The sequence below is a fragment of the Ralstonia pickettii genome, from assembly GCF_016466415.2.
Classification (GTDB): Bacteria; Pseudomonadota; Gammaproteobacteria; order Burkholderiales; family Burkholderiaceae; genus Ralstonia; species Ralstonia pickettii.
The window spans coordinates 227373-339252 of the sequence record NZ_CP066772.2 but is presented as its reverse complement, the minus strand read 5'-3'; the positions used below and the strand labels follow the sequence as shown (position 1 = coordinate 339252).

General features: G+C 64.4%; 112 protein-coding genes and 1 pseudogene (2 of these 113 only partly in view). 56 read left to right on the top strand and 57 right to left on the bottom strand.

Annotation, left to right across the window (positions count from 1 at the left end; genetic code table 11):
- The 4 genes from pgaB to RP6297_RS17765 form a co-directional block, all read left to right on the top strand.
- Positions 1-982, top strand: partial view of a poly-beta-1,6-N-acetyl-D-glucosamine N-deacetylase PgaB gene (gene pgaB, locus RP6297_RS17785; protein ID WP_370452721.1) — the 3' end only. It extends 1226 nt beyond the left edge of the window; only the last 982 of its 2208 coding nucleotides appear in the window; the start codon falls outside the window, past its left edge; the stop codon is at positions 980-982.
- A 1-nt stretch (position 983) separates the two neighbouring features.
- Positions 984-2267: a poly-beta-1,6-N-acetyl-D-glucosamine synthase gene (gene pgaC / locus RP6297_RS17780; protein ID WP_009240071.1), complete on the top strand. Its 1284-nt coding sequence runs from the start codon at positions 984-986 to the stop codon at positions 2265-2267.
- The gene (locus RP6297_RS17775) at positions 2264-3274 is read left to right on the top strand and encodes a PgaD family protein (protein ID WP_037028633.1); all 1011 of its coding nucleotides are present in this window, start codon (positions 2264-2266) and stop codon (positions 3272-3274) included. Before pgaC ends, RP6297_RS17775 begins: the two co-directional genes overlap by 4 nt.
- A 766-nt stretch (positions 3275-4040) precedes the next feature.
- Complete coding sequence (locus RP6297_RS17765; protein ID WP_009240069.1) at positions 4041-4226, top strand: hypothetical protein; 186 nt, start codon at positions 4041-4043, stop codon at positions 4224-4226.
- 7 nt (positions 4227-4233) lie between these two features.
- Here the strand turns inward: RP6297_RS17765 and RP6297_RS17760 are convergent, their stop codons facing one another.
- Positions 4234-5157, bottom strand: a complete 924-nt coding sequence (locus RP6297_RS17760) for a LysR family transcriptional regulator (protein WP_009240068.1) — start codon at positions 5155-5157, stop codon at positions 4234-4236.
- A 126-nt stretch (positions 5158-5283) separates the two neighbouring features.
- On the opposite strand from RP6297_RS17760, the gene RP6297_RS17755 reads away from it, so the two are divergent.
- The 4 genes from RP6297_RS17755 to RP6297_RS17740 all read left to right on the top strand — a co-directional run bounded on the left by RP6297_RS17755 (position 5284) and on the right by RP6297_RS17740 (position 10723).
- A complete protein-coding gene (locus tag RP6297_RS17755) occupies positions 5284-6372 on the top strand; it encodes a tartrate dehydrogenase (protein WP_004631332.1) in 1089 nt (362 codons plus the stop codon).
- Between the two features lie 246 nt (positions 6373-6618).
- Positions 6619-7905, top strand: coding sequence for a glycerate kinase type-2 family protein (locus RP6297_RS17750; RefSeq protein ID WP_009240067.1), 1287 nt, complete (start codon positions 6619-6621; stop codon positions 7903-7905).
- Positions 7902-9320: a pyruvate kinase gene (gene pyk / locus RP6297_RS17745; protein WP_009240066.1), complete on the top strand. Its 1419-nt coding sequence runs from the start codon at positions 7902-7904 to the stop codon at positions 9318-9320. Before RP6297_RS17750 ends, pyk begins: the two co-directional genes overlap by 4 nt.
- A gap of 101 nt (positions 9321-9421) precedes the next feature.
- Positions 9422-10723 carry an MFS transporter gene (locus RP6297_RS17740; protein ID WP_009240065.1) on the top strand — a complete coding sequence of 434 codons (1302 nt, stop codon included), beginning with the start codon at positions 9422-9424 and terminating at the stop codon, positions 10721-10723.
- A gap of 8 nt (positions 10724-10731) precedes the next feature.
- Here the strand turns inward: RP6297_RS17740 and RP6297_RS17735 are convergent, their stop codons facing one another.
- A complete protein-coding gene (locus RP6297_RS17735; protein WP_125472811.1) occupies positions 10732-10923 on the bottom strand; it encodes a hypothetical protein in 192 nt (63 codons plus the stop codon).
- A gap of 70 nt (positions 10924-10993) precedes the next feature.
- Here RP6297_RS17735 and RP6297_RS17730 point away from each other — a divergent pair.
- Positions 10994-11307 (top strand): annotated as a pseudogene (locus tag RP6297_RS17730) (phosphatidylserine decarboxylase); the annotation flags it as partial.
- Positions 11308-11316: 9 nt separating this feature from the next.
- On the opposite strand, the gene RP6297_RS17725 reads toward RP6297_RS17730, so the two are convergent.
- The 3 genes from RP6297_RS17725 to RP6297_RS17715 form a co-directional block, all read right to left on the bottom strand.
- Entirely contained in the window at positions 11317-16251 is a 4935-nt protein-coding gene (locus tag RP6297_RS17725) for an NAD-glutamate dehydrogenase (protein ID WP_009240062.1), read from the bottom strand.
- 159 nt (positions 16252-16410) lie between these two features.
- Positions 16411-16740, bottom strand: coding sequence for a DUF2322 family protein (locus tag RP6297_RS17720; RefSeq protein ID WP_009240061.1), 330 nt, complete (start codon positions 16738-16740; stop codon positions 16411-16413).
- 77 nt (positions 16741-16817) lie between these two features.
- A complete protein-coding gene (locus RP6297_RS17715) occupies positions 16818-17213 on the bottom strand; it encodes a DUF1801 domain-containing protein (RefSeq protein ID WP_009240060.1) in 396 nt (131 codons plus the stop codon).
- Between the two features lie 464 nt (positions 17214-17677).
- Here RP6297_RS17715 and RP6297_RS17710 point away from each other — a divergent pair, with 464 nt between their 5' ends.
- From RP6297_RS17710 to RP6297_RS17690, 5 genes are all read left to right on the top strand, one after another.
- Positions 17678-20062 (top strand): ATP-binding protein, encoded by a 2385-nt coding sequence (locus RP6297_RS17710; protein ID WP_009277068.1) that lies wholly within the window; start codon positions 17678-17680, stop codon positions 20060-20062.
- The gene (locus RP6297_RS17705; protein WP_009240058.1) at positions 20062-20778 is read left to right on the top strand and encodes a methyl-accepting chemotaxis protein; all 717 of its coding nucleotides are present in this window, start codon (positions 20062-20064) and stop codon (positions 20776-20778) included. Before RP6297_RS17710 ends, RP6297_RS17705 begins: the two co-directional genes overlap by 1 nt.
- Positions 20779-20789: 11 nt before the next feature.
- Entirely contained in the window at positions 20790-21323 is a 534-nt protein-coding gene (locus tag RP6297_RS17700) for a hypothetical protein (RefSeq protein ID WP_009240057.1), read from the top strand.
- 29 nt (positions 21324-21352) lie between these two features.
- The gene (locus RP6297_RS17695) at positions 21353-21718 is read left to right on the top strand and encodes a response regulator (protein ID WP_004631346.1); all 366 of its coding nucleotides are present in this window, start codon (positions 21353-21355) and stop codon (positions 21716-21718) included.
- Between the two features lie 118 nt (positions 21719-21836).
- Positions 21837-22169 (top strand): hypothetical protein, encoded by a 333-nt coding sequence (locus tag RP6297_RS17690; protein ID WP_004631347.1) that lies wholly within the window; start codon positions 21837-21839, stop codon positions 22167-22169.
- A gap of 12 nt (positions 22170-22181) precedes the next feature.
- Here the strand turns inward: RP6297_RS17690 and RP6297_RS17685 are convergent, their stop codons facing one another.
- From RP6297_RS17685 to RP6297_RS17675, 3 genes are all read right to left on the bottom strand, one after another.
- Positions 22182-23045, bottom strand: coding sequence for a class I SAM-dependent methyltransferase (locus tag RP6297_RS17685; RefSeq protein WP_009240056.1), 864 nt, complete (start codon positions 23043-23045; stop codon positions 22182-22184).
- Between the two features lie 24 nt (positions 23046-23069).
- The gene (locus RP6297_RS17680; RefSeq protein WP_009240055.1) at positions 23070-23759 is read right to left on the bottom strand and encodes a glutathione S-transferase; all 690 of its coding nucleotides are present in this window, start codon (positions 23757-23759) and stop codon (positions 23070-23072) included.
- 64 nt (positions 23760-23823) lie between these two features.
- Complete coding sequence (locus RP6297_RS17675; protein ID WP_009240054.1) at positions 23824-24786, bottom strand: GlxA family transcriptional regulator; 963 nt, start codon at positions 24784-24786, stop codon at positions 23824-23826.
- Positions 24787-24875: 89 nt separating this feature from the next.
- Between RP6297_RS17675 and RP6297_RS17670 the strand changes: the two genes are divergently transcribed.
- Entirely contained in the window at positions 24876-26135 is a 1260-nt protein-coding gene (locus RP6297_RS17670) for an MFS transporter (protein WP_009240053.1), read from the top strand.
- Between the two features lie 75 nt (positions 26136-26210).
- Entirely contained in the window at positions 26211-27617 is a 1407-nt protein-coding gene (locus tag RP6297_RS17665) for an alkaline phosphatase family protein (protein ID WP_009240052.1), read from the top strand.
- Here RP6297_RS17665 and RP6297_RS17660 read toward each other — a convergent pair whose 3' ends face one another.
- The gene (locus tag RP6297_RS17660) at positions 27618-27992 is read right to left on the bottom strand and encodes a hypothetical protein (protein ID WP_223293311.1); all 375 of its coding nucleotides are present in this window, start codon (positions 27990-27992) and stop codon (positions 27618-27620) included. It lies immediately after the preceding gene.
- Between RP6297_RS17660 and RP6297_RS17655 the strand changes: the two genes are divergently transcribed.
- The 3 genes from RP6297_RS17655 to RP6297_RS17645 all read left to right on the top strand — a co-directional run bounded on the left by RP6297_RS17655 (position 27936) and on the right by RP6297_RS17645 (position 31426).
- A complete protein-coding gene (locus RP6297_RS17655; protein WP_009240050.1) occupies positions 27936-28091 on the top strand; it encodes a hypothetical protein in 156 nt (51 codons plus the stop codon). The genes RP6297_RS17660 and RP6297_RS17655 overlap by 57 nt on opposite strands.
- 159 nt (positions 28092-28250) lie before the next feature.
- Positions 28251-29798, top strand: coding sequence for a methyl-accepting chemotaxis protein (locus RP6297_RS17650; RefSeq protein ID WP_009240049.1), 1548 nt, complete (start codon positions 28251-28253; stop codon positions 29796-29798).
- A gap of 191 nt (positions 29799-29989) precedes the next feature.
- Entirely contained in the window at positions 29990-31426 is a 1437-nt protein-coding gene (locus RP6297_RS17645) for a M20/M25/M40 family metallo-hydrolase (protein WP_009240048.1), read from the top strand.
- A 324-nt stretch (positions 31427-31750) separates the two neighbouring features.
- Here the strand turns inward: RP6297_RS17645 and RP6297_RS17640 are convergent, their stop codons facing one another.
- Both RP6297_RS17640 and RP6297_RS17635 read right to left on the bottom strand, forming a co-directional pair.
- Positions 31751-32521, bottom strand: a complete 771-nt coding sequence (locus RP6297_RS17640; protein WP_009240047.1) for an SDR family NAD(P)-dependent oxidoreductase — start codon at positions 32519-32521, stop codon at positions 31751-31753.
- Positions 32522-32638: 117 nt separating this feature from the next.
- Positions 32639-33223 carry a CGNR zinc finger domain-containing protein gene (locus RP6297_RS17635; protein WP_009240046.1) on the bottom strand — a complete coding sequence of 195 codons (585 nt, stop codon included), beginning with the start codon at positions 33221-33223 and terminating at the stop codon, positions 32639-32641.
- A gap of 149 nt (positions 33224-33372) precedes the next feature.
- Between RP6297_RS17635 and RP6297_RS17630 the strand changes: the two genes are divergently transcribed.
- Positions 33373-34443, top strand: a complete 1071-nt coding sequence (locus tag RP6297_RS17630; protein ID WP_009240045.1) for an NAD(P)H-dependent flavin oxidoreductase — start codon at positions 33373-33375, stop codon at positions 34441-34443.
- A 173-nt stretch (positions 34444-34616) separates the two neighbouring features.
- Positions 34617-35525 carry an alpha/beta fold hydrolase gene (locus RP6297_RS17625; RefSeq protein ID WP_009240044.1) on the top strand — a complete coding sequence of 303 codons (909 nt, stop codon included), beginning with the start codon at positions 34617-34619 and terminating at the stop codon, positions 35523-35525.
- 9 nt (positions 35526-35534) lie between these two features.
- Here RP6297_RS17625 and RP6297_RS17620 read toward each other — a convergent pair whose 3' ends face one another.
- On the bottom strand, positions 35535-36452 hold the full coding sequence (locus tag RP6297_RS17620) for a LysR substrate-binding domain-containing protein (protein ID WP_009240043.1): 918 nt from the start codon (positions 36450-36452) through the stop codon (positions 35535-35537).
- A gap of 182 nt (positions 36453-36634) precedes the next feature.
- Between RP6297_RS17620 and RP6297_RS17615 the strand changes: the two genes are divergently transcribed.
- Positions 36635-37900, top strand: a complete 1266-nt coding sequence (locus RP6297_RS17615; RefSeq protein ID WP_009240042.1) for a serine hydrolase domain-containing protein — start codon at positions 36635-36637, stop codon at positions 37898-37900.
- Positions 37901-37960: 60 nt separating this feature from the next.
- Here RP6297_RS17615 and amaB read toward each other — a convergent pair whose 3' ends face one another.
- The 3 genes from amaB to RP6297_RS17600 form a co-directional block, all read right to left on the bottom strand.
- Entirely contained in the window at positions 37961-39493 is a 1533-nt protein-coding gene (gene amaB / locus RP6297_RS17610; protein WP_009240041.1) for an L-piperidine-6-carboxylate dehydrogenase, read from the bottom strand.
- Positions 39494-39560: 67 nt separating this feature from the next.
- Complete coding sequence (locus RP6297_RS17605) at positions 39561-39737, bottom strand: hypothetical protein (RefSeq protein WP_009240040.1); 177 nt, start codon at positions 39735-39737, stop codon at positions 39561-39563.
- A 158-nt stretch (positions 39738-39895) separates the two neighbouring features.
- Positions 39896-40459 (bottom strand): AAA family ATPase, encoded by a 564-nt coding sequence (locus RP6297_RS17600; protein ID WP_009240039.1) that lies wholly within the window; start codon positions 40457-40459, stop codon positions 39896-39898.
- Between the two features lie 220 nt (positions 40460-40679).
- Between RP6297_RS17600 and RP6297_RS17595 the strand changes: the two genes are divergently transcribed.
- Complete coding sequence (locus tag RP6297_RS17595; RefSeq protein WP_009277076.1) at positions 40680-41216, top strand: PadR family transcriptional regulator; 537 nt, start codon at positions 40680-40682, stop codon at positions 41214-41216.
- Between the two features lie 3 nt (positions 41217-41219).
- Here the strand turns inward: RP6297_RS17595 and RP6297_RS17590 are convergent, their stop codons facing one another.
- The 7 genes from RP6297_RS17590 to RP6297_RS17560 all read right to left on the bottom strand — a co-directional run bounded on the left by RP6297_RS17590 (position 41220) and on the right by RP6297_RS17560 (position 47294).
- The gene (locus RP6297_RS17590; RefSeq protein ID WP_009240037.1) at positions 41220-42224 is read right to left on the bottom strand and encodes an NAD(P)H-dependent flavin oxidoreductase; all 1005 of its coding nucleotides are present in this window, start codon (positions 42222-42224) and stop codon (positions 41220-41222) included.
- A 56-nt stretch (positions 42225-42280) separates the two neighbouring features.
- Entirely contained in the window at positions 42281-42724 is a 444-nt protein-coding gene (locus RP6297_RS17585; protein WP_009240036.1) for a nuclear transport factor 2 family protein, read from the bottom strand.
- 105 nt (positions 42725-42829) lie between these two features.
- Positions 42830-43297: a universal stress protein gene (locus RP6297_RS17580; protein ID WP_009240035.1), complete on the bottom strand. Its 468-nt coding sequence runs from the start codon at positions 43295-43297 to the stop codon at positions 42830-42832.
- Between the two features lie 91 nt (positions 43298-43388).
- A complete protein-coding gene (locus RP6297_RS17575) occupies positions 43389-44288 on the bottom strand; it encodes a LysR family transcriptional regulator (protein ID WP_009240034.1) in 900 nt (299 codons plus the stop codon).
- 25 nt (positions 44289-44313) lie between these two features.
- The gene (locus tag RP6297_RS17570; protein WP_009240033.1) at positions 44314-44634 is read right to left on the bottom strand and encodes an AtuA-related protein; all 321 of its coding nucleotides are present in this window, start codon (positions 44632-44634) and stop codon (positions 44314-44316) included.
- Position 44635: 1 nt separating this feature from the next.
- Positions 44636-45991, bottom strand: coding sequence for an acyclic terpene utilization AtuA family protein (locus RP6297_RS17565; protein ID WP_009240032.1), 1356 nt, complete (start codon positions 45989-45991; stop codon positions 44636-44638).
- A 4-nt stretch (positions 45992-45995) separates the two neighbouring features.
- Complete coding sequence (locus tag RP6297_RS17560; protein ID WP_009240031.1) at positions 45996-47294, bottom strand: CitMHS family transporter; 1299 nt, start codon at positions 47292-47294, stop codon at positions 45996-45998.
- A 194-nt stretch (positions 47295-47488) separates the two neighbouring features.
- On the opposite strand from RP6297_RS17560, the gene RP6297_RS17555 reads away from it, so the two are divergent.
- Positions 47489-48037, top strand: a complete 549-nt coding sequence (locus RP6297_RS17555; RefSeq protein WP_009240030.1) for an RBBP9/YdeN family alpha/beta hydrolase — start codon at positions 47489-47491, stop codon at positions 48035-48037.
- On the opposite strand, the gene RP6297_RS17550 is transcribed toward RP6297_RS17555, so the two are convergent.
- Positions 48030-48440, bottom strand: a complete 411-nt coding sequence (locus RP6297_RS17550) for a hypothetical protein (protein ID WP_223293310.1) — start codon at positions 48438-48440, stop codon at positions 48030-48032. The two genes, RP6297_RS17555 and RP6297_RS17550, sit on opposite strands and share 8 nt — an antisense overlap.
- Here RP6297_RS17550 and RP6297_RS17545 point away from each other — a divergent pair.
- A complete protein-coding gene (locus RP6297_RS17545) occupies positions 48372-50474 on the top strand; it encodes a heavy metal translocating P-type ATPase (protein WP_223293309.1) in 2103 nt (700 codons plus the stop codon). The genes RP6297_RS17550 and RP6297_RS17545 overlap by 69 nt on opposite strands.
- A gap of 216 nt (positions 50475-50690) precedes the next feature.
- On the opposite strand, the gene cadR is transcribed toward RP6297_RS17545, so the two are convergent.
- From cadR to leuA, 3 genes are all read right to left on the bottom strand, one after another.
- On the bottom strand, positions 50691-51167 hold the full coding sequence (cadR, locus tag RP6297_RS17540; RefSeq protein WP_004631385.1) for a Cd(II)/Pb(II)-responsive transcriptional regulator: 477 nt from the start codon (positions 51165-51167) through the stop codon (positions 50691-50693).
- 19 nt (positions 51168-51186) lie between these two features.
- The gene (locus RP6297_RS17535; RefSeq protein WP_009240028.1) at positions 51187-51573 is read right to left on the bottom strand and encodes a four-helix bundle copper-binding protein; all 387 of its coding nucleotides are present in this window, start codon (positions 51571-51573) and stop codon (positions 51187-51189) included.
- 127 nt (positions 51574-51700) lie between these two features.
- A complete protein-coding gene (gene leuA, locus RP6297_RS17530) occupies positions 51701-53413 on the bottom strand; it encodes a 2-isopropylmalate synthase (RefSeq protein ID WP_009240027.1) in 1713 nt (570 codons plus the stop codon).
- Positions 53414-54039: 626 nt separating this feature from the next.
- On the opposite strand from leuA, the gene RP6297_RS17525 reads away from it, so the two are divergent.
- From RP6297_RS17525 to RP6297_RS17505, 5 genes are all read left to right on the top strand, one after another.
- A complete protein-coding gene (locus RP6297_RS17525; protein WP_004631388.1) occupies positions 54040-54498 on the top strand; it encodes a (2Fe-2S)-binding protein in 459 nt (152 codons plus the stop codon).
- Positions 54499-54518: 20 nt separating this feature from the next.
- Positions 54519-56762, top strand: coding sequence for a xanthine dehydrogenase family protein molybdopterin-binding subunit (locus RP6297_RS17520; RefSeq protein ID WP_009240026.1), 2244 nt, complete (start codon positions 54519-54521; stop codon positions 56760-56762).
- Positions 56763-56912: 150 nt separating this feature from the next.
- Complete coding sequence (locus RP6297_RS17515) at positions 56913-57347, top strand: organic hydroperoxide resistance protein (RefSeq protein WP_009240025.1); 435 nt, start codon at positions 56913-56915, stop codon at positions 57345-57347.
- Positions 57347-57943 carry a nucleotidyltransferase family protein gene (locus RP6297_RS17510; protein WP_009240024.1) on the top strand — a complete coding sequence of 199 codons (597 nt, stop codon included), beginning with the start codon at positions 57347-57349 and terminating at the stop codon, positions 57941-57943. Before RP6297_RS17515 ends, RP6297_RS17510 begins: the two co-directional genes overlap by 1 nt.
- Before the next feature lie 511 nt (positions 57944-58454).
- Complete coding sequence (locus RP6297_RS17505) at positions 58455-58658, top strand: hypothetical protein (protein WP_009277078.1); 204 nt, start codon at positions 58455-58457, stop codon at positions 58656-58658.
- A 68-nt stretch (positions 58659-58726) separates the two neighbouring features.
- On the opposite strand, the gene RP6297_RS17500 is transcribed toward RP6297_RS17505, so the two are convergent.
- Together RP6297_RS17500 and RP6297_RS17495 are read right to left on the bottom strand one after the other, a co-directional pair.
- A complete protein-coding gene (locus RP6297_RS17500; RefSeq protein WP_037028644.1) occupies positions 58727-61396 on the bottom strand; it encodes a putative bifunctional diguanylate cyclase/phosphodiesterase in 2670 nt (889 codons plus the stop codon).
- A gap of 137 nt (positions 61397-61533) precedes the next feature.
- Complete coding sequence (locus RP6297_RS17495) at positions 61534-61893, bottom strand: hypothetical protein (RefSeq protein ID WP_037028647.1); 360 nt, start codon at positions 61891-61893, stop codon at positions 61534-61536.
- A 455-nt stretch (positions 61894-62348) separates the two neighbouring features.
- On the opposite strand from RP6297_RS17495, the gene RP6297_RS17490 reads away from it, so the two are divergent.
- From RP6297_RS17490 to RP6297_RS17480, 3 genes are all read left to right on the top strand, one after another.
- Entirely contained in the window at positions 62349-62639 is a 291-nt protein-coding gene (locus RP6297_RS17490) for an H-NS histone family protein (RefSeq protein WP_009240021.1), read from the top strand.
- A 108-nt stretch (positions 62640-62747) separates the two neighbouring features.
- Positions 62748-63476 carry a GntR family transcriptional regulator gene (locus tag RP6297_RS17485; protein WP_037028890.1) on the top strand — a complete coding sequence of 243 codons (729 nt, stop codon included), beginning with the start codon at positions 62748-62750 and terminating at the stop codon, positions 63474-63476.
- Positions 63477-63736: 260 nt separating this feature from the next.
- Positions 63737-64798, top strand: a complete 1062-nt coding sequence (locus RP6297_RS17480; protein ID WP_009240019.1) for a porin — start codon at positions 63737-63739, stop codon at positions 64796-64798.
- Between the two features lie 122 nt (positions 64799-64920).
- Here the strand turns inward: RP6297_RS17480 and RP6297_RS17475 are convergent, their stop codons facing one another.
- The 4 genes from RP6297_RS17475 to flgA form a co-directional block, all read right to left on the bottom strand.
- Entirely contained in the window at positions 64921-65643 is a 723-nt protein-coding gene (locus RP6297_RS17475; protein WP_080725241.1) for a LuxR C-terminal-related transcriptional regulator, read from the bottom strand.
- A 459-nt stretch (positions 65644-66102) separates the two neighbouring features.
- On the bottom strand, positions 66103-66564 hold the full coding sequence (locus tag RP6297_RS17470) for a flagella synthesis protein FlgN (RefSeq protein ID WP_009240017.1): 462 nt from the start codon (positions 66562-66564) through the stop codon (positions 66103-66105).
- Between the two features lie 121 nt (positions 66565-66685).
- The gene (gene flgM / locus RP6297_RS17465) at positions 66686-67006 is read right to left on the bottom strand and encodes a flagellar biosynthesis anti-sigma factor FlgM (RefSeq protein ID WP_009240016.1); all 321 of its coding nucleotides are present in this window, start codon (positions 67004-67006) and stop codon (positions 66686-66688) included.
- 122 nt (positions 67007-67128) lie between these two features.
- On the bottom strand, positions 67129-67992 hold the full coding sequence (flgA, locus tag RP6297_RS17460; RefSeq protein ID WP_037028891.1) for a flagellar basal body P-ring formation chaperone FlgA: 864 nt from the start codon (positions 67990-67992) through the stop codon (positions 67129-67131).
- Between the two features lie 422 nt (positions 67993-68414).
- Between flgA and flgB the strand changes: the two genes are divergently transcribed.
- The 12 genes from flgB (at position 68415) to RP6297_RS17400 (ending at position 79925) form a co-directional block, all read left to right on the top strand.
- On the top strand, positions 68415-68870 hold the full coding sequence (gene flgB, locus RP6297_RS17455; protein WP_009240014.1) for a flagellar basal body rod protein FlgB: 456 nt from the start codon (positions 68415-68417) through the stop codon (positions 68868-68870).
- Between the two features lie 215 nt (positions 68871-69085).
- A complete protein-coding gene (flgC, locus tag RP6297_RS17450) occupies positions 69086-69493 on the top strand; it encodes a flagellar basal body rod protein FlgC (protein WP_004631403.1) in 408 nt (135 codons plus the stop codon).
- A 27-nt stretch (positions 69494-69520) separates the two neighbouring features.
- Entirely contained in the window at positions 69521-70177 is a 657-nt protein-coding gene (locus tag RP6297_RS17445) for a flagellar hook assembly protein FlgD (RefSeq protein ID WP_009240013.1), read from the top strand.
- A gap of 54 nt (positions 70178-70231) precedes the next feature.
- Entirely contained in the window at positions 70232-71446 is a 1215-nt protein-coding gene (flgE, locus tag RP6297_RS17440) for a flagellar hook protein FlgE (protein ID WP_009240012.1), read from the top strand.
- Positions 71447-71458: 12 nt separating this feature from the next.
- Positions 71459-72196, top strand: a complete 738-nt coding sequence (flgF, locus tag RP6297_RS17435) for a flagellar basal-body rod protein FlgF (protein WP_009240011.1) — start codon at positions 71459-71461, stop codon at positions 72194-72196.
- A gap of 40 nt (positions 72197-72236) precedes the next feature.
- Positions 72237-73019, top strand: coding sequence for a flagellar basal-body rod protein FlgG (flgG, locus tag RP6297_RS17430; protein ID WP_009240010.1), 783 nt, complete (start codon positions 72237-72239; stop codon positions 73017-73019).
- Positions 73020-73052: 33 nt separating this feature from the next.
- Positions 73053-73805, top strand: coding sequence for a flagellar basal body L-ring protein FlgH (locus tag RP6297_RS17425; protein ID WP_009240009.1), 753 nt, complete (start codon positions 73053-73055; stop codon positions 73803-73805).
- A 10-nt stretch (positions 73806-73815) separates the two neighbouring features.
- Positions 73816-74934, top strand: coding sequence for a flagellar basal body P-ring protein FlgI (locus RP6297_RS17420; protein WP_009240008.1), 1119 nt, complete (start codon positions 73816-73818; stop codon positions 74932-74934).
- 16 nt (positions 74935-74950) lie between these two features.
- Positions 74951-76036, top strand: a complete 1086-nt coding sequence (gene flgJ / locus RP6297_RS17415; protein WP_009240007.1) for a flagellar assembly peptidoglycan hydrolase FlgJ — start codon at positions 74951-74953, stop codon at positions 76034-76036.
- Between the two features lie 114 nt (positions 76037-76150).
- Entirely contained in the window at positions 76151-78088 is a 1938-nt protein-coding gene (gene flgK, locus RP6297_RS17410) for a flagellar hook-associated protein FlgK (RefSeq protein ID WP_009240006.1), read from the top strand.
- Positions 78089-78154: 66 nt separating this feature from the next.
- Entirely contained in the window at positions 78155-79114 is a 960-nt protein-coding gene (gene flgL, locus RP6297_RS17405) for a flagellar hook-associated protein FlgL (RefSeq protein ID WP_009240005.1), read from the top strand.
- Between the two features lie 67 nt (positions 79115-79181).
- Entirely contained in the window at positions 79182-79925 is a 744-nt protein-coding gene (locus RP6297_RS17400) for a YoaK family protein (protein WP_009240004.1), read from the top strand.
- Positions 79926-80085: 160 nt separating this feature from the next.
- Here RP6297_RS17400 and RP6297_RS17395 read toward each other — a convergent pair whose 3' ends face one another.
- From RP6297_RS17395 to fliL, 8 genes are all read right to left on the bottom strand, one after another.
- On the bottom strand, positions 80086-80814 hold the full coding sequence (locus RP6297_RS17395) for a 3-ketoacyl-ACP reductase FabG2 (protein WP_009240003.1): 729 nt from the start codon (positions 80812-80814) through the stop codon (positions 80086-80088).
- A gap of 85 nt (positions 80815-80899) precedes the next feature.
- Positions 80900-81694: a flagellar biosynthetic protein FliR gene (gene fliR / locus RP6297_RS17390; RefSeq protein WP_009240002.1), complete on the bottom strand. Its 795-nt coding sequence runs from the start codon at positions 81692-81694 to the stop codon at positions 80900-80902.
- A gap of 33 nt (positions 81695-81727) precedes the next feature.
- Positions 81728-81997 carry a flagellar biosynthesis protein FliQ gene (fliQ, locus tag RP6297_RS17385; RefSeq protein ID WP_004631435.1) on the bottom strand — a complete coding sequence of 90 codons (270 nt, stop codon included), beginning with the start codon at positions 81995-81997 and terminating at the stop codon, positions 81728-81730.
- Positions 81998-82016: 19 nt separating this feature from the next.
- Positions 82017-82766, bottom strand: coding sequence for a flagellar type III secretion system pore protein FliP (fliP, locus tag RP6297_RS17380; RefSeq protein ID WP_009240001.1), 750 nt, complete (start codon positions 82764-82766; stop codon positions 82017-82019).
- Entirely contained in the window at positions 82763-83164 is a 402-nt protein-coding gene (gene fliO / locus RP6297_RS17375; RefSeq protein WP_004631437.1) for a flagellar biosynthetic protein FliO, read from the bottom strand. The genes fliP and fliO overlap by 4 nt, the downstream gene beginning before the upstream one ends.
- 72 nt (positions 83165-83236) lie before the next feature.
- A complete protein-coding gene (fliN, locus tag RP6297_RS17370; protein WP_004631438.1) occupies positions 83237-83692 on the bottom strand; it encodes a flagellar motor switch protein FliN in 456 nt (151 codons plus the stop codon).
- Positions 83682-84692 carry a flagellar motor switch protein FliM gene (gene fliM / locus RP6297_RS17365; RefSeq protein ID WP_009240000.1) on the bottom strand — a complete coding sequence of 337 codons (1011 nt, stop codon included), beginning with the start codon at positions 84690-84692 and terminating at the stop codon, positions 83682-83684. Before fliM ends, fliN begins: the two co-directional genes overlap by 11 nt.
- Position 84693: 1 nt before the next feature.
- On the bottom strand, positions 84694-85191 hold the full coding sequence (fliL, locus tag RP6297_RS17360) for a flagellar basal body-associated protein FliL (RefSeq protein WP_009239999.1): 498 nt from the start codon (positions 85189-85191) through the stop codon (positions 84694-84696).
- Positions 85192-85702: 511 nt separating this feature from the next.
- Between fliL and RP6297_RS17355 the strand changes: the two genes are divergently transcribed.
- Entirely contained in the window at positions 85703-87439 is a 1737-nt protein-coding gene (locus tag RP6297_RS17355) for a sensor domain-containing protein (RefSeq protein ID WP_037028892.1), read from the top strand.
- A 5-nt stretch (positions 87440-87444) separates the two neighbouring features.
- Here RP6297_RS17355 and RP6297_RS17350 read toward each other — a convergent pair whose 3' ends face one another.
- Positions 87445-88080, bottom strand: coding sequence for a LuxR C-terminal-related transcriptional regulator (locus RP6297_RS17350; protein WP_009239997.1), 636 nt, complete (start codon positions 88078-88080; stop codon positions 87445-87447).
- Between the two features lie 406 nt (positions 88081-88486).
- Between RP6297_RS17350 and RP6297_RS17345 the strand changes: the two genes are divergently transcribed.
- The 4 genes from RP6297_RS17345 to RP6297_RS17330 all read left to right on the top strand — a co-directional run bounded on the left by RP6297_RS17345 (position 88487) and on the right by RP6297_RS17330 (position 92467).
- Positions 88487-89308, top strand: coding sequence for a flagellin N-terminal helical domain-containing protein (locus RP6297_RS17345; RefSeq protein ID WP_009239996.1), 822 nt, complete (start codon positions 88487-88489; stop codon positions 89306-89308).
- A 198-nt stretch (positions 89309-89506) separates the two neighbouring features.
- A complete protein-coding gene (gene fliD, locus RP6297_RS17340) occupies positions 89507-91555 on the top strand; it encodes a flagellar filament capping protein FliD (protein WP_009239995.1) in 2049 nt (682 codons plus the stop codon).
- 59 nt (positions 91556-91614) lie between these two features.
- On the top strand, positions 91615-92052 hold the full coding sequence (gene fliS / locus RP6297_RS17335) for a flagellar export chaperone FliS (RefSeq protein WP_009239994.1): 438 nt from the start codon (positions 91615-91617) through the stop codon (positions 92050-92052).
- Positions 92053-92110: 58 nt separating this feature from the next.
- Entirely contained in the window at positions 92111-92467 is a 357-nt protein-coding gene (locus tag RP6297_RS17330) for a flagellar protein FliT (protein WP_009239993.1), read from the top strand.
- On the opposite strand, the gene RP6297_RS17325 is transcribed toward RP6297_RS17330, so the two are convergent.
- From RP6297_RS17325 to fliE (RP6297_RS17250), 16 genes are all read right to left on the bottom strand, one after another.
- Positions 92461-93543: a glycosyltransferase family 2 protein gene (locus tag RP6297_RS17325; protein ID WP_009239992.1), complete on the bottom strand. Its 1083-nt coding sequence runs from the start codon at positions 93541-93543 to the stop codon at positions 92461-92463. The two genes, RP6297_RS17330 and RP6297_RS17325, sit on opposite strands and share 7 nt — an antisense overlap.
- Positions 93540-93983 (bottom strand): MarR family winged helix-turn-helix transcriptional regulator, encoded by a 444-nt coding sequence (locus RP6297_RS17320; RefSeq protein ID WP_009239991.1) that lies wholly within the window; start codon positions 93981-93983, stop codon positions 93540-93542. Before RP6297_RS17320 ends, RP6297_RS17325 begins: the two co-directional genes overlap by 4 nt.
- A gap of 76 nt (positions 93984-94059) precedes the next feature.
- On the bottom strand, positions 94060-94482 hold the full coding sequence (locus RP6297_RS17315; protein WP_009239990.1) for an organic hydroperoxide resistance protein: 423 nt from the start codon (positions 94480-94482) through the stop codon (positions 94060-94062).
- Positions 94483-94635: 153 nt separating this feature from the next.
- Complete coding sequence (gene fliE, locus RP6297_RS17310) at positions 94636-94965, bottom strand: flagellar hook-basal body complex protein FliE (RefSeq protein ID WP_009239989.1); 330 nt, start codon at positions 94963-94965, stop codon at positions 94636-94638.
- A gap of 18 nt (positions 94966-94983) precedes the next feature.
- On the bottom strand, positions 94984-96216 hold the full coding sequence (locus tag RP6297_RS17305) for a glycosyltransferase family 2 protein (RefSeq protein ID WP_009239988.1): 1233 nt from the start codon (positions 96214-96216) through the stop codon (positions 94984-94986).
- 43 nt (positions 96217-96259) lie between these two features.
- A complete protein-coding gene (locus RP6297_RS17300; protein WP_009239987.1) occupies positions 96260-97006 on the bottom strand; it encodes a cephalosporin hydroxylase family protein in 747 nt (248 codons plus the stop codon).
- Positions 96999-97715, bottom strand: a complete 717-nt coding sequence (locus RP6297_RS17295; protein ID WP_009239986.1) for a WbqC family protein — start codon at positions 97713-97715, stop codon at positions 96999-97001. The genes RP6297_RS17300 and RP6297_RS17295 overlap by 8 nt, the downstream gene beginning before the upstream one ends.
- Positions 97712-98227, bottom strand: a complete 516-nt coding sequence (locus tag RP6297_RS17290; RefSeq protein WP_009239985.1) for a GNAT family N-acetyltransferase — start codon at positions 98225-98227, stop codon at positions 97712-97714. Before RP6297_RS17290 ends, RP6297_RS17295 begins: the two co-directional genes overlap by 4 nt.
- Positions 98224-99405, bottom strand: a complete 1182-nt coding sequence (locus RP6297_RS17285; protein ID WP_009239984.1) for a class I SAM-dependent methyltransferase — start codon at positions 99403-99405, stop codon at positions 98224-98226. The genes RP6297_RS17290 and RP6297_RS17285 overlap by 4 nt, the downstream gene beginning before the upstream one ends.
- A 2-nt stretch (positions 99406-99407) precedes the next feature.
- A complete protein-coding gene (locus RP6297_RS17280) occupies positions 99408-100250 on the bottom strand; it encodes a phytanoyl-CoA dioxygenase family protein (RefSeq protein ID WP_009239983.1) in 843 nt (280 codons plus the stop codon).
- On the bottom strand, positions 100235-101374 hold the full coding sequence (locus tag RP6297_RS17275; RefSeq protein ID WP_009239982.1) for a DegT/DnrJ/EryC1/StrS family aminotransferase: 1140 nt from the start codon (positions 101372-101374) through the stop codon (positions 100235-100237). The genes RP6297_RS17280 and RP6297_RS17275 overlap by 16 nt, the downstream gene beginning before the upstream one ends.
- On the bottom strand, positions 101371-101964 hold the full coding sequence (gene rfbC / locus RP6297_RS17270; RefSeq protein WP_009239981.1) for a dTDP-4-dehydrorhamnose 3,5-epimerase: 594 nt from the start codon (positions 101962-101964) through the stop codon (positions 101371-101373). Before rfbC ends, RP6297_RS17275 begins: the two co-directional genes overlap by 4 nt.
- Positions 101961-103067: a CDP-glucose 4,6-dehydratase gene (rfbG, locus tag RP6297_RS17265; protein ID WP_009239980.1), complete on the bottom strand. Its 1107-nt coding sequence runs from the start codon at positions 103065-103067 to the stop codon at positions 101961-101963. The genes rfbC and rfbG overlap by 4 nt, the downstream gene beginning before the upstream one ends.
- Positions 103052-103825, bottom strand: a complete 774-nt coding sequence (gene rfbF, locus RP6297_RS17260; RefSeq protein WP_009239979.1) for a glucose-1-phosphate cytidylyltransferase — start codon at positions 103823-103825, stop codon at positions 103052-103054. The genes rfbG and rfbF overlap by 16 nt, the downstream gene beginning before the upstream one ends.
- Positions 103826-103835: 10 nt before the next feature.
- Positions 103836-104954 (bottom strand): glycosyltransferase family 2 protein, encoded by a 1119-nt coding sequence (locus RP6297_RS17255; RefSeq protein WP_009239978.1) that lies wholly within the window; start codon positions 104952-104954, stop codon positions 103836-103838.
- A 37-nt stretch (positions 104955-104991) separates the two neighbouring features.
- Positions 104992-105333, bottom strand: a complete 342-nt coding sequence (gene fliE / locus RP6297_RS17250; protein ID WP_004631462.1) for a flagellar hook-basal body complex protein FliE — start codon at positions 105331-105333, stop codon at positions 104992-104994.
- A gap of 283 nt (positions 105334-105616) precedes the next feature.
- Between fliE (RP6297_RS17250) and fliF the strand changes: the two genes are divergently transcribed.
- The 6 genes from fliF to RP6297_RS17220 all read left to right on the top strand — a co-directional run.
- Positions 105617-107449: a flagellar basal-body MS-ring/collar protein FliF gene (fliF, locus tag RP6297_RS17245; protein ID WP_009239977.1), complete on the top strand. Its 1833-nt coding sequence runs from the start codon at positions 105617-105619 to the stop codon at positions 107447-107449.
- Positions 107446-108438, top strand: a complete 993-nt coding sequence (fliG, locus tag RP6297_RS17240; RefSeq protein WP_004631464.1) for a flagellar motor switch protein FliG — start codon at positions 107446-107448, stop codon at positions 108436-108438. The genes fliF and fliG overlap by 4 nt, the downstream gene beginning before the upstream one ends.
- Before the next feature lie 35 nt (positions 108439-108473).
- A complete protein-coding gene (fliH, locus tag RP6297_RS17235; protein ID WP_009239976.1) occupies positions 108474-109211 on the top strand; it encodes a flagellar assembly protein FliH in 738 nt (245 codons plus the stop codon).
- Complete coding sequence (fliI, locus tag RP6297_RS17230; protein ID WP_009239975.1) at positions 109201-110661, top strand: flagellar protein export ATPase FliI; 1461 nt, start codon at positions 109201-109203, stop codon at positions 110659-110661. Before fliH ends, fliI begins: the two co-directional genes overlap by 11 nt.
- A 108-nt stretch (positions 110662-110769) precedes the next feature.
- Complete coding sequence (gene fliJ / locus RP6297_RS17225) at positions 110770-111234, top strand: flagellar export protein FliJ (protein WP_004631467.1); 465 nt, start codon at positions 110770-110772, stop codon at positions 111232-111234.
- 38 nt (positions 111235-111272) lie between these two features.
- Positions 111273-111880 carry the beginning of a flagellar hook-length control protein FliK gene (locus tag RP6297_RS17220; RefSeq protein ID WP_009239974.1) on the top strand. 967 nt of this gene lie beyond the right edge of the window, so 608 of the gene's 1575 nt are visible here — the first part of the coding sequence; its start codon is at positions 111273-111275; its stop codon lies beyond the right edge, outside the window.

Below are 111880 nucleotides of genomic sequence, written 5' to 3'. Positions count from 1 at the left end.
GGTGTACGCCTGGCTGCCGATGCTGTCGTACAAGCTTCCGGCCAACAATCCGGCGGCCACGCACCTGGTGCAGTCGGTGGCCGGTGCGCCGCAGAAGCCGGGCACGGTCAAGCCGCCACGGCTGTCACCGTTCGATCCGCAGGCGCGCCAGATGATCCGCGACATCTATGAAGACCTGGCCAAGAACGCGATCATCGACGGCATCCTGTTCCACGACGACGGCGTGCTCGACGACTACGAAGATGCCAGCCCCGCTGCGCTCAAGGCCTACGAGGCCATGGGCCTGCCCGGTGACATCAACAAGATCCGCCAGTCGCCCGAGCTGATGCAGAAGTGGTCGCGGGCCAAGACCGCTGCGCTGATCTCGTTCTCGAAAGAGTTGATCGCGGTGGCGCAGGGCTATCAGAACGGCCGCGACATGCTGACCGCACGCAACATCTTTGCGGGCCCGGTGCTCGATCCGAAGGCCGAGACGTGGACGGCGCAGAACTATGACGACTTCCTGGAGGCGTACGACTACGTGGCGCTCGAAGCCATGCCGTACATGGAAGAAGCCAAGGATCCGAAGGACTGGATGAAGAAGCTGACGGCCGCCGTGGCCAAGCACAAGGACGGCCTGAAGAAGACGATCTTCGAGCTGCAGGCGGTGGACTGGCGCAACCAGGACAAGCCGATCCCGTCGACCGAACTGCGTGACCAGATGCGCGCGCTGCGTGCGGCCGGCGCGCTCAACTACGGCTACTACCCGGATGACTTCATTGCCGGTCGGCCCGATACCGAGGTGCTGCGCGATGTGATGTCGCTCAAGACGTATATCGAGACACGCAAGCCGCCAGGCGGCAATGCGGCAAGCGTCGAGAAGCTCAACAGCGGCGCTGCGCCGCAGAGCCAGCCGCCAAAGGCCGGCGAGGCACCTGCAGACAAGAAGCCCGCGACAACGGAAGCGGCAGCGCCGGCCCACACCAACAAGGCGGGAGGCTGAGATGGTGGACGCACTCATTGCCAAGCGCTGGATCTCCGGCTTTGTCTTCTACTACCCGTTCTTCATGTCGTATTTCTGGATGATCGGGGGGCTGCTGCATTACTTCCTGCTTGAGCGCGGCACACACAAGGTGAAGCATCCGCTGGCGCTGCTGGGGGTCAAGAGCTACCCCAAGGTCTCGATCATCGTGCCTTGCTACAACGAAGAGGCGAATGTGCGCGAGGTGATCAGCCACCTCGTGCGCATGCGATATCCGAACTACGACATCATCGCCGTGAACGACGGCAGCTCCGACCGCACCGGAGAACGCCTCAACGAACTGGCTGCGGAATACCCGCAGCTGGTGGTGATCCACCAGTCGTCGAACCAGGGCAAGGCCATCGGCCTCACCACCGCCGCAAAGGTGACCGATGCCGAGTATCTGATGTGCATCGATGGCGATTCGATCCTGGATGTGGACGCGATTGCCTGGATGATCCGCCACCTGATGGAAAACCCGACCATCGGTGCCGTGACCGGCAACCCGCGCATCCGCACGCGTTCGACCTTGCTCGGTCGCATGCAGGTGGGCGAGTTCTCGTCGATCGTGGGGCTGATCAAGCGGACGCAGCAGATCTATGGGCGACTGCTGACGGTGTCGGGCGTGGTCGTGATGTTCCGCAAACACGCTATCGAGGATGTCGGCTACTGGAGCAACGACATGCTCACCGAAGACATCGACATCAGCTGGAAGCTGCAGGTGGGTGGCTGGATGATCCGTTACGAGCCGCGCGCGCTGTCGTGGATTTTGATGCCCGAGACCTTCCGCGGCCTGTACAAGCAGCGCCTGCGCTGGGCAAAGGGCGGCATCCAGGCGCTGATCAAGTACGCACCGGCGATGGCGAGCCTGCGTCAGTCGATGATGTGGCCGATCTTCTTCGAGTACGCACTGTCGGTGGTGTGGGCGTACAACATGCTGATCGTCATCGCGTGGTCGGTGGTCGGCTTCTTCATCACGCTGCCGCCTGAATGGCGCATGGAAGCGCTCCCGCGCTGGCACGGCACGTTGCTCTTCATCACGTGCGTGCTCCAGTTGCTGGTTGGATGCTTTATCGACCGCCGCTACGACGACAACATCCTGCGCTATTTCATCGACACCGTCTGGTATCCGGTGGCGTTCTGGATCCTGAATCTTGTCACCACGGTGATCGGCTTTCCAGCCGTCGCCTTCCAGCGTACGCGTGCCCGTGCCCGCTGGACCAGCCCTGACCGGGGCATCCAACAACAACAGGGGAATTCGCCATGACCATGCTTGTCATTGATGTTTCGCGAAACTCGATCCGACAGTCGTTCTCGGATAAGGGTGTCGTCGGTACCTTGCACCACGTGCTGTGGTTCCGCATTTTCCGGCCGGTACTCGTGATCTCGATCTGGGGACTGCTGGGGCTGTACGTGGGCTACTCCATCAGCAGCGTCGGCCCCAGCGGTCTGCCATTCGAGCAACTTCGCATGTACGGCAACATCATCGCCGGCATGGGTGGCGTGCTGGTGGTGTGGATGATCCTGTCTCGGCTGGACCGCGCCGTTCGACGCAAGATCGCCCGTACGCCGGCTGTGCCGACGGCATCGGCGGGCGCCACCGTCCGTGCGTCGCGCGGGGCGCTGCACGGACAGCAGCAACCCGCCTGGCAGCGCCCACGCAACACGCGTCTGCTGGTGGTCGACCACGACGACGACGGCGATATCACCCACGTGCGTTCGTGGCAGGAATGGGCAGGCCGCCCGGCACCTGCTGGCACCGCGACGCCGCCCACGCCGTTCACCCGCAGCCCGGAATACGACCCCGACGAGCCGGTGCTCGGCTCCCGCCCTGTCGGCGAGGCGATCGTGCTGGAGACACTCGACCGCGCAGAGCCTTCGCTGGCAGGTTCGGATGCGCCTGCCCAGCCGCCGCGTGACGTCGCGAAGGCCGTGGATGCGATCACGGCGGACGCCGCAGGCTTCCATCGCTTCGGCTATCGCGGCCGTCTGGGCCGTAGCGATTGGGTTGAGCCGACCTCGCACGAATCGGCCGCGCAGACGTACGCAATGCGCCCCGGCATGGCCCGCTATTACGGCAGCGTGACAGCCGTGGTGCATGGCCGTGCTGCAGTGCAGGCGGCCGACCGCGCGACGGAACACCACCGTACGTGGCATGCATTTGGTGCGCATGCACAAGTGGAGGATCCGTATGCACGGCTCCAACGTGCCGAGCACATCGACCCGCTGCACGGCTTCGGCCGTCGCGGCAACATCGTGGCCAACGACGCGTAAAGACCAGTCCGAGCGCAACGCTCAGCGCCCCGGTGACGCGAGCCACCGGGGCGCTTTCTTTTGCGCAATTGACTTAGCGCAAACGGACGAGGGACGTTTTTTCTGCAATGCGCAATCGTTGCCGCCCGTGCGCTGCACCGCACGGCAAACGGTTGGCCCAGAGCCATCGGCGACGCGGCCGGTAACACTGGTGGGAGAAACGTCCCATTGCCCTCTTGAATGCCGCTGCGCGGATGCCTATGCTGGCTTCTCCTGCAAGCTCAGTTGCTCTCTCCCGATTTCTCGGCGGCTCTTGCAGTGCTCATGGTGTCAGTGAAAACCAAGCCCGCCCACCCGCACGGATTGCGTGCGACGGCCAACAGACAAGCTGGAGCCGACTGTGCTGAGTCCCCATGAATTTGCTGTCTTGCTTCTCGTCAACGACGGTGCAGAATCCGATGACCTCGACCGCGCCGACGTCGAAGCGCTCATCGAACGTCAGCTCGTGACACTGGAGCGCCGAGGCCCGGATCATTGCTATGCCCGGGTGACCCTTCAGGGCTACGCGCTACTCAAGGCATCCGGACACGTTCGCACCAGCGGCCGCCGAACGGTCGCCGTGTCTCACTAGGCCATCCTCCTCATGGCAGTGCAGCCAGGCGCTGCCTGGGCGCAAAGTCCAGGCGTCAAGTGACGTGCCTGCGGCCGATACAAACAGAAACACACCGTCTGTCGCCCGGGCGCTGCTTATGCGCGAGCCTGCACGCCATGGGGCCGACTGCAGCCCATGCCGCCAGCACATCCGGAAGACCACGGTCATGAACGTGCCGAACGCGTGGAGCGCCGCGAGGCGCACCGTGAACTGCGTGCCGAGCATCGCGACATCCGGCGCGACCGCGAAGTCCTGAAGCTCCGTGACCCCGAGGCACGCGAACGTGCGCACGACATCCACGAAGACATGGAACATCGGTGATCGAGCGTCATCCGATACGGGTCTTTTCGAACCTGCCCATCAGAAAATCCACGAACAGCCGGATGCGAGATGAAAGCTGATGGCGTTGGTGGTACACCGCATAGACGTCCGCCTCGGGCGTTGCGTATTGCGGCAACACCTGCACGAGCCGGCCGCTCTTGAGATAGCGCTCGATATCCCATTGGGCGCGCATGACAATGCCGTGCCCCTCCAGCGCCCAGTTCACCGCGATCTCGCCGTCGTTGGTGGTGAGATTGCCGCGCACGTGCACGGTTTCGGTCCGGCGCTTGGCACCTTTGCCGGATGCCAGCCTCCACACACCATAGGCATCGCTGCCCTGGCGGATACCGATGCAGTTATGGCGTGCCAGCTCGGCCGGCGTCGCGGGCGTTCCGCGCTCGCGCAGGTAGGCGGGCGACGCGCAGAGCAGGCGCCGGTTGGATGCCACCTTGCGCGCGACGATGCGTGCATCGGGTGGCTCGCCAAAGCGCACACACACATCAAACAGGTCCTCATTCAGTGGCGGCGGGTCGGCAGAGAGTTGCAGTTGCACGTCCACGTCTGGATACGCCTTTACATACTCCGAGATGGCCGGCGCGATGTGCATGCGCCCGAAGCCGAGCGTGGCGTTGACGCGGAGCAGGCCGCTTGGGCGGCCCTTGGCCTGTGTGAGCAGTTGGTCCAGGTCGTCGATCTCGCCCAGGATGCGACGCGCACGTTCCAGGAAGACCTCGCCTTCGGGGGTGAGGCTCATGCGCCGGGTCGTGCGCGTCACGAGGGGCATGCCGATGCGCGCTTCCATCTGTGCCAGGCGCTTGCTGACTGCGGGCGTGGTGATGCCCAGATTACGCGCCGCCGCGCTCAGGCTGCCGGCGGTCGCCAGCGCTACGAAAAAGCCGAGTTCTGCAGGTTGGACGCCAGGAGCCGACACCGTTTTACCTTTAACTCATAGTTAAGAATGGATTAACTTTAGAGCCGATCAGCAACCGTGTCCACGCCTGAGAATCGCTGCACACCCCACGGCGACGCACCGCCGGTTCCATTCAGGAGACACCCCATGAAGACATACCGTATTGCAACCATCCCTGGCGACGGCATTGGGAAGGAGGTCGTGCCGGCCGGTCGGGAAGTCATGGAAGCGCTGGCTGCCGCGGGCGCCGGCTTCGGCTTCGAGTTCGAGAACTTCGAGTGGGGCGGTGACTATTACCGCCAGCATGGCGCGATGATGCCGGAGGACGGCCTGGACGCCCTGCGCGACAAGGACGCCATCCTGTTCGGCTCGGCCGGTGACGCGCAGATTCCCGATCACATCACGCTGTGGGGGCTGCGCCTGAAGATCTGCCAGGGTTTCGATCAGTACGCCAACGTGCGCCCGACACGAATCCTGCCCGGCATCGACGCGCCGCTAAAGCGCTGCGGCCCGAAGGACCTCGACTGGGTGATCGTTCGTGAAAACTCCGAAGGCGAATACGCCGGCGTGGGCGGTCGTGTGCACCAGGGCCACCCGATCGAGGCTGCCACCGACGTGTCGATGATGACCCGAGCCGGTGTCGAACGGATCATGCGCTTCGCCTTCAAGCTGGCGCAGTCGCGTCCGCGCAAGCTCCTGACTGTCATCACCAAGTCCAACGCCCAGCGCCATGCCATGGTGATGTGGGACGAGATCGCCGTGCAGATTGCCAAGGAATTCCCAGACGTGAAGTGGGACAAGGAACTCGTGGACGCCGCCACCGCGCGCATGGTCAACCGCCCGGCTACGCTCGACACCATCGTTGCAACCAACCTGCACGCCGACATACTGAGTGATCTGGCCGCCGCGCTGGCCGGCAGCCTGGGTATCGCGCCCACCGGAAACATCGATCCGGAGCGCCGGTACCCGTCCATGTTCGAGCCGATCCACGGTTCGGCCTTCGACATCATGGGCAAGGGGCTGGCCAATCCAGTCGGCACCTTCTGGTCGGTCGTGATGCTGCTTGAACACCTCGGCGAGACCGAGGCCGCGCGTCAGGTCATGGCTGCCATTGAAGCGGTGACCGGCAACCCGGCACTGCACACCGGCGATTTGGGGGGCAAGGCGACCACTGCGCAGGTGACCCAGGCCGTCTGCCAATACCTCGCTACGAACCGAACAGCCAAAGCCGCATGACAGCGGGGCGGGCCAGGAGGCTTGCCCGTGAGACCGTCCCCGCACGAAAAGCACGTAATCACTGAAGCAGACGAAAAAGAGCTGCAGGCGTGCGTCAACTACAAGGCAGATAGGAGACAGCAATGACCCGACGCGTGTTCGGCGAGCCTTGTGCCTGCTCGGTGGTAAAGCGCACCCGGCAAGCTCGGCATCCCGCAGTGCCATCTCTGCGCCAGCGCGCTGCCGGCTAACCCGATGAGACATGACATGCGCGACGACACCGCCCGCAAGCTGCTGCGCGATATGTTTGACGCTGCTATCGCCGCCGCGCAGCCGGCACTGACGTTGCCCAGGTATCTGCCAGAACGCCCGAAAGGCCGCACGATCGTGATCGGAGCGGGGAAGGCGTCGGCCGCGATGGCGCACGTTTTCGAACAGGCGTGGGGCACATCGGTGAACGGGCTTGTCGTGACGCGTTACGGATACGCCGTCCCGTGCAAGCAGATTCGCATTGTCGAAGCGGCGCATCCCGTGCCGGACGCCGCCGGCCTTCTGGCCGCCCGCGAGATGCTCGACCTGGTGTCGGGGCTCACGGAGGATGACCTGGTGGTCTGCCTGATCTCGGGCGGGGGCTCATCACTCCTGCCGCTACCCCTGCCGGGTATCTCGCTTGCCGACAAGCAGGCCGTGAACCGTGCGCTGCTGGCCTCCGGCGCGACCATCACGGAGATGAACTGCGTGCGGCGCCATCTTTCAGCCATCAAGGGCGGACGCCTGGCCGCGGCCTGTTATCCGGCGCGCGTCTGCAATCTGCTGCTTTCCGACGTGCCAGGCGATGATCCGGTCGATATCGCGTCCGGGCCTACCGTTCCCGATACGACCACGCTGACCGATGCGCTCGACATCATCCGCCGTTACGACATTGCGATCCCTCCACCGGTGCGCAATGTCCTCACCTCTAAAGACTCGGAGACCATCAAGCCGGGCGATACACGCCTGCCGCGCATCGAAACCCGGTTGATCGCGACACCACGCATGGCATTACAGGCTGCCGCGCGTGTGGCTCGCGAAGCCGGATTCGCCGCATACGTTCTGGGTGACGCCATCGAAGGTGAAGCGCGCGACGTCGGCAAGGTGTTAGGCGGCATGGCACTGGAGGTGGCGCGCCACGCTGAACCGTTCCCGGTCCCGTGCGTGTTGCTCTCGGGCGGCGAGACAACGGTCACCGTTCGCGGCAAGGGCAGGGGCGGGCGCAATGTTGAATTCCTCTTGTCACTCGCGCTCGCATTGCGCGGGCAGCCCGGGGTTCACGCGATTGCGGGCGATACCGATGGCGTCGATGGGTTGGAGGAGATCGCCGGCGCCATCGTCACACCGGACACATTGCAGCGCGCCTGGCAGCTCGGCCTCCGCGCGCAGGACGCGCTGGCTTGCAACGATGGACACGGCTTCTTCGAGGCGCTGGGCGACGCGGTTGTGACCGGCCCCACGATGACCAACGTGAACGACTTCCGCGCGATCCTGATCGCGCCTGATCTGGAGCAACTCCCATGAGACGCCTGCGCAACGCGAAGATCGTCGCCACCCTGGGCCCGGCGAGTACCACCCCGGAGGTTATTGACGCCCTGTTCGAGGCGGGGGCCGATGTCTTCCGGCTGAACTTCAGCCATGGCACGCACGACGACCACCGGCAGCGCCTGGATACGATCCGCGTGATCGAGCGCGAGCGCGGCCGGCCCATCGGTGTCCTGCTGGACCTGCAGGGTCCGAAGCTGCGCATCGGTACCTTCGAGAATGGTCCCGTCCAACTGGCTTCCGGCGATGCATTCCGACTCGATCTCGACCGCGATGCACCCGGCTCGCGCCAGCGTGTCGGCATGCCGCATCCGGAGATCTTCGCCGCTCTGCACAAGGGCACGGAGCTGCTACTCGACGACGGCAAGATCCGGTTGCGCGTAGACACCTGCGGCGCTGATTTTGCAGACACTACGGTTGTCAACGGCGGCACGTTGTCGGATCGCAAAGGTGTGAACGTGCCGGGCGTCGTGCTGCCTCTGTCGGCGTTGACTGAGAAGGACCGCCGCGACCTCGATTTCGGTCTGACACTCGGCATCGACTGGATTGCGCTGTCGTTCGTGCAGCGGCCCGAAGACATCCGGGAGCTCAAGGCGATCGTCCAGGGGCGCGCCAGCATCGTCGCCAAGCTCGAGAAGCCTGCCGCCATTCAAAGCCTGGAAGCGATCATTGACGAAGCGGATGCCGTCATGGTGGCCCGCGGTGACCTTGGCGTGGAGATGCCTGCCGAGCAGGTGCCTTCCATCCAGAAGCAGATCGTGCGTGTTTGCCGCAAGGCGGGCAAACCGGTGATCGTTGCCACGCAGATGCTCGAGTCGATGATCACGGCGCCGGTGCCCACGCGCGCCGAGGCATCCGACGTTGCGACCGCTGTCTACGATGGCGCCGATGCGGTCATGTTGTCGGCGGAATCGGCATCCGGCCGCTATCCGATTGAAGCCGTGACGATGATGGACAGCATCATCCGACGGACCGAATCCGATCCGCTCTATCACGACGCCATCCAGGCCTCCCATACGCCTCCGCGCGCAGATGCCGCTGATGCAATCGGCTATGCGGTGCGCCATGTGGCGGGGCTGCTCAAGGTGCCCGCCACCGTCGCCTACACCAGCTCCGGATACTCCGCGCTGCGCATGGCGCGAGAGCGCCCCGAAGTGCCGATCCTCGGCATGACGCCACGCATGGCCACCGCGCGCCGACTGGCGCTTGCCTGGGGCGTGCATGCGGTGTTGTGCCACGAAGTGGTCGACGTGCTTGAGATGACAGAGCTGGCCAGCCGGACCGTCCTCGACGAGCACTTCGGCGAGCGTGGCCAGTCCATCGTGATCTCTGCGGGGCTGCCCTTCACGGTCGCCGGCACGACCAACCTACTGCGCATCGCGCAGGTTCAGTGATGGAGCACGCAGGAACGTGACCAGCGAAGTGCGATGAGAACTCGATAAAGAACGAGCCCGCACCGAGCTTGGGATTGTATGGAGCACCAAGGAGACAAAAAATGGAACTCGATATCGAAAAGCGTACGCTGCACAAGATCAGTTGGCGCATCGTGCCGTTCATCATGCTGCTGTACTTCATCGCCTACATCGACCGGGTGAACATCGGCTTTGCCGCCCTGACGATGAAGGCGGACCTCGGCTATACGGCATCGATTCTTGGCTTTGGAGCGGGCATTTTCTTCTGGGGCTATTTCCTGTTTGAAGTGCCCTCCAACATCGTGCTGCACAAGATCGGGGCGCGCATTTGGATTGCCCGCGTCATGGTCACGTGGGGGATCATCTCGGCAGCGATGGCCTTCGTCCAGGGGGCAACCAGCTTCTACATCATCCGGTTCCTGCTTGGCGCCGCAGAGGCTGGATTCTTCCCCGGCATCATCCTGTATCTCAGCTATTGGTTTCCGGCGCGTCACCGGGCAGGGGTCACCGCATTCTTCATGGCTGCCGCGCCACTGTCCACCGCACTGGGCTCGCCGATATCTGCCGCATTGCTGGAAATGCAAGGTGTGATGGGACTGGCCGGCTGGCAGTGGATGTTCATTCTCGAGGCCATTCCGGCATTCATTCTCGGCGTGGTGGTGTTCTTCTACATGACGGATCGCCCGGAACAGGCGTCCTGGCTGAAAGAAGACGAACGCGCGTGGCTGGTCAAAGTCATGCACGAGGAATCCAGCAGCAACACAGCGAGCGCTAATCACAGCATTCTGCGTGGCCTGGCTGATCTGCGGGTGATCGCGTTGGCGCTGATCTATTTCGGCACCTCCGCCGGCCTCTACACGCTCGGCATCTGGGCGCCCCAGATCATCAAGCAGCTGGGCATGTCATCCATGAGGGTTGGTCTGCTGAACGCCATTCCGCCAATCGTCTCGGTGGTCGCGATGGTCTTCTGGTCTCGCCATTCCGATCGGAGTGGGGAACGTACGTGGCACGTCGTGATTGCGTGCGTGGCTGCCGCCGTGGGTCTGGTGGTGGCCGGCAGTGCCAGCGGTGTGATTGGCCTCATTGCGGCACTCACGCTCGTGAACGTCGGGATCAGCTGCGCCAAGCCGCCGCTCTGGAGCATGCCTACGATGTTCCTGTCCGGGGCGGCCGCCGCCACTGGCATCGCCACCATCAACTCAATCGGCAACCTTGGCGGTTTCTTTGGCCCCGCGATGATCGGCTGGATCAAAGACCGAACCGGTAGCTTCGCAGGCGGACTCTATTTCGTCGCCGGCCTGCTCATGCTCTCGGCTGTACTCACGCTGGTGCTGTCAAGCACGCAGAAGTCGAAGGCGGCTGCAGCGCAGGCTGTGGCTCACTGAAACGGCTTTCACGTTGGGCCGTCGATACGGCTTGTGGTGCCGGTGGCGGTGGAGCTGTTCGCATTGGTGGCGGGCGCGTTGTCGCTGGTGCCGGATGGTGCGCCCGTTACCTGTGCGAACACAGCGCTGCTGCCCAGAGCAACGAACATTGCCGCCGCCACGCAGAACGCACGTGCGGAGGATGGGGTGCGATGCATCATGTTCCTCTCGTGAAGTGGCAGTGTCGTTGCCACGGACGCAACTCGCGGGCCCGTGCGCTTACCTGCCGGCGGCCAGAACGATTCGCAAGGCTACGGCGCGGCCATGGCCGCCCGCGCCATCATCACCATCGCCTGCGACGACCCGGACCTGGCACCGTGGGTTGCGTGTTCATCGGCATGGCCGAGGTGTCGTCGTGCATGGTCGACGTGACGCCGGGCCAGCATGTACGCAAGGGCGAGGAGCTTGGCTTCTTCCAGTGCGGCGGCTCGACGTACTGCCTGTTCTTCGAGCCCGGCGTGGTGGATGCCTTCGTTGTGCGGCCGCCGTTTTCGCACGACACGCCGCCGGTGCGCGTCAATGGGGCACTGGCGCGTGCCCGATAGCGGACTGCATCAGGCATCGACCTCGGCCAGTGCCCGGAGCCCCACCGACAGCATCGCCAGGTCAGGCGAGCCGGTAGCCACCTGGTCGGCGATGACGCGGTTGTAGCGCGCCAGCGCTTCCTGCCGTGTTGCCCGCCAGGTCTCGATGAGGGCGTCGGCGCTTGCGCCGGGCGCCGCATCTTGCAACACCGACTGCGTAAGCCGCCGTCGCAGTTGCCCCAGTTCTTCGAGCAGCGTTGCACGCGCCAGCATCTGCCAATGCGTTTGCGTCGGCAGGCCGAGGATGCCGCCTTGCAGCCATCCGTAACCCAGCGGCTGGTCGAGGGCAAAGTACACGCGGGCGGCGAGCCGTGCATCGCAGCCGCGGGTGGTTGCAACTTCGGCAATGTCGAGCAACGACACGCGCGCCGGCACACCGGTCGCCACACGCGCCAGCGTTTCCGGCACACCGGCTTCGCTGAACACCTGCTGCTGTTGCGCGGCGGCCTGCGCGGATTCCTCCGTTTGCAGCGCGCTGATTTCGGGAGCGAGCGCATCCACCGCAGCCCGGAACCGTTCCACCGCAGTAGGTACGTCCGACACGCGCCGCCGCAGGAACCACAGGGTGGCGCGCTCGTGCAGTTGCGCGAGTGAGGTGAACAGGGCGGTTTGCGTCTCGTGCGGCACCTGCGCATCGAGGGCATCGACTTCTTCCCAGAGCGCATCGAGCCGGTAGACTGCGCGCGCAACAAGGCTTGCCCACACCACTGCAAGCGGTTCCGCGCCGGTTTCTTCGGCCATCCGGTGCACGAACGTCACGCCGGCTCGGTTGACGAGCGCGTTCGCATGCATCGTCGCCAGGATCTCGCGCCGCAGCGTGTGCCGAGGGATCGACGTGGCGCAGCGCGTGTGCAGCGGCTTCGGAAAGTACGCCGGCAGGCAATCGGCCACGAAAGGCTGGTCGGGCAGGTCGCTGCCCAGCAGCACGTCGTACAACCACATCTTGCTGTAGGCCATCAGCACGGCGCGTTCGGGCGTGGTCAGGCCACCGCCGCTTGCACGGCGAGCGTCGATCTCTTCATCGGCGGGCAGGAATTCGATCGCACGGTTCAGGCGACCGCTGCGCTCCAGATGCCGCATCAGCCGTGCTTCCGGGTCGAGCCACAGCGCCGTGCGCGTACGCGCCAGTGACAGCGCTTGCGTCTGGAAGTAGTTGTCGCGCAGCACCAGTTCGCCCACCTCGTCGGTCATCTCGGCCAGCAGCGTGTTGCGTTGCTTGAGCGTCATCTCGCCGTCGGCCACGACCAGGCCCAGCAGGATCTTGATGTTGACTTCGTGATCGGAGCAGTCCACCCCGGCGGAGTTGTCGATGGCATCGGTGTTGATGCGCCCGCCATGCTGCGCGTACTCGATGCGGCCGAGTTGCGTGCAGCCCAGGTTGCCGCCCTCGGCCACGACCTTGCAGCGCAGCTCGGCGCCGTTCACACGCAGGCCATCGTTGGCGCGGTCGCCCACCTGGGCATGCGTTTCGGTGCTGGCCTTGATGTACGTGCCGATGCCGCCGTTGTAAAGCAAATCGGCGGGCGCCTTGAGGATGGCGTGCAGCAGGTCGTTCGGCGCCATCTCGGTCGCCGTCACGTCCAGCATGGCGCGCACTTCTGGTGTAAGCGCAATCGACTTGACCGTGCGCGGGAAGATGCCGCCGCCGGGGCTGATCAGGGCCCGGTCGTAATCGGCCCAGCTTGAACGCGGCAAGTTGAACAGGCGCTCGCGCTCTGCAAAGCTCGTGGCGGCATCGGGCGACGGGTCGAGAAAGATGTGGCGATGGTCGAACGCCGCGAGCAAGCGGATATGGCGCGAGAGCAGCATGCCGTTGCCGAACACATCGCCCGACATGTCGCCCACGCCCACGACGGTGAAATCTTGCGTCTGCGTATCGACGCCCATCTCGCTGAAGTGGCGCTTGACCGATTCCCATGCGCCGCGGGCGGTGATGGCCATCTTCTTGTGGTCGTAGCCTACCGAGCCGCCGGAGGCGAACGCATCGCCCAGCCAGAAGCCGTATTCGGCCGAGATGGCGTTGGCGTAGTCGGAGAACGTGGCCGTGCCCTTGTCGGCGGCAACGACCAGGTACGGGTCGTCTTCGTCATAGCGCACGACATCGCGCGGCGGCACGACGCGGCCGTCGACGTAGTTGTCGGTCAGGTCGAGCAGCCCGCGCAAGAAGGTCTGGTAGCACGCCACGCCCTCGGCCAGATACGCATCGCGGTCGGTGGCCGGAGGCGGTTGTTTGACGACAAAGCCCCCCTTGGAACCCACCGGCACAATCACCGTGTTCTTGACCATCTGCGCCTTGACCAGGCCCAGCACCTCGGTGCGGAAATCCTCGCGCCGGTCAGACCAGCGCAAGCCGCCGCGCGCGACTTTGCCGCCGCGCAGGTGCACGCCTTCCACGCGCGGTGAATACACCCAGATTTCGAACATCGGCTTTGGCTCGGGCAGGCCGGGCACGCGCGCCGGGTCGAATTTGAACGAGAGATACGGCTTGGGCTGCCCCTTTCCGTGGCCGTGTGCCGTGTCCGGCGGGCTCTGGAAGTAGTTCGTGCGCAGCGTGGCTTCCAGCACGCCCAGGAACTGCCGCAGGATGCGGTCTTCATCGAGGTTGGGCACGTCTTCGAGCGCCTCGTCGATCTGCTTGCGCAGCGTTTCGCTCGCACGCGAGCGCTCGGCCTCGGCAAGCGTGGGGTCGAAGCGCACCAGGAACAGCCGCACCAGCGCCCGCGCAATCGAAGGATTGCCGTTCAGCGCGCTTTCCATATACGCGTTGCTGAAGGTCGAACCGATCTGGCGGATGTAGCGCGCATACGCGCGCAGGATGCGCACCTCGCGCCAGGTCAGGCCGGCCTGCAGCACAAGGCGGTTGAGATCGTCGTTCTCCAGCTCGCCGCTCCAGATGCGCGCGAACGCGTCTTCAAAGCGTGCACGGGCTTCGTCCAGATCGACTTCGCTGCCGTCGATGGTCTCCATGCCGAAGTCGTGCATCCAGATGGGGGCGGCGTCGGCGGGTTCGATGCAGTAGGGCCGCTCTTCGTTGACGCGCACGCCCAGGTGTTCAAGCATCGGCAGGCTGTGCGACAGCGAAGTCGGCTGGCCAGCGCGGTAGATCTTGAAACGCAGCGCGCCGGGCGGCGCTTCGAGCGGCCGATAGAGCTGCATGGTCAGCAGGTTGTCCGCCGCATTGGCGGCGAGCAGCGGCTCCATCAGTTCGATGTCGCGCACGGCCAGGCGTGCGGCGTAGTCCTCGCGGAAACCCGCCGGAAACGCGCTGGCATAGCGGCGCAGCAGGCGGTTGCCGCGCTCTTCGCCGCCGCGTTCGAGTAGCGCGTCGGCCAGGTCGTCCTGCCAGCGCCGGGCGGCCTGCACGATGCGGTCTTCCAACTCGGCCACGTCCACCTCGGGCACATTGCCCGGCTGGGTGCGCACGGTGATATGGATGCGCGCCAGCATCGACTCCGACAGTTGCGGCGTGAACTCCACGGCGGTGCCGCGATACGCCGCCTGCAGCAGGCCCTGGATGCGCACGCGCAAGTCGGTGTTGAACTTCTCGCGCGGCACGAACACGAGGCACGACACGAAGCGGTCAAAAGGATCGCGCCGCACGAACAGGCGCGTGCGCTGGCGCTCCTGCAACCGCAGGATGCCCAGTGCGATGTCGTGCAGCGCTTCGGCGTCTATCTGAAACAGTTCGTCGCGGGGGTATTGCTCCAGGATCGTGACCAGTGTCTTGGCAAGATGCCCGTCGGGAAGGAAGCCCGTGCGTCGGATGACGTCGGCCACCTTGCGGCGCACCAGCGGAATATCTTCGGCGGGCACCATGTAGACGTTCGACGTGTACATTCCCAGGAAGCGCCGTTGCCCGCAGACTCGGCCTTCGGCGTCGAACAGCTTGATGCCGATGTAGTCGAGATACCCGGGCCGGTGCACGGTGGCGCGCGAATTGGCCTTGGTGAGGAAGATGGGCTCGGGCGCGTCGATAAATTTTGCGGCCCCCGGTGCCAGGCGCGTCGTGTCCGGCGTGGAAGTGTCGCGCAGCGCTTCACGCAGCACGCCCAGGCCTGTGCCGGGTATGCCGCGCAGGTAATGGCCATCGTCTTGCGTAATCAGTTCGTAGTCACGATAGCCAAGGAAGGTGAAGTGCCGCTCGAGCATCCAACTGAGGAAGGCCTGCGTTTCGGCAATCTCGGCGCGTTCCACGTCGCCAGTCGAGGGCTGTGCGGCGCGTGCGGCCAGCGCGTCGATGGCGGCCTGGGCGGCGGCCTGCATGGGATTCCAGTCTTCCACCGCAGCGCGCACGTCGCCCAGCACACGCATCAGGCCGTCGTGCAAAGCCTGCAGGCGGTCCGCCTCGGAGAACCGGTCGACCTCGATGTGGATAGTCGACTCGAAGCGGGCAACGCCGTGAGCTTCTCTGTCCGCAACGGCGGGCGTGTCGGGCATGTCGCCCGCGAGTGCCGCCGGGCGCTGTACGCCGCCGCCGGCCTCGACCGCCACGCGCATGCCTGCGCCATCGCGCTGTACGCGGTAGACCGGGTGGAAGGCGGAATGCAGCGCCAGCCCCTGCCGGTTGATTTCCATGGTCACGGAGTCGAACAGGAACGGCATGTCGTCGTTGACGATTTCAACGACCGTGTGGCTGCAGTACCAGCCGTGCTGTTCGAGGCTCGGGTTGTAGACGCGTACGCGCGGTTGCCCCGACACGAATTTCTGACCCAGCTGCCAGTGCGCCATCGCTGCGCCGTAGAGGTCGGCCACGCTGCGCGAGATCACGTCTTGGGGGTCTGCCAGACCGTAGTAATGCCGCAGGAACGGCTCGAACAGGTCGGCAATATCGGGCGCACGTTCGCGCGCCAGGGCCACGGCGTCCGCCATGTGCTGACGGACCTTGTCTTCGTGCTGGGCAGACATGAGGCGGCTCCCGAAGAAGGGCTGCTTCATGCTACGCCGCGTGCCCATGGCTGGCAATCAGCGTGCGCGGTGGCCGGCTTTCTGGATGCTGCTGTGTGCGGTGCAGCGAGAAAACGGGTGGTTCACTCGCTACTAGCAGCGGACTTCAGCGATATGTCATCAGGCCTTCACGACGTTGATGCGCAGTGCCGGCTCACCGGCCGCGATGGCCAGCAGGCGGTCCACATTCGGGTGGGCGCCGGGGCGGTTGCGTGCGTCGATGGTGTGCTCGGCAAACACGGCCAGGCCGTGTTCCGCGGCCGTGGCATCGAGCTGGTCGAACGTCTGCTGCAGGTAGTGGTACACCGCCACCGAACCTTGCTTGCCCGGCTTGTTTTCGATATCGGCGACCACGGCACCCTGGCCGTCGACCAGATCGATACGTTCGATGCCGTCAATGGCGGGCAGTTGGGCGAGGTTGTCCTTGAATACGCTGGTCGGTTGAATCACTGCGGTTGCTCCGTTGGTTGATCAGGCGGGCCGTATGTTAACGGCTCCGGCCCGACCCGCGCGAGCTTGCCTGTGCTTCAACGCTTGGCGCAGGCCTCGTTCACGGCGATGGCCGCCTGGATGAGCGCCTTCAGCGCTTTCTCGTTCACCTTGTCGCCCTCGCGGAAGTCGATGGCGCGGCGCGTGTTGCCGTCCAGGCTGGAATTGAAGAGGCCAGACGGGTCAGGCACGGAGGCGCCCTTGGCGAACGTCATCTTGACCGTCTGCTTATAGGCCTCGCCGGTGCAGATCAGGCCATGGTGCGACCACACGGGCACGTTCCATTTCCATTCTTCCGCCACGTCGGGGTCGGCTGCGCGGATGACGGCGCGCAGGCGGGCGAGCATCTCGCCGCGCCAGTCGTTCAGCTCTGCAATGCGTGCGTCGATCAGCTCGGACGCGGATGCGGCGGTGTCCTGCGTGCTTTTCTTCATGTGTCTGCCTCGGTTGGGGGGCCAAGCAGAACATTCTGGCAGGAACATGGGCCGGTAGCCAATTCGCAACAGTGGGTGAGACGCCCCATCAGGCTGCATGCCGGGAAACTGAGAAATACCCTTTTTCTATTTTTGGAATCAAAGCGAAAGAATCATTCGCGAAATAAAAGAAAAATAAAAAGGCAATTAATTAACGGCGACTGGGAAAATAACTTTAGCGCTTTCGCACAATTCCCCACTTGAGTAGGGGTGCCAAACGATTTCGCCTGTAACCAAGTGACGAGCGCGTACGCGCCGCAATGCCATCGCCACCGGAGATGCAATGCCGAAATGCCCGGAAGGTTGATGTGGCAGTCATCGATTGGTCATCTTCTGACTCCAATAATTGCGCCTTCGATGTTTAGGAAAGCATATTGGACTACCCCCTTCTTTCGGGGGGGGTGGTTGAATCGAGAGAATTTCAAATGACCATTCGTCATCGCATTACATTGCTGGTGGTGTTGATGTTTGTCGCGCTGGCGGCCATCGGCGGATACGCGGTCTACCAGACCCGCAGCAGCGCTGCAGAGGTCCGCCAGGTGACCGAGGGTGTGGTGCCGAGCGCGCTGGCGTCGGCCGACCTGGTATCGCTCGTCAAGGACGTGCAGTTGGCGACGATGGTGTTGGTGTATGCACCGGACGCCAACATCGTCGCGCAGGCCAAGGACGACCTGAAGGCGAAAGAAGCCGCCCTGCGCGCGGCATTGGATGTACAGGCCAAGCGCGCCAACAGCCACGCGCAGGAAGGTCTGGTTGCCCAGGCCAAGGAGGCCGTCGACAGCTACGTCGACGCTATCCAGCAGACCACCGACATGAAGCTCGCGGGCAAGGACGAGTTGGCACAGGCCTTCCTGTTTGCCAACGTGGCCAGCTACCGCGACGTGCTGGAAAAGATTGTCGAGACGCTGCGCATCGAGAAGAACCGCGAAAAGGATGAAGCCATTGCCGGCCTGAACGGCAAGCTCGCCAGCACGGCCACCACCATCGGCGTGGTGAGCGGCGTGGCGGTCGTCCTGCTCACCGCCATCGGCATGCTGCTGTATCGCCAGATCACCCGGCCGCTCACGCGCATGCAGGCCGAGATGAGCGAGATCGCCACCAGCCAGGATTTCACGCGCCGCGTGCCGGTGGGCCGCATGGACGAGATCGGCCATTCCGTCGTTGCGTTCAACCAGATGATCGAGAAGATCCAGGAGAACGCCGCGCTGCTCAAGCAGAAGACCGCCGACATCCAGGCCATGCTTCAGAACATGCAGCAGGGCATCCTGACCGTGGTCGAGGGCGGCGTGGTGCACGAGGAATATTCGGTCTACCTCGAATCGATCTTCGAGACGCAGGAGATCGCCGGCCGCAGGCTAATGGAGCTGATCTTTGCCGATACCAGCCTTGGCGCCGATACGCTGTCGCAGGTGGAAGCAGCCGTCGATGCATGCCTCGGGCAGGACATCATCAACTTCGCGTTCAATCAGCACCTGCTGGCGAGCGAGGTGGAAAAGCGCATGCCGGACGGGCGCACGAAGACGCTGGACCTGTCCTGGTCGGCCATCACCGATGAAAGCGACACAATCCTGCGCCTGATGCTGTGCGTGCGCGATGTGACCGAGCTGCGCAAGTTGGCGGCCGAAGCCAGCGAGCAGCGCCGCAACCTGGAGATGATTGGCGAGATCCTGGCGGTGAGCCAGGAGAAGTTCCAGCACTTCATCGACAGCTCCACGACCTTCGTGCACGAGAACGAACGGATCATCCGTCAGTACTCGCAGGCCGACAGCCAGGCCATTGCGGCGCTGTTCCGCAACATGCACACCATCAAGGGCAACGCGCGCACGTACAACCTGCAGCACCTGACCAACGTGGTGCACGAGACCGAGCAGACCTACCATGCGCTGCGCGAAGCCGACAGCGAACACACCTGGGACCAGGACTGGCTGATGCAAGAACTGGCGCGCGTGCGCGAGGCCATCGAGAACTACGCCCGCATCAACGAGGTGAAGCTGGGCCGCAAGGGCGACGCGGCGCCGGGCAATGCCTCGCAGGCAGCGCCGGACGTGATGGCGCGCATTCAGGAAAGCCTGCGTCTGCTGGAGTCAGCCAACCCGGGCAGTCTGTATGAACTCGTGGTGATGCGCGATTCGGTCTATCAACTGCTGCGCCTGCTCGGCAGCGAGACGGTGGACGCGCTGTTGTCGGGCACGCTGCAATCGCTGCCGTCGCTGGCGCAGGAGCTGGGCAAGGAGCCCGTGGCCGTGCGCATCGACGATAACGGCTACCGCGTGCGCACCGAGGCCCGCGGCATCCTGCAGAACGTGTTCATGCACCTGCTGCGCAACTCTATCGACCATGGCATTGAACCCGCCGAAGAGCGTATCGCTCAGGGCAAGCCAGCTTCCGGCACGATCGACATCGAATTGGGCGTTGACCAGGGCATGCTGCAGATCACCCTGTGCGATGACGGCCGCGGCCTGGCGCTCGAGCGCATCCGCAGCATCGCCGTGGAGCGCGGCTGGCTCGGCGCAGACCAGCACGCCACCGACGAAGACATCGCGCAGTGCATCTTCCGCCCGGGTTTCTCGACTGCCGACAAGGTGACGGAAGTGTCCGGGCGCGGCGTCGGCATGGATGCCGTGCAGGAATTTCTCAAGCGCGAGCAGGGCCGCATCGAACTGCGCTTCACCGACGACCACAAGGGCGCAGCGTTCCGCCAGTTCCAGACGGTGGTGTGCCTGCCCGAACGCTTTGCCGTTGACAGCGTGAACGCGACGCTCGGCGCGGCGCCGGCAGTACGCGTGGATCTTGATAAGGAAGCATCGTGATGGGGACGATTGTTATGGCCGTCATCGCTGGCGGCTTGGTTGCCGGTGTGCTGATGTGGGTGATCCGGCAGCGGAAGGTGAATGCGCTCGTGCGCACCTTGGGCGATGCCGATCGCCGCATTGCTGATCTGTCAGCGGATCTTACGAAGCACGCCGCGCAGGTCGAAACGGGCATGCGGGAAGTTGCTGCACTGGAAACCACGGTCGGCCAGATGCGCGATGCCGCTGCCGATCAGCTGGAGGTCATCGAGCAACTGCGTACCGAACTGCAGTCGGCCACGGCTGCCAAGGAGCACTGGGCGAGCCGCGCGGGGCAGATTGCCGAAGAAGCGGTGCGCCTGCGTGGCCTGGCGCTGACGTTCGAGCGCTGGCATGAGCAGATGATCTCGCTCATGGAGCAGAACCACGACATGCACGCGAAGAACGAGGAACTGCAGTCCATCGTCCGGCATGTGGTGATCGTCTCGCTCAACGCGTCCATCGAGGCGGCGCGTGCGGGGACGGCGGGCCGCGGTTTTGCCGTGGTGGCCAGTGAGGTGCGTGCGCTGGCGGCGCGTTCGGAAGAATTGTCAAAGAGCTATCGCAACAGCCTGCACTTGAACGATCTGACCACCACCGCCACGTTCCAGGACATCCAGGCGGGCGGCAAGATGATCACTGCATCGCTGTCGAGCGTCGAGGCGCTGGCTAGCCAGTTTCAACACCAGCTTCACTAGGCAGGTCTGACGTGATCCGCAGCAACGCACAAGAGAGTTTCGATCGCATCTTCCGCAAGGCCGCGCGTACGCGGCTCGTGCGGCAGGCCGAAGACATGTGCCAGATCGGCACCGCAGCCGAAGGCGACTCCGTCAACGGCGAAGAGGCACTGATCCTCACCATCTCGTCCATCGCCTTTCGTCTTCTGTTGGTGCTGCGATTTGATGAATCCGACGCCACGCGCACGTACTTCACGGGCGAAGGCGCCGGGCGTTCTTTTGAAGAAGCGCGTCTGGAAATCGGCAACCTGTGCTGCGGCGCGCTGAACCAGGAACTGCTGCAGGTGTTTCCAGACCTTGGCATGTCCACGCCCTATGTGGTGAGCGCGCGCTGCCTGCCGTATCTGGATGTGCTCAAGCCCGGCTACGTGGCCACCTACGCGGTCACCATCAACGACATGGTGCGCGTGGATGCCACCGTGTGCGTGTGTGCCCATGCTCCCCTGGATTTCGTGGCCGATGTGAGCGACGAAGTGGAATCCGGTGGCGAGCTGGAATTGTTTTGATTTGGAAGTTTGAGAACGAGGAAAGCGTCATGAGCAAGATTCTGGTTGTCGACGATTCGAGCACCGTCCGCGATGAGGTGGCCGGCTTTCTGAAGAAGCACGGCCTGGCGGTTGATACTGCCGTTGACGGCAAGGACGGCCTGGCCAAGATCAAGGCCAACCCCGGCGTCAAGCTCGTCATCAGTGACGTGAACATGCCCAACATGGACGGTTTGACCATGGTTGAGAAGGTGCGCGGCGAGCTGGGCAACAAGACGGTCAACGTCATCATGCTCACCACCGAAAGCAGCCCTGCCATGAAAGACCGTGGCAAGGCCGCTGGCGTGAAGGGCTGGATCGTCAAGCCGTTCAAGGGCGACGCGGTGCTTGAGACGTTCAAGAAGCTGGCAAGCTGAGAGGCGAGGCGGTGCAGCCGGGTGCGCCATGCTCAACCCGGCGCTGCAGGGCATGGCGCCCGCGCGATTTTGGAGCCAAACTTGCTTGCGTGAAGCTGGTTTGGCCGAGGGAGCCATCATGCAAGAGCTCGCCTTTCGCACGCTGCTGTACCGCTACTTCTTCTTCGGCTGGCTGTTCAAGGACGCCAGCCGCGGCAACCTGTTCGAACGGTCGGCCGCCTGGCGTTTCAACCAGGCGCACGCCCACTGGCTGCTGGCCTATATGCGACGCTGGCTGTGGTGCGGATTGCTCTGCTACACGCTGGGCGGCGTACTGGAACTGGGGCTCAACACGCCGGGGCTGTCGGTGCTGTTCTATGTGCCCAGCGCGTTGAGCGTGCCAGTCAACGTGGTCATCGGGGTGCTTTGGATCGGCCTGAAAGCGCTGCCAGGGCCGCTGCGCGAGCGGTAGGCACTTGCGAGCCTAGACCGTCGCCAGCAGCAGTTCTTCTGCGTTGCGCGGCGGGCGCAGGCCATCGGTCCGGCCGGAGAAATAGCGTTCCGTCAATGTGTCAGCCGAAATATGCTGGGCATCGCGAAAGCCGTTTTCGCGGGCCAGCGCGAGCATCTCTGGCGGCGTGAAGAAGCTGATGAATGGTGTGCCGCTCGCACGTGCGCCTTTCTCCGCCATCTCAAGGCCGGGCCGGACGTCCGGGTCCGCCATCTCCAGCGGCAGCAGGAATGTCATCGCCAGCATCGACCCCGGCGCCAGCGACGCCACCTGCCGCAGCGTCGCCGCATTGGCTTCCTTCGACAGATACATGCTCACACCCGTGGAGACCACGATGGCCGGCCTGCGCGTATCAAACCCGGCCGCGACCAGCGCATCCTGCCAGGATTCGCGCGCCTCGAAATCCACCGGCACGAAGCGCAGCCAACGCGGAATGCCGAAGCCCAGCGCTTGCAGACGCTGGCGCTTCCAGGCCTGCGGGCCGGGCTGATCGACTTCAAACACCGTCATGCGCGATGCCACATCGGGCCGGCGTTGCGCAAAGCTGTCCAGCCCCGCCCCCAGAATCACGTACTGGCTCAACAAGCCACGGCCCGCTTGTTCGATGACGAGGTCTTCGATAAAGCGCGCACGCGCCACAATGGACGCGCGAAACGGACGCGTGAACTGCGGGTCCATGTCGCCCCGTTGTTGCCAGCCGGGCTCCGGGGCGAGCAGCTTCAAGCCTACTGCGTCTTCCAGCACGTGCGGCGGTGCATCGCTGTGCATGTGCAAGGCGCGCCACAACGCGACGCGTGCTGCGGTGCTGTCGGGGGATGCTGTCTGTGGTTCGTCCATTGCTTACACGCCTCCATCGGTGGATCAGTCGGTCAGTCGGTCAGTGGATCCATCCAGATGCTGATACTCGGGAAACACGGCAACGGCCTGCACGGGTTGCTTCGTCATGCAGACCTCGAACAGGCGGCTGGTGAGCCACCCGGCCAGCCAGGCCTGTATTGCGGGCAGCGGCTGGCGGGCAAACCAGTCCGGCTCCACCGCCGCAAACTGCCGCACGAACGGAAAGATCGCCAGATCCGTCGCGCACGGCGTTGGGCCGCCAAGATAGCGTTGGTCTAGCAAGCGCGATTCCAGCGGCATCAGCAGCGTTTCTGTTGCCCGGGCACGCGCCGTCTCGCGCGGCGTTGCCTCTTGCGGATAGCGATCGGGGTATTTGTAGCGATCGAGCTGGCGCTTGAACTCGCCGTCGTTGGTGCGCAGCAGGGCGAGGTTGTCGTCGGATTGTGCGCGGCTCCACCAGCCTTCCGGGTCGCGTGCGTCGAAGGCCCACTGCATGATGTCCAGGCTCTCTTCCAGCACGCCGCCGTCGGTCAGATGCAAGACGGGAACAGTCCCTTTCGGGGACAGCGCCAGCAGTTCGGCGGGCTTGTCGCGCATGACGATCTCGAAGGTCTGGAAGCGTCGATTGGCTTGCAGCATTGCCAGCCGCGCACGCATGGCGTATGGGCAGCGGCGATAGCTGTAGAGCAAGGGCAGGGCTGAATTGTCGGCCATCGGTACGAATGCGGGATTACGGATTTCAGGGGCGTCAGGGTAACGGATTCATGGGTGCGGCGTGCTAGGCCGCCAGACGTGTATGTCCGGACCGCCCCGAGCGCCGCACCGATTGCGGCGGCTGGCCGAACACGCGGATGAACGCCCGCCGCATGCGTTCCGGATCGGCAAAGCCGACGGCGCGCGCAATGTGTTCCAGCGATTCGTCACCCGCTTCCACGCGGGGCCGGGCGATTTCGGCACGGAGCTTTTCGATGGCCTTGGCGGGCGTCTGGCCGGTCTCCGCCACAAAGGCGCGGTCGAACTGGCGGCGGCTCAGGTGAGCAACTTCGGCCAGGCGGTCGACGTCCAGCGCCTCGTGCAGGTGCTCGCGCGCATAGCCCAGCGCCCGCGCAATGCGGCTCGATGCCGGGTCCAGCTCCAGCAAGGTCGAGAACTGCGATTGCCCGCCGGGCCGCCGGTGATAGACCACCAGCTCGCGGGCCACGGCGCGCGACACGTCGACACCCAGGTCTTCCTCGATGAGCGCGAGCGCCAGGTCGATGCCGGACGAGATGCCGGCCGACGTCCACACAGGGCCGTCGTGGATGAAGATGTGATCGCTCTGCACCTGCACGCGCGGATAGCGCCGCTGCAGCAGCGCCGCCATGCGCCAGTGCGTGGTGGCGCGGCGGCCATCGAGCAGGCCCGCCGCCGCCAGCGCAAAGGCGCCGGAGCACACGCTCGTCATGCGCCGTGAATGCGCTGCCGCTTCCCGCACGAAGGCGATCAGCCGCGGCGAGAACGCGTCTTCGCGCGGGCCGTTGCCGCCCGAGATGACCAACGTATCGAAGGCCGGATCGTCCAGGCCCTGCGTCTGCATGACGAGGCCGGGCGCGCTCTGCACCTGCGCGCCGCCTTCGGACAGCACGTCGATCCGATACGCCGGCTGGGCCGCGAGCCGGTTTGCCACGTCAAAGGCTGTCAGCGGGCCGGTGAAATCGAGCAGGCTGCAGCCCGGAAACACCAAAAAGCCGATTCTGCGCATGATGTCTTGAAATGAGGGATTAACGTCATTTAGGCCTGATGTTGCTCCGCCAGACTGCTGCTGTCAAACGCATTTCTGGAGAGACGATCATGACAACCGCGATGGGCTTGCCGGCCACGTCGACGCCCCTGCCGCGCCATCACCGCTGGAAGGTGCTGGGCGTGGGCGTGGCGGCCAATGCGAGCTTTTCGGCAGCGTTTTCGGGCATCCCGACGACTGCCGTGTTCATCCGCTCGGCGTATCACCTGGGCAATGCGGAGCTGGGCGTGGCGCTGGGCGCGCTGGGGCTTGGCATTGCCATCAGCGAGCTGCCGTGGGGCTTGCTGACCGACCGCTGGGGCGATCGCACGGTGCTGCTGGCGGGGCTGGGGCTGACCGCGCTGGCGCTGTTCGTGATGGCATGTTGCGTGGTGCCGCTGCATGGCAACGTGCCGCCGCTCGCGTGGCTGGTGGGCGGCATGCTCAGCGTCGGCCTGCTGGGCGGCAGCGTGAACGGATCGAGCGGCCGCGCCGTCATGGGCTGGTTTCGCGAAGGCGAGCGGGGGCTCGCCATGAGCATCCGCCAGACCGCCGTACCGCTGGGCGGCGGCATTGGCGCGCTCGTGCTGCCGACTATCGCCGCGCACGCGGGGTTTGCCGCCGTCTATGGCGTGCTGGCGGCGGCATGTGCGTTGACTGCGGTACTGACGTGGCTGTGGGTGCATGACGCGCCGGACACGGTGAATGCGGTTGCGCAAGCAGCCCCGCCCGGGGGCACTGGCCCGCTGCGCGATCCAACGCTGTTGCGCATGGCCCTGGCCATTGGGCTGCTGTGCGTGCCGCAAGGCGCGGTGGTCGCTTTTGCCACGGTGTTCCTGCGCGACTTCGCACACGCCAATGTGCTCACACTCAGCCTCACCATGGCAGCGGTGCAGGGCGGGGCGGCCGTCATGCGCGTATGGAGCGGGCGTTGGACCGACCGCCACGGCAATCGCCGCGCCTATCTGCTCGCGTGTGCGCGGTTGAGCGTTGCGCTGTTCGTTGGGCTGGCCGGCGTGGCGTGGATGACGTCGGCGCTGTCGATCGATCTGTCGGTCATGCGCGTTGCGCTGGTGGCGGCCGTGGTGGCGGGCGGCATTTGCGTATCAGCGTGGCATGGCGTGGGCTATACCGAGCTGGCGACGCTGGCCGGTGCGCAGCGCGCCGGCACGGCGCTGGGGCTCGGCAACACGGGCGCGTTTGCGGCACTCGGGCTGACGTCGCTGTGCCTGCCGCAGGTGTTGGCGTGGTCGTCGTGGCCGGTGGTGTGGCTGGTGGCGGCCGCCAGCGCGCTGATTGCATGGCGTGTGCTGCCGGCGGTACGTCAGTAGACGCGCGCAACGCCAATCCCCTCGTTTCTTCCTATAGTGGCCCGCAGAACAACGCAACGAAACGAGGGGGCCACCATGGCAGGCTTGAATGCAATCGAGCACGTGGTCGTGCTGATGTTGGAGAACCGGTCGTTCGACAACCTGTTCGGCACGCTCTATTCAAAGAGCGCAGAGTTCGACGGCCTGTCTGGCGAAGAGACCAACCCCGACGGCGGCGGCCAGCCCATCCGGGTGTGGACAACCCCCGCGCCGCCCAACGTGATGACGCTGCCCAACCCCGACCCGGGCGAGCTGTTCACCGACATCAACCAGCAGCTCTTCGGCCAGCAGATGCCGCTGGGTCAGACGCCCACCATGCAGGGCTTCACCACCAACTACGCCAAGAACGGTGGCGACCCGCGCGACATCATGCATTTCTTCACGGCGGACCAAGTGCCAGCACTGAGCACGCTGGCGCGCAACTACGCCGTATGCGATGCGTGGTTTGCCTCCGCGCCGTGCCAGACGTGGCCGAACCGGTTCTTTGTGCACACCGGTACCGCGCACGGTTATCCGAACAACTCGCCGGTGCACTTTCCGTACTTGATGCCGACGCTGTTCAATGCGCTTGACGGCGTGGTGCCCGACGATTGGGCTGTCTATTACCACGACTTCGCGCAGTCGCTCACGCTGACGCGGCTGTGGCTGCACCTGGATCACTTTCACCTGTTCGACGATTTTCTCGACGATGCGTCCAGCGGAAAGCTGCCCTCGTACAGCTTTATCGAGCCACGTTACTTTGCCGATCTCGACTGGCCCAACGACATGCATCCGCCGCACGACATCGGCTACGGCGATGCTTTGGTCGCGCAGGTGTACAACGCGCTGCGCAATTCGCCGCAGTGGCATCAGACCCTGCTCGTGATCACCTTCGATGAGCACGGTGGCTGTTTCGACCACGTGCCGCCGCCCGCCGTGGTGCCGCCAAGCCCGCCGCAGCCGGGGCAGCTCTTCGCGTTCGACCGGCTGGGCGTGCGCGTGCCGGCGGTGGTGGTGTCGCCGTGGATTCCCAAGGGCACGATCTTCCGCTCGACCGCGGCGCAGCCGTACGACCACACCGCCATCATCAAGACGCTGCGCGTGCGGTACAACATCCGGACGCCGCTGACCGCCCGGGATGCCAGTGCGCCCGACCTCGGTCAGGTGCTGGAACTGAGCGCGCCCGACGACAACCGTGATCCCGTTGTCGCCCGTGCCATGGCAGCGAACCCGGCCGGCTTGCAGGCCGCCCGCAACGCGCCGCTCAACGACTTCCAATGGGCCATGCACGAATCGGCGGCGATGCTCGCGCCGCTGGGCACCGGCATCAGCATTGACGACCACGTGCGCAATCTGTCGACTGATCAGCAGGCGCCCGTGCCCGCCGTACAGAATGCCCAGCAGGCGGCGCAGCACATCAAGGATGTGCTGGCATCGATGGACTTGCCGCATGCGGGGCAATGATCATGAACGCACCGCTTCAACACCCGCCCCGTCGTCATACGCGCTTTCAGAATTGGGGACGAGCCGTTCCTGCACGCTGTCTTTCGTTCTGCCGTGCACGGCATCGCCGCCCGCCGATACACGCCCGAACAATGCGAAGCCTGGGCCCCGACCGACTACGACGTCGCCCAGTGGCATGAGCGCATCCGCCGCATCCAGCCGTTCGTGGCGGAACCCGACGCGCAGCCCGTCGCTTATGCCGAGTTGCAGGCGAATGGATAGATCGATCACTTCTTCGTATCCGGCAACCATGCGCGACAAGGCATCGGGCAACAACTCATGAGCCACATCCTCGGGTTGGCAGCGCAGCGCGACATGCCGCGTGTGCAAGCGCACGCGCGCTTGAACGCCGAGCCCTTCATTGCCCGCAACGGGTTTGACGTGGTCGCACGCCAGGCGGTGACGGTGCGCGGGTCTTGCTCGATAACGCGGTGATGGCGCGCATGCAGGCGTGAGCCAAGAGCGGCACGAGGCTTTGTTCTTCGGGGAAACCCTAGGAATGGAGTTAAAGTCTTTTGAAGATCTGTCGTTAGTTTTGTTGAATTCGGATCCCTGAGAGGAACCACTTCACGCTCCCCCAACTTCGCGACAGATATGAAGACGCTCTCCATCAAGGCACGGCTGGCGCTGGTGCTGTTTGTTCTGGCTGCATTCCTGACGGGTGTCGGCGCGCTGGGACTGGTCGGCAACCTGCGCTCCAACGCAGCGCTCAAGGAAACCTTCTCCAATAACCTTCCTTCCACGCGCGCGCTGGGGCTGGCCGAATCCAAGCTTGCGCAAGCACGCACCGCGTTGGATCGCGCCATCTTCGAGCCCGATCCGTCCAAGAGCGCGGACGCGCTGGGCCGCATCGCAACGCAGATTGAGAGCAGCGAGAAAGCGTGGAAGGACTATCTGGCCCTACCGTTTTCGACGCCCGAAGAGGAGCGCATTGCGGGCGAAGCCGGCAAGCAGCGCAGCCTCATCATCAAGGATGGGATCGGTGGAGCGATCGATGCGCTCCGCCGTGGCGACAAGGATGCGGCGCGCGTGCTGGCACTGGAAAAAATCCCGACGCAGTTCCGTGTCTACGCAGAGCAGTCCGATCGCCTGAATGCGATTCAGGAGGAAGTGTCCTCGGCTGCCTACGCTGCATCGCAGTCGTTCTTCAACGGGCTGCTGTGGACCTTCGGCCTCGTGATCGCCATCGGGCTGGCGCTGGCCGTCGGTTGCTATGTCGTGCTCTCGCGTGCCATCTCGCGCCCGCTCGCAGAGATGCTCGTGCACTTCCACGAAATTTCGGGCGGTAACCTGACCACCGACGTGCGCATCCACTCGCGTGACGAGATGGGCCTGCTGATGGAAGGCCTGCAGCAGATGCAAGCCAAGCTGAAGGAAACCGTGGTGACGGTGCGTCGCGGCAGCGAGTCGATTGCCTCTGCCACGCAGCAGATCGCCGCGGGCAACACCAATCTGTCGCAGCGCACGGAAGAGCAGGCCAGCTCGCTGGAAGAAACCGCGTCGAGCATGGAAGAGCTGACGAGCATCGTGAAGCAGAACGCCGACAACGCGCGTCAGGCGAGCACGCTGGCCGTCAACGCCTCCGAGATCGCCGTGCAGGGCGGTGCCGTGGTGCAGGACGTGGTGACCACCATGGGCGAGATCAGCGAATCGTCGCGCAAGATCACCGACATCATCGCCGTGATCGAAGGCATTGCGTTCCAGACCAATATCCTGGCGCTCAACGCTGCGGTGGAAGCCGCGCGTGCCGGTGAACAGGGCCGCGGCTTTGCCGTGGTGGCCGGTGAAGTGCGCACGCTGGCTCAGCGCAGTGCAGGCGCTGCCAAGGAAATCAAATCGTTGATCGAAGATTCCGCTACGCGTGTGGAATCGGGCTCGACGCTGGTGGCGCGCGCGGGCAAGACGATGGAAGAGATCGTCGTGGCCGTGAAGCGCGTGACCGACATCATGGGCGAGATCAGCGCGGGCTCGGCCGAGCAAAGCACCGGTATCGAGCAGATCAACGAAGCCGTCACGCAGATGGACGACGTGACGCAGCAAAACGCCGCGCTTGTGGAAGAAGCCGCTGCTGCTGCACAGGCCTTGGAAGAGCAAGCGGACGAGCTGCGCCGCGCTGTGGCGGTGTTCCGCGTGGCGATGTAAAGCACCATTCCTGATGGGTTGCCGCGGCAGCGAAACGGCTGCCGTGGCGCTACACTGCGGGGTCGGCCTTCGGGTCGGCCCCGCTTTGTTTTATGCGGTGCACTCAGAAGCCGCTCATGGCCTTGTTACGCCCCTCGAGCCACTCGCTACGTGCCATGAGCCGGTTCACATAACGATTATCCGGAGGTGTCATGCGTTTCCAGTGTCGTCGTGTTCCCGTTCGCGTCTTGGTGTCTGCAGCCGTGTTGGCATGCAGCGCCGGCGCGTTCGCTCAGAGCATTCCCGCCAGCAAGCCCGCGCCCACCACGCTCACGCCCGAGCAGCAGCGCTACCACGACATCTACAAAGAGCTGGTCGAGATCAACACGACGCATTCGGCAGGTGACACCACCAAGGCCGCTCGCGCGATGGAAAAACGCCTGCGCGATGCCGGCTTTGCCGCCGCCGACATGCAGGTGCTTGAGCCTTTCCCGAAGAAGGGCAACCTGGTGCTGCGTTTCAAGGGCAGCGGTGCCAAGCGGCCCATGCTGCTGCTGGCCCACATTGACGTGGTGGAAGCCAAGCGCGAAGACTGGAAGACCGACCCCTTCACGCTGCAAGAGACCGACGGCTATTTCACCGCACGTGGCGCGATCGACGATAAGGCGATGGCCTCGGCTTTTGTGTCAGTGCTCGGGCAGCTCAAGCAGGAAGGCTTCAAGCCCTCGCGCGACATCATCCTGGCGCTGACCACCGACGAGGAACGCGGCGATGTGCCGACCAACGGCGCGTACCGGATCGTCAACAACAAGCCGGAACTGGTGAAGGCCGAGTTCGGCATCAATGAAGGCGGCGGTGGCGAACTGCGCAACGGTAAGCCGGTGCTGCACCGCATTCAAGTGGCCGAGAAGATGTACACGACGTACGAGCTGGAAGTGCGTGACGTGGGCGGCCACAGCTCGGTGCCGACAAAGACGAACCCGATCTATGCACTGTCGGCCGCGCTGGATCGGCTAGGGGCGTATCAGTTTCCGGTCAAGCTGGCCGACGTGACGCAGACCTACTTCTCGCGCAGCGCGCCGCTGGCGACGGGGCAACTGGCGGAGGACATGCGTTCGGTCGGCACCGGCAAGCCGGACCAGGCTGCGATCGATCGGCTCTCGGCCGTGCCGTTCTACAACGCGCAGTTGCGCACGACCTGCGTGGCCACGATGGTCAACGCCGGCCATGCCGAGAACGCGCTGCCGCAATCGGCCAAGGCCACCGTCAATTGCCGCATCCTGCCGCACGATGATCCGGCGGATATCGATCGTCAGCTGAAGCAGGTGATCGGCAACGAGAAGATCAGCGTGCGCTACGTCAACAAGCCGCTGGCGAGCCCCGCGTCGCCGCTCAATGGCGACTTGGTAAAGACCGTGGAAGCGCTGACGCAGCAGATGTGGAATGTGCCGGTGATTCCTGCCATGAGCACGGGGGCAACCGACAGCCGGTTCATGCGCAATGCCGGCATTCCGATGTATGGCGTGTCGGGGTTGTTTACCGAGCCGGCTGACTTGCGCACGCATGGCCTGGATGAGCGCATCGAGATTGCGCGGTTGTATGACGGGCGGGAGTTTCTTTATCGGCTTGTGAAGCGGTTGGCTGAGTAAATTGTTGGGCGCTGCGCTCGTGTTTGTCTTCGGACGCGGCTTGTTAGTGCTGGCTTGTGTTGGGTTTCGTCCCCTGCCGGGGCCGACCTACTTTCTTTGTCTTGCCAAAGAAAGGTAGGCAAAGAAAGGCGCGCCCGAGATGGCGACTTCCCCTTGGATTTGTGTCACGGGGAGGGAGGGGAGGCAAACTCGCTGCGCTCAGACAGCCTCCCCTCTTTTTCCTCCCCGCGACAAAACTCCAAGGCGCCATCTAGGGCAGGGTACGGCCACACCGTCTGTGTATCTGTGTTGGCGTCTTGGCCAGCGTCCGTAGAGGGGCGGGTGTTAGATGAAGCCGCCGTCGGTCATCAAGGTGCGGCCGGTGATCCAGCGGGCGTCGTCCGAGGCCAGGAAGGCGATGGCGTCGGCAATATCGTCCGGTTCGGCCAGACGGCCCATCGGTGTCGATTCGCGCATGTGTGCTTTCACTTCATCGGGAATCGGGGCGGTCATGTCGGTGCGCGTGAGGGCGGGGGCCACGGCGTTGACGGTGATGTTTCGCGGGCCCAGTTCTACGGCAAACGCGTGGGTGAGGGCGCCGACGGCGGCCTTGCTTGCCGCATACACCGCCAGCCCTGCGCGGGGCCGGTATACCAGGCTCGACGACACGTTCACGATATGCCCGCCGCGCGCCGGCACATGCGGCAGCACGGCTTGCGTGACGAGAATCGTCGAGAACGCATTGGTGCGGAACTGCGCGTCGAACGATGCGAGGTCGATGCTGCCGACCGGCTGGTTTTCCAGAATGCCGGCATTGTTGACGAGGATGTCGATGGCGCCGAAGGCTTCGCGCACGGTGCTCACCATTGCGTCAACAGACACTGCGTCGCCCACGTCGGCCTGTACGGCAATGGCCTGCGCGCCGGTGCTGCGGATGCGGTTGACCACGGCATCGGCTTCTGCGGCGTTGCTGCGATAGACCACGGCCACCCGCGCGCCGTCGGTGGCCAGTCGATGCGCTACGGCGGCGCCGATGCCGCGCGAGCCACCGGTGACGATGGCGGTGCGGCCTGCCAGGCGTTGGGGTGTGGACGGGGTGGTTTGAGTTGCGGACATGCTGTTCTCCTGAATGGGTGCGACGTTTCGGGAGAACAGGTTACGAACGAGCGGGCTTGTGCGCAGCCCGTTCGGCCGCGACGCGGCGTTCCAGCATTGGAACGACCGAGGCCGCGATCAGCCCTGCTGGCGTTTGCGGTATTCGGCCACCTTATGCCGGTTGCCGCAGACGGCCATGCTGCACCAGCGGCGCTTGTGCGACTTGGTGCGGTCGTAAAACCACAGCGTGCATTCGGGGTGTTCGCACACGCGCACGAGCTGGAAATCGCCTTCGGCGAGCAGATGCGCAGCGGCCTCGGCCAGCGGCGCCAGACATTGCTCGACTGAATCGGTGGGGCGCAGGCGTTTGACATGCGGCGTGCCGTTTTCCCACACCAGCACGGGATGGCTTGGCGCCTGCCGCAGGAACACATTCAGCGCATCGGCGCTGGCTGCACGGCTTGCCTTGCGGGCCTCCACCAAGGCGCGAATCACCTCGCGCAGGTGCCGCGCCACGGCCAGCAGCACGCCAGGCGGGTAGCGGCCTGCCACAGGCTCCGCGAGCCAGCCGGCGCGCACCAGCCAATCGGAGACATCGACGTCGTTCTGCCAGAAATCGTGCGGCTGGCCGTTGACGTTGGCCACGGTGTTGAGCATGTCCAGTACCGGATCGTCGGCAATCAACAGGGGCGCATCGGCGGTGGCGGAAGCGGTGGAGGACATGGTGATCTGCAAGAAAAATCGATAGTGGAATTGTAACCAATTTAACGCGCTATTCCAGTTACTTGTTGCATGCGCGTTCTAACGGATCAATCCGATGAAAAGCTCGCCGCATTACCATGTGTCATCCAAGAAACTCGCCGGAGACGATCATGAGCGCATGGCCCGATGCACGCGTGCTGGAGTTGTTCAACATCGAAGTGCCCATCGTGTTGGGACCGATGGCGGGCGTGGCCGGCGTGGAGCTGGCGATTGCCGTGGCACGGGGCGGGGGCCTCGGTTCGCTGCCGTGCGCGATGCTCAACGTCGAACAGATCCGGCAGCAGGTCGAGCAGTTCCGGGCGGCCGTGCACGGCCCCATCAACCTGAACTTCTTCTGCCATACGCCGCCGCAGCCGGACCCGGAGCGCGATGCCAAATGGCGTGCCCATCTGGCGCCGTACTACGCCGAGTTCGGTATCGATTTGAATGCGCAAGCGCCGGCCGTGAACCGCGCGCCGTTCGACGAAGCGACCTGCGCGCTGGTGGAGGAATTGAAGCCGGAAGTGGTGAGCTTCCACTTCGGCCTGCCTTCGCCGGAATTGCAGGCCCGCGTGAAGGCCACAGGGGCGAAGATCATCTCCGCCGCCACCACGGTGGAAGAGGCGCGCTGGCTGGAAGCGCGCGGCGTAGACGCCATCATCGCCATGGGCAACGAGGCAGGCGGCCATCGCGGCATGTTCCTCGCCAAGACGATCGAATCGCAGGTCGGCACGTTCGCGCTGGTGCCCCAGGTGGCCGATGCGGTGAAGGTGCCGGTCATTGCGGCCGGCGGTATCGGCGATGCGCGCGGTGTGGTGGCGGCGTTGGCGCTGGGGGCATCGGCGGTGCAGATCGGCACGGCCTACATGCTGTCGCCGGAGGCCAAGACATCGGCCATTCATCGCGCGGCGCTCAAGCAGGCTACAGACGCCGACACCGCGCTCACCAACCTGTTTACCGGCCGGCCGGCGCGCGGCATCGTCAACCGGCTGATGCGTGAGATTGGCCCGATGAGCACGTTTGCGCCGGCCTTTCCGACAGCCGGCGGCGCGTTGGCGCCGCTGCGCGCCAAGACGGAGCCGACCGGCTCAGGCGATTTCATCAACCTGTGGTCCGGCCAAGCGGGCCGGCTGGCCACGGAAGACTCGGCCGAAGCCATCACGCGGCGCATTGCCGCCCAGGCGCTCGAGCGGCTCACCTGAGTTTTCCTGCTGCATTGTTTCCCGCGCGGGCACGCCAGACGGCGTGCCCGTTTTGTTTCGCATCTCAAATCGGCATGCGAGCGATGGGAAAATTTCATGTAACTTTAAAAACTGTATTTATGCGGTTACGATGGTTTCGTTGCTCTTTCTCGAAACCCATCCGGAGCCTTGCCATGAACGCCCCTGTCCGAACCGCTGATCTGGCTGTCGATGCGTATGCCCCCACTGCTGTGCGTCATCGCACGGTGGATGTCGAAGGTGTGCGCGTGTTCTACCGAGAGGCGGGCCCAGCCGATGCGCCGACCGTGCTGTTGTTGCACGGCTTTCCGAGCGCATCGCATATGTTCCGCAACCTGATTCCCCAGTTGGCCGGGCGCTATCACGTGGTGGCGCCGGACTTTCCCGGCTTTGGCCTGACGCAGGCGCCGAACGGTTTCCGCTACACGTTCGACAACCTCGCGCATGTGGTGGACGGCTTTACGCAGGCGATGGGCCTGTCGCGGTACGCCATCTATGTGTTCGACTACGGCGCGCCGGTCGGCTGGCGTCTGGCGATGGCGCATCCGGAGCGCATCAGCGCCATCGTTACGCAGAACGGCAACGGCTATGAAGAAGGGTTGGGCGAGGGGCCATGGGCGCCGATCAGGGCGTATTGGAACCACCCGGACGAAGCGCATCGCCGCGCGCTGCATGCGCTCGTGTCAGATGAGATGACGCAGTGGCAATACCTGGATGGCGTGCCGGACCCGACGCGCGTGGCGCCGGATGGCTATCTGCTCGATCAATATTTCCTGATCCGTCCAGGCCAGCTCGATATCCAGATGGATCTGTTCCTGGATTACGCGAGCAACGTGGCGCTGTATCCGGCGCTGCACGCATACTTCCGCGCGCATCGGCCGCCGCTGCTCGCGGTATGGGGGCGCAATGACACCATCTTCATTCCGGCCGGCGCGGAAGCCTTCAAGCGCGACCTGCCGGATGCGGAGATCCACTTTGTCGACAGCGGCCACTTTGCGCTGGAGACGCACCATGCCGAAATTGGTGCACGCATGCTCGATTTTCTTGGCCGTGTGGTGAAGTAACTTACAGCTTCACTTCAACGGTTGCATGGTGGCTTCCGCCGCAAAGCGCTCACGCAGGAACGCCACCAGCGCCTTCACCGAAGGCGGCACGCCTGCACGCGATGGATAGAGTGCGTGCAGGTCGGCCGGCTCGGGTGTCCAGCCGGACAGCACCGTGCGCAGTTGGCCACGGCCAAGCGCCGCATGGCAGCAATGCTGCGGCAGGATGGTGAGGCCCAGGCCAGCGATGGCGGCTTCGCGCAGGGCGATGATGTTGTCGCTGGCAAATCGGGGCCGAATCGGCAGCGACAGCCGATGGCCGCGCGCATCGTGCAGCACCCAATCGCGGCTGCGGGTGAGCGAGCCTTGCCCCAGGCAGGGGAAATCTTCCAGCGCGGCGGGCGTGTCGGGCTCCCCCACACGCGCAATCAACGCGGGGCTGGCCACCAGCACGCGCGGCGAGACCACCAGATGCCGCGCCACCACATCGCGCGAGGGCAGCGGCCCCGTGGCCGCGCGGATCGCCACGTCAATGCGTTGCTCGATCAGGTCGACATAGGTGTTGGACAAGTCCAGCTCAATGCGCAGCTTCGGATGCGCATGGGCAAACTCGGCCAGCCAGCCTGCCACCAGCGTTTCTGCCAGCAACGGCGACGTGCCGACGCGCAGCACACCGGCCGGTTCGCTGCGCGCGGCCCCGGCCAGCGCTTCAATGGCTGCCGACGCATCGGCCATATCGCGCGCATGCCGATACACCGCTTCGCCCACCGGCGTGACGGCTACGCGATGGCTTGAGCGCTGCAGCAGCCGCGTGCCGAGCTGTACCTCCAATTCCGCAATGCGACGGCTCAGGCGTGACTTGGGGATGCCCGTGGCGCGTTCCGCTGCGGAAAAGCCGCCGGCTTCCACCACGCGCGTGAAGAGGTACAGGTCGTCGAAGCGCTTCATATCGGGACGGGGTTGCGGTCGAACTGCATTGAAGCACAGGCGCCGGCAGGGCACGCTCGCGGGCAACAGATCAGCGCTGTACAGTGTCGCTGGGTGGGTCTGCGCGCGTCGGAATGCCGCGCAGGCCGGATCGGGGTCTGGCACGCCTGCGCCTCGCGCGGGCATCAATGCAAGGAGAAAGCATGGACAGGCAAGGCATGCAAACGCAGGGGATGTCCCACGAGCGGCTCGAACGGGTCGAGCGCTTTATCGATGACGCCTACATTGCCACCGGCAAGCTGCCCGGCGCGCTGGTCCAGGTGTGGCGGCGGGGCGAGCTGGCCTTGAACTCCGTGCTGGGCCTGGCCGACCGAGAACGTCAGGTGCCGCTGGCCGAAGATTCGATCTTCCGCATCTACTCCATGACGAAGCCGATCACGTCGGTGGCGTTCATGATGCTGGTAGAGGAATGCAAGGTCGCGCTGGACGATCCGGTCAGCAAATTCATCCCCGCGTGGGCAAACCTGGGCGTGCACGCTGGCGGTTTCATGGAGGGCTTCCAGTCCCATCCGGTCAAGCGCCCCATGCGCATGGTCGACCTGCTGCGCCACACCTCCGGCCTGACCTACGGTTTTCACCAGAACACGAATGTCGACGCCGCGTACCGCCGGCTGAAGCTGGGCGACATCGCGACCGATGGCACGCTCGACGAGATGATCGAAAAGCTGGCCGGCGTGCCGCTGGAGTTCTCGCCCGGTGAGGCTTGGAACTACTCCGTTTCCACCGACGTGCTCGGCTACCTCGTCGGCAAGATCAGCGGCATGCCGTTCGAGACCTTCCTGAAGGAACGGATTTTCGATCCGCTGGGCATGGTCGATACCGCCTTCCATGTGCCGGAGGAGAAAGCATCGCGCTTCTGCGCGTGCTATGCCGTGGGCGCGCTGGGCTCGAAGGCGGTGTCTGAACGTGGACCGGTCTTGCAGGACGATCCGCGCACCAGCCCCTACCTGAAGCCGCCCAGCTTCATCTCAGGCGGCGGCGGTCTGGTTTCCACGGCGGCGGACTACCTGCGTTTTTCGCGCATGCTGCTGCAGGGCGGCGAGCTGGATGGCGCGCGCCTGCTGGCGCCGAAAACGCTGGCGCTGATGACCGCCAACCACCTGCCGGGCGGGCGCGACATGTCCAGCCTGTCGTCACCTTCGATGTTTAGCGAGGCCGCGTATGACGGCGTCGGATTCGGACTGGGGTTCGCGACCACGATCTCGCAAGCCGCCACGTTGATTCCCGGCAGCACGGGCGACTTCTTCTGGGGCGGCGCGGCCGGCACCTTCTTCTGGGTGGATCCGCAGGAGGATCTGATCGGCCTGTTCCTGACACAGGTGCTGCCTTCGTCCGCCTACCCCGTGCGCCGGCAATTGCGCACGCTGGTCTACAGCGCGATCACGGATGTGGGCGGCGTGGCGCGTTGAGCATCAGGGCGGCGGAGCATCTGGCGCCGCCGCCCGAACATCACGTCGATCGGGCGCTGATCAAACGTCGAACCGGACGCCCTGCGCCAGCGGCAGCGCGCCGCTGTAGTTGACCGTGTTCGTGGCGCGGCGCATGTAGCCCTTCCACGCGTCCGAGCCGGATTCCCGGCCGCCGCCTGTTTCCTTCTCGCCGCCGAATGCGCCGCCGATTTCGGCGCCCGACGTGCCGATGTTGACGTTGGCGATGCCGCAGTCGCTGCCCGCCGACGACATAAAGCGCTCGGCATCGCTCAGGTTTGCCGTGAAGATCGCCGAGGACAGGCCCTGCGGTACGCCGTTCTGGATGGCGATCGCCTGCTCGGTGTCGCCGTCGTACGTCACGACATAGAGGATCGGCGCGAAGGTCTCGGTTTCCATCACCTTCGTCGGCTTCGGCATCTTGACCAGCGCAGGACGGACATACCAGGCGTCGGCGCCGAGGTCTTCTCGCACGCGCTCGCCGCCCAGCACTTCGCCACCTTCGGCGCGGGCCTGCGCGAGTGCCTGCTGCATGCCGTCGAAGGCGGCCTGGTCGATCAGCGGGCCGACCAGCGTGCCGTCAGCCAGCGGGTCGCCAATGGCGATGCTCTGGTAGATCTTTTCCAGGCGAGCCAGCAGCGTATCGGCCACCGAGCGGTGCACGATCAAACGCCGCAGCGAGGTGCAGCGTTGGCCTGCAGTGCCGACGGCGGCAAACGTGATGGCGCGCGCGGCCAGTTCCAGATCCGCCGACGGCGTGACGATCATCGCGTTGTTGCCGCCCAGCTCCAGGATCGAGCGGCCGAAGCGCTCTGCCACCTTCACGCCCACTTGGCGGCCCATGCGCGTCGAGCCCGTGGCGCTGACCACCGGCACCAGGTGGCTGGCCACCAGCGCTTCGCCCACGTCGCGCCCGCCAATCAGCAGTTGGCTCAGTCCGGCAGGAATGGCGCCCGGCTTCTCTGCATTGAACGCGTCGACTACCTGCTGCATCAGGTGCTGACAAGCGATGGCGGTGAGCGGCGTTTTCTCCGACGGCTTCCACACGATGGCGTTGCCGCACACCAGGGCGAGCGCGGCGTTCCACGACCACACCGCCACCGGGAAGTTGAACGCCGAAATGATGCCCACCACGCCCATCGGATGCCACGTCTCCATCATCCGGTGCCCGGGGCGCTCGCTGGCGATGGTCAGGCCATGCAGTTGCCGCGACAGGCCGACGGCAAAGTCGCAGATGTCGATCATCTCCTGCACTTCGCCCAGGCCTTCGGAGGTGATCTTGCCGGCTTCCAGCGAGACCAGTTCGCCCAGCGCCGCCTTGTGCGTGCGCAGGACTTCGCCCAAGCGGCGCACGAGTTCGCCGCGCACGGGTGCCGGCACGATGCGCCATGCCAGATACGCCAGATGCGCGCTCTGGATGGCCGCCTCGGCCTCGGTGGCGGTGTGTGATTTCACGGTTGCCAATACCGTGCCATCGCGCGGGGCGCGGCTCGTCCAGTCCGTGCCTTCATAGGCCTTCAGGTCCAGGCCGAGGGACTTCAGTACGGTCTGCAATCGTGTTCGGGAATCTGACATGGCGTGAATCCTTGCTCTTCTCTCGTGTTCAATCGAAAAACTGTTGCGATGCGGTGGTGCGTAAGGCTCAACGCTCGACGATGCGGTTCCAGCGCTTGCTCCACTCGGGGCGCTCGGCGTTGATCACGTCCCAGTCCAGCGCAACGGCCGTCTTCAGGATGGAGTTCATCTTGTTCTGCTCTTCTGCCGCCTTGCCCTTGAGCGGGGCCTTGGGGTTGACTGGATTGTAGGAGCCGTTTTCCATGGCGAGCGCCTGATCGCGATCTTCCCGGACCGCCCGAATACGACAGAAACGGTGTGCGGCTGTGTGAGCCGCGAAAATATTCCGGTGTCAGGGGCCGCTCTACCGTTCCGTCGTCGCTGGAGGGTCGAGCTTTTTGTACGGACATTCGACACGCGTTTTCATGCAGCCTCGCCCGCTCTGAGCCGGCGCACGTGAGCAAGAATGAATGCAACGCGCCGTTCTACCGATACCTTGGGAAGTACGCATGTTGTGTAGCCCTCGTCCACGTAGGCCAGCACGGTCGGCTCGAACGAGCGAGCAGCGCGCGCAAATGGCGCACGTCGCCATTGATCGCAAACGTAAATCTCTGGCCAAGGCTCCGCCACGAACACGGTGTTTGCATAGCGTCGCGCTTGCGATGCCTCAACGTATGCGGGATTTCTGTCGAGGCTTAGTCGCTTCATGTGCGCTATGCGTTCCGGCATGCCGCGATCAAAGAACACCGGTGGTGGCAGGGACTTCGCCGCCTCACACGCCCTGATGTTTCGCTCCATCACTGCGTTCATGAACGCCTGCAGGTCGGTGCCCGGAAGGCGCGTTCCATCGGAGCTTTCCTGTTCCTGAACGATTGAGAGCGCGGCCTCGGGCATGACTGAAATGCCCCGTTCGCCCAGCGCGTTCAAAAGAGTCGACTTGCCAGCACCAGAAGCGCCGGTGATGACATAGAACTTCTCGCAACTCATCAAAGGCTCATGCTCCGGGTTTCGCTAATCGGCATTAGCTCGGCAACTCGCATAGCTCAATCTTCGTTGCGGGAGCCCTGAACGAGCCCGATGCCGTTGAACAAGTTCGTGGCAATCATCGATGGTATTGCCAAGAAACACCTTGATTCCGTGGGAAAAAATCTTCCACGCAGCGGGTATTCTGCATTTAGAATCAACGGCTTATATAAAAAATCCCATCATGTCCATCCAACACGCGCTGCTGACATCCCTGCTGGAAAAGCCCTCGTCGGGCTACGAGCTTGCCCGACGCTTTGACAAGTCGATGGGTTATTTCTGGAGCGCCACGCATCAGCAGATCTACCGCGAACTCGGGCGCATGGCCGAAGCCGGCTGGGTGAGCGTGGAGGAAGAGGAAGACAGCCGCAAGAAGACCTACACCGTGCTGCCGCCGGGCCGCGACGAACTCGCGCGCTGGGTGCTGGAGCCGACCGTGTCGTCGGACAACCGCGAAGAAGTGCTGGTGAAGCTGCGCGCCGACGCAGTGATCGGCCCGCTCGGTTTTGCGGAAGAGATGCAGCGCCTGATCGAGCAGCACCGCACGCGGCTGAATACGTTCCGCGAGATCGAACAGCGCGATTTTGCCCGGGCTGATCTCACGCGTGCGCAGCAGCTGCAGCACGCGGTGCTTCAGCGCGGCATCGTTTACGAAGAAGGCTGGCTCGCGTGGGCAGACGATGTGCTGCCGTTGCTGGAGCCAGCCTCAGTGACCGCTTAAGCCTTAAGCCGTCGCCCTACTATCGGCCGCGGTGCGCAGCGCTTCGATGTTGTTCAGGCGCCGGCGTGCCACCTCGAACTCCTCGGCAAAGCGCTTGACGAGTTCCGCCGCCGGCACCACGCGCTTGACCGCGCCAACGCCCTGGCCGGCGCCCCAGATGTCTTTCCACGCCTTGGCCTTTGCGCCGCCGCCCGAGCCGAAGTTCATCTTGCTCGGGTCCGATTCCGGCAGCGCGTCCGGGTCCAGGCCGGCGCCTTCGATGCTCTTGCGCAGGTAGTTGCCGTGCACGCCGGTGAACAGGTTCGTGTAGACGATATCGCTGGCGGTGCTTTCCACGATCGCTTGCTTGTAGCCCTCGATCGCATTCGCTTCTTCGGTGGCGATGAACGCGGAGCCGACATAGGCCAGATCAGCGCCGGCTGCCAGCGCCGCCAGGATGGCGTTGCCGTTGGCGATGGCGCCCGACAGCAGCAACGGGCCATCGAACCATTCGCGAATTTCGTGGATCAGCGCAAACGGCGACGTTGTGCCCGCATGACCGCCTGCGCCCGCCGCCACGGCGATCAGGCCATCCGCGCCTTTCTCGATCGCCTTCTTGGCGAACTTATTGTTGATGACGTCGTGCAGCACGATGCCGCCATAGCTGTGCACCGCTTGGTTCACGTCTTCACGCGCGCCCAGCGACGTGATGACGATGGGCACCTTGTACTTCACGCACAGCTCCAGGTCGTGCTCCAGGCGGTCGTTCGACTTGTGCACGATCTGGTTGACGGCAAATGGCGCCGACGGCTTGTCGGGGTGCTGGGCGTCGTATTCGGCCAGCTCCGTGGTGATGCGCTGCAGCCAGGTCTCCAGCAGCTCGGCCGGCCGCGCATTGAGCGCCGGGAACGAGCCGACCACGCCCGCCTTGCACTGCGCGATCACGAGGTCGGGGTTGGAAATGATGAACAGTGGCGAGCCCACCACGGGCACGGACAGGCGGTTTTGCAGGATCGGGGGCAGCGACATGGCAGTCTCCGTTGGAATCGTTATGGAATAAGGGAACGTAGGGAGGGGGGAGCGGGTCAGGCTTCGGCCTTGAGCAGCGCGATCTTGTCGCCCAATTTGGCACCCATGGCCGCGCCGAGTGCCTGCAGGCCGGTGGCCGGGCGCACCATGACTTCAAACTCGACGATCTTGCCTTCAGCGTTAAAGCGCACCATGTCGATGCCCTTGAGGGCCTTGCCGCTCACGTTGGCACTGAATTCGAGCACCACGCTGGCGCCGTCGCCGGTGACGAAGCTGCGGTGGTATTTGAAGTCTTCAAAGACGGTGTTGACGGTGCGAAGCACCAGCGTGGTCGCCGTGCGGCCCGGGTAAGGCGTGTGCGCCACGGGTGAGCGGAAGACCACTTCATCGGCGAACAGCCGGTCGAGATCGTCCATGTTGCCGCTCTCGAGCATGGCATGCCAGGCCTCGAGCGTGGCCTGCGCGGGCGCGTTCAGTGTCTGGGGAATCGGCTGCGGCATGCGGGCTCCTGAGCAGAAAGTGCAACGGATTGCATCAACGTGGGACGCAACATAGCACAGTCAACTTTTTCTATGCAACAGGTTGCATAGTGGGGCTATTCGACTTCAGCCGGCTGCATGCTGAGGGTGCTGTGCGCGTACCACGATAACGGTGCGGTGCGACAGGCGCGTCGTTCGCTCGGCCACACTGCCCAGTAGCAGGCGCGCGAGCCCGTGCTTGCCTTGCGACCCTACAACGATGGTGTCGGCCTGCCAGCGTTCGGCTTCGTGCTCGAGCGCGTTGCCGATATCGTCATCGGTGGCGTCGAGCATCAGCACGCCGGTTTCGGCGGGGGTGCCGTCGGCGTCGAACTGGCGCTGCAATTCGACCAGCGATGCGCTGGCTGTGCGGTGTGCTTCTTCGCGCAGTTTGTCGACGCTATAGATTTCGCGCGACTCAGGCATGGCAGGCGAACCGATCGCCCAGACGACCCGGACGCGGCCGTTGAAAGCGCGGGCAAGGGCGGCTGCTTCCTCGACCGCCAAGTGGGCTTCATGGGTGCCGTCGAAAGCGGCAAGAATGCGCTGATGCATGGGGCGCTCCGCAGAATCGGAATGGGATGCCTCACTGTAGCAGCGCAGGTGGGCGATGCCGCACCCCCGGATGTGCCCGGGTTGCGCGCCGTCAAACTGGCGCCGCCGCGCGCGCCGGGTGCGCCAGCAGCAAGTCCAGCAACCCTTGCGCCGCCACGGAAAGGCTGCGCCCGTCGCGCCGGATGACATACAGCGTGCGCACCAGCCCCGGCAGGGGCAGCGGTCGCACCACCAGCTCCGGCAGACGGAACTGGAACAGCGCCAGCGCAGGAATGACGGTGATGCCCAGGTTGGCCGCCACCAGCGCCGCCGCCGTGGCCAGATGTTCGACTTCCATGCCGCTGCGCAGCTTCGTTGGATGCAGCGCCGCATCGAGGTACTGCCGGATGCTCGTGTTGCGCGCAAGGTGGATGAACGGCGTATCGACAAGATCGCCCACGGCCAGCGCCGGCTTGCGCGAAAGCGGGTGCTCCTGATGGCAGACGAGGTGGAAGTCGTCGGTGCAGAACGGCTGGGCGGCCAGGCCTGCCATGTCGGCGCCCATGGCCGCGATGGCGAAGTCCGCCGCCCCGCGCCGGACCATGTCGATGCATGAGTCCGACAGTTGATCGTGCAGCGCCAGTTGAATGCCCGGATGCTCTGCAGAGAATGTGGCCAGCACGCCAGGCAGAATCCCCGCCGCGATCGACGGCAGCGCGGCCACCGTCACGCGTCCGGTGCGTGCCGCGGCGCGATCGCGCAGCTCGGAGAACGTCGCCTCGAAATCGGCCAGCAGGCGCAGCGCCGATTCCGCAAAGGCTTCGCCCTCGGGGGTCAGTTCAACATGGCGCGTATTGCGGTCGAACAGGCGCACGCCGGCATCGGCCTCCAGGTTCTGGATCAGCGCGCTGAAGGCCGATTGCGACAGGTGACACGTCTCTGCCGCCTGCGTGAAGTTCTTGTGCTCGCGCAGCGCGGCAAAGGCGCGGAGCTGCTTGACGGAGAGGTTCATGGCGATGCCGGGCGGGTGCGCCAGCTTAGCCTGGAATCTCGAGCGTGAGCAGTGCGCTGGACAGCGACTTGCCATGCGCATCCAGCGCCAGCGAGCGCGTCACGCCGCCGGCCAGGGCGCCGTGGAGTACGAAGTTGAGCGCGCCAAGCTGCGGCAGCACGTAGCGTTCGACCTCGCCGCAAACGAGTTCAGCGAAATGCGCGCGCACGCGTTCTGCCGTGACGTGCTGCTCAAGCAAGGCAAATTCTTCCGCACATTCCGGACGGAGCGCGATGACGGAGATGCATGAGATGTCGCCCTTGTCGCCGGCGCGGGTGTGGGCGAGGTCGCGGAGGGTGCGGGGCATGTCAGCTCTCCAGGATGTGCACGGCGTGCGGCGCGAGTTCAGCAGGAATCAACGTCGATGCCACGGCGATGATCTCGCGCGCGCTCTTGGTCGCCCCGCCGCCGCCCGACGGGCCGCACGTTAGCAAGGTTTCCACTTCGTTGCCGACGCGCACGGCTTCGGCCATCGATTCGGTGCGCGCGGCCACGCGCACGCGCACTTCATACGGTTCGGCATCGGCGCGGGAAAGGGCTGCGCCGTGCAGCGCATTCACGCCGATCAGCTCAAAGCGCGTTTCCGTCATCTGCACGCCGGTGAGCGCCAACCGCTCGCGCACGATGTCGAGCGCCAGCTTGCCGCGCGCCACCGCGTTGGGGCCGGCATAGCTGATCTGGCCTTCGCCGATATAGCTGTCGAGATAGCCGATCGAGACCTTCAACTGGCCCGTGCGCGGTGTGCCGGTGGCCCCTTCAATGACAACGCGGTCTTTGCCGTCGGCGTGCATGCGCACGTTGGAGAAGTCCGCCACCACATCCGGCGTGAGGTAGCGCGCCGGGTCGTGGATCTCGTACAGCAACTGCTCCTTGCACGTGGCTTCGGTGACAAGGCCACCGGCCGTGGCGACCTTGGTGATGCGCACCGAGCCGTCTTCGCCCACCTCGCCAATCGGGAAGCCCAGACGAGCGAGTGCCGGTACGTCCTTGATGCCGGGGTCGGCAAAGTAGCCGCCGGTGATTTGTCCGGCGCATTCGAGCAGGTGCCCGGCGAGCGTGCCGCAGCCCAGGCGGTGCCAGTCGTCCATGCGCCATCCAAACGCATGGACGAGCGGCCCAAGCGCCAGCGCCGGATCGGCCACGCGCCCGGTGATGACGACGTCCGCGCCTTGCGCCAGCGCATCGACAATGCCCTGCGCGCCGAGGTACGCATTGGCCGACACCATACGTGCCTGCAGCGATGCCACTGGCGCGCCGCCATCCATCAGCGTGAAGTCGTGGCCGCGGGCCTGCAGCAGATCGAACACATCGTCGCCCGTCACGGCCGCCACGCGCAGCTTGAGCCCCAGCTCGCGGGCGATGTCGAGTGTGCGTTCGGCCGCCGCCTGCGGGTTGGCCGCGCCCATGTTCGTGACGATGCGGATGCCGCGCGCCGCGCAGGCCGGCAGTACTGCCCGCATGCGCGCTTCGAGCAGCGGGTCGTAGCCATGCGACGGGTCTTTGCGGCGCACCTGCTGTGCGAGCGCGATGGTGCGCTCGGCCAGGCATTCGAACATCAGCACGTCGATGTCGCCGTGCTCTGCCAGTTCCAGCGCCGGTTCGATGCGGTCGCCTGAATAACCGGCGCCGCCGCCGATGCGCAGTGTTTTCAACGCAGTCTTCATGCCATCACCAGGGAAGCACGCCCAGCACCACGGCCACTGCGGTCATCAGTAGCGAGGCACCGAACAGGAAGGGGATCGAGAATTTCTGGTGGTCGGCCAGCTCGATGCCGCACAGGCCCACCACGAGGAACGTCGCCGGTGTGAGCGGGCTGACCGGGAAGCCGGTGGTCATCTGGCCGAGCACGGCCGCCTGTGCCACATGCACCGGCGCAACGCCCAGCATCTTCGACGCTTCGGCCACGACGGGCAGTACACCGAAGTAGAACGAATCCGGATCGAACAGCAGCGACAGCGGCATCGACAGCACGCCCAGCACCACCGGGATGTGGTGCGCCATGCCGGGCGGAATGAAATCGACCGCCGTCTTCGCCATTGCGGTGAGCATGCCGGACTTGCTCATGATGCCGGTGAACACGCCTGCCGCCAGCAGGATGCTCGCCATCATCAGCGCGGCCTTGGCGTGGGCGTCCACGCGCTGGCGTTGCTGATCGACGTTCGGGTAGTTGATCAGCAGCGCGGCCACCACGCCCAGCATGAACATCACCACCGGGTCGACCTTGCCGCTCACCATCACGCCCATCACCACGACGGTGAGGATGAGGTTGATCCAGAAATTGCGCGGGCGGCGCAGCGCCTGCTCTGCATCCGTCACGGGGCGCGCGACGACCTGCGTGCCGCCGGCGTGGTTGGCCAGGCCCAGGCGCTTCTCTTCACGCTTGCCCAGCAGCCATGCGCACGCGAACACGAAAACGAGCCCGGCAATCTGCACCGGGATCAGCGGGTTGAAGATGTCCGTGACCGGCATATGCAGCGAGGCCGAGGCGCGGATCATCGGCCCCGTCCACGGCAGGAAGTTCACGCCGCACGCCATCGACGTCACGCACGCCAGGATGCGGCGGTCCATGCCGAGGCGGTCATACAGCGGCAGCATGGCCGGAATGGTGATGAGGAACGCCACCGCGCCCGAGCCGTCCAGGTGGATCAGCAGCGCCAGCAGGGCAGAACCCACCACGATGCGCGGCGGACGGCTGCCCACGGTGCGCAGGATGCGGTCGATGATCGGGTCCAGCATGCCGGCGTCGGTCACGATGCCGAAGTACAGGATGGCGAAGATGAACATCCCCGCCACGGGCGCGACGTCTTTGATGCCGCCGATGATGAATTTGCTGGTGTTCAGCCCGAAGCCGCCTACGAGCGCGGCGATGACGGGTATGGCGATGAGCGCGACCAGCGGCGACATGCGTTTGGTCAGGATGACGACAAACAGCGCGACGATGGTCAACAGCCCGAGCAGTGCGAGCATGGTCTCCTCCGAGTGTTGGATTCGGAATCCCTGTTGGCGGGATTTATGAGCGACTGTAGAAGCGCGTCATCTGCCTGTGAAACAGAACATTTGGATGGATTGAGCGGATTTGTCGATGAGTGGCGCCGACGCCGCCCACGAAATCCCGGCAAAATGTCGCGCATCTCAACTCACCATCCGCTGCGGGAGACATCGTGAGCGCCACCCCCACCGTCTTGATCCTCCCCGGCTGGCAGAACTCTGGCCCAGAGCATTGGCAATCGCGCTGGGAACGCCTGCATGGTGACCGCCGTGTCGAACAGCGCGATTGGTTGACCCCGAAGCGTGCCAATTGGGTGGCCGCGCTCGAAGCCGAAGTCGGCGCAGCGCCCGGCGATGTCGTTTTGGTGGCGCACAGCCTGGGCTGCGTGCTGACGGCGCATTGGGCGGCCACTTCGGCGCGTGCCGTGCGGGTTCGTGGGGCCTTGCTGGTTGCTCCGCCGCAACTGGATCGCGCCGGCATGCCGCCGGAACTGGCAGACTTCCGGCCGATTCCGCAGCAGCGTTTGCCGTTTCCTGCCGTGCTCGTCTTCAGCACCGACGATCCGTTCAGCGACGCCGCCTGGAGCCACGGTCAAGCCGAAGCGTGGGGTGCGGAGCCCGTGAACCTGGGCGCGCGCGGCCATATCAACGCGGAATCGGGCCTGGGCGACTGGCCGGAAGCCCGTGCCATCGTCGCCAAGTGGATGAAAGACCTTATCTGAAGCAGCGGTATGCGGGGCTTGACCCTGAAGTTTCTTCAGGGTTTTGAATGGAGGCATGAAACCCGATCTCGCCTCCACTCTGCCTGTCCACGACCACGCCAAGCCGGAAGTCTCCGGCTGCGGCGGTTGCTGCGGTCATGCGCAACCGGTCGCAAGGAACGCTGCCCAACCTGCGCATGACCATGGCCACGATCATCACGATCACCACGGTCATGATCATGATCATGGCCACGCGCCGGTAGCCGCGGCCCCCTTCGATGCCCAAGCTCGCGCAGCCGCCACCGGCCGCACCGTCGTGCGCATCGAGCAAATGGATTGCCCGACCGAAGAGCGCATGATCCGCACCAAGCTGGGCAGCGCGGATGGCGTCGTCGCGCTCGATTTCAATTTGCTTGAGCGGCATCTCACCATCCACCACACCGTTGACGATGTGACGCCCTTCCTGGAGGCGCTGCGGGCCATCGGCATGGATGGCGAGGTGCTTGAACAGCGCGAGCGCCTGTCCGCAGCATCTGCGGAGCCCACCCGGATCTCGCGCCGCACGTGGCTGCTCGGTATCGGCGGCGTGACTGCCTTCGGTGCGGAAGCCATCGCCTGGTCGCTGGGCGATCACGCCTGGCCGGTGTTGGCGTTGGCACTGGCTTCCATCGCATTGGCCGGCGGTCCCACGCTGCGCAAGGGCTGGATTGCCGTGCGCGCGCTCACGTTCAATATCAACTTCCTGATGGCGGTGGCCGTCATCGGCGCGCTGCTGATCGGCAAGTGGGCCGAAGCCGCCATGGTGATCTTTCTGTTTGCCGTGGCCGAAGCCATCGAAGCGCGCGCGCTGGTGCGTGCCCGCGATGCCGTACGCGCCCTGACCGCCATCGCGCCGGACACCGCAGAGTTGGCCGATGGCGCAGGCGGCTGGCGCGATGTGGCGGTCGACAGCGTTGTCGTTGGGGCGCGCCTGCGTGTGCGCACCGGCAGCCGCGTGCCGGTCGATGCGCGCATCGTGAGCGGTCGCGCGGCGCTCGACGAATCGCCCGTGACAGGCGAAAGCCTGCCGGTGGAGAAGGCCGTTGGCGACGCCATCCTGGCCGGCACGATCGTCACCGACGGCGTGGTCGAGGCGCAAGCCACGGCGGTGGCTGCGGACAGCACACTGGCGCGTATTGCCGGGGCCATCCAGCAAGCGCAATCGCAGCGGGCGCCCACGCAGCGCTTTGTCGACAAGTTCTCTTCCATCTATACGCCCGCGGTGATGTTGCTGGCGTTGGCGGTTGCCGTCATCGGCTCGCTCGTCACGGCCGACGGTTGGCTGGCGTGGACGTATCGCGCGCTGGTGCTGCTGGTGATCGCGTGCCCGTGCGCGCTCGTGATCTCCACGCCGGTCACGGTCGTCAGTGGACTGGCCGCCGCCGCGCGCCGTGGCATCGTCGTCAAGGGCGGGGTGTATCTGGAAAGCGGCCGGCGCCTACGCGCGCTGGCGCTGGACAAAACCGGCACGCTCACTGCCGGCCGCCCGGTGCTCGATGCGGTGATGTTGCCGGGTGGCGCCCGCCGCGCCATCGCAGCGTTGAACGCCGCAACCGACACGGCGCAATTGCATGCATTGGCAGTGGCTGCAGCGCTGGATGCCAACACCACGCACCCGATTGCCGTGGCCATTGTGCAGGCGGCCGCAGCGCACGGCGCGGTCGATGCGAACTCGGTGCAAGACCTGTCGGTGCTGCCGGGCCGTGGCGTGGCCGGCACGTTCAACGGTGTGCGCTGGCATCTGGGCAACGCGGCGCTCGTCGCAGAGCGTGGCTTCGATACCTCCGACTGGCGTGCCGCTGCGGAGTCACTGCAAGCCGAGGGCATGTCCGCCGTCACGCTCTGCGATGCGAACGGCGCCGTGGCGCTCTTTGGCGTGCGCGACCGCGAGCGGGCCGAAAGCGCCGAGGCCATCGCCGCATTGCGCGCGCTGGACGTGACGCCCGTCATGCTCACCGGCGACGACCGCCGCGCAGCACAGGCCATCGCCAAGACGGTCGGCATCGGCAACGTGCACGCGCAGCAGCTGCCGGCCGACAAGCAACGCGTGGTCGGTGAACTGGCCGCCCAACACGGCTTCGTCGGCATGGTCGGCGACGGCATCAACGACGCCCCGGCGCTGGCGCGCGCCGACATCGGTTTCGCCATGGGCGCCGCCGGTACAGCCACCGCGCTGGAAGCCGCCGATGTTGCCATCATGGACGACGACCCGCGCAAGCTCGCCAGCTTCATCCGCATCAGCCGACGCACGGTGGCCGTGCTGCGCCAGAACATCGTGCTGGCGCTTGGCATCAAGGCGGTGTTTCTGGCGCTGGCCGTGATGGGCGACGCCACGTTGTGGATGGCGATCTTTGCCGATGTGGGTGCGAGCCTGCTGGTGGTGTTCAACGGCCTGCGGGTGATGCGCGTGCGCGCTTGATCTGCCGACGCGCAAGGTCACTCGATCAGCCCGGTTAGACGATGGGGCCGTCAGCCGAGTGGCGGGCGCTTTCGCCGGTAGGAAGCGCCTGCTCCCACGCGATCACGCCGGGGTGGCGTTTCCTATTGCGCTAGGCTGGTACCAGCGTGGAGGCCGAGTCCACCTTGATGTCGTCGGACTGGACCACCGGCGTAGCGTCCACAATCTGCACGTCGCTCAGCGATGCACGCCGCGAATATGCCGGTGCGCGTGTTCGCCCTCGCCATGTTCGTGACTGTGGCCTTGCGGATGGGCGGCGACGGGCTCTTCGTGCAACGACTGCAGCACGCCGCACTCAGCCACGGACGCTGCCGTCGTGCAGCGTTGCCCAATCGCCTCGATCTGGCCCTTGAGATCGGTCAGCTCTGCGATACGCGCTTCAACGTGGCGCAGGTGCTCGTCCAGCAGGTTGTTGATCTCTTCGCACGAGGCCTGCGGGTTGGCCTGCAGTTCGAGCAGACGGCGGATTTCGGTGTGCGCCATGTCGAGCGACCGGCACTTCGCAATGAAGGCCAACTGCTCGACATGCTCCGGGGTGTAGACGCGATAGTTGTTGGCGGCGCGTGCAGCCGGGGGCAGCAGGCCCTGCGCTTCATAGAAGCGGATGGTCTCGATGCTGATGCCCGTGCGCTGGGCGAGTTCGCCAATTTTCATACGCGTTGAAAAAAAAGAATCAGAAGACAGTCGGCTCGGCGGTGATGGCTTCGACGCCGGCGACTTTCAGGCAGGCGTCCAAGCAGGCGCGGCAGGCCGTGGCACAGGCGCTGCAGTGGCCTTGGCCGTGATGATCGCATTCTTCCGCGCATTGGGAACAGATCTCGGCGCAGTCTTCCAGAAGCAGTTCTGCAAATTCGCTGTTGCGCTCCAGGAATTTGCGCGTGAGGGCGCAATATTCGGCGCAGTCCGTGCACACACCGATGCAGCGCGCCATGGCTTCGGCGTGGCCGTTCTTGCCGAATTCCGTCGCGCAGTGAGTGCAAGCGGCCTCGCATGCCTGCAGCGCCTGGATCACACTGGCAAAACGCTTGGCATTCTCTTTCGCGGTCGGACGAGTGGTCATGTCGGTTCTCCTGTGGCAGTGGATGTGCACGCTGGCGCGCTTGTGAAGGGATGAGCCCGGGCGCGGCCCGAGCCTCATCTCTTCAATTTAGCAACTCGCGCTCCACTGTGTGAGCCCGACTTGTGAGTTACACGGCTTCTGCCTCGCTCTTGCCGCTGCGCAGCATGCCGCTACCGGCGCGTGCGATCAAACGATTGACGCCGCCCACCACGGCGCGAATCGACGCCGTTGTCAGGTTGGCATCCACGCCCACGCCGAAGACGCTGCCCGCCACGCCCGGCGCGGCCATTTCTGCAAACGCGATGGCATCGGCATTGGCACCCTGGCCGAGTGCACGCTCCTCGTAGTGATGGATCGACACGGGCGCTGCCAGCACGTGCGACAGCGCATGCACCAGCGCATCGAGCGGCCCGTTGCCGGTGCCTTCGCAGATGTGCTCGCGGTCGGCGATATTGACCACCAGGCGAATATGCTGGCTGCCGTCATCGCGCTCGGTCAGGCGGTGCGATACGTAGCCGATCGCGCCATCGCCGCGCAGATAGGTCTGCTGGAACAACGCCCAGATGTCGGCACCGGTGGCTTCGCGGCCGCTCTGGTCGGTCAGCTCTTGCACGGTGCTGCTGAATTCCACCTGCAGGCGGCGCGGCATGGCCACGCCATAGCCGGATTCCAGCAGATAGGCGATGCCGCCCTTGCCCGACTGGCTGTTCACGCGAATGATCGAGTCATACGTGCGGCCCACGTCGGCGGGGTCGATCGGCAGGTAAGGCATTTCCCACAGCGCATCGGGCTTCTGCACCGCAAAGCCTTTCTTGATCGCATCCTGGTGCGAGCCCGAGAATGCCGTGAACACCAGATCGCCGACGTACGGATGGCGAGGATGCACCGGCAGTTGCGTGCAGTCTTCGCAGGTCCGTGCCACGTCATTGATGTGCGAGAAATCCAGTTCCGGATCCACGCCCTGTGAGTACAGGTTCAACGCAAGCGTGACGAGGTCCACGTTGCCGGTGCGCTCGCCATTGCCGAACAGGCAACCTTCCACGCGATCGGCGCCGGCCATCACGGCCAGCTCAGCGGCTGCCACGGCCGTGCCGCGGTCGTTGTGCGGGTGCACCGAGAGGATGATCGAATCGCGGCGCGCCAGGTTGCGGTGCATCCATTCGATCTGGTCGGCATAGATGTTTGGCGTGGCCATCTCCACCGTGGCAGGCAAATTGAAGATGATCTTGTGTTCGGGCGTCGGCTCCCAGACTTCGGTCACCGCGTTGCACACCTCCAGCGCGAAATCCAGTTCGGTGCCGCTGAAGACTTCCGGGCTGTACTGATACGTCCACTGCGTCTCGGGCATCGTTTCCGCAATCTCGCGGATCAGCTTGGCGCTTTGCACGGCAATGCGCTTGACGCCTTCGCCGTCGGTGTTGAACACCGTGCGGCGGAACACCGGCGCGGTGGCGTTGTAGACGTGGATGATGGCGCGTTTGGCGCCCCGCAGGGATTCCATCGTGCGGCGGATGAGGTCTTCGCGGGCCTGCGTGAGCACTTCGATGGCCACGCCGTCGGGGATGTGTCCGCCCTCGATCAGCTCGCGCACAAAATCAAAATCGGTTTGGGAGGCGGCGGGGAAAGCGGCTTCGATTTCCTTGAAGCCGATCTGCACGAGCATCTTGAACATGCGCATCTTGCGCTCGGCGTTCATCGGCTCGAACAGGGCCTGGTTGCCATCACGCAGGTCCGTGCTCATCCAGATCGGGGCACGGGTGATGGTCTTGTTGGGCCAGGTGCGATCGGCGAGGGCGATGGCGGGGAAGGGGCGGTACTTGGTGGCGGGGTTCTTCAACATGGTGAGTGTGTCCTGTGAGATCGAGATCGGTTTCGTACAACGGGGACGGCCGCGCGGGCGGCGTCCGGGGTGGCCGGAATCGGGTTCGGGATGTGGCGGCCAGACAGCCACGGGCGCGTGGTCTGGCAACCGGTCGGTAGTCGTAGCGAAAGCGGGATCGAGGCGTGCATGAGAGGCTCCAACGATTCGGCGCACAAACTGCGCCACACTCAAGGCCCGTCGCCGCTTACGGCACGGACCGGTCAAACACCGGAACGAGGGGAAAGAGAGGTCTACGCGCTTACACGCGTAGTAGGGAAGCGGATAGCAGACCGCGCACGCACGAGAGGGTGCGGGCAGGAGCGGTACGGAGGGTGGTCTGCTGAGAATGCATCTGGCGATATTGATGGCGCCGCCGGGGTGTTGTCAAGCTGCGTGGGCGGATTCCGGACGGTTTTTTGGGGCAGATGAAACACCAGATTCAGAGCCGACGAAAACGTGTGCAGCCCGCCAGAAGCCATGTGATGTGGGCGCCAGCAGAACCTATCCGAACCTGCTTTAATACACCCCGTCCATGCCGCCAGCCCGCTATATCAAGGGGTTTATAACGGCAAGACTCCCTCACGCCCCACAAGGAGAATCCCACAATGGTCACGTTGAACATCAACGGCAAACCGGTGGAAGTTGATGCCGATCCGTCGACGCCGCTGCTCTGGGCGTTGCGCGACAACCTCGGCCTGACCGGCACGAAATTCGGTTGCGGCGTCGCATCGTGCGGCGCCTGCACGGTGCACCTGAACGGCCAGCCGACGCGCAGCTGCGTGCTGCCGATTTCTGCGGTGGCCGGCCAGCAGATCACCACGTCCGAACACATCGCCGATGACAAAGTCGGCAAGGCCGTGCTCGACGCCTGGGTCAAGCACGACGTGGCGCAATGCGGCTACTGCCAGAGCGGCCAGATGATGAGCGCGGTGGGTTTGCTGCGCACCAAGAAGAAGCCGACCGACGCCGATATCGACAGCGCGATGGCCGGCAATTTGTGCCGCTGCGCGACGTACCAACGCATTCGCGCGGCCATCCACGACGCAGCGAAATCGCTGGCCTGAGCCCCACCGGAGAATTCACGATGCGTATTCGAAATCTTGAAGCGCTGGCCGGTGGCGGCGCGCAACATCAGCCGGCGTCTGCGGATGCCGGGCCGGCAACGCTCGATCGCCGCAGCTTTCTGAAGCTCACGACGCTGGCCGGCGGCGGCCTGGCCCTGGGCGTGGCACCGGTGCTGGCCGGCGCGCAGGACGCCAAGGCCAAGCCGCCATCGCCGCCGCAGGCGTTCATCATCATTGCCCCGGACAACACGGTCACCGTGGCGGTCAACCGGCTCGAATTCGGTCAGGGCGTGCATACGGCATTGCCGATGGCGCTGGCCGAAGAACTCGACGTGGACTGGCGCAACGTGCGCGGCATGTTGGCGCCCGCGGGCGATCCGTACAAGGACCCGGGCTTCGGCATCCAGATGACGGGCGGCTCGACGGCGCTGAATCACTCGTTCCAGCAATACCGCGAACTGGGCGGTCGCGCGCGTGCCATGTTGATCTCGGCAGCGGCGGAGCGCTGGAAGGTCGATCCGTCGACATGCCGCACCGCAAATGGCGTGGTCACGTCGGGCAGCCACCGTGCCACCTACGGCGAGCTTGCTCAGGCGGCGATGGCGCTGCCGGTGCCGGCGCAGGTCACGCTGAAGAATCCGTCGCAGTTCCGCATTGTCGGCAAGCCGACGCCGCGCCTCGATGCGCGCGCGAAGCTCGACAGCTCGCTCAAGTTTGGCCTCGACACGCGCCTGCCCAACATGAAGGTGGCGGTGCTGGCCCGCCCGCCGCGCTTTGGCGGCAAGGTGGCCAAGTACGACGCGGCGGCGGCCAAGGCGGTGAAGGGCGTGGTCGATGTGCTGCAGATCCCGACCGACCGTGGCGGCACGGGTGTGGCCGTGATTGCCGACGGGTACTGGCCAGCCAAGCAGGGCCGCGATGCGTTGCAGGTCACGTGGGAAGACGCCGGCTCGACGGTGTCCACACCGGCGCTGATGGCGGAGTACAAGAAGCTCGCCGGCCAGCCCGGCACGGTGGCCAAGGCCGCCGATATGAGCGCAATCCAATCTGCCGCGACGCGCATCCAGGCCGATTACGAATTCCCGTACCTCGCGCACGCGCCAATGGAGCCGCTGAACTGCACGATCGATTTGCAGAAGGACGGCGGCAAGACCACGGGCGCGAAGGTGTGGGTCGGCTCGCAGTTCCAGACCATCGACCAGGGTGCCATCGCCAAGGTGCTCGGCGTATCGCCCGAGAAGATCGAGCTGAACACGATGATGGCGGGCGGCGGTTTTGGCCGGCGCGCGATCGTCACGTCGGACTACGTGGTTGAAGCGGCCAACGTGGCCAAGGCTTATGCGGCGGCCGGACACAACGGCCCAGTCAAGGTGATCTGGAGCCGCGAAGACGACATCCGCGGCGGCTACTACCGCCCGATGCATCTGCATCGCGTCAACGTGGGCGTGGACAGCAGCGGCAAGGTTGTCGGCTGGGATCACGTAATCGTCGGCCAGTCGATCCTCAAGGGCACCCCGTTTGAAGCCTTCATGGTCAAGAACGGTGTGGACGAGACCATGGTCGAGGGCGTGATCGAAAACGACTACGGCTTCCCGATGCAGTTGACGGTGCACCATCCGGACGTAAGCGTGCCGGTGCTGTGGTGGCGTTCCGTGGGCCACACGCATACGGCTTACGTGATGGAAACGATGGTCGACGAGGTTGCGCACGCCGCCAAGCAAGACCCCGTGGCCTTCCGCCTGGCGCGCTTTACCGGCAAGGAGCACGAGCGCCATCGTGCGGCGCTTCAACTGGCCGTCGACAAGTCCGGCTACGGCAAGCGCAAGCTGCCCAAGGGCCAGGCCTGGGGCGTGGCGGTGCATGCGTCGTTCGAATCGGTGGTGGCGTATGTGGTGGAGGTGTCGGTCGACCAGGGCAAGCCGCGCGTGCATCGTGTCACCGCAGGCGTGCATGCCAACCGCGTGGTCAACCCGATGGGCGCCGAAGCGCAGATTCAGGGTGCCTGCGTATTTGGCCTGGCGATGATTCAACCCGGCTTTGCCATCGACATCGAAAACGGTGCCACCAAGAACAGCAACTTCACCGACTTCCCGCCCGTGCGCATGCCCGACGCGCCGCCGGTGAATGTGTTCTTCGTGCCGTCGGAAGACAACCCGACCGGCCTGGGCGAACCCGGCACGCCGCCGATTGCACCGGCGGTAGCCAATGCGCTGTTCACCCTGACCGGCAAGCGTCAGCGCAAGCTGCCGTTTGAGACGGTTTAGTTTCTAGTTGTCATCATCGCGTGATGTGATGGAAGCCGGCATGCAGTCCTGTGTGCCGGCTTTCTTGTTCTTGCAGCCTCGTATCTCCCAGTTTTGCGGACCGATTCTTGCGTCCGCGATTGCGTCGTTCACCCACCGGAGGAGCATGTCATGGCATTGAATATCCTGTACACCGCCCACGCCAAGGCCACAGGTGGCCGCAACGGCCACACGCAAACCGAAGACGGCCAGGTCTCGCACGACCTGTCGGTGCCCAAGGCCATGGGCGGCCCCGGCAAGCCCAATACCACCACGCCCGAAGACCTGTTTGCCGCCGGCTATGCCGCGTGCTTCGGCTCGGCGTGCGACTTTGTCGCCAAGAGCATGCTCAAGCTCAACCCGAGCAACATCGAAATCCACTGCGATGTGGGTATCGGTACGCGCGAGGAAGGCGGTTTCGGCCTGAAGGTGGGCCTGACCGCACGGATCAGCGGTCTGTCGCAAGCCGATGCCGAGAAACTGGTGGCCCAGGCGCACCAGGTGTGCCCGTATTCGAACGCCACGCGTAACAACGTGGAAGTCACGCTCAAGACCGAGGTGGTCTGATGCCGCAGCGGCCTGTTGTTGGTGTGTTGCTGGCCGCGGGCCGCGGCAGCCGGTTCGACGCGGCGGGCGTGGCCAACAAGCTGCTTGCCCCGCTGCCCGATGGAACCCCCGTGGCGGTGCAGGCCGCGCGGCACCTGATGCAGGCGCTGAGCGACGTGGTGGCAGTGGTGCCCGCCGCCGCCACGCATGGCGCACAGGTCGATCAACTGGCAACGCTGTTGGCCGAGGCCGGCTGCGAAGTCTTGCGCTGTCCCAATGCTGCACGTGGCATGGGCGCCAGCCTGGCTGCCGGCGTAGCCGCACGCCCGCAAGCCGGCGGGTGGATCATCGCCCTGGCCGACATGCCATGGATTGCCCCTGAGACCATCACCCAAGTCGCCAACGCAGTGGATCCACACGGTTGCGTTGCGCTCTTTCATGCCGGCCAGCGGGGCCACCCGATCGGCTTCGGGGCCGACTTCTTCGCGGGCCTGACAGCGCTCGACGGCGACGAGGGCGCGCGGCGGCTGATCGATCCTGCCAAGCTCATCTCCATCGAGACCGATGATGCCGGCATCCTGCGCGACGTCGACACGCCGGCCGATCTGGCCCGCTGATCGAACGTTTGCCCGTGGGCATGGGGTGTTCGGGGCTCAGGCGGGCGGTCCTGCGAAGATTGGCTAACAAGAGCCGCGTTTCCGGCCAACCCCACTTGTCCACAGCAACGCGCACACCGCTTGCAAAACCCCCCGCAAGCAGTTGACGGAAAAGGGTTTGTTGCACGATGTAACAGGGCTGCCGAATGTGGATAACTTTGTGCGGGTGCGCAGGTTTTACGTGCGTTGCATGTTTGCCCAAACCCGTCAAGCCCTTTTGTGGGTTGGGTCTCGGGAGGTGGCGCCGGTTATGCACAGAACATGTGGATAAGTCTGTGGGAAACACCATCCGAGCGGCGTGGCGACGGCTTTTGGTCGGCGCTGCTTGCGAATGCGGCACGGCCTCTCAGACGCGCCCGCCCTGCACATTGCAACGATTGATTACAACTTGAAACAGCAAGTCCGGCACTCGTTGTCCAAACTCCCGATACGCGATGGCTTGATCGCGACCGACGCATTCAAGGAGAAAAACATGGTTCGGGTACTGACGATTCTGCTGGCCGGTGCGACGTTGCTGACCGCCACCGGCTGTGCCGACATGACGGCACGTCAACGCAATACCGCCATTGGTGCGGGTGTGGGCGGGTTGGCCGGCGCTGCTTTGATTGGCGGCCCGGGTGCCACGCTGGGCGGTGCCGCACTGGGCGGCCTGGTGGGCAACGTATCGACGCGTTGATTTCGGTTCGACCTGCGCGTCGACTCAAAAAGAAACGGACCCGGGGTTAAACCTTCGGGTCCGTTTTTTTATACCTGTGCGCGGCTTCGGGTGCGCAGCAATTCTTCCAGTGCCGACACTTCCAGCGGACGTCCAAACAGGAAGCCCTGCACTTCGTCGCACGCATGTGCAGTCAGGAAAGCCGTTTGCTCCGGGGTTTCCACACCTTCGGCCGTGACCGTCATATTCAGCGCGCGGGCCATCGCGATGATGGTCTTGGTGAGCGCCACGCAGTCGGGCACCCCAGGCACGCCGCTGATGAACGAACGATCGATCTTGATGTTGTGGATTGGCAAGCTGCGCAGATACGACAGCGACGAGAACCCGATGCCGAAATCATCGAGCGAGATGCGCACGCCCCGCGCGGCCAGGCTCATGAGCAGGCGCTGTGTCGATTGCCGGTCGGCCAGCAGCACGCTTTCCGTCAGTTCCAGTTCCAGCCGGCCGGGCGCCATGCCCGAAGCCTTGAGCGCTTCATCGACGTCGCGCTCGATCACGCCCGCATCGCATTGCCGCGCGGACACATTCACCGCCATGCGCCCCGTGAAGCCGAACTTTCGTGCCCATGCCTCGCCCTGCGCGCAGGCTTGCATGAGTGCCCAGCGGCCAAGTTCGAGGATGTAGCCCGACTCTTCTGCCACGTCGATGAACTCGGAGGGCGACACTGCGCCCAGTTCGGGGTCGGACCACCGCATCAGCGCTTCAACCGCCACCAGTTCGCCTGAGTCGAGTGCGTACTTCGGCTGATACACCAGCCGCACCTGACCGCGCGCCAGCGCACGCCGCATGCGCTCGTTGAGTGTGAAGCGGCGCAGCATCTGTGTTTCCAGCGCGCGCGAATACCGCGTGATGCGGTTGCGCCCGTTTTCCTTGGCGCGGTACATGGCGGCTTCGGCATGGCTGACCAGCGTGGCCGCATCGCCGCCGTCTTCCGGGTAGGCCGCCACACCGATGCTGGCCGACAGGTGCACTTCACGTTCGCCACCGGTGAAGGGGCGGGCCAGCGCGTCGAGCACCTGTTGTGCGAGCGTGTCGGCAGCGTTCGGGTCATCGATGGCCACGCAGAACTGGTCGCCACCGAGGCGTGCCAGCAGCGCGCGCTGGCCCGCCTGGCCGCGGATGCGCTGCGCCGCCATGTTCAGCACCTGGTTGCCCATGTGGTGCCCCATCGCCTCATTCACGGTCTTGAAGTGGTCCAGCCCGATATACAGCAGCGCGGATTCCCCGGTGGACGGCAGCGCCAGCCGCGCATCGAGCCGCTCGATGAACGCCGCGCGATTGGGCAGGCCGGTGAGCGAATCCTTGGTCTCCAGCAGGCGCAGCTGCTCGTAGGCGGAACGCTCGGCCGTGATGTCGGTAAAGATGACCAGCACCGCGTGCGGGGATGCGCTGTCCGGCGAGAACATCGGCAGCACCGATTCACGCAGCCACACGATCTGCCCATTGCCGGCCGGCACGCCCACGACGACGTTGCTGATCGCTCGCCCCGTGCGGGCCGCCAGGGTGGAGGGCCATGCGGCGCGCGGCAGGATGGCGCCGTCTTCACCCAACATCATGTCGTTCAATGCCACACGCGGGCGGCCTTTCCATGACGCGCCCGACATGCGCAGGATCTCGGCCGCGCTGCGGTTGTACGAAAGCACGCGGCCGTCGGTGGACAGCGTCAGCACGCCTTCGCTCAGATGGTTGACCACCAGCCGATACTGATCGCGCAGCTCGCGGGACTGGCGATATTCATTCTCCAGGCGCAGCAGCTTGACCAGGGCCGCGATGTAGCGGCCGCAGTCTGCGCGCAGCGTTGCGTCGTCGGGCGGGTTGGCAGTTGGGAAGAAGAGGCAGAGCAGATCATCGGCGACGGCCATGCCGCCATGTTGGGCCGGGATGCGGCACAGCCATGTCGGATGCGCGGTGTCCAACACGCGGACGAGTGCTTCGTGCAAAGCCGTGGGCGCATTGGCTTCGTGAACCAGTTCGATGGGCGCCAGCTCATTGAGCAGCGGCGCGATGCGAGCCAGTTCGATATCGAACTCACCCTGTGCCGCGGTGGGCAGGTGCGCCGCGTGGTCGTCGCGCAATGCCAGCTTCGCCCGTGCGCGCTGCGTGCCGTAGAGCCTTGCCCGCCCGGAGACGACACGCACCACCATGCACAGCGCCGACGACAAGGCAGCCTCCAGCGCCCGCAGCGCAGCATGCAGCCGCTCGCCGAGCGAGGCGGCGGAAGGCAGCGTGGAAAGCAGATGATCGAGATGCTCGTGCGGTAACGCGGCACCGATGGCTTCGGCGCTCAGCACGCGCTCGCCGGCCTTGCCCGGCAATTGCGCATCGAGCGGCAGCGGCAATCCGTGCACGACCACCTGCTGCGCTGGCAGCCCATCAAAGCGGGTTGGCGTCACCGTCAGCCTGACGCTGACCACCTCGTTGGAATCACCGGCAGAAAGTGCGGAGACGAGCTGTGCCGCCGGAATGGCCCGAGCATCGGGCTGCGTCGCATCGGCGTCTTCTCCGGTAAGGGCCTCCAGCCATGCGGGAATGTCCTGGAAGAAGCGCGAGAAGGGCTCGCCGAGCAGTTGGTCGGAGGACAGCGCCCGCACCATGCAAACGCCGGCTGCATTGGCAAAGACGATGCGGCCTTCGAGCACCACATAGAGCGGAACCGGAAGGCTTTGCGCCGACAACGGGTAGGAAATTTCGTCTGGCATCCCACGCTCCAACTGAGGCATTGCCCGGCATCTCTGTCAGCACGGACTTCGGGCGACACTGGCCGCGAGAACGCCGGCTACCGGAAGTCAGAGGCAATGGTCTTCATAATGCGCAAAAGTCGTGCGCGGCGCAAAATCTAGTTTGTGGTCGATACAACACATTTTGAATGCGTTTTGTCGGACGCGCTGTTGTTGATTTGTCGCGCAGGTTTCAAAACGATTGGCTGCGGGTCTGGTGCGAGCGACGGTTCCATTTGGGCATGCGGGCCATGTTCACTTTCCTGGGCGGCGAAATGCTGCTCGATCCAGCGATGCGTCAGTGTCAACCCGATTGCACACATCAACACGCATGTTCCCGTTGTCAGGATGAAATAAGCGCTGATCCGTTCGACCGAACGTTCTGGAAAGAAAACAGTCGCGGCGACAAACAGCGTGCCTGCCAGTACGCCAAAGACCAAAAGCAGATAGTAAAAACGACGCGGTAAGGGCGAATTCATCGTTGTCTCATCCAACTGCAACCAAGAGGGGGGTGCTTTGAATCGTTTTACCGCCCCCGCCAAATGGCATGCCATCGCGGTGCAATGGCATGCCTGGCCGGAGGCTTGCGCATGAATTGATATTGCGTTCGCTGTACTGCTGCGATGCTGCAGTTTGCCGCCTGCGGCGCAAGCGGGAATTGCGGGACCCGGCAGCGCTTGCTATGGTGGTGGCACTGAAATACAGCGCGATACCAGTTTGCGGCCTTACATCATCGCGTACGCTAATCCGATGCGTCAATCCGACTTTCCGGTTGAAACTGAGCATCCGGTGTGGCATGAGTTGATGTCTGGCTTAGTGGGGCGGTTTGACGGGTCACGATCAAAAACGTTGAAATTTGATTTCAGTTATGAATACAATTGATCTAATATCTGATCCAGACCAGATTTCACACCAGAATTTAACGGGAGCGCATATGGCGACATACAAGGAATTGATTGCACAAAAGGCCAAACTGGAAGAGCAGATCGAAACTGCGCGCGCCAAAGAACTGGAAGCGGTTATCCAGCAAGTGCGTCAGACGGTTGCCGAATATGGTCTGACCGCTGAAGACCTGGGCCTGGCCCAGCGCCGCGGCCGCCGTGCCGGTGCGAAGGCGCCGGTGCCGGCAAAGTATCGCGACCCGAAGACCGGCGCGACGTGGTCCGGCCGCGGCCGTGCGCCGGCCTGGATCGGCAAGAACCGCGATAAATTCCTGATCGCCTGATCTGTCGGACCCTACCTGGCGCGCGCAAGCGTGCAACGTAAATGGCCCACCTGTCCGGTGGGCCATTTGCATTGCTGCGCGCGATGATCGTTCATGTATAACGACGGCATGACGCCCCGCCTGCCTAAATACCTCGAACTGGCCGACCGCATTCGGCTCGACATCCTGCACGGAGCGCTGCCGGCCGGCAGCATCGCACCCAGCGAGAATGAAGTCGCTCAGCGCTACGGTGTATCCCGTCTGACGGCGCGCCGCACGCTGAATGAGCTGGCGGCGCGCGGGCTGCTCAAGCGTTCGCGTGGGCAGCGCAGCGTGGTGCTCGATCGCGTGGGGCCGCATCGGCCGGTGCTGTATGCGCCGGGCCAGTCTGACGCCGCGCTGGAATATGTGCCGGGCGCCGTCTATACGGTCAGTGCATTCCGGCTGGAGGCGGCCGACGACACCGTGGCCGCCGCACTCGACCTGTCGGTGGGCGCACAGGTGGCGTTTGTCGAGCGCCGTGCTCAGGTGGCGGGGCAGCCCATCATGCTGCTGCGTACCTGGCTGACGTCGCGGCTGGCGGCGATGCTGGAGGCGCGCGACTTTGAGGATCGCCTGTTCGTGCAGGTGTTTCAGCGCGCCAATCTGACTATCGCGCGCTCGCGCGAGGCACCGCTGGCTTGTGTGGCCGACGCCCACCAGGCTGCGCAGCTGGGCGTGGATGCAGGCGTGCCGCTGGTGCGCGTGCGCCGCATCGGCTACAGCGTGGCGGACACGCCGATTTCCCTCACGTACTGCGATTTTTCGCCCGAGCGCTACACGCGCGAAGTCGACATCCGGGTGCTTCAAAACGACTGAAAGCGCACTGCGCCAGACCGGTGCAGAAACGGCGCCACACACCCCGCGATGGGGACTTGTCCGCCTGGGGTATTCAAGCTAGTCTGCGCCCCTTCCCAGGAAAACGTATTCATTTGTGAAGCGACGCTTTGCCGACAACGTATTGGCACGGCAGTTGCATTCACGGCGCCATCTCAGCGGCGGCGGATTGAGCCACCTGCCGCCTCAACGCTGATTCAGTCGATTCAACACAACGGAACCACACGAGGGAGAACTCAACAATGCAACTCAAGCGACGTTTTTCGCTGGCCGTGCTGGCTGCCGCCGCCGGTTTGACCGCAGGCGCAGCGCAGGCCCAATCGTCTGTGACGCTGTACGGCCAGGTGGATGCCTGGGCCGGCGCCACCAAGAACCTGGGCCAGGACCGCGCATGGGGTGTCAACTCGGGCGGCATGTCGACGTCGTACTGGGGCCTGAAGGGCAGTGAAGATCTGGGCAACGGCCTGAAGGCGATCTTCACGCTGGAAGCGTTCTTCCGCCCTGATACGGGCAAGTCCGGCCGCTTTGATGGCGACCACTTCTTCGCACGTAATTCGTTTGTCGGCCTGCAGTCGAACACCTGGGGCTCGATCAAGCTCGGCCGCAACACGCCGCCGTACTTCGTTTCGACGATCCTGTTTAACCCGTTCATCGATTCGTACACCTTCTCGCCGATGGTGTTCCACACCTACCTCGGCAACGGCAGTTCGGGCGCCGCGGGCATCTCGGGCCTGGTGGGCGATTCGGGCTGGGACAACTCGATCATGTATTCCACGCCGGACATGGGCGGCCTGACGGGCACCCTGATCTACGGCGCAGGCGAGCAAGCCGGCCACAACGGCCAGAACAAGTGGGGCGGCAGCCTGCTGTACTTCCGCGGCAATTTTGCAGCCACGGCGGCGTTCCAGCAGGTGCGCTACGACAGCGCGCCGGGCGATCTGAACAGCCTGGTGGCTGGCTTCTCGCGCCAGACGGCGGGGCAGCTGGGCGCGACGTATGACTTTGGCGTGGTCAAGCTGTACGGCCAATACCAGTACATCAAGAACACGATCAGCACGGGCGACGCCAAGAGCAACGGCGGCCAGCTCGGCGTGTCGATCCCGGTCGGCCCGGGCAGCATCCTGGCCTCGTACGCGTACACGAAGACGTCGGGCGCCGCAGACGTGAAGCGCAACACCTGGGCAGTCGGTTACGACTATTCGCTGTCCAAGCGCACCGATGTGTATGCGGCGTATTTCCGCGACAAGGTGTCGGATCTGTCGACGGCCGACACCTTCGGCGTAGGCATCCGCGCAAAGTTTTAAGCTTTTCGCGATCTGCTTTCCTTGTCGCCGCCCGCGTCTCGACAGCGTGGGCGGCCATGTGCAACGGCGTCCGGATTCCGGGCGCCGTTTTTTGTCGTGTGGACAACCGGCCAGGGCTGGCGTCAGCCTGTGCGCGCCAGGCGCAGCGGCCGGGCGGGCGGCGAAGCGGTCTCCGCTCCAATGTTCGGCTGATTCAGCAGCATGGCGCCGCGCTGCGTAGCAACAAAGACGGCCTCGGTACGGCTGCGTACTTCGAGCCGACGATACAGCGCGTTGATATGCGCCTTTGTTGTCGCCTCGGAAATGCTCAGCATGCGGCTGATGGTTTTGACCGGATGCCCGCGTGAGAGCAAGACCAGAATTTCATATTGACGCTGCGTCAGGCCGAGCAAGGCGCAATCGTCATTACCATTTCCGCTGGAAGAACCTGCCGCATTGGCTTCAGGCCGTGTCAGCACAATCGATGCCGGCACATAACGGCCGCCCGCGAGCACCAATTCCAAAGCTGCCGCAATCAATTTGCCGGAATAGCTTTTCAGCAGATATGCAGAAACATTCAATTGCATCAGCGTGCGCACATGCGCGGCGGAATCGGTTTCGCCAAGCACGGCAACGTGTCGGGGATGGGGCTGCTGCAGCAGCCGCGAGAGGGCCGGCAGATCGTCGATGCCGGGCAAGGGCAGGCCGATCAGGGCCAATTCGGCGTCCGCATGCGCCGCAAGATTTTCAAAGAGGGCTTCGTCCGGCTCGACGCTGACCACCTCGGTAATGGCCGGCAGCGATTGCAACACATGGGTCGCGCCGGCACGCACCAAAGGGTGTGCCTCCACTACGATTGATTTCACTGCGCCGCCTGTCTGGTTATGGTTTGTTTGTCCATTTCCGGAATCAGCTTGTTGCCGCGTCTATATTTGAACCTGCGGTCCAAAATGAATGCGGCCGTGCCTATGGAAAATGCTTTTAGCGCGCGGTCTCGGTATATTTCCCCGTTCAACCGGCAGTCACCGCGGTGCGGTGCCGCCGGGCCGAAACCTTGGCACGCCATTAGGCGCAATTTCCTTCCGGTTTTTCTTGTTTATGTCGCCAGGCGCGGAGGATTAACTCCGCCGAAATCGCAGAATAAATCCCCAGCATGCTTGTTGCACCCATCAATGGGATGTAAACCTTTTTGTTTACCCCGATTGGTGGTGTGCTAGTCCCCTCTATACATAGCAGGATCAGACGGCAGCAGCTAGCCCCACTTCACGCCCATTGACGTGGGCGTAAAGCGCGGCTTTTGTGCTCAAAAGATGGGTTCTGGTGGCTTATTGCGCGACCACCGAGAAGCGCGGCATCGACAGCGGCTGTTTGCCATCACGGCCGTAGGGCGTGCCGCCGCCGTTGTTTGCGGCATGCAGGACAGACAGTGCGTTCTGCGTGGCGCGCAGGCGCAGGTCGATCAGGGTGCCGTTGTCGATGTTGCGCTGGCGCAGCAGGCGGGCCAAGGCCAGGTTCTCGTCGAACAGGCGGCTGGCGTTTTCGTCGGTGCGCAGGTATTTGACCAGCCCGTACGGATCGGCCCCGCCATGCTGGGCCCACCACAGGCGGCGGTCGCGGTCGGCCTCGCCCAGGGCGGCGAGCTGTTTTTGCTTGGTCTGGGTGATGCGTTCGAGCTCGACCATGTCGCCATCGCGCAACGCCTGCGCTTCAGCATCCAGGGTGAGCGTGGCGGCGCGCAGCAGTTCCTGCTCGTCGGCAAGGGTGCGGATCAGCAGTGTGTTGTCCATGTTGACTACCTTCGGCTTGGGAGCTTGGGCAGCCGCCGGCCGGCACAGCGCCCCGCCGCGATCGGTCCGAATGGACCGGCGGCGTCAGAAAATACAGGGGACGGTCGACGGGAAACGCCCGTCAGACCTTCTTGGAGCGCGTAGAGAGCAGCGATTGCGCGTCGGAAAGCGCCGCATCGGCGATCTTGCCGGCATCCATCTTGAGCGTGCCGTTCTGAATGGCACTGCGGATCTGCTCGACGCGCGCGGCGTCGAAGTCGCCGCTGCCCACTTGGCGCGAGACTTGTTGGACCGACAGCGACGGCGAATCGCCAGTGTGGCGCGTGGTGCCCGAAGCCGTCGTGGTGGCCGGGGACGAGCCGGTGGCGCGCGTCGACCCGGACGCAGCGTCCTTGGTCGGCGCAACGGCCGGCGTGTTGTTCACGATATGGTTGATTTTCACGGGTGTCTCCGAAGAGCGCGTTCATCCTAACACCCATATCGGCCAACCCCGGCCCAAACTTTAGCGGCAGGTATCGATTACGCATCACAGCAGAAAAGTGATCCGCCGTTATCAATTTGATCTTAAAACTGGATCGCCACGACGCCGGCGGACTGTGCGATGCCCGAGACGACATTGCCGTTGGCGGTGCGCACCTGGGCCACTTGGCCCACCGCGGCCTGGTTCAAGGCCCGACCGTCGCTGCTGACCTGGAAGCCACCGCCCTCGGCGATGAGCTTGACGGTCTGGCCGGCCTGCACCGCCATCGGCAGGCGCAGGCTTTCCGCGCGCAGCGGCTGGTTGGCGGCCACGCTGGTGAGCAGTACATGCCCCACCACATCGGCCGGCTGCTGCACGACCGACGCCGGCAGCGTGGAGAGATCGCCCGTACGGGCCTCCAGATCGCCCAGATCGAGCGTCTTGCCCGGCGACAGCTGGTGCGAGGCGACGTAATACGTCCCCGTAATCTGAATCGTGGCCGGCACCCAGGCCGCCCAGGCATGCGGCGAACGGCAGCGCACGCCTACTTGTATACGGCCGCGCAGGCGGTTGGCCGCGGGCAGCATCAGGTCGATCTGGTCGCAAGGCTGGTTGGCCACGCGTGCATCCACGGGGCCAACTTCCACCGAAGCACGTGGCGCCCCCGTCTCATTCGTGCCGCCCAAGATGTCGAGTTGCGACTGCAGCTGTTGCTGAATCTGCATCTGAATGGCGTTCGGGCCCTGGATGGTGGTGGGCTGCGGGGCCGGCTGCACAACTGCAGCCTGGGCCGGCGGATAGCCGACGCGCACCATGCCTTGAGCGTGCGCCAGGATCGGATGAACGACGCTGGCCAGCAGGCCCAGCGCCAGGATCAGCAACAGCTTGCGCTGGCGCGCGGCCAGCGGCATGGCCGTGGCGGCAGATCGGATCGGGTGGTGCGCGCTGCGTGCAAACCGCGTGGACATGGACAGCCCCTTCATCAAAAGTCCGGTGAAGTGTAGCCACGCGTGCGCGAGGGCCAAATGCGGAAATGTCGGCCAATCCCCCCCTTATTCGAACGAATGGTGTTGCACACCCGCCCCTAGACTTTGCAACGTGGTGAAGTCCCTGGCGTTGCGCGGTTCCTGGCCGTGCAGCCTGCCCCGGTGGAAGGTTTCCCGGCCAACCTCTGGATTCGCAGACAGGTCTTTTCCACTGAGGCTGCATGACGGCAACTCAGCAAGACAAGCGGTTCAGCGGTTTTGGAGACGGCATCGGCGGTTTTGAAGGGGCCGCTGATGCCGGGCCCTCCTGCCGAACGGAACGCGCAACAAGCAAACGCAAGACAGAACGCAACCCCGGCGGGTGGCAGCAATCACCAGGACGCCACGCGCAAGGAATGACAGACATGATCGACAAGCTGGATCAGTTGTTCGGTTTTCAGGAGCAGGCGTTGCACCTGCGCTCGCAGCGGCACCAGATTCTGGCCTCGAACATCGCCAACGCCGATACGCCCAACTACAAGGCACGCGACTTCGACTTTCAGTCGGCGCTGCAGAAGGCGGTCGGCCAGCAAGGCGGTAACAGCCTGCCGATGTCGGCAACGGCTGCGGGCCACCTGAGTGTGGATGGCGCGCCGGCCGGCGATGTGTCGCTGATGCAGGCATCGCTGTCGCAGCAGACCAAGGCGCTGCAGGGCGAGGTGCAGTACCGCACGTCGCAGCAGCCGTCCATCGACGGCAACACGGTGGACATGGACGGCGAGCGCATGCGCTTTGCCGACAACACCGTGCGCTACGAGGCCGATCTGAGCATCGTGACGCAGAAGATCAAGTCGATGCTGGCGGCGATTCAGAACAGCTAGCGCGACGTAGCAAGAGCAGCAAGAGCAGCAAGAGCAGCAAGAGCAGCAGACAGGCATTAAGACGACCGCGCAGCAATCACGCGCGGCGAAAGAGGGGCGGGAACTGTGTGGCGCTCCGGGCCGGGAAAGATCGGTCCGGAGCAAGCCGCCATGCAGAACACCGGATCGGTCCGGCAGCCGCGCCGGCAACAGTGTTTGAAGACATCGGAATCAACATGTCGCTATTCAAGGTGATGGATGTAGCTGGCAGCGCGCTCACCGCGCAGTCCAAGCGCATGAACGTGGTCGCCTCCAACCTGGCCAACGCCGAAAGCGTGACGGGCCCGGACGGCAAGGCGTACCGCGCCAAGCAGGTGGTGTTCTCGCCCGCGCAGGAGTCTGACGACTACGCCACCGGCGTGTCGGTCGACCGCGTGGTGGAAGACACCGTCACCCCCATGAAGCGCATGCACCAGCCGGGCAACCCGCTGGCCGATGCCGACGGCTACGTGACCATGCCGAACGTCGATGTGGTGGACGAAATGGTCAACATGATTTCTGCGTCGCGCTCGTACCAGGCCAACGTGGAAGTCGCCAACACCACCAAGACGATGGCTTCCAAGGCTCTGACCCTGGGCCAGTAAGCGGCACATTCCTAGCGAGACAAGAACATGACCGTCAGCTCAACGACCAACACGACCAGCACCGCGGGCACGACCTCCGGCAACCAGCTTGCCATCACCAAGGGCAGCGACCTGCAGAACACGTTCATGCAACTGCTCGTGGCGCAGTTGAAGAACCAGGATCCGCTCAACCCGATGGACAACTCGCAGATGACCTCGCAGCTTGCGCAGATCAACACTGTGAACGGCATCCAGCAGCTGAACACCACGATGTCGAGCATGCTCACGCAGAACGCGACCACGCAGGCGTCGTCGATGATCGGCCGCTCGGTGCAGGTGCCGACCAACAACCTGACGCTGGCCTCGGGGGCTGCCAACTTCGGCGTCTCGGTGCCCAACGGCGCCGACGACGTCGTCGTCACGGTCACGAACGCTGCGGGCGTGGCCGTGCGCACCGTCGATCTCGGCCAGATGGGGGGCGGCAGCGGCAACTACACCTGGAACGGCAAGGACGACAAGGGCAATCAGCTTGCCGACGGCGCCTACTCCATCAAGGTGTCGGCCACGCAGGGCGGGAAGGTCGTTACGGCAAACGCCCTGGGCACCGACAAGGTGGCCGGCGTCACCATCAACAACGGCACGATGCAGCTGGTGCTGGCCTCTGGCGGAACCGCCAAGCTGTCCGACGTTGCATCGATTCAATAAACACGGGTCAACTGCGGGCAGACCCCGCGCTTTTATCTTCTACGGGAGAACACTATGGGATTCCAGCAAGGCCTCAGCGGTCTCGACGCCGCCTCCAAGAACCTCGACGTCATCGGCAGCAATGTGGCCAACGCCAATACTGTCGGCTACAAGAAGTCGACCGCCGAGTTTGGCGACGTGTATGCGCGCTCGCTGGTCGGTGCCTCCGACAACCAGATCGGGCAGGGCGTGAGCGTGACCAAGGTGTCGCAAGCGTTCACGCAGGGCAACGTGACCATCACCGGCAACCCGCTGGATATCGCCATCAACGGCTCGGGCTTCTATCGCATGGTCGACCAGGGCAGCGGCCAGGTGTCGTACACGCGTAACGGCCAGTTCCAGACCGACAAGAACGGCTACGTCATCTCCGCCACCGGCCAGAACCTGACCGGCTACGGTGTGGACTCCACCGGCAAGGTCAACACGGCCGTGCTGACCAAGCTGCAGATTCCGGTCAATGACCTGGCGCCGCTGGCTACCACCAACACCGCGTTCGCCATCAACCTGGATGCCGCGGCCACGGTGCCGACCACCACGCCGTTTTCGGCCACCAACTCGGCCACGTTCAACCACTCCGTGTCGGAGCAGGTGTACGACGGCACGGGCACGGCGCACATGCTGACCAACTACTACGTGCGCACCGGCACCGGCTGGAACGTGTACTCGCAGGTGGACGGCAACAACCCCACTGGCGGCAACCCGGTCACATCGCTCACCTTCAACACGAGCGGCCAGTTGACCTCGTCGCCCAGCAAGGTTGCAGTCGCGTTTGGTACGCCGACTGGCATGTCGATCAGCAACATCGACTTCACGGGCACCACGCAGTACGGCGGCGGCTACAACGACACCACCGTCACGCAAGACGGCTACGCCACCGGGCGCCTGGCCAGCTACTCGGTGGGCACCGACGGCACCATCACGGGCCGCTATTCGAATGGCCGCACCTCGGTGCTGGGCCAGATCGCCATGGCCAACTTCAAGGCGCCGGAAGGCCTGCAGAACATCGGCGGCAACCAGTGGGTGGAAACCTCCAATTCGGGCGCGCCTGGCTTGGGCACCCCCGGCATGGGCTCATTCGGTCTGCTGCAGTCCTCCGCCGTCGAGCAGTCGAACGTGGATCTTTCTGCCGAGCTGGTCAACATGATCGTCGCGCAGCGTTCGTACCAGGCCAATGCGCAGACCATCAAGACGGAGGACACCATCCTCCAGACGCTGGTCAGCTTGCGCTGATAGGGGCCCGCGATGGACCGCTCGATCTACGTGTCGATGACCGGCGTGAAGCACCTGTTCGACCAGCAGGCTGCCAGCGCCAACAACCTCGCCAACGCCAGCACCACCGGGTTCAAGGCGCAGATCGACGCGTTCCATACGGTGGGTGTGCAAGGCGAGGGCTCGCCCACGCGCAGCTACGTCATGGCCTCGGCCATCGGTACGGACCTAGCGCCCGGCCCGATCGAGACCACTGGCCGCAGCCTGGACGTGGCCATCGACGGACAAGGCTTCTTTGCCGTGCAGACGCCGGATGGCGGTGAGGCTTACACCCGCGCCGGTACGTTCCAACTGGGCCCGGACGGCACGATCCAGACGCTCTCAGGCCAGCCCGTACTGGGCGACGGCGGTCCGATCACGCTGCCGCCCAACACCACGGTGCAGTTTGCCAAGGACGGTACGGTCAACGCGATCAGTGCCGACAGCCGTACGCCGCCGGTGTCGCTGGGCCGACTGAAACTGGTGAGCATCGACCCGGCGAACATCGACCGCGGCGCGGACGGCCTGTTCCGCCAGCGCGACGGCCAGGACGCAGGCGTGGATGAAAAAGTCCGCATCACCGGCGGGGCGCTGGAGGGCAGCAACGTCAACCTGACCGACTCGCTGGTCAACATGATCGAAATCTCGCGCCAGCTCGAAATGCAGATGAAATCGCTGCACACGAGCGACACGAATGCCCAGTCGGCCAATGAACTGCTGCGCCACGCCTGAACGGCCGGCGCATTGAATTGAATCAACCAAGGACTCGAACATGATTCGCTCCCTGTGGATTTCCAAAACCGGGATGGACGCCCAGCAATCGCAGCTGGATGTCATCTCGAACAACCTGGCGAACGTCAACACGACGGGCTTCAAGCGCTCGCGCGCCGTGTTCGAAGACTTGCTGTATCAGAACGTGCGCGAGCCGGGTGCGCAGTCGTCGCAACAGACCACGCTGCCCTCGGGCATGCAGATCGGTACGGGTACGCGCATCGTCGCCACCGAGCGCCTGCACACGCAGGGCAACCTGCAGCAGACCGGCAACTCGACCGACGTGGCCATCAACGGCAACGGCTTCTTCCAGGTGCAGATGCCCGACGGCACACTGGCCTACACGCGTGACGGCAGCTTCCAGATCAACGCGCAGGGTCAGCTGGTGACCTCCAGCGGCTACCCGGTCCAGCCGGCCGTGACGGTGCCGCAGAACGCCACCAGCCTGACGATCGGCAAGGACGGCGTTGTGACGGTCACCACGCCGGGCACGGTCAACAACACGCAGGTGGGCACGTTCCAGCTGGCCAACTTCATCAACCCGGCCGGCCTGCGCAGCATGGGCGAAAACCTGTACGCCGAAACCGAAGCGTCGGGTACCGCCAACCTGGCCAACCCGGGCTCGAACGGTGTGGGCGCGCTCAACCAGAACTACGTTGAAACGTCCAACGTGAACGTGGTGGAAGAAATGGTCAACATGATCCAGACGCAGCGCGCGTACGAGATCAACAGCAAATCGGTCCAGACGTCGGACCAGATGCTGGAGAAGCTGTCACAGCTTTGAGCTGGACAGCGCAGTTTTTGAGGATGTAGTGCGATGCATACCCCCCCGGTTCACTCGCTCCAGAATGGCAAGCACAGCGGCCGCGCTGTGCTAGCTGTTCGAGTCGTTCGATTGGTCGTGCTTGGCACGGCCGCCTTGCTCGCTACGGCGTGCGGCATGCTGCCGCCGCCGGCTCCGATCGTGCAAGGTCCGACAACCGCGCGCCCGCCGATGCCGGTGATGGCGCCGCGTCAGAGCGGGGCGATTTACCAGGAAGTGGCATCGGGCAGCGGTGGGTTTCGCGGTATGTTCGAAGACCGCCGCGCGCACATGGTGGGCGACACGATCACGATCGTGATCACCGAGAACACGGCGGCCAGCAAGCAGACTTCGGGCAGCGTCAACCGCACGGGCAGCTTGACCGCTTCGGTGCCGACATTTGCTGGCATGAACCCGGGCGTGCTGTCGCTGCTGGGTGTGTCGGCCAGCGACGCAAACAAGTTCGACAGCAAGGGCGCCAACGGTGCGCAGAACAACTTCACGGCCACCATCACGGTGACGGTGGTGGAGGTGCTCTCCAACGGCAACCTGGTGGTCAGCGGCGAGAAGCAGACCGCCGTGGGCCAGGGCACCGAGTCGGTCAAGTTCTCGGGCGTGGTCAACCCCACGACCGTCAACAATCAAAACACCGTGCTGTCCACCCAGGTGGCGGACGCACGCATGGAATATCGCGGCACGGGCTATGTGGCCGAGTCGCAGCAGATGGGCTGGCTGTCGCGGTTCTTCCTGACCGTGTCGCCGTTCTGAGGAATCTGCCATGACTTTGCATCGCATCATCGGCGCAGCCCTGGTGGCACTGAGCGCAATTTCGGCGGTGGTTCCGAGCACGGCACACGCCGACCGCATCAAGGATCTGACCACCGTTGCCGGCGTTCGCGACAACGCGCTGATCGGCTACGGCCTTGTCGTCGGCCTGGACGGCAGCGGTGACCAGACCACGCAGACGCCGTTCACGGTCCAGAGCTTCAACAACATGCTCACGCAATTCGGCATCAACGTGCCGGCCGGCGCGAGCATCCAGCTCAAAAACACCGCCGCCGTGGTGGTGACGGCCACGCTGCCCGCCTTCGTGCGGCCGGGCCAGACGATCGACGTGACGGTGTCGTCCATCGGTAACGCCAAGAGCCTGCGCGGCGGCACGCTGCTGCTCACGCCGCTCAAGGGCGTGGACGGCCAGCTCTACGCATTGGCACAGGGCAACGTGGTGATTGGCGGTGCGGGCGCATCGGCCAATGGCAGCAAGGTGCAGATCAACCAGCTCGGCGCGGGCCGTATCGCCAACGGCGCCACGGTGGAGCGTGCCGTGCAGGCCACGGTGGGCGAGGCCGGCAGCATCCAGCTCGATACCGGCACGACGGATTTCGGCACCGTGCAGAACATCGTCACCGCCATCAACAAGCAATTCGGCACCGATACGGCGCAAGCCGCGGACGGCCGCACGATCAACGTGCGCGCACCGGCCCTGGCGTCGGACCGCGTCGGCTTCGTGGCCAAGCTGCAGAACATTGACGTAACGCCGGCACTGGCCGCGGCACGCGTGGTGGTCAACGCCCGCACGGGCTCAGTGGTGATGAACCAGCTCGTCAAGCTCGAGCCCTGCGCGGTGGCGCACGGCAGCCTGTCGGTCACCATCAGCACGGACCCGGTGGTGAGCCAGCCCGCGCCCTTCTCGCAAGGGCAGACGGTGGCGGGCGCGCGCTCGAACATCGAGGTCAAGCAGCAAGGCGGCAGCCTCATCAACGTCAAGGGCGGCACCAACCTGGCGGATGTGGTCAAGGCCATCAACGCGATTGGCGCCAACCCGCAAGACCTGATCTCGATCCTGCAGGCGATGAAGGCGGCCAACGCGCTGCGCGCCGACCTGGAAATCATCTGACGCTGCGGAGGCCACGATGAACCAAACCGACCTCACCAGCCGCCTGGCGCTCGATTCCCGCGGGTTCGAGTCGCTCAAGCAAACGGCGCGTACCGATCCGACTGGCGCGGCCAAGACCGTCGCCAAGCAGTTCGACGCGATCTTCGTGAACATGATGCTCAAGCAGATGCGCGATGCATCGCCGCAAAACGGGCCGCTCGATTCGTCTTCGAGCAAGATGTACACGTCGATGCTCGATCAGCAGCTGTCGCAGACCATGGCGTCGCGCGGCGTGGGCGTGGCAGACCAGCTTCTGAAGCAGATGCTGCGTCAGGCCAACCATGTGAACCCGGATGCGGGTGGCAAGGTGAATACGGCGCTGTCCAATACGACGGCGACCAATACCGCGCTGCCGGGGGCCGCCGGTGCCACTAGCGATGCCGCCAAGGCGATCGCCCGTTCGTCGCTCAACAGCATGGCCGCAGCCGTCGCGCCCGGCACGGAAGACGACGGCTCGGGCATCAGCACCGTGCCCCGCCCGGGCCTGGAAGAACGCGTGCAGCGTGCGCTGGCCGCCTTGCGCAAGCAGGCGGACGCGCAGGCGCAGAGCCCAAGCGCGCCGCCCGAGGTCGATCTGTCGACGGTGGCGTCGGAGCCGCGGGGCGAGCGCATGAGCAGCTTCTACAACAAGCTGATCGACCACGCATCGCAGGCCGCGCAGGAAACCGGCATTCCGGCCAACTTCATGATCGGCCATGCCGCGCTGGAGTCGGGCTGGGGCCGCCGCGAGATCAAGGCAAAGGACGGCACGAACACGCACAACCTGTTCGGCATCAAGGCCGGTGGCTCGTGGGCTGGCAAGACCGCCACGGTGACCACCACCGAATACATTGGCGGCGTCGCCCACAAGGTTCAGGAGAAGTTCCGCGCCTACAGCTCGTACGCCGAGGCGTTCAAGGACTACGCCAATCTGTTGGCCAACAACCCCCGCTACAGCAACGTCGTGGCAGCCGGCAACGGCAACGATGCGGCGTCGTTCGCCAAGGGCTTGCAGCGCGCAGGCTACGCCACCGATCCGAACTACGCCCACAAGATCATGGCGGTGCTCAAGCAGATCGCCTAAGTGACTTAGTAAGCATATTTTGCAACATCGGCCGGCTCAAGTTTGTTCTTGTCCGGCCGATGTTGTTTCTAGAGCTTATTTCGGCGGCTTCGTGCTGCCCGCACCGAGACAACTATGAGCAGCTCCCTTCTGAATATTGGCGCGTCCGGCCTGCGGGTGGCCGATATCAACCTGCAGGTGACCGGCAACAACATTGCCAACGCCAGCACGCCCGGCTATTCGCGCCAGGAAGCCGTGCAGACGGAAAACATTCCGCTCTACGCGGGCGTGGGCTATCTCGGCCAGGGCGCCAACGTCACGACCGTCAAGCGCATCTACGACCAGTTCCTGACGGCACAGGTGCAAAGCGGTCAGGCCTCGACCAGCGCAGCCGATCAGCTCAACAGCCTGGTGTCGGGCCTGAGCAAGTACATGTCGGACAGCAACAGCGGCCTGACTTCGTCGCTCACCAGCTTCTTCAACGCTGCCGATGGCCTGGCCTCCAAGCCTTCGGACACCACCGCGCGCCAGGTTTTCCTGAACGCTGCAGCCGGCCTGCAAAGCCGCTTCAATTCGATTGCCGGCCAGTTGAGTTCGCTCAACAGCCAGGTCAACACGCAGGTGCAGACGCAGATCAGCGCGGTCAATGGCACCGCGCAGCAGATCGCCGCGTTGAACGACCAGATTTCCAAGGCGGAAGCGTCGACCGGTCAGCCGGCAAACGATCTGCGCGACCAGCGCGACCAGCTTGTCCAGACGCTCAATCAGTCGATCAAGGCCAGCGTGGTACAGACCGGCGACGGCCAGTTCAACATCTACGTGGGCAACGGCCAGGCGCTCGTGCAGGGCAACCAGAGCTACCAGCTGACGGCGGTGCCGTCGCAGTACGACCCGACGCAATTGTCGGTGGGCTACAAGAGCCCGGGCGGCACGGTCAACATCGACGACAGCCAGCTCGGCGGCGGGGCGCTGGGCGGCCTGATGGATTTCCGCAACAACACGCTCATTCCGGCGCAGAACAGCCTTGGCCGCCTGGCCACGGCCGTGTCGGCCGACGTGAACGCGCAGAACAAACTCGGCATGGACGCCAACGGCAAGATGGGCACGGACCTCTTCTCCGTGGCCAACCCGAGCGTCGCGCCCAGCACCAACAACACCGGCAGCGGCTCGCTCACCGCCAGCATCACCAACGCCAATGCGGGGCAGGGCTACGACTACCAGGTCAAGTACCAGGGCGGCGCCTACACCGTTTCGCACTATCCGGACGGCTCCGCCTCCGTAACGGTGTCGAGCTGGCCGACCACGATCGACGGTGTCACGCTCAACCTGTCGGGCACGATGAACAGCGGTGACTCTTTCCTGGTGCGCCCGACCGCCAACGCGGCCGCCACCATGCAGACGCTCACCACCGACTACCACAACGTGGCCGCAGCCTCGCCCGTGGTGCTCAACCAGGGCAGCAACAACACGGGCAGCGCCACGGTGTCTTCACTGGGCGTGGACAGCACGTATGCCGGCTCGCCGCTCACCTCGCCCATCAACCTGACTTACAGCTCGGCCGTTGGCGGCTCGCTGTCGGGATTCCCGGGCAGCGTCACCGTCACGGTGGGTGGCACGTCGACCACGTACGCGGGCGGCACTGCACCGTACACCCAGGGCGCGACGTACGCGTTCAACGGCGTACAGATGACGCTGTCGGGTTCGCCCGGCAACGGTGACACATTCGCCATTTCGGCCAATACCGCCAACAGCACCGACAACCGCAACGCCAGCGCGCTGGCCAAGCTGCGCAACAGCAACCTGCTGGACGGCGGCACGACTTCGATCGGCTCGGCCTGGAACAACCTCGTCACCCAGGTCGGTGTGCAGGCTAACCGCGCCAGCACCAACCTGACCTCGCAGAAGGCGCTGCTGGCCAGTTCCACGCAACAGCAGCAGTCGGTGTCGGGCGTAAGCCTTGATGAAGAGGCGATGAACCTGATGAAGTATCAGCAGGCCTACCAAGCTTCGGCCAAGGTGATGCAGACGGCCAATTCGCTGTTTGGCAGCCTGCTGTCGATTGCCGGCGGCTGATGGGTAGTGCTGAAGAAAACGCCCCGCCTGCCGATAACGTCCTAAAGCCCTTCGTCCGGACCGATCATGCGAGTCAGTAGCGCCCAATTCTTTGCCGCGTCTTCCGCTTCGATGCAGAACACGCAATCGAACCTGCTTACGCTGCAGCAGCAGATTGCGAGCGGTATCGCGCTCACCAGTGCGGGCGACAACCCCAGCGCGTTCGGTCAGATGGCGCAACTGCAGCAAACGCAGGACGCCAACGACCAATACCAGTCCAACCGCGACACCACCGACGCGCGCCTGACCAGCGTGTCTTCGGCGCTGACCAACCTGGTGACCACGCTGCAGCAGGGCAAGCAGACATTGGTGGGCGCCAACACCTCGCTGATGACGGAGTCACAGCGCGTTGGTGTGCTGGCGCAGGTCAAGCAGCAGTACCAGCAACTGCTGTCGACGGCCAATCAGCGCGATGCCGCGGGCGTAGCCCTGTTTGGCGGCGCCAACGGCACGACCGATCCGTTCACCAACACCGGCGGTTCCGTGCAATACGTCGGCAGCGGCCAGCCACCCGTGGTGCAGGTTTCGCAGAACATCTCGATGCCGAATTCGGTGTCGGGCGATTCGGTGTTCGTGCGCATCCCCAACTCGGATGCGTCCAACCCGAACGCCAATCAGAGCGTCTTCAAGACGTACGAGAAGCTGATCACGGCGCTGTCGACCCCGATCAACGCTGCCACGCAGGCCACCGACGTCGCCAACCTGCAAAAGGCCGTGCAGACGGCGCAGGGCAATCTCGACAATGCCTATCAGGTCGCCCTGCAAGCGCAGGTGACGGTGGGCACGCAGCAGGCGCAGCTCACCACGCTCAACAGCAGCGGCTCGAACTACGGCGAGCAGTTGAAGGAGCAGATCTCGAAGCTGCAATCGGTGGATTACACCTCCGCCATCTCGCAGTTCTCGCAGCAGCAGGTATCGCTGCAGGCCGCGCAGAAGACCTTCACGGCCATGCAGGGCATGTCGCTGTTCCAGTACATCAATCCTTGACGCGGCGCGGTCGGACGGTCGGGGAGCGCGGCGTATCATGTCGGCTCACCTACCGTCAGGACTGGTCATGCCCATCCAGTATCTTCGCCGCCTGACCAGCCCGGAACGCTCAGAAGACGCCAACCGGCGCCTCGGTCAGTCACTGGCCTTCGTGGCGGGCGCCGCCAACGCAGGCGGATTCCTCGCCGTCAAGCAATACACCTCGCACATGTCCGGCATCGTCTCGGCGATCGCCGACGACCTCGTGCTGGGCGACGTTGTCCTTGTGTTTGCAGGCCTTGCTTCGCTGCTGGCGTTTCTGTGCGGCGCGGCGTGTACGGCGGTGCTCGTCAACTGGGGGCGCCGCCGCAGCACGCAGAGTGAATTCGCGCTGCCGCTCATGCTGGAGGCCGCGCTGCTGCTGCTCTTCGGCCTGATGGGCACAACGCTCGGGCAATACCGGGTCGTGTTCGTGCCGGCTACCGTGGCATTGCTGTGCTTCCTGATGGGGCTGCAGAACGCCATCATCACCAAGATTTCGAAGGCGGAGATCCGCACCACGCACGTGACCGGTCTGGCCACCGACATCGGCATCGAAATCGGCAAGGCGCTGTATTGGAACCATGGGCACCACAATCTGCCCGCTGTGGTGGCCAACCAGCCCAAGCTGCGGCTGCTGGCGTCCCTGCTCGGGATGTTCTTTGTGGGCGGCGTGGTGGGCGCGTTGGGCTTCAAGCATCTGGGCTATGCCGCCACGATTCCGCTGGCGTCGATTCTGATGCTGCTGGCGGTGGTGCCGGTGGTGGACGATCTGCTGGCGCGCCGCCGGTAGAGAACGGGCGCAGCGCAGCAGCTTGTTGCACGCCACACCCCACGCAGCGACCACAGCACGATCAGGACGACATGCATGCGCAGCGCGGAGCGCCTCGCCAGTTGGCGCGTGAAGTGATGCTGGAGCGTGGGCGCGGCGCCCAGCGGGGCCGCCCTCCGCGTCACACCATCCCGCCATTCACGCCGATCACTTGCCGCGTGACGTACGACGCCGCATCCGACATCAGGAAACCGACCACTGCAGCCACTTCCGCAGGCTGTCCGACCCGCTGCATCGGGACGGCCTGCAGGGCTTGGTCCACGTGTTCCATGTGGGCGAGCATGTCCGTTTCGATCAGCCCGGGCGCCACACAGTTGACGGTGATCTTGCGTGACGCAAGCTCGACGGCCAGCGCCTTGGTGGCACCGATCAGCCCGGCCTTGGCGGCGCTGTAGTTGACCTGCCCGCGATTGCCCATCACCCCGGAGACGGACGCGATGGTGACGATGCGCCCGCCCTTGCGCGCACGCACCATCGGCATGGTGAGCGGGTGGACGACGTTGTAGAACCCATCCAGGCCGGTCTCGAGGACGATGTCCCAGTCTTCGTCGGTCAGGGCAGGGAAGGCGGCGTCGCGCGTGACGCCTGCACACAGGACGATGCCGTAGTAGGCGCCGTGGGCCTCAACGTCGGCGTCGAGCTGGGTGCGGCAGGCGGCGCGGTCGCGCACGTCGAACTGCAGCACGCGGGCGCTGCCCTTGTTTGCTTGGATATCTGCGACGATGGCGTCGGCCTCGGCACGGCCGCTGCGGCAATGCACGGATACGTCAAACCCGTCGGAGGCGAGTTGGTAGGCGATGGCGCGGCCAATGCCGCGGCTGGCACCCGTCACAAGAACGCGGCGGCTCATGTGGTGAGACTCCCTTGAAGATCGGTCGGCGGAATACCGCGATCATCGCACGCGCGGCGGGCAGTGCTGCGGCTGCGCGCGCTGCCTATCGAGGCAGGGTGCTGAACTGGCTGAACGCCCGCCCACCGAGGTCCAGCGCATCCATCACCGACCGTTCCACCACCGGCGCAAGCGACGTCATCATCACCATGACGAGCATCAGCCCCACCACCAGCGTGGCGGCGATGCCCACGGCAAACGGGTTGAGCGCCTGCGCCGTGCGCGAGAGCACGGCAAAGCCGAGGTTGACGATCATCATGATCGCGATGATGGGCAGGGCGATGCGCAGGGCGAGCGCAAAGACGATCGTGCCGCCGCCGGCCAGCGTCTGCCAGCCCGGGTTGCCCAGCGGCGCCGCCGAGACGGGCAGGGCGGTGAAACTGTCGAACAGGGCGTGCAGGAGCACGAGATGGCCGTCGCCGGCAATGAACGCGGTGACGGCCGTGAGGCTGAGGAAGCGGCCAAGCAGCATGCTGCTCTCGGTCTGCGTCGGGTCGAGCAGCGAGGCGAAACCCAGACCCATCTGCACCGACATCACCTCGCCAGCACCGCTGATGGCGGAAAACACGAGTTGCACACAAAAGCCAAGCACCAGCCCGATCAACACCTGAACCAGCGTGATCCACAGCCCCTCATAGGAGCCCACCGACACGCCTGCGGGCACCGGCAGCATGGGCGCCAGCGCCACCGTGATGACCACGCCGAACGCCACCTTGATGGACGTCGGGATCTCGGTATTGGCAAACGGCGGTGCAATGGCGATGAATGCCAGCACGCGCACCAGCGGCCACCAGTACATGGCGATCCAGCCGTTGAGCTGCGTGGCGGTGAATTGGATCATCGTGGATTGGGCGGCTGCGTCAGCTGGCTGACGTCAATTCACGTAGTTGGGAATGTTGGTCAGCACCCCGCGCGTGTAGTCGACGATGACCGCGACGATCCACGGGCCGGCCAGCACCATCGTGGCAGCCACGGCCAGCAGCTTGGGGATGAACGACAGCGTCTGCTCGTTGAGCTGCGTGGCCGCCTGGAACACCGCCACGAGCAGCCCGACCACGAGCGACACCAGCAACATCGGCGCGCCGACCATCATGGCGACCTGCATGGCCTGACGGGCCATATCGAGAACGTACTCGGGGGTCATGTCGGTTTCCTATCGACGCTCATTGCACAAAGCTCTGGGCCAGCGAGCCCAGCAGCAGGTGCCAGCCATCCACCAGCACGAACAGCATGATCTTGAATGGCAGCGAGAAGATCGACGGCGTGACCATCATCATCCCCATCGACATCAGCACGGCCGCCACCACGATGTCGATCACCAGGAACGGGATGAAGATGGCAAACCCGATCTGGAACGCGCTTTTCAGCTCGCTCGTGACAAAGGCCGGGATGAGCGCACGCATGGGCGTTTGCTCGGGCGAGGCGATGGCCGGCATGTTGCCCATCTTGACGAACAGGGCGAGGTCGGGCTCGCGCGTCTGCTTGAGCATGAACTGGCGCAGCGGCGTGGCGGCCGTGTCCATGGCCTGCTCGACGGTGATCTTGCTGTCACGCAACGGCACATAGGCGTCGGTGTACACCTTGTCGAGCACCGGCGACATGACGAAAAACGTGAGGAACAGCGCCAGCCCGATCAGCACCTGGTTGGGCGGCGAGGTTTGCGTGCCGAGCGCATGGCGCAGCAGCGACAGCACGATGATGATGCGCGTGAAGCTGCTCATCATCAGGATGATGGCCGGCAGAAACCCGAGCGACGTCAGGAAGACCAGCGTCTGCACGGGCAGCGAATAGCTCTGGCCGCCGGCGGTGCCTGTGAGCAGCGGCAGACCGGGTTGCGCTTGTGCGAACACGGCGGGCGCAGCGCCCAGCAGCGCCAACGCAATCAGGCAACGGAGGAAGGTACGCACGTTCATTCCGACTTTCCCGTCAGGTGACGCTTGAGCTGGATGGACAGTGCATCGGCAAAGCGGGGTGGCTTGCCGGAGCCTGACGTGCCGTCGCCGGATGGGTCGTCCGGCGTGGAAGCGGCTTCTGCGGGGCGCGGCAGCGTGTGGAGCGTTTGCACGTGCTGCTGCGTGACGCCCAGCACGAGCCATGTGCCTTCCACATCAACGACGACGACCTTCTCGCGCGCGCCCAGCATCTGCTGGGCGACCACGGTGATCACCTGGCTGCGGCGCCGGCCCAAACCCGCGGGGCCCATGCCCGCGCGCTGCTGCAGGCGGCGCAGCAGCCAGCCGGCCGCCACGATCATCGCCAATACTACAAACAGCCCGCCTAGGGTGCGGGCCCAATCCACTGCATGGTTCATTTCAACACCTTGCCCGGGGGGAGCACTGGTTGCTGTCAGGGTGCCGCTCGATGGCGCACTTACTGGTGTGGATTAACGGTTCAATTTACGGATGCGTTCCGACGGCGTGATGATGTCGGTCAGGCGGATGCCGAATTTTTCGTTGACCACCACCACTTCACCTTGGGCGATCAGGTAGCCGTTGACAAGGACATCCATCGGCTCACCGGCCAGTGCGTCGAGTTCCACCACCGAACCTTGTGCAAGCTGGAGCAGGTTCTTGATGGGCACCTTGGTGCGGCCCAGCTCCACCGTCAACTGCACGGGGATGTCCAGGATCATGTCGATGTCGTTGCGCTGGGCGCCGCCCAGGCCGTCGGCCGTCAGGGGCTTGAACACCGGGCTGGATTCGGCGGCAGCGGGCGCGGCAGCCGGCGGGTTGGCCGCGGCACGCTGCGCGGCTTCCAAGGCCATGGCCTCTTCCATCGTCATCTCGACATCGATGTCGTCGGCGTTGGCTTCGGGGTTCATGGTCGGTTCAGTTGTCATCGTCAGACTCCGTGGCAGACTCGCTGCCGCTCATATTCAGCATGCGGTTGACCCGCAGCGCGTATTGGCCGTTGAACGTGCCGTAGTTGCATTCCATGACGGGCACGCCGTCTACCTTGGCGGTCACGCAGTCATCCAGCTCCAGCGGAATGACGTCGCCCACCTTCATGTTCAGGATGTCGGACACCTGCACCTTGGCCGTGGCGAGGTCGGCAATCAGTTCGACCTCGGCGGTCTGCACCTGTTGCGACAGCAGCCGCAGCCAGCGTTTGTCCACTTCCAGCGCTTCGCCCTGGATGGCGGAAGTGAGCCGGTCGCGGATCGGCTCGATCATGGTGTAGGGCATGCAGATGTGCACGTCGCCGCCGTTGCTGCCCAGTTCGATGCTGAAGCTGGTGGTGATCACCACTTCATTGGGCGTAGCCACGTTGGCGAACTCGGTGTGCATTTCCATGCGCAGGAATTCAAAATCGATCGGGTAGACCGGCTGCCACGCCTTGGCGTAATGCTCGAACACGAGATGCAGCATGCGCTGGATGATGCGCTGCTCGACGTCGGTAAAGTCGCGGCCTTCCACGCGCATGTGGAAGCGGCCATCGCCACCGAACAGGTTGTCGACCACCAGGAAGATGAGGTTGGGGTCGAACACGAACAGCGCCGTGCCGCGCAGCGGCTTGACGTGCACGAGGTTGAGCGAAGTCGGCACCACCAGGTTGCGGATGAACTCGCTGTACTTCTGCACCTTCACCGGCCCGACGGAGATCTCCGCGTTGCGCCGCATGAAGTTGAACAGCCCGATGCGCCAGTTGCGCGCGAACCGCTCGTTGATGATTTCGAGCGTGGGCATGCGCCCGCGGACGATGCGCTCCTGCGAGCCCAGGTTGTACGAGCGTATGCCCGAGGGGTCGGCGGCTTCGACGGGGTCGTCGTCCGCGTCATCGGACACGCCCTTCAGGAGCGCGTCGATTTCCTCCTGGGAAAGAAACTCTTCCTTGAGCATGTCACTGGATCACAAAGTTGGTGAACAAGACGTCCGCCACCGGCGATTCCTTGCCGACAGCCTTGAAGACGTGTTCGCACAGTTCAACGATTTCCTTGGCCAGCTTGACCTTGCCATCTGCCGGATACAGCTCGGTGGGCGTCTTGCTGGCCAGCAGCATCAGGACCTTGCTGCGCAGTTCGGGCGTGTAGGTCTTGATCTGCTCCTCGGCATGTTTGTCGAAACTCTTGAACGTGATGCCGATCTGCAGGTAACGGTCGTTGCCCTCTTCGGGCTGCAGATTGACGGTCAAGGTTTCCATCGGCACGAACACCGGCTCTTTGGGCTTGGACGGAGCGGCGGGGCCGGACGCGGCGTGATTGCCGCCTCCGAGGAAGAACCAGGCGGCGCCGCCGCCCATGCCGAAGAGCAGGAGCACGATCAGGATGATCAGCAGCAGCTTGGTGGAGCCGCCCTTTGCGGGGGCGGGGGCGGTAGTGGCAGCAGCAGCTTCAGCCATGGGGATCACTCGGGGACGAAGGGGGGTGGGCTTTCCCGGCTCACGTCGCGCAAGTCACCGTGAAACAACGCAACGCACAGAGTCGGGTTCTCGGATGGCATTCTTCCCCACCTCTGTCCAGCTCATTCCAGCAAGAAACGCGGTCAATCCCGCTTATCTCGGGCGTTTGCGGTGGACGGGGTAGCCCGTCGGTCGTGTCATAAGTAAATTATGAGGCACTTTTTAGGGTGATGAGGCTTCCCCCAGTGCACTCCCATCCCTGCCGGCGCGCGGTCACGCCAAAAAGTGACGTTGGCCCGAAAGATTTACCCGCGCTTGCCGTTGTAATGAGGGAAGGCGCCGGCACGTTCCGGCCCTGCATATCTGCGTTGCCTTGTCGGAAGCCGCCTTGAATTCCTTGCCCTTTCCCTCCCGTGTTGACTTTGCGCTCGTCGATGCCGATGGCTTGTCGGCCGACTGTCCTGCACGCGGCGCACTGCCGAGCTTCTGCCCGAAGCTGGACCTGCTGTCGATGGTCAATGCGCTGACGGAGGGCATCCTCGTGTGCGGGGCGGATCGCCGCGTCACCTATGCCAACCCGAGCGCCGCACGGCTGCTGGGTTTGCCGGTGGATGCGCTAGTGGGGCGCCTGCTGCCCACGGTGGTCACCTCTGCCGTGGACGAATTCGACGCCTCCATCCACGAGGCGGACTGGCCCGATCAGGACGTGATCGCCGAGGGCCAGCCGCAGTTGAACCAGATTTTCGGAATGCACTGTGTGGATGGCCGCACGGTGTGGGTTTCCAGCAACTGGACGCCACTGTTTGCCGATGGCAGCCATTCGATGACGGCCTCGGCGCGCGCCTCGGAAGCCAGCGCCACGCCCTATTCGGTGCTGGTGTCGCTGGTCGACATCACGCAGATCCGCGAAGCGCAGCAGCGCATCCGGCATCTCGCTACGCACGATACGCTCACGGGCCTGCTGAACCGCTCCGCGCTGGAAGACCGGCTGGAGCACGCGCTGGCGCTTGCGCGCCGCAACCAGTCGCGCGTCTCGGTCATGTTTCTCGACCTGGATCGTTTCAAGAACGTCAACGACACGCTGGGCCACCAGTTTGGCGACATGCTGCTGCGTGAAGTGGCAGCCCGCCTGCAGGCCTGCGCGCGTGAAGCCGACACCGTTGCGCGCCTGGGCGGCGATGAATTTGTCGTCATGCTCGAAGCGCTCGATGGCCTGGGCACGCGGCGCGTGGCCGAGCGCATCCTCTCGGCCATCAGCGCGCCGTTCCATATCGAAGGGCAGGAGCTGTATCTGGGCGTGTCGATCGGCATTGCCGTGGCACCGCACGACGGCGACGATCCGAACACGCTGCTGCGCAAGGCCGACGCCGCCATGTACCTGGCCAAAGAGCGCGGGCGCAACAACTTCCAGACCTTCACCAGCGACCTTGACGACCGCGTCTCGCGCCGCTTCCGCATTGAATCGGGCCTGCGCCGCGCGAGCGACCGCAACGAGTTCTATGCCGACTACCAGCCGCGCGTGGATGTGCGCAGCGGCCGTATCGTCAGCGTGGAAGCGCTCATCCGCTGGAACTCGGCCGATTTCGGCCACATGATGCCCGGCCAGTTCATTCAGGACGCCGAAGAAACCGGCCTGATCGTCGAGATCGATCGCTGGATCCTGCGCGCCGCCTGCGACCAGCTTGCACGCTGGCGCCGCATCGGGCTGCCGGACTTGCGCATGTCGATCAACCTGTCGGGGCAGGCATTTAGTTCCGGGCAGCTGAGCGGGATGGTGCGCGGCGCGCTATTGACCAGCGGCTTGCCGGGCAACGCGGTGGAACTGGAGATGACCGAAGGCATTCTGATTCGCGACGATCCGTCATTGCATGCGCTGCTGACCGAGCTGCGCGCGATGGGCGTATCGCTGGCGCTGGACGATTTCGGTACCGGATATTCATCGCTGTCGTATCTGCACCGCTTCCCGATCGATACGCTGAAGATCGACCGGTCGTTCGTGCAAGACCTGCCGCACGTGGTCGAGCGCGCGGCCATCACGCGGGCCATCATCATGATGGCGCAAGCCATGGGAATGAAGACCGTGGCCGAAGGCGTGGAAACCCTCGGCCAGCTTGAATTTTTGCGCGAAGTCGGCTGCGACGAGTTTCAGGGCTATCTGCTGACGCGGCCGCTGGAGCCGGCAGCGGTGCAGGACCTCGTGCGCGAGAACGCCCGCCGTTACGGCGAGCGTGTCCCGCGGTTCTCATAGCGCGCTCAGATCTGCAAGCTGTTGCTGACCACGTACATGGTCAGCTCGGCGTTGTTGCGCAGCTTCATCTTCGAGAGCACGCGCCCCCGATACACGCTCACTGTCTTGACACTGATCTGCAGTGCCTCGGCAATCTCGCCCAGCGTGCGGCCGGAGCCGAGCATGCGCAGCGTCTGGAATTCGCGGTCAGAGAGGATGTCGTGCCGGGGCTTGTCCCAGTCGACATTCAGGTTGTCGGCCAGGACTTCCACAAGGTCCGAAGGCAGGTATTTCTTGCCCTTGGAGATGGCGTTCACGGCTGCCAGCAGCTGCGGCTGGCTCGCGTCCATCGGCAGATAGCCGGCGGCGCCCGCCTTGAGGGCCCGCACGGCCAGCAGCGCCTCAGGGTGCCGGCCCAGTGCCAGCACCGCCAGGCGGGCATGCTGCTGGCGCACGGTCTTGATGGTCTGGAATTCGTCTCCGGTAGCCGATTCCACCGAGAAGAGCATGACGTCCCACTCGCGCTGGGCGAGGAGGTCGTTGTTGGCATCGCGCAGGTCCGGCACGGCCTCGATCTGGCGGGCCAGGCGCGAATCCTTGAGGATCTGGCGCAGGCCGACACGGGCGATATCGTGCGGTTCGACGATCAGGACATTGAGCATGGTGGGTGTTGCGGGTCAAACGCGGGCTCGCTTCGAGCTCTTATTTCCGCCGGCAGGCCTTGGGCCGTCCGGCGGGCTTGCAACTCCCCATCTGTGCCGTGTGTGGCGCTCTATATAGAGAGATGCAGGCGCCTATGAACTGATCGATCGAGTATAGCCGAGGGCCTGCCGGCCAAGAAGCAGGCGCACCGCCTCTTTTGGAGGGGTGTCGCAAGTCAGGCGGCCGCAAGCCCAAACCGCCGCCGACGCACAAATTTGTCAAGGCGACCCTAAACTTTCCTCAGCGGCCACCGATAACCTGAGTACAACGCAGACCTGATCCCCTTCAAGTTGCAGGTCACGTTGCCCGGCCTAGCCGGAATTAGCAAACACGGGCAACAAACCATCGGGAAACTTAGGAGCCGTCATGTCCCTCAGCCTCAATACCAACATCTCGTCCCTGCAAACGCAGCAAGCACTGTCGCAATCGCAGTCCGCTCTGCACACGTCGCTGCAACGTCTGTCGACCGGCCTACGCGTGAACAGCGCCCAGGACGATGCCGCCGCTTATGCTGTGGCCTCCAGCCTGACCACCACGCTGAACTCGCAAACGCAAGGTATCCAGAACTCCAACCAGGCGATGTCGTATCTGCAAACGGCCGACTCGTACCTGGGCCAGGTTGAAAACAACCTGCAACGTATGCGCCAACTGGCTGTGGAAGCCAACAACGGCGGTCTGTCGACCACCGACCAGGCCAACCTGGACAAGGAATACCAGAAGCTGGCCACCGCCAACAAGAACATCGAGACCAACGCGAACTACAACGGCAACAAGCTGTTCGACGGTTCGGTCACGTCCACGACGTTCCAATACGGCCAGAATGCGGCGACCGATGTGACCTCGGTCTCCAACGCCAACCTGTCGACCTTCGGTACGCTGAGCGGCACGAGCGTGACCTCGACTGCCAACGCGACCGCCGCACAGGCGGCCATCGACACCGATCTGACCAACCTGAAGGCGGCTCGCGCCAACCTGGGTGCTCAGCAAAGTGGTCTGAACTCGACGATCAACACGCTGACGTCGAACAACACCGCGCTGTCGGCTGCCAAGTCGTCCTTGATCGATACGGACTATGCGTCGGAAACCTCGAACATGACCCGTCAGAACATCCTGCAGCAAGCGGGTACGGCGATGCTGGCGCAAGCCAACTCGGCACCGAACAGCATCCTGAGCCTGCTGAAGGGCTAATCAGTAAGCTGGATGCCACCCAGCCGTCTTGCGGCTGGGCCAAGGGCCGGCGCTCCTCGGGGGCGTCGGCCTTTTTCCTTTTGTCGGATACCCCTCTTCTGCATGGGTGGCGCCTGCATAACCTGCCCTAAAGAAGCTGCGGACCGTGCCGTTATGTAGAGAGACTTCCGCCGGCGCAGATGCTTATCGGACCCGATCATGGCGACTACCACTACCACCTCCTCAACCAGCAGCTACGTACCGCCGATCTCGATTCCCGGTATTGGGACGAGCATCGACGTCAACTCGCTGGTGTCCAGCCTCATGAAGGTGGAAAGCCTGCCGCTGACGCAGCTGCAGACACAGCAAAGCTCGTACCAGACGCAGTTGTCGGCTGTGGGGTCGCTCAAGAGTGCGCTGTCGACCTTCCAGACCGCGCTGTCGAGCCTGACCAGCGCGTCGAACTACAGCGCCATGAAGGCCAGCGGCTACGACACCTCGATGCTGAGCGCGTCGGTGACGGGCTCGGCGCCGGCAGGTTCCTACGCGGTCAATGTCACGCAGCTTGCGCAATCGCAGGTGCTGGCGGCGCAGGGGCAAGCTTCCACCACCACCGCCATCGGCAGCGGCGCATCGACCACGATTTCGTTCTCGTTCGGCACGGTGTCGGGCGGCTCGCTTTCCGGCGGCAAGTACACCGGTTCGACGTTCACGCAGAACGGCAACCTGGCGGGGGGCTCGATCACGATCAACTCGTCCAACAACACGCTGGCGGGCATTCGCGATGCCATCAACTCGGCCAACCTGGGTGTCTCGGCCAGCATCGTGAACGACGGCAGCGGCAACCCGTACCGTCTGGTGCTGACGTCCACTGCGGGCGGTTCCAGCTCGGAGATGAAGATTTCGGTGTCGGGCGACTCGACGCTGCAATCGCTGCTCTCGCAAGATCCGGCCGGCACGCAGAACATGACCGAGGTGACCACGGGCCGGAATGCCCTGGCCACCATCAACGGGATTGCCGTGCAAAGCCCGACCAACACGTTGTCAAACGTGGTGGATGGCACGTCGTTTACGCTGTCCAAGACGGGCAGCACCAACGTGACGGTAGCCAACGATCCGACCGCCACCACCACGGCCGTCACCAATTTCGTGAACGGCTACAACGCGCTGCGTACGCAACTGAACGGGCTCACCAACATCGACACCGCCAACAAGGCTAACAACGGCCCGCTGGCTGGCGATGTGAGTACCAAGACGCTCATCAATCAGATTACCGATGTGCTGGGCCGGGCGGTCGGCAACGGCAACTACCAGTCGCTGGGCAGCGTGGGCGTGACGATGAATTCCGACGGCACCCTGTCGGTCGACAACACCAAGCTGTCGGCGGCCATTGCAAAGTCGCCCAGCCAGGTTACCGGTTTGTTCGCCGGTACCGGCACGGCCACCGATTCGCTGGTCAGCGTGCCGACGTTCTCGGATTCCACACAGGCCGGCAGCTACGCCGTCAACGTGACGCAGTTGGCCACGCAGGGCACGCTTACGGGTTCGGCCGCCGCAAACACGACCATTACGGCGGGCGTGAACGACACGCTCGCGTTCAGCATCAGCGGCATGTCGGTCAACGTGACGTTGGCGGCCGGCAGCTACACCGCGACGACCCTGGCCGCGCAGATTCAAAGCCAGATCAACGCATCGACCACGCTACAAAACGCCAAAGTCAACGCATCGGTGTCGGCCAATGCCAGCGGCGTGCTGAGCATTACCGATAGCCAATTTGGCTCGGTGTCGGCGGTGTCGGTATCGGGCGCGGGGGCTTCGTCGCTCTTCGGCTCGAGCCCGACGTCGACCAATGGTGTGGACGTGCAGGGCACCATCAACGGTGCGGCCGCGACCGGCTCGGGCCAGAGCCTGTATGGGATCGCGGGTTCCGCCACGGATGGCCTGACCGTGCAGATTGCGGGAGGCCCGCTGGGCGCTCGCGGCACGGTTACGGTGCAGCGCGGTTACGCTGCCCAACTCAACACGGTGATGAACAACCTGCTGGCGTCCAGCGGCATGTTGCAGAACGAGACCGACTCGATCAACAGTTCGCTGACTTCGCTTGCCAGCCAGATCACCGCCATGCAGACGCGCCTGGATAACAAGCAGGCGCTGTACTACACGCAATTCAATGCGTTGTCCTCCGCGGTGGCCAGCATGACGAACACCAGCAATTACCTGACGACGCAGCTTGCGGCCATTACAAAGCAAACTTCGAGCAACAACTAAGCCGGGTTTAGGCTTAGAGCACAACCCAAAACAAACAGACCACAGCGAGGACCATTTCCATGTACGCTGCACGCCGTGCCATCGGTGCCTATGCGCAAGTCGGCATCGAGACGTCCGTGGTAGACGCCAATCCGCACCGCCTGATCGCCATGCTGTTTGAAGGCGCGCGCGCCGCCATCAACCTGGCCAGTGCCGCCATGCAGCGCGGCGAAGTGCTGGCCAAGGTGCGGGCGTTCGACAAGGCCATCTCGATCATCGGCCAGGGGCTGCAGGCCAGCCTGGATCACCAGCGCGGCGGCGAGATTGCCGTGCAACTGAACAATCTGTACGACTACATGCTGCGCCGCCTGCTGTTGGCGAACGCCAACAACGATCTGACGATCCTCGCCGAGGTGGATGCTTTGCTGGTCCCGCTGCAGGATGCGTGGCTCGCCATCGGCCAGGCCGGCCAACCGGGTGCTGCTGCGGCAAACAGCCACCTGAGCGTTGTGAGCTGATTGCACGTCGTTTGTAGTAAAGCGACCTTTGACTGAATTCGGCCCAACTGGAGCCAATATGCACCGCAACATCCCGATCAAGGACAGCGAAAGTCTGTTCGCCTGCTACGAAGCCATCGCAAGTCTGACCGCTGAAATGGTCAGCGCGGCCGAAGTGGGTAACTGGGAAGTCGTCAGTACGCTGGAACGCGAAAGCGCCGCCTATGTGGATGCGCTGCGCCGTTCCGAACCGCATCCGCAGCTCTCGCGTGCCGACGTGGAGCGCAAGCGCACGCTGCTCGTGCGCATTCTGGAAGATGATGCACGCGTGCGCGCCATGGTGTATCCGCGCCTGGACCGCCTGCAGAAGCGCATCGACACGGCACGCCGTGCCACCAACGCCAGCAACGCTTACGGCAGCATGGCGCGTTATTGAGACGACGCGTCCTGCAGCTGTTTTGACAGCGTCAGATAGTGCTCGGACTTGCGTGCGAGCGCTTGGCTCTGCATCTGGTACACGATCGCCAGTTGCTGGGCAGCGAGGAAGCTGCCCCGGCCGATGACGCTGCCGTCCATCTCCGGCTGATCGCCGATCTCGAGGCAGCGGTTGAAGACCTGTTCTGCCAGCGGTAGCCACCGCGCCCCCGCCTCATCAGGCTGCTTGGCAGCCGCATCCAGCAAGACCAGTCCCAGCGCAAAGCACAGATCCGGAAAGTCAGGCCACGTCTGGATGGCGACATCGCCTTGCGCCAGCGCCTCTTCAATGCGGTCGGCCTTGCCCAGGCTGTACACATAACGCAGCGCCAGGTTACGGCGGTACGGCGCATCTGCGGGCGCCAGGCTGAAGGCGCGCGCGTAGTAGTTCACGGCCTTTGCGTAGTCTTCGTGATGCAGCTCGGTTTCCTTGCCGAGCTGATACAGCACGTACGGGTCGTCTGGCCGATGCGCGAGTTCATCCAGCAGCAGTTGGGTATTGCGCTCGCCTTTCTTCTGCATCTTGGCCGCGGTATAGCCGTCGTGGCGCACCATGACCGGCACGCGCGTCGCCGGCAAGGACGACACCGGCTGCTCATGGATGCGCCCCGTGTAGTGCACGCCACGCGGCAGCAGCCGCGGAATCCACGCTATCAACTGGCTGGCGGATTCGGTTGCATCGGTATCGTTCTTGACGCACACCACGCCGACGGACGGGGCCGCACCGCTGAGCGTGCGTAAATGCTCACCGCCGCTTTCCAGCCATTCGTCAGCGTCGAGGATAAGGTTCCAGTCGGCATTGGCTGCCTGCAGCGCGGTGTTGCGCGCGGCCGAGAAGTCGTTCGTCCAGGCCATGTGGCTGACAAGGGCGCCGCACGACTGGGCAATGGCCACGGTGTCGTCGATGGAGCCTGTGTCGAGCACCACCATGCGATCGACAAACGGTTTGGCACTGAGCAGGCAACGCGCAATGCTGGCGGCTTCATTGCGGGCGATGACAACCAGCGCCAGATCGGCGGAAGCGGAGGGTGCGCTCATTCGCGGTCGTCCACTGTGGCCAGAGCGTCGAGCAGCTTGCGCAGCACGTCGCGCGTGGCGCCAATTTCGTCCAATTCCAGCGGAATCTTGCAGGCGAGAGCTTCGGGCACCTTGGCAGCGCGCTCGCGCAATGCGCGGCCGGCGTCGGTCAACTCGATGACGACGCGGCGCTGGTCATCGGGATCGCGCGTACGCGTGACGAGACCTTGTTCTTCGAGGCGCTTGAGCAGGGGCGTCAGCGTGCCCGTATCGAGGTACAGCCTGCGGCCGAGGTCGCCGACAGCACATGGCGCCTGCTGCCAGCACGCCAGCATCACCAGGTACTGGGGATAGGTCAGGCCCAGCTCATCGAGCAGCGGGCGGTAGAGGCGCGTCAGCAAGTGGCCGGCGGCATACAAAGGAAAGCAGAGCTGCTGATCGAGCGCCAGCACGTCGTTCACGGAAAACTCCCGGGGGGAACGGTCTGGCGCTCGAGCGGCGAGTGCCGCATCGGCCCAACAGGGCGGAGCAAGAGGCTCAGCGCGTGACCGTGTTCAATTGGACGTCAATATTGCCACGGACGGCATGCGAATAGGGACATACGCCATGTGCCGCAGCCACAAGCGCTTCAGCGGTCGCCTGATCGACGCCGCCCAGGGTGGCGGACAGCGACACCGTCAGCGCAAAGCCGCCGTCTTCCCGCGGGCCGATGCCGACCGTGGCCGTGACCGACGTCGACGCCAGCTTGATCTGCTTGCCACGTGCCACATGCAGCACTGCATTTTCGAAGCAGGCGGCATAACCGGCGGCAAACAGTTGCTCGGGGTTCGTAGCTGCACCGCCTGCGCCGCCGAGTTCGCGCGGTAGCGAAAGGGGCAGATCCAGCGTGCCATCGGCGCTACGAACGTGGCCGGCACGGCCGCCTTCCGCGGTGACTTGGGTCTGGTAGAGCGTTTTCATGGTCGGGTCCTCTTATTGGGAAGCCCGGTCGGCGACATGTCGGCCGGGAGATCAATCCAAAATCGATGACACAATTATATCGAACACAATATAAATGGCAAGGAGGTCTGGAAACCCTTCTCCGCCACGTGGAAAGTGGGGTGCAGCGTGATGTCAGATCGACATGCTCATGATGCTTTGGTAAGCCGAGACCAGCTTGTTGCGCACCTGCACCGCCGTCTGCATGTCGATGTTGGCCTTCTGCAGCGAGAGCATCACGTCGTGCAGGTCGACGTCGTTATTGCCCATTTCAAAGCTGCGGGAGATCGATTCGGCCTTCTGCTGTGAAGCGTCGACACGGTCCAGCGAAGACTTCAGCACGGAGCCGAAGTCGACACTGGGTTTGCCGGCCTCGCCGCTGGCGGTGCTGCCGCCGACGGCGCTTGTCGGTGCCAGCACGCTGTTCATCAGCGAGACGACGGAATGGGCGTTGGAAAGATCCATGTGGGCGTGACCAGTGACTCAGGGAAATTTAGCGAGTGTTTCGAGTTCCGAGACGAAGCGGACTTCACGGCCGGCAGGCACCGCAATGTCCATCGGAATCGGCGTGACGATGACGGTGTGATGGGGAATGGCGGCATCGTCGTCGAGCACCATAAACTCGGTGTCGGCAAAGCCGTGCGCGTGGTGCAAGACCTGAAGCGGCGCGCGGCGCAGGGTGGCGTACCTGGGCGGCTCGGGCTTGAACGGGTCGAGCTTGGCGACGTATTCGAACGCGGCGTTGACGCGGTACAGGTCATACGGCGCGGGCAGATCGCCTACCTCACCGAGCGCCTTGATGCGATTGGCGATGTAGTAGTTGTCGATCCAGTGGCCACCCTCCTGGGTGCGCAAGCGCAGCGCCACCTTCATACGCGCGAGCACGAACTGGTTGATGGCATTCAGCCATTCCTGCCGCTCGTTCGGGGCCAACGTGGGTGCGAACTTGCTCAACACGTATTCCAGGCCGCCGCGATACCGGTCCCATGCGTATTTCACTTCCTCGTTGCCTGCCTGGGCGCGCGTCTCGTCGTCAAAGTAGCGCGCAACCGAGCGATAAAACGGTGTCTTGCTGAAATAAAGCGCGTACGACCCGAGCATTTCTGCCGCATGCGCGAATGCCCAGAACGCATGCTCGGGCGCGGCGAAGTACAGCCGGTCGAGCACTTCGCGGCGCGCCAAGTAGATCTCCGGAAAGATGTGGTGCGACAGGATCAGCGCCAGCAGCTTGGCGTAATCGTGCTGCTCGATCAGGTAATTGTCGTCCTGGCGGTAGAAGGGCGTGATGTCCTGCCGGGTCGGCAAGTCGTGGATGAACCAGGGCGCGAAGATGACGCCCACGGCCGCATTGCGCTCAAAGATCTCGAGGTTCTTGTTGATCTCGACGAGGATGGGCAGGTCGTCGTCGGCGTGGTAGAGCACGTATTTGCCCTGCGCGCTGCGGTAGAGCTGGTTCAGGTTTTCGGCCGAACCCAGGTTGGACGGGCGCCGGAAATACCGGATGTTCAGCTTATCCTGATATTTGGCGACCACCTGTTCGGTGGTGTCGCTTGAGCAGTTGTCGCCGATCAGGAGTTCGTAGCTGTGTCGCAACCCGCCAATCTGCGCGGCCAGTTCCCCGAGCAGGTTGTCCAGGTAGCGCGCCCGGTTGTAGGTCGGGATGCAGATGCTCAGCGTGACTGCATCGGTTTGGGGCGTCGTCTTCGCGGGTTCCATTTCAGCGGCCAATTTTTTCAGATCAAGCGATCGGTTCAAGCGCTCAGGCAACGCGCTTCAGGTAGCCGTCCGGTGCGACGGTAATGAGGAGTTTGTGGTGAATATCGGCGTCGATCACGAATTCCGGGTGGTCACGCAGGTAGGCGTGCACAGCGGTCTTCGGGTTGTTCCCGACGCCCCACGGACGATCGTTGAACATCGCTTGCGGCATGTCTTCGACAGCGGTGTCGAACACAACGCAGTAGCTGCCCACGCTGGTCAGCGGCGCGTAGGCTTCCAGTTCGGCAAGCACGTGGTCGTGGGTGTGGTTGGAGTCCAGCGCCACCAGCACGCGCTGCTTGCCCGCGGCGATGCGCTTGACCTGCTCGATGATGCCCGAGTCGATGCTGGAGCCCTGCAGCATCTGGACGCGCCGCGCCATCGGGTGCGCCTCGATCGCTTCGCGGTTGTGCTGGCGGATGTCGATGTCGATGCCTAGGACCGTGCCTTCACCATGACCGCTCTGGGCCAGCAGCTCGAGCATCGAGGCATAGAAGATCAGCGAGCCGCCGCGCGCAATGCCGGTCTCGATAATCAGGTCCGGCTTGACCTCCCAGATCAGTTGCTGCATGGCCAGCACGTCTTGCGGGCACTGGATGATGGGCAAGCCCATCCAGGTGAAGTTGTAGTGGTACTTGTGCGCGGTCACTTCGCGCAGCCAGATGCGTGACAGCGATTGCAGGTCTTTGTCCTGCGCCAGGGATTGGATGTTCTGCTGGACTTCGCCTTGGAACTGTTCGATGTCATTCATGGGTGAATTGGCGCCAGTTGAGGGTTTGTGGGTTCAGGTACTGCTTGCTCGCCGGGCCGTGATTTGCAATGAGGTCCAGGCTGCTGACAAAGGGGGTGAACGCGCCGTGCAGTTGCCGGTAAGGCAGCATGGCGTAGTTCATGTATTCGACGGTGATGCCGTGCTGCTCGAATTCAGCATGCGCCAGATAGTTCTTGGCGCCATGCCCGGTGATGTATTTGCTGCCGTGCAGTTGCCGCACGATGGCCAGTACGCGATCGCTGTTGCGCCCCGGCACGGCCAGTTCCACGGAGTCGCGCAGCTTCGCACTGAGCGGGATGTTCAGATAGCTGCAGATGGCCTGCATCGACGCCAACGCCAGCGCACCCATGTGGGCGTAGTCGGCCTCGTACACCGTGCGCACGAGTGCCAGCATGTCCTGCGCATAGGGCGCTTCTTCGTAGGCTTGCTCCAGTTTGCGCAGGTGCTGGCCGCGCCAGTCGGTGCTGGCGCAGGGGCGTACCTGATCGATGCGCTCACCCAGGTGGAACTTCTCCAGCGGAACGGTCAGCCAGCGTGATCCGGTGCGGTCCTTGATCTGCACCCGGTTTGTGAAGCTGCCCTTGGAGAACTGCACGTCCGCATAGTTGACGAAGACGTCCGCCAGCACGATCTGCTCAAGCATGCCGACCCAGGGGAACAACATGGGTTGTGAAATGACGATGTTCATGGGCTCAGCATGCGTTCCATCAGCACGACGTCATGCCAGCGCTGATCCTGCAGATAGTGCTCGGCCAACTGGCCGATCTTGCGGAAGCCGAGCTTCTGATACAGCTGGATCGCGCGTTCATTGTCAGCCAGCACTTCCAGCGTGATCTTGCGCAAGTTCAGCGTCTGGCGAGCGTACGAGAACAGCGCCTCGCAGGCGGCTCGCCCGTGTCCTTGTCCCTGATCGGCCGGTGCCAAGCAGATGCCCAGCGCAGCGTGCCGGTTGACCAGGTCGATCTTCGTCAACTGGAGGTAGCCCAGAACGCGGTCGCCGGCCTGCTCGGCAATGATGAAGAGCACCGCGTCGCTTTGCGTTGACCTGCCCACCAGCCAGTCGCGCACACTCGCCGCGGAGTTGGGCCTGGGGCGCGTCATCAGCTGCAGTTGCGTCTGTACATCGTTACGCAGTGGCAGCAGATGCGGGATGTCCTCTTCGCGCCATGCGCGCAGGCATACATTGCCGGTAGCGATCATGGCTCGAACTGGAAGTAGCGGAAACGGTTGGGGAACGCGGCTTCCACGGTGTGTTTGACCTCATCGGCAATGACCGGGTTGACCGCCAGATACACCAATTCGACTTCCTCCGGAATCTCGGTCAGCGCAATCACCGGCTTGCCCGCTAGGGATGAGCCTTGCAGATACGGGTTCTGGTCCACAAAGGCCCGCAGCGCGTGCGGGTGCTGCAGATTGCTGGCGGTGTAGGTGCCGTAGAAGCCCGCGCCGTAGATCACCGCAGGCGCGCCCTGATGGCGCGTTTCAAAATCGCCCAGGTGGTTGGCCGCTTGCTGCCAGAAGCGCGCAAGGCGGTTGGCGGCGCCCACGGTGTCCGCCAGTTGCCGCGGATCAACGGCAGGCGCAGCATGGTCAGGGGCCGTGCGTACAGCGGTGACGACGAATGCGCCGCGATGGCTGCGTTCGTCAAGTTCGAGCAGCTCGAAACCGTGGCTGGCGAGCAGTACCTGCAGCGACGTGCGCGTGAAATGGTTCACGTGATCCGCCACCAGAAAATCGGCTGTATTGGTGAACGTGTTGGGCACGATGGCATACAGCCGGCCGTCCTCGCGCAGCAACCCGTGGATGGTACGCAGCGTGGTGCTCAGGTCTGGGATGTGCTCAAGCGAGAAGAACGAACTGACAACATCGAATGAACGTTGCCATGCCGGCGGGATGGTGTACGTGGCCCATTGCCCGGCGCTGAGGAATTTCTCCCAGAAGCCGACGTAGCGGTCGCTGATGTCGAACAGGTGGACCTTCACGTCCGGACGCTGCTGTTTGAGCAGTCGCATGGTCGCGCTTTTTGCGCAGCCGAAGTCGACCACGCGGGCGCCCTCGTGCAGCCCCCCCAGCAGTTGCAGCTTTTTCTGGAAGAGCGCGACCTGGTGATCGGCACGGAAGATTTTCTGGCCATTCTCGACCGCGTAGATCTGGTCTTCTTCCTCGCTGTTTACGAGGATGTCGTATTCGGTGTCGTAGAAGCTGCCGTTGTCACACAGTTCGACGGTCTGGATGTGGCCGCACGCGGCGCAGCAGGACTCCTCGAGTGTGCCCTCCATGGTGCGGCGCAGTGATGACAGCGCGCTTTGCGGGGCACGGTAGATCGGCTCTGGCAGCGGTTGCTGGCAGACATTGCACGGCAGTGCACCTGTCGTCATGGTCAGGCTTCCACAGAAAGTTCGGGATGGACGGTTCGGAAGTCGACGCCGTTGGCGTATGAACCTTTCCAGCCGTGCGCGCGCCCGGTCGGCTCGCAGAAATTGAAGTAGCGGAACTGCATCGACCAACGCGAGCGGCCGCTGGTGTTTTGGCCCGATGCGTGCAGCACCAGAAAATCAACCAGCACCAGATCACCGGGTTGGGTCAGCGGCTGCACGTGTGGATAGCGCGCGAGATAGGCGGCTTCATCCTTGAGCATGAGCGCGTAAGCGCCTTGCTTGCCCGCGTTGTCGGGGTCTGCGCTCACGACCGGCAGCGGCCCTTCCCGATGCGAACCGGGGCAGAACTCCACGGGCCCGATCTCGGGCGTGATCTCCACGAGCGGGCTCCAGAACACCACGCCGTCCAGGCTGCGCAACTGCGCCGGATATTCCTGATGCCAGTTGGCGCGAAATTTCTCTTCACGCGGGTTGTCGATGCGGATGCCATAACCGGCGCCGGCAATACCGGGCAGCGCGCCGGGGCGCAGCTCGGACACCACCTGCTCATGGCGCGGATCGCCCAGGAGCCGGACAAACGCCGGGATCTGCTTGACTGCGTCATACACCTCGGCGCCATATTTGCGATTGGCTTTGATCAGCGCCTGGTAGCCGTCGTCGAAGCGTTCCGGTGCAAACGGCGCACGCTTGATGTCGAGCCGGTACTTGTCGATGACCAGACCGATAATGTTGTAGATCGCACGTTGGATCGGCTCCACCTGGTCCGGCGCATAAAAGTCACGCAGGATCAGCAGGCCGTCGCGCTGGAAGGTCTCGATCTGGTCGGGGGTCAGGATGCCAGGCACGTCTGCTTCTCCTGATGTTCTTGCACGAGATCGAGCACCACTTGCGACACGGTGTCGATGTCTGCGCTCGACATGTCGTGATATGACGGCAGGTTGATGGCGCGCTCGGCAATTGCGTAGCTGTTGGGCGTGTTGCCTGGTGCGTCACCAAAGAGGCCCATCTGGCTCAGGGGATAGAAGAACACGCGTGCATCGATGCCGCGGCGCGAGAACGCGGCCAGCAATCCATCGCGCGTGATGCCCAGTGCCTCGTCAAACACGACGGTGGGCATCCAGTAGCTGTTGAGCGTGCCGGGCGCCTCGGGGTTCAGCGCAAGGCCAGCAACGCCGCCAAGGTGCGCCTGATACTCGGCGAAGATCTCGCGCTTGCGTGCAACCAGCGCGTCGATGCGCTCAAGCTGCGCGCAGCCGATGGCGGCCTGCACGTTGGAAATGCGGTATTTGAAGCCGATGAAGTCGGACCAGAACTGCTTGCCGCCGGGCACGCGGCCATGGTTGTTCAGCGTCATCACGCGGTCGTACAGCGCGCGGTCGTTGGTGACGAACATGCCGCCTTCGCCCGTCGTCATGGTCTTGGTGCCATGGAACGAGAACGTGCCGAAGATGCCCTGCGAGCCGGTTGCGTGCCCGTGCCAGCGCGAGCCGACGGCTTCGGCCGCGTCTTCGATGACGGGAATGCCGTGGCGCTTGCCGATGTCCAGCAGGCGGTCCATCTCGCACAGGTTGCCGTAGAGGTGCGTGGCGATGATCGCCTTCGTGCGCGGCGTGATGGCCGCTTCCACGAGCGCCGGGTCAAGGCACCACGTATCGGGCAGGATGTCGACAAACACCGGCGTGGCGCCCACGTAGGTGATGGGCGACGCCGTGGCGATCCAGTTCGTGTCGGCCAGGATCACCTCATCGCCGGCGCCGATGCCGAGCGCGGCCAGCCCCATGTGCATGGCACCGGTGCAGCTTGAGGTGGCAATGGCGTACTGCGTGCCGACAAACGCGGCAAACTGCTTTTCGAAGCGGTTGATGTAGGCGTAGCACTGGTCGCCCCAGCCGTTGCGTGCGGCGTCGGTGGCGTATTCGACTTCCAGCTCGGTGATCGACGGCTTCGAGTACAGAATCTTTTGGGTCATGGCTGTTCCTGCAGTTCAGGATTCAGAGCTCGCAACGCGATGCCTGCAAATGCGTCGGTCAGCGGCGGATGGTTGCGGTCCCGGTCGGAGCATTCGGTCATGTCGAGCGGCCAAGCGATGCCGAGGCGGCTGTCAGTCGGGTTGAGGCCGTCTTCAGCGGCTTGCGCGTACGGCGTCGAGGTCAGATACAGCAGCTCGCAATCGTCTTCCAGCGCCTGGAAGCCGTGGGCAAACCCGCGCGGCACCAGCAGGCTGTTGTGGCGTTCGGCGGACAACTCCACCGCATGCCATTGCAGGAACGTTGGCGAGCCTGCACGCAGGTCAACGGCCACGTCGAACACACGGCCACGTACGCAACTCACTAGCTTGATTTCCGCATGCGGCGGGTACTGAAAATGCAGCCCACGCACGGTGCCGCGCTTGGCGGAATACGAGTGATTGATTTGCGCGATCGGGCGGTCGAAGCCGGCGGCGGCGAGTTCGTCTGCGCAGAAAAAGCGCGTGAAGTAGCCGCGATGGTCACCGATCACCTTGCGGTTGATTTCGACCACGCCGGCCAGCGGCGTCGGTTGGATGGTGAAGCGGCTCATGCGGCGCTCCTGAATGCGGCAGCAGATGCGGCGGCGGTGAAGCGGTCGATCTGCTGGTCGCACAGCGCGCGCGCATCCGCGGTTTTTTCATGCAGATGCCGATACCACGCGGCGGTCTGTTCCAGCGCGGTCTCGAACTGCCACGCTGTTTGCCAGCCTAGATGCTGGCGCGCCCGGCTGGCGTCGAGATGCAGCATGCCCGCTTCATGGCGGCCGGTGGTGGCACTGGCGTCCAGTTGCCAGATCAGTGCGGGCCAATGTTGCTGCAAGCCTTGCAAGACCTGTTCGACCGTGCGCGTGGCAGCGCTGTCCGGGCCGAAGTTCCAGGCGGTTGCGCACGAGGCGTCACCCGCCAGCAGCCGTTGCGCGAGCACCAGGTACCCATGCAGGCAATCCAGAACGTGCTGCCACGGCCGCGTGGCGTGCGGCGAGCGGATGACCAGCGGCGTACCGGCACGCATGGCACGCTCGGCATCGGGGATGAGCCTGTCTTCCGACCAATCACCGCCGCCGATCACATTGCCTGCGCGGCCCGTGGCCAGCAGCGGGCCGTTGGCGAAGAAGGCGCGCCGGTAGCTTGCGGCCACCAGTTCGGCGCAAGCCTTGGAGGCGCTGTACGGATCATGGCCGCCGAGCGCATCCGTTTCGCGGTAGCCCCAGGCCCACTCGCGGTTGTCGTAGCACTTGTCGGTGGTGGCGACCACGATTGCCGACAGGCCGGCGCACACGCGCGCGGCTTCCAGCACGTTCACGGTGCCCATCACGTTGGTGGCGTAGGTGCCGGCCGGGTCCTGGTACGACGCACGTACCAGTGGTTGCGCCGCGAGGTGAAACACCACGTCGGGCCGCGCCGCCGTCATCGCGGCACGCAGGCCATCCGCGTCACGGATATCGCCCAGCGTGTGGCCGGCCATGGCCGATTCCACCTCGGCCAGCGTAAAGAGATTTGGGTTCGTTTCCGGCGCCAGGCTGAAGCCGGTCACATCGGCGCCAAGCTGGCGCAGCCACAGCGCCAGCCAGCTGCCCTTGAAGCCAGTGTGCCCGGTCAGGAAGACGCGCTTGCCCGCCCACGCACGCGGGTCGAGCGTCACCACTTTTTCCACGGTGCACTCCCCGATTGCCACATGGCTTCGAGACTGTTCTTGTCGCGCAGCGTGTCCATCGGCTGCCAGAAGCCATGGTGCTCGAACGTGCTCAACTCGCCCATCTCGGCCAGGCGATTCATCGGCTCACCTTCCCAGTGGGTGTCTTCACCCGCGATGTATTCGATGACGGCCGGGTTCAGCACAAAGAAGCCGCCGTTGATCCAGGTGCCGCCGTCGCCGGGTGGTTTCTCCGTGAAACCGGTCACACGGTTGCCATCGCGCTGGAGCATGCCGTAGCGGCCCGGCGGCTGCACGGCCGTCACCGTGGCCATCTTGCCGTGGGCGCGGTGGAAGGCGATCTTGCGGGTGATATCGACGTCGGACACACCGTCGCCGTAGGTAAAGCAGAAGGGCTCGTTCGGATCGAGATACGCGGCAACACGCTTCAGGCGCCCGCCGGTCATGGACTGCTCGCCGGTATCCACCAGCGTGATGCGCCAAGGCTCGGCATGGCGCTCATGCACGGTCACTTCGTTCTTCGACATATCGAACGTCACGTCCGACATGTGCAGGAAGTAGTTGGCGAAGTACTCCTTGATGACGTAGCCCTTGTAACCGAGGCAGATGATGAAATCGTTGATGCCGTGCGCGGCATAGATCTTCATGATGTGCCACAGGATCGGGCGGCCACCAATTTCGATCATCGGCTTGGGCCGCAGGTGCGATTCCTCACTGATGCGCGTGCCGAGGCCCCCGGCCAGGATGACTGTCTTCATGATTGCGTACTCATGCGGCGACGGCGGCGCTGCGTTCCTGCATCTGCCGCGCAATGTCGGAATATTGGTTCGACTTGATGGCCAGCGTGTCGGCCAGGGCCCGGTAGGTCAGCGCCAGGTACTTTGCGGCGGCAAAGCTGCCGCGCCCGAATACGGCGGCGTCCAGCTTGGGCTGCTCGCCAATCTCCAGGCACTTCAGGAAGGCGTTTTCTGCCATCGGCAGCCATTGCTTTTCGGCTTGTGCCGGGTCTTGCGCGGCGGCTTCGAACATCAGGTGTCCGAGCATGTAGAAGTAGTCTGGCGAGCCGGACCACTCCTCCATCCATTCACCCGCCAGCGTGATGGCCGAGTCGAGTTGCTTCGATTTGGAAAGACACGCCAGCAGGCAAATGCACAGGTCATGCCGATATGGCGCCACCTTGGGTGCCCTTGCGAGCGCCCGCTGATAGTGCGCAGCGGCCTCGGCGGGGTCTTTCTGGTTGATCTCGAAGTCTTTGCCGAGCTGGTACAGCACATACGGGTCATCCGGATGCGCGGCCAGCTCGAGTTGCAACAGCGTGTGGTTGCGCCCACGCTTGCGGTCCAGCTTGGCGTTCATGTAGCCGTCGTGACCAATCACGAGTGGCAGGCGCACGCGCTGCAGGTTGGCCGCAGTTGCGACCGGCTGCTCGTGGATGCGGCCCTTGTAGCGCACGCCGCGAGGCAACAGGCGGGCGATCCAGCTGTTGGAATGCTCTACGTGGCCGGAAATGTCGTATTCACTGCGGATGCACACCACACCCAGCAACGGGCCGAACGTGCAGGCGTTGCGCAGCTCTTCCGTGCCGGCTTCGATCCATTCGTCGGCGTCCAGCACGAGGTTCCAGTCCGCATTGGCGGCGGCCAGCGCGGCATTGCGGGCGGCGGAAAAATCATCCACCCACGTGAAATGGTGCACCTGCGCGCCGCACGCCTTGGCGATCGCCACGGTGTCGTCGGTCGAGCCGGTGTCCAGCACGATCATGCGATCGACGTGCGGCTTGGCGCTCATCAGGCAGCGCTCGATGCAGGCGGCTTCGTCGCGGGCAATGACGACCAGCGCCAGACTGCCCTTGGCCGGCTTGGCGCGATGTTTGGTGTGCTTGGACATGCGGCGAAGAAAAAGAGGCGTAGAAAAAAAAGTGATTTCAGATCGACATGCTCATGATGCTCTGGTACGCCGAGACGAACTTGTTACGCACCTGCACGGCGGTCTGCATGTCGATGTTGGCTTTCTGCAGCGAGAGCATCACGTCGTGCAGATCCACGTCGTTGTTGCCCATTTCGAAGCTGCGCGAGATGGATTCGGCCTTCTGCTGCGACGCATCGACCCTGTCCAGCGACGACTTGAGCACCGCGCCAAAGTCGACGCTGACCTTGGCGCCGTCGCCCGAGGTCGAGCCGCCCGAGCCAATACCACCCACCGTGCTGGACGGCGACAGCACGCTGTTCATCAGCGAGACCACTGAATGGGCGTTCGTAATATCCATGTGAAGGAAGCTCCTCTTTTGCTCTGTATTGCTTGCGGCGCCGCTGCTTGGCTGCCTGGGCCGGGTTTCCAGGGCGCTTTCCGCCCTGGCCGGTTGGTCGCTATGGCGCCACGGTGATGCAAAGGTAGCCGTCCGCCCGCCGTTCCCAAGCGCCCAAAAGAACGGGAAAAGGCCCTCTTCTTGGCAATTTGCTTGCGCACCCGCTGCCGATAATGGCAACCACGGAGCCATGCCCAGATGTTGGGCGAGGGCTCAAGCAACGTAGTCAGTCAGGAGATTTTGGATGCCAACGACAGCCGATTCGGTTGCTGTCGCCGACACGCTCGGTACGGTGGATATGCCGGCGGTGGGCCAGGGCGTGATGACGCGCCAAAAAGCGGGAGGAGCAGGTGCGCTGGGCGCCCTGGGCCCGCTCGGCCGTCTGTCGCCGCGTCTGCTGATGATGATCGGCGGTGCCGCGCTGGTGGCCGTCATTGCCGCCGCGATGCTGTGGAGCCGGGCGCCGGACTATCGCGTCCTGTACAGCAATGTGTCCGACAGCGACGGCGGGGCGATCATCGCTGCGCTGCAACAGATGAACGTGCCGTACCGCTTCGCCGAAGGCGGCACCGCCATCATGGTGCCCGAGGCGAGCGTGCATGAAGCCCGTCTGAAGCTGGCTTCGCAAGGGCTGCCCAAGGGCGGCCAGGCCGGCTTCGAGCTGATGGAGAACCAGAAATTCGGTACCAGCCAGTTCACCGAGCAAGTCAATTACCAGCGCGCCCTGGAAGGCGAGCTGGCCCGCACCATCCAGGCCATGCAAGAGGTGCAGTCCGCCCGCGTGCATCTGGCAATGACCAAGCCGTCGGTGTTCGTGCGCGAGCAGGCCAAGCCCAGCGCCTCGGTGCTGCTCAAGTTGTATCCGGGCCGCATGCTCGATCGCTCGCAGGTGCAGGCCATTGGCCACCTGGTGTCGAGCAGCGTGCCGAACCTGCCGCTGGCCAATGTGACGGTGGTCGACCAATCCGGCCGCCTGCTGTCGTCGTCGTTCCAGGACAACGCCTCGGGCCTCGACCCGACGCAACTGAGCTATGTGCGCGACGTCGAGCAGGGCTATATCAAGCGCATCGAAGCCATCCTCGGCCCCGTGGTGGGCGAAGACAACGTGCGTGCGCAGGTGACGGCCGACGTCGATCTGGACAACACCGAGCAGATGGCCGAGAGCTACCGTCCGAACCAGGACCCGGCCAACGCCGCCGTGCGCAGCACGCACACCGCTGAAGCCACGCAGAACAAGGCCGACGCCCAGGGTGGCGTGCCGGGCGCGCTGTCCAACCAGCCGCCGACCGCGCCGCGCATGCTGCCGACCGCACCGGCTCCGGCCTCGGCGTCGCAACCGGCTGCAACCGGCCCGAATGGCCAACCGCAACAAGTGGCGGCTGCCAACACGGGCGGCACCGCGGCCAGCGGCAATTCGTCGAGCACCCGCGACACCACCACCAACTACGAAGTCGACAAGACCGTGCGTCGTACCCGCGCCGCAGTGGGCACCGTGCGCCGCCTGTCGGTGGCCGTGGTGGTCAACTACCGTGGCGACGGCAAAACCTGGAAGCCGCTGTCGGAAGCCGAGATGGTCAAGCTCAACGCGCTGGTCAAGGACGCCGTGGGCTTTGACGCCAAGCGCGGCGACTCCGTGAACGTGGTCAACAGCCAGTTCTCGGGCACGCTGCCGATGTCCAAGGACGACCTGCCGCTGTGGAAGCAGCCGGACATGATCCAGTACGCCATTCAGGCCGCCAAGTACCTGGCGCTGGCAATCGGCTTCCTGATCCTGGTGTTTGCGGTGATCCGTCCGGCGATCCGCTCGATGGGCGAGAAGGACGCGCCGGCCACGCCCACCTTCGTCGGCCGCGAAGGCGAAGATCCGAACGCCCCGATCATCACCGGTGCCGCGGCTTCGGCCGGGCCGGAACTGGAAGGTCCGGCGGCGGGCGCCGATTCCGAAGAGCTGCCGGACGCGCTGCCGCAACTCAAGAACAACGACTTCGAGAAGAAGCTCGAGACCATGCGCCGTGTGGCGCAGAGCAACCCGCGCGCCGTCGCGGCCGTCATCAAACAATGGGTGAGTAACGAATGAGCGCCGAAGGACTCCAACGCAGCGCCATCCTCATGATGTCGCTGGGCGAAAGCGAAGCCGCCGAAGTGCTCAAGCACCTGGGCCCGCGCGAGGTGCAGAAGCTGGGCGCGACCATGGCCGCGCTGAAGAACGTCTCGCGCGAGCGTGTGCTCGACGCCTTTGACGCCTTCTTTGTCGAAGCCGAAGACCTGCCGCTGGACGTGGATTCGAACGAGTACATCCGCACCGTCTTCCGCAAGGCATTGGGCGACGACCGCGCCGCCAACATCATCGACCGCATCCTATCGGGCGGTGACACAAGCGGCATCGAAGGCCTGAAGTGGATGGATGCATCGTCGGTGGCGGAACTGATCCGCAACGAGCACCCGCAGATCATCGCCACGATCCTGGTGCACCTTGACCGCGACCAGGCTTCGGAAATCCTGACCTATTTCACCGAGCGCCTGCGCAACGACACCATCCTGCGTATCGCCACGCTCGACGGCATTCAGCCCAGCGCCCTGCGCGAGCTGAACGACGTGCTGACCAAGCTGCTGCAAGGCAACGACCACCGCAAGAAGAACGCGATGGGCGGCGTGCTCACGGCAGCGGAAATTCTCAACCTGGTGCCGAGCGCCGTGGAGAGCGCGGTCATCGAAGGCGTGCGTTCGCGCGATCCGGAACTGGCCGACGCCATCGTCGAGAAGATGTTCGTGTTCGACAACCTGATCGATCTGGACGGCCGTGCGCTGCAGACGCTGCTGCGAGAGATCAGCCAGGACGTTCTGGTGGTGGCGCTCAAGGGCGCCAAGCAGGAGTTCCGCGACAAGGTATTCGCCAACATGTCGCAGCGTGCCGGCACGATGCTCAAGGAAGAGCTGGAAGTGCTGGGGCCCGTCAAGGTGTCGGAAGTCGAAGCGCAGCAGAAGGAAATCCTGGTCGTTGCGCGCCGCCTGGCCGACGAAGGCGAGATCACCATCGGCCGCAAGGCGGAGGACGCCTATGTCTGACCGTGCCGGCCGCTTTGCTGTAACGGAGCGCTGAGATGCCGCGTCCGCCGATCATCCCGCGCGACACGCTGGTCGAATACCAGCGGTGGGAACTGATCGACTTCGAGCGCCAGGCCGAGCTTGCCGCCGCCGCGGCGGCACCGCCTCCGCCTCCGCCCGAACCCGAAGAGCCTCCGATTTCCGAAGAGGAATGGCAGGCCGCGCTGGACGCCGAACTTGCCACTGCGCGCGACGAAGGCCGCCGCGATGGATTTGCGCAAGGTTTTCAGGATGGCTTTGAACAAGGCCGCCGCCAGGGCGAAGAAGATTCCAAGCACATCGCCACGCTCATGCAGTCCGTGCGCGAGGCGATCGATCAGTTGAACGGCAGCGTTGCCGAAGAGCTGGTCGATCTGGCGCTGCAACTGACGCAGCAGTTTCTGCACGGTGCGCTGCATGCGCAGCCCGAGCGTATCCTGCCGCTGATTCGCGAAGTGCTGGGCGACGCGCCCACCGCACCGGCACCTGCCATGCTGCGCGTCCATGCCGATGACGCAGCGTTGATTCGCCAGACGCTGGGCACGGAGCTGGCCGCTGCCGGTTGGACGCTCATCGTCGATGCCGCCATCGAGCGCGGCGGCTGCCGCGTGCAGACCCGCTTTGGCGAAACCGATGCCACGCTGCAAACCCGCTGGGCCGAACTGACCCGCGCGTTGGGCCGCGATACCGCATGGCTTGCCAGCGAGCGCGCGGAAGCCGAACGCATTGCAGGAGGCGCACTCCATGTCGCCTGAGACCGTGCAGCCCGCAGCGGGGGTTGGCCACAACGCTGCCGCCAACAATCCCAACGTGCGCATGTGGCACACCCACCTGCAGCAGACCGCGCAGCGTGCGCGTCTGGCCCGTCCGGTGGTGACGTGCGGCAAGCTCACGCGTGTGGCCGGCCTGGTCATGGAAGCCGTTGGCCTGAAGCTGCCGGTGGGCAGCGCCTGCCGCGTGGAACTGCCGCATGGGCGCCACGTGCTGGCCGAAGTGGTCGGCTTTGCCGAAGAGCGCGCCTTCCTGATGCCGCAAACGGATCTGGTGGGCGTGGTGCCAGGCGCGCGCGTGTTTCCGCTGGAGCCGCAACGCCTGCCGGTGTCGAGCGAAGACGGCGCCGACCCGACGATTTCACACAGCAAATTCTTGCCCGTGGGTCCGCGCCTGCTGGGCCGCGTGGTGGACGCCAACGGTGAACCGCTCGACGGCAAGGGGCCGCTGGGCGCGCATGAAGACCTGGCCTGGGGCACGTTGAACCCGGCACCGCTGAACCCGCTCAAGCGCAAGCCGATCGAGCATGTGCTCGACGTGGGCGTGCGCGCCATCAATGGTCTGCTGACCGTTGGCCAGGGGCAGCGTCTGGGCCTGTTCGCCGGCTCCGGCGTGGGCAAGAGCGTGTTGCTGGGCATGATGGCCCGCTACACGCAAGCCGACGTGGTGGTGGTGGGCCTGATCGGCGAGCGCGGCCGCGAAGTGAAGGAATTCATCGACGAGATTCTTGGCGACGAGGGCCTGGCACGCTCGGCCGTGGTGGCCGCGCCGGCCGACACCTCGCCGCTGATGCGCCTGCAGGGCGCCGCTTACGCCCATACGATCGCCGAGTACTTCCGCGACCGCGGCTGCAACGTGCTGCTGATCGTCGATTCGCTCACGCGTTATGCGATGGCGCAGCGCGAGATCGCCCTGGCCATCGGCGAGCCGCCGGCCACCAAGGGCTATCCGCCTTCGGCGTTTGCCAAGCTGCCGGCGCTGGTTGAGCGTGCCGGCAACGGCATGGTTGATGCCAACGGCCGCGGCGGCTCCATCACCGCGTTCTACACCGTGCTGGCCGAAGGCGATGACCAGCAGGACCCGATTGCCGATGCGGCCCGCGCCATTCTTGACGGCCACTTCGTGCTCTCGCGCAAGCTGGCCGAGCAGGGCCACTACCCGGCCATCGATATCGAACAGTCGATCAGCCGCGTGATGTCGGCCATCGTGCCGCGCGAGCAGCTCGACACGGCCCGCCGCTTCAAGCAGCTTTACGCCCGCTACCAGCGCAACCGCGACCTGATCGCCGTGGGCGCCTATGCACGTGGCAGCGACCCGGTGACCGACCAGGCCATCGCGCGCTACCCCGACATGGAAGCGTTCCTGCAGCAGGGCATGTTCGAGAACGAAAGCCGCGAGCACACGCTGGAGAAGATGCACGGAGTGCTGGCGTGATGTGCCCGCTTGACACCGTGAAGCCGCAAGCGTTGCGCAAGCCGGAGGCTAAAGCCGCCGGGTTTGCGTCCGATGGGTTGATGTAACGGGAAGCAGGAGGGTCCACCGATGACCACCATGAACAAGCCGTTCCGCCTCGAAACCGTGTTGGAACTGGCCCAGAAGGATACCGAAAAAGCCACGCAGGAAGTCGGCCGGCTGATGAACACGCGCGAGGCCGCCACGCAAAAGCTGGCACTGCTGTCCGACTACCGCAACAACTACCACCAGCAGATGCTGAGCACCGCCGAAGGCGGCATGGACGTCACGCGCCTGCGCAACTACGCGGCCTTTATCGACCGCCTGGGCAATGCTGTGCACCAGCAGAAGGGCACCATCAACGCGCTGGAGCAGCAGCTTGCGATGAGCCGTGCTAACTGGCTGGAAAAGCAACGCCGCGAGCAGTCGTTCGACATCCTGCGCCAGCGCCACATTGAAGAGCAGCGCCTGGACGAAGAACGCCGTGCCCAGCGCGACAACGACGAACACGCCGCCAAGGTGATCCGCATGCGTGCGGCCCAGGGCGGCAATTGAAGACCAACGCGAACACGCAGTCGCAAGATGGAGTCAACGTGGGCTTGAGTGCCACCCCCAATGCCGCCGCCAAGGACCTGGGCGCCATGCTGTCGGCCGGCAATACTGCCGCCGCTGACAAGACGCAGGCTTCCTCGTCCGGCACCGATACCTTCGGCAACCTGTTGTCGGACCGCATGGCCCAGGACGCCGCGCGCCGTCGCGCTGATGCACAGTCGGCCGCCGACGATGCCGGCCGCCGCGCCGATATCGCGCGCAAGGACGCGACGCGCACCAGCGCCGCCAGCAACGATCAGGACGCCAAGCCGGCCGACGGCAATACGCCCGTGCCGAGCATCACCACGCCTGCCGCCAGCACCGCCGATACGGCGACTGCCAAGCAGTCGCAACCGGCCAGCGCCAAGGATCTCGATACCGCCGCGAAGCAGGCCGCGGTCGATCCGGCTGCACAACTGGCCGCGCAGATCGAGGCTGCACGCCAGGCCGCGCAGCAGGCCGCAGCCGCGCAACTGCCGGTTGCCTTACCCGCGGCCCCATCGACCTCCAACACCGATACCGATGCGACGTCGTCGGCAGCGAGCAAATCGCCTGCCAATGGCGCCGCCGCACTGGCCGCCGCAAGTGCAGCCGCCAACGGGGCGCAGGG

What these genes read in the sequence shown, in the direction of transcription:
- pgaC (WP_009240071.1), top strand. Translation starts at nt 984, where the DNA reads ATGGTGGACGCACTCATTGCCAAGCGCTGGATCTCCGGCTTTGTCTTC.
- RP6297_RS17775 (WP_037028633.1), top strand. Translation starts at nt 2,264, where the DNA reads ATGACCATGCTTGTCATTGATGTTTCGCGAAACTCGATCCGACAGTCG.
- RP6297_RS17765 (WP_009240069.1), top strand. Translation starts at nt 4,041, where the DNA reads ATGCCGCCAGCACATCCGGAAGACCACGGTCATGAACGTGCCGAACGC.
- RP6297_RS17755 (WP_004631332.1), top strand. Translation starts at nt 5,284, where the DNA reads ATGAAGACATACCGTATTGCAACCATCCCTGGCGACGGCATTGGGAAG.
- RP6297_RS17750 (WP_009240067.1), top strand. Translation starts at nt 6,619, where the DNA reads ATGCGCGACGACACCGCCCGCAAGCTGCTGCGCGATATGTTTGACGCT.
- pyk (WP_009240066.1), top strand. Translation starts at nt 7,902, where the DNA reads ATGAGACGCCTGCGCAACGCGAAGATCGTCGCCACCCTGGGCCCGGCG.
- RP6297_RS17740 (WP_009240065.1), top strand. Translation starts at nt 9,422, where the DNA reads ATGGAACTCGATATCGAAAAGCGTACGCTGCACAAGATCAGTTGGCGC.
- RP6297_RS17735 (WP_125472811.1), bottom strand. Translation starts at nt 10,923, where the DNA reads ATGATGCATCGCACCCCATCCTCCGCACGTGCGTTCTGCGTGGCGGCG.
- RP6297_RS17725 (WP_009240062.1), bottom strand. Translation starts at nt 16,251, where the DNA reads ATGTCTGCCCAGCACGAAGACAAGGTCCGTCAGCACATGGCGGACGCC.
- RP6297_RS17715 (WP_009240060.1), bottom strand. Translation starts at nt 17,213, where the DNA reads ATGAAGAAAAGCACGCAGGACACCGCCGCATCCGCGTCCGAGCTGATC.
- RP6297_RS17710 (WP_009277068.1), top strand. Translation starts at nt 17,678, where the DNA reads ATGACCATTCGTCATCGCATTACATTGCTGGTGGTGTTGATGTTTGTC.
- RP6297_RS17705 (WP_009240058.1), top strand. Translation starts at nt 20,062, where the DNA reads ATGGGGACGATTGTTATGGCCGTCATCGCTGGCGGCTTGGTTGCCGGT.
- RP6297_RS17695 (WP_004631346.1), top strand. Translation starts at nt 21,353, where the DNA reads ATGAGCAAGATTCTGGTTGTCGACGATTCGAGCACCGTCCGCGATGAG.
- RP6297_RS17690 (WP_004631347.1), top strand. Translation starts at nt 21,837, where the DNA reads ATGCAAGAGCTCGCCTTTCGCACGCTGCTGTACCGCTACTTCTTCTTC.
- RP6297_RS17685 (WP_009240056.1), bottom strand. Translation starts at nt 23,045, where the DNA reads ATGGACGAACCACAGACAGCATCCCCCGACAGCACCGCAGCACGCGTC.
- RP6297_RS17680 (WP_009240055.1), bottom strand. Translation starts at nt 23,759, where the DNA reads ATGGCCGACAATTCAGCCCTGCCCTTGCTCTACAGCTATCGCCGCTGC.
- RP6297_RS17675 (WP_009240054.1), bottom strand. Translation starts at nt 24,786, where the DNA reads ATGCGCAGAATCGGCTTTTTGGTGTTTCCGGGCTGCAGCCTGCTCGAT.
- RP6297_RS17670 (WP_009240053.1), top strand. Translation starts at nt 24,876, where the DNA reads ATGACAACCGCGATGGGCTTGCCGGCCACGTCGACGCCCCTGCCGCGC.
- RP6297_RS17665 (WP_009240052.1), top strand. Translation starts at nt 26,211, where the DNA reads ATGGCAGGCTTGAATGCAATCGAGCACGTGGTCGTGCTGATGTTGGAG.
- RP6297_RS17655 (WP_009240050.1), top strand. Translation starts at nt 27,936, where the DNA reads ATGAGCCACATCCTCGGGTTGGCAGCGCAGCGCGACATGCCGCGTGTG.
- RP6297_RS17650 (WP_009240049.1), top strand. Translation starts at nt 28,251, where the DNA reads ATGAAGACGCTCTCCATCAAGGCACGGCTGGCGCTGGTGCTGTTTGTT.
- RP6297_RS17645 (WP_009240048.1), top strand. Translation starts at nt 29,990, where the DNA reads ATGCGTTTCCAGTGTCGTCGTGTTCCCGTTCGCGTCTTGGTGTCTGCA.
- RP6297_RS17640 (WP_009240047.1), bottom strand. Translation starts at nt 32,521, where the DNA reads ATGTCCGCAACTCAAACCACCCCGTCCACACCCCAACGCCTGGCAGGC.
- RP6297_RS17635 (WP_009240046.1), bottom strand. Translation starts at nt 33,223, where the DNA reads ATGTCCTCCACCGCTTCCGCCACCGCCGATGCGCCCCTGTTGATTGCC.
- RP6297_RS17630 (WP_009240045.1), top strand. Translation starts at nt 33,373, where the DNA reads ATGAGCGCATGGCCCGATGCACGCGTGCTGGAGTTGTTCAACATCGAA.
- RP6297_RS17625 (WP_009240044.1), top strand. Translation starts at nt 34,617, where the DNA reads ATGAACGCCCCTGTCCGAACCGCTGATCTGGCTGTCGATGCGTATGCC.
- RP6297_RS17620 (WP_009240043.1), bottom strand. Translation starts at nt 36,452, where the DNA reads ATGAAGCGCTTCGACGACCTGTACCTCTTCACGCGCGTGGTGGAAGCC.
- RP6297_RS17615 (WP_009240042.1), top strand. Translation starts at nt 36,635, where the DNA reads ATGGACAGGCAAGGCATGCAAACGCAGGGGATGTCCCACGAGCGGCTC.
- amaB (WP_009240041.1), bottom strand. Translation starts at nt 39,493, where the DNA reads ATGTCAGATTCCCGAACACGATTGCAGACCGTACTGAAGTCCCTCGGC.
- RP6297_RS17605 (WP_009240040.1), bottom strand. Translation starts at nt 39,737, where the DNA reads ATGGAAAACGGCTCCTACAATCCAGTCAACCCCAAGGCCCCGCTCAAG.
- RP6297_RS17600 (WP_009240039.1), bottom strand. Translation starts at nt 40,459, where the DNA reads ATGAGTTGCGAGAAGTTCTATGTCATCACCGGCGCTTCTGGTGCTGGC.
- RP6297_RS17595 (WP_009277076.1), top strand. Translation starts at nt 40,680, where the DNA reads ATGTCCATCCAACACGCGCTGCTGACATCCCTGCTGGAAAAGCCCTCG.
- RP6297_RS17590 (WP_009240037.1), bottom strand. Translation starts at nt 42,224, where the DNA reads ATGTCGCTGCCCCCGATCCTGCAAAACCGCCTGTCCGTGCCCGTGGTG.
- RP6297_RS17585 (WP_009240036.1), bottom strand. Translation starts at nt 42,724, where the DNA reads ATGCCGCAGCCGATTCCCCAGACACTGAACGCGCCCGCGCAGGCCACG.
- RP6297_RS17580 (WP_009240035.1), bottom strand. Translation starts at nt 43,297, where the DNA reads ATGCATCAGCGCATTCTTGCCGCTTTCGACGGCACCCATGAAGCCCAC.
- RP6297_RS17575 (WP_009240034.1), bottom strand. Translation starts at nt 44,288, where the DNA reads ATGAACCTCTCCGTCAAGCAGCTCCGCGCCTTTGCCGCGCTGCGCGAG.
- RP6297_RS17570 (WP_009240033.1), bottom strand. Translation starts at nt 44,634, where the DNA reads ATGCCCCGCACCCTCCGCGACCTCGCCCACACCCGCGCCGGCGACAAG.
- RP6297_RS17565 (WP_009240032.1), bottom strand. Translation starts at nt 45,991, where the DNA reads ATGAAGACTGCGTTGAAAACACTGCGCATCGGCGGCGGCGCCGGTTAT.
- RP6297_RS17560 (WP_009240031.1), bottom strand. Translation starts at nt 47,294, where the DNA reads ATGCTCGCACTGCTCGGGCTGTTGACCATCGTCGCGCTGTTTGTCGTC.
- RP6297_RS17545 (WP_223293309.1), top strand. Translation starts at nt 48,372, where the DNA reads ATGATCCGCACCAAGCTGGGCAGCGCGGATGGCGTCGTCGCGCTCGAT.
- RP6297_RS17550 (WP_223293310.1), bottom strand. Translation starts at nt 48,440, where the DNA reads ATGCCGCTCAAGCAAATTGAAATCGAGCGCGACGACGCCATCCGCGCT.
- cadR (WP_004631385.1), bottom strand. Translation starts at nt 51,167, where the DNA reads ATGAAAATTGGCGAACTCGCCCAGCGCACGGGCATCAGCATCGAGACC.
- RP6297_RS17535 (WP_009240028.1), bottom strand. Translation starts at nt 51,573, where the DNA reads ATGACCACTCGTCCGACCGCGAAAGAGAATGCCAAGCGTTTTGCCAGT.
- leuA (WP_009240027.1), bottom strand. Translation starts at nt 53,413, where the DNA reads ATGTTGAAGAACCCCGCCACCAAGTACCGCCCCTTCCCCGCCATCGCC.
- RP6297_RS17525 (WP_004631388.1), top strand. Translation starts at nt 54,040, where the DNA reads ATGGTCACGTTGAACATCAACGGCAAACCGGTGGAAGTTGATGCCGAT.
- RP6297_RS17520 (WP_009240026.1), top strand. Translation starts at nt 54,519, where the DNA reads ATGCGTATTCGAAATCTTGAAGCGCTGGCCGGTGGCGGCGCGCAACAT.
- RP6297_RS17515 (WP_009240025.1), top strand. Translation starts at nt 56,913, where the DNA reads ATGGCATTGAATATCCTGTACACCGCCCACGCCAAGGCCACAGGTGGC.
- RP6297_RS17510 (WP_009240024.1), top strand. Translation starts at nt 57,347, where the DNA reads ATGCCGCAGCGGCCTGTTGTTGGTGTGTTGCTGGCCGCGGGCCGCGGC.
- RP6297_RS17505 (WP_009277078.1), top strand. Translation starts at nt 58,455, where the DNA reads ATGGTTCGGGTACTGACGATTCTGCTGGCCGGTGCGACGTTGCTGACC.
- RP6297_RS17500 (WP_037028644.1), bottom strand. Translation starts at nt 61,396, where the DNA reads ATGCCAGACGAAATTTCCTACCCGTTGTCGGCGCAAAGCCTTCCGGTT.
- RP6297_RS17495 (WP_037028647.1), bottom strand. Translation starts at nt 61,893, where the DNA reads ATGAATTCGCCCTTACCGCGTCGTTTTTACTATCTGCTTTTGGTCTTT.
- RP6297_RS17490 (WP_009240021.1), top strand. Translation starts at nt 62,349, where the DNA reads ATGGCGACATACAAGGAATTGATTGCACAAAAGGCCAAACTGGAAGAG.
- RP6297_RS17485 (WP_037028890.1), top strand. Translation starts at nt 62,748, where the DNA reads ATGACGCCCCGCCTGCCTAAATACCTCGAACTGGCCGACCGCATTCGG.
- RP6297_RS17480 (WP_009240019.1), top strand. Translation starts at nt 63,737, where the DNA reads ATGCAACTCAAGCGACGTTTTTCGCTGGCCGTGCTGGCTGCCGCCGCC.
- RP6297_RS17470 (WP_009240017.1), bottom strand. Translation starts at nt 66,564, where the DNA reads ATGGACAACACACTGCTGATCCGCACCCTTGCCGACGAGCAGGAACTG.
- flgA (WP_037028891.1), bottom strand. Translation starts at nt 67,992, where the DNA reads ATGTCCACGCGGTTTGCACGCAGCGCGCACCACCCGATCCGATCTGCC.
- flgB (WP_009240014.1), top strand. Translation starts at nt 68,415, where the DNA reads ATGATCGACAAGCTGGATCAGTTGTTCGGTTTTCAGGAGCAGGCGTTG.
- flgC (WP_004631403.1), top strand. Translation starts at nt 69,086, where the DNA reads ATGTCGCTATTCAAGGTGATGGATGTAGCTGGCAGCGCGCTCACCGCG.
- RP6297_RS17445 (WP_009240013.1), top strand. Translation starts at nt 69,521, where the DNA reads ATGACCGTCAGCTCAACGACCAACACGACCAGCACCGCGGGCACGACC.
- flgE (WP_009240012.1), top strand. Translation starts at nt 70,232, where the DNA reads ATGGGATTCCAGCAAGGCCTCAGCGGTCTCGACGCCGCCTCCAAGAAC.
- flgF (WP_009240011.1), top strand. Translation starts at nt 71,459, where the DNA reads ATGGACCGCTCGATCTACGTGTCGATGACCGGCGTGAAGCACCTGTTC.
- flgG (WP_009240010.1), top strand. Translation starts at nt 72,237, where the DNA reads ATGATTCGCTCCCTGTGGATTTCCAAAACCGGGATGGACGCCCAGCAA.
- RP6297_RS17425 (WP_009240009.1), top strand. Translation starts at nt 73,053, where the DNA reads ATGCATACCCCCCCGGTTCACTCGCTCCAGAATGGCAAGCACAGCGGC.
- RP6297_RS17420 (WP_009240008.1), top strand. Translation starts at nt 73,816, where the DNA reads ATGACTTTGCATCGCATCATCGGCGCAGCCCTGGTGGCACTGAGCGCA.
- flgJ (WP_009240007.1), top strand. Translation starts at nt 74,951, where the DNA reads ATGAACCAAACCGACCTCACCAGCCGCCTGGCGCTCGATTCCCGCGGG.
- flgK (WP_009240006.1), top strand. Translation starts at nt 76,151, where the DNA reads ATGAGCAGCTCCCTTCTGAATATTGGCGCGTCCGGCCTGCGGGTGGCC.
- flgL (WP_009240005.1), top strand. Translation starts at nt 78,155, where the DNA reads ATGCGAGTCAGTAGCGCCCAATTCTTTGCCGCGTCTTCCGCTTCGATG.
- RP6297_RS17400 (WP_009240004.1), top strand. Translation starts at nt 79,182, where the DNA reads ATGCCCATCCAGTATCTTCGCCGCCTGACCAGCCCGGAACGCTCAGAA.
- RP6297_RS17395 (WP_009240003.1), bottom strand. Translation starts at nt 80,814, where the DNA reads ATGAGCCGCCGCGTTCTTGTGACGGGTGCCAGCCGCGGCATTGGCCGC.
- fliR (WP_009240002.1), bottom strand. Translation starts at nt 81,694, where the DNA reads ATGATCCAATTCACCGCCACGCAGCTCAACGGCTGGATCGCCATGTAC.
- fliQ (WP_004631435.1), bottom strand. Translation starts at nt 81,997, where the DNA reads ATGACCCCCGAGTACGTTCTCGATATGGCCCGTCAGGCCATGCAGGTC.
- fliP (WP_009240001.1), bottom strand. Translation starts at nt 82,766, where the DNA reads ATGAACGTGCGTACCTTCCTCCGTTGCCTGATTGCGTTGGCGCTGCTG.
- fliO (WP_004631437.1), bottom strand. Translation starts at nt 83,164, where the DNA reads ATGAACCATGCAGTGGATTGGGCCCGCACCCTAGGCGGGCTGTTTGTA.
- fliN (WP_004631438.1), bottom strand. Translation starts at nt 83,692, where the DNA reads ATGACAACTGAACCGACCATGAACCCCGAAGCCAACGCCGACGACATC.
- fliM (WP_009240000.1), bottom strand. Translation starts at nt 84,692, where the DNA reads ATGCTCAAGGAAGAGTTTCTTTCCCAGGAGGAAATCGACGCGCTCCTG.
- fliL (WP_009239999.1), bottom strand. Translation starts at nt 85,191, where the DNA reads ATGGCTGAAGCTGCTGCTGCCACTACCGCCCCCGCCCCCGCAAAGGGC.
- RP6297_RS17355 (WP_037028892.1), top strand. Translation starts at nt 85,703, where the DNA reads ATGGTCAATGCGCTGACGGAGGGCATCCTCGTGTGCGGGGCGGATCGC.
- RP6297_RS17350 (WP_009239997.1), bottom strand. Translation starts at nt 88,080, where the DNA reads ATGCTCAATGTCCTGATCGTCGAACCGCACGATATCGCCCGTGTCGGC.
- RP6297_RS17345 (WP_009239996.1), top strand. Translation starts at nt 88,487, where the DNA reads ATGTCCCTCAGCCTCAATACCAACATCTCGTCCCTGCAAACGCAGCAA.
- fliD (WP_009239995.1), top strand. Translation starts at nt 89,507, where the DNA reads ATGGCGACTACCACTACCACCTCCTCAACCAGCAGCTACGTACCGCCG.
- fliS (WP_009239994.1), top strand. Translation starts at nt 91,615, where the DNA reads ATGTACGCTGCACGCCGTGCCATCGGTGCCTATGCGCAAGTCGGCATC.
- RP6297_RS17330 (WP_009239993.1), top strand. Translation starts at nt 92,111, where the DNA reads ATGCACCGCAACATCCCGATCAAGGACAGCGAAAGTCTGTTCGCCTGC.
- RP6297_RS17325 (WP_009239992.1), bottom strand. Translation starts at nt 93,543, where the DNA reads ATGAGCGCACCCTCCGCTTCCGCCGATCTGGCGCTGGTTGTCATCGCC.
- RP6297_RS17315 (WP_009239990.1), bottom strand. Translation starts at nt 94,482, where the DNA reads ATGAAAACGCTCTACCAGACCCAAGTCACCGCGGAAGGCGGCCGTGCC.
- fliE (WP_009239989.1), bottom strand. Translation starts at nt 94,965, where the DNA reads ATGGATCTTTCCAACGCCCATTCCGTCGTCTCGCTGATGAACAGCGTG.
- RP6297_RS17305 (WP_009239988.1), bottom strand. Translation starts at nt 96,216, where the DNA reads ATGGAACCCGCGAAGACGACGCCCCAAACCGATGCAGTCACGCTGAGC.
- RP6297_RS17300 (WP_009239987.1), bottom strand. Translation starts at nt 97,006, where the DNA reads ATGAATGACATCGAACAGTTCCAAGGCGAAGTCCAGCAGAACATCCAA.
- RP6297_RS17295 (WP_009239986.1), bottom strand. Translation starts at nt 97,715, where the DNA reads ATGAACATCGTCATTTCACAACCCATGTTGTTCCCCTGGGTCGGCATG.
- RP6297_RS17290 (WP_009239985.1), bottom strand. Translation starts at nt 98,227, where the DNA reads ATGATCGCTACCGGCAATGTATGCCTGCGCGCATGGCGCGAAGAGGAC.
- RP6297_RS17285 (WP_009239984.1), bottom strand. Translation starts at nt 99,405, where the DNA reads ATGACGACAGGTGCACTGCCGTGCAATGTCTGCCAGCAACCGCTGCCA.
- RP6297_RS17275 (WP_009239982.1), bottom strand. Translation starts at nt 101,374, where the DNA reads ATGACCCAAAAGATTCTGTACTCGAAGCCGTCGATCACCGAGCTGGAA.
- rfbC (WP_009239981.1), bottom strand. Translation starts at nt 101,964, where the DNA reads ATGAGCCGCTTCACCATCCAACCGACGCCGCTGGCCGGCGTGGTCGAA.
- rfbF (WP_009239979.1), bottom strand. Translation starts at nt 103,825, where the DNA reads ATGAAGACAGTCATCCTGGCCGGGGGCCTCGGCACGCGCATCAGTGAG.
- RP6297_RS17255 (WP_009239978.1), bottom strand. Translation starts at nt 104,954, where the DNA reads ATGTCCAAGCACACCAAACATCGCGCCAAGCCGGCCAAGGGCAGTCTG.
- fliE (WP_004631462.1), bottom strand. Translation starts at nt 105,333, where the DNA reads ATGGATATTACGAACGCCCATTCAGTGGTCTCGCTGATGAACAGCGTG.
- fliF (WP_009239977.1), top strand. Translation starts at nt 105,617, where the DNA reads ATGCCAACGACAGCCGATTCGGTTGCTGTCGCCGACACGCTCGGTACG.
- fliG (WP_004631464.1), top strand. Translation starts at nt 107,446, where the DNA reads ATGAGCGCCGAAGGACTCCAACGCAGCGCCATCCTCATGATGTCGCTG.
- fliH (WP_009239976.1), top strand. Translation starts at nt 108,474, where the DNA reads ATGCCGCGTCCGCCGATCATCCCGCGCGACACGCTGGTCGAATACCAG.
- fliI (WP_009239975.1), top strand. Translation starts at nt 109,201, where the DNA reads ATGTCGCCTGAGACCGTGCAGCCCGCAGCGGGGGTTGGCCACAACGCT.
- fliJ (WP_004631467.1), top strand. Translation starts at nt 110,770, where the DNA reads ATGACCACCATGAACAAGCCGTTCCGCCTCGAAACCGTGTTGGAACTG.